Annotated in this window: 95 protein-coding genes, 3 tRNA genes, 2 pseudogenes and 2 riboswitches (1 of these 102 running past the window's edge); of the genes and pseudogenes, 50 read left to right on the forward strand and 50 right to left on the reverse strand. The window is 59.4% G+C overall.

Annotated elements, in window-relative coordinates:
• The 8 genes from NH234_RS13970 to NH234_RS14005 form a co-directional block, all read left to right on the forward strand.
• On the forward strand, positions 1–485 hold the final stretch of the coding sequence (locus tag NH234_RS13970; RefSeq protein WP_367257068.1) for a TonB-dependent receptor. The gene continues 2,437 nt to the left of window position 1, outside the view; only the last 485 of its 2,922 coding nucleotides appear in the window; the start codon falls outside the window, past its left edge; it ends in the stop codon at positions 483–485.
• A gap of 249 nt (positions 486–734) precedes the next feature.
• Positions 735–1,226, forward strand: a complete 492-nt coding sequence (locus NH234_RS13975; RefSeq protein WP_367257176.1) for an antitoxin Xre/MbcA/ParS toxin-binding domain-containing protein — start codon at positions 735–737, stop codon at positions 1,224–1,226.
• Positions 1,223–1,726, forward strand: a complete 504-nt coding sequence (locus NH234_RS13980) for an RES family NAD+ phosphorylase (RefSeq protein ID WP_085730737.1) — start codon at positions 1,223–1,225, stop codon at positions 1,724–1,726. The genes NH234_RS13975 and NH234_RS13980 overlap by 4 nt, the downstream gene beginning before the upstream one ends.
• A 116-nt stretch (positions 1,727–1,842) precedes the next feature.
• On the forward strand, positions 1,843–4,497 hold the full coding sequence (locus tag NH234_RS13985; RefSeq protein ID WP_367257070.1) for a TonB-dependent receptor: 2,655 nt from the start codon (positions 1,843–1,845) through the stop codon (positions 4,495–4,497).
• Between the two features lie 114 nt (positions 4,498–4,611).
• Positions 4,612–6,462 carry an extracellular solute-binding protein gene (locus NH234_RS13990; RefSeq protein ID WP_367257071.1) on the forward strand — a complete coding sequence of 617 codons (1,851 nt, stop codon included), beginning with the start codon at positions 4,612–4,614 and terminating at the stop codon, positions 6,460–6,462.
• Positions 6,449–7,513 carry a microcin C ABC transporter permease YejB gene (locus NH234_RS13995; RefSeq protein ID WP_085730740.1) on the forward strand — a complete coding sequence of 355 codons (1,065 nt, stop codon included), beginning with the start codon at positions 6,449–6,451 and terminating at the stop codon, positions 7,511–7,513. The genes NH234_RS13990 and NH234_RS13995 overlap by 14 nt, the downstream gene beginning before the upstream one ends.
• On the forward strand, positions 7,513–8,535 hold the full coding sequence (locus NH234_RS14000; protein ID WP_367257073.1) for an ABC transporter permease: 1,023 nt from the start codon (positions 7,513–7,515) through the stop codon (positions 8,533–8,535). Before NH234_RS13995 ends, NH234_RS14000 begins: the two co-directional genes overlap by 1 nt.
• A gap of 1 nt (position 8,536) precedes the next feature.
• Complete coding sequence (locus NH234_RS14005) at positions 8,537–10,120, forward strand: ABC transporter ATP-binding protein (protein ID WP_367257075.1); 1,584 nt, start codon at positions 8,537–8,539, stop codon at positions 10,118–10,120.
• A 52-nt stretch (positions 10,121–10,172) separates the two neighbouring features.
• Here the strand turns inward: NH234_RS14005 and NH234_RS14010 are convergent, their stop codons facing one another.
• Both NH234_RS14010 and NH234_RS14015 read right to left on the reverse strand, forming a co-directional pair.
• Positions 10,173–10,490 (reverse strand): SCP2 sterol-binding domain-containing protein, encoded by a 318-nt coding sequence (locus tag NH234_RS14010; RefSeq protein ID WP_085730743.1) that lies wholly within the window; start codon positions 10,488–10,490, stop codon positions 10,173–10,175.
• A gap of 48 nt (positions 10,491–10,538) precedes the next feature.
• On the reverse strand, positions 10,539–11,249 hold the full coding sequence (locus tag NH234_RS14015; RefSeq protein ID WP_085730744.1) for a histidine phosphatase family protein: 711 nt from the start codon (positions 11,247–11,249) through the stop codon (positions 10,539–10,541).
• Between the two features lie 207 nt (positions 11,250–11,456).
• On the opposite strand from NH234_RS14015, the gene sohB reads away from it, so the two are divergent.
• Positions 11,457–12,479 carry a protease SohB gene (sohB, locus tag NH234_RS14020; protein WP_085730745.1) on the forward strand — a complete coding sequence of 341 codons (1,023 nt, stop codon included), beginning with the start codon at positions 11,457–11,459 and terminating at the stop codon, positions 12,477–12,479.
• A gap of 193 nt (positions 12,480–12,672) precedes the next feature.
• Entirely contained in the window at positions 12,673–17,529 is a 4,857-nt protein-coding gene (locus NH234_RS14025; RefSeq protein ID WP_367257078.1) for a DUF6543 domain-containing protein, read from the forward strand.
• Positions 17,530–17,574: 45 nt separating this feature from the next.
• Here NH234_RS14025 and NH234_RS14030 read toward each other — a convergent pair whose 3' ends face one another.
• Both NH234_RS14030 and NH234_RS14035 read right to left on the reverse strand, forming a co-directional pair.
• A complete protein-coding gene (locus NH234_RS14030) occupies positions 17,575–18,069 on the reverse strand; it encodes a DUF934 domain-containing protein (RefSeq protein ID WP_085730747.1) in 495 nt (164 codons plus the stop codon).
• Complete coding sequence (locus tag NH234_RS14035) at positions 18,053–19,711, reverse strand: nitrite/sulfite reductase (RefSeq protein WP_085730748.1); 1,659 nt, start codon at positions 19,709–19,711, stop codon at positions 18,053–18,055. Before NH234_RS14035 ends, NH234_RS14030 begins: the two co-directional genes overlap by 17 nt.
• 525 nt (positions 19,712–20,236) lie before the next feature.
• Between NH234_RS14035 and NH234_RS14040 the strand changes: the two genes are divergently transcribed.
• Complete coding sequence (locus tag NH234_RS14040; RefSeq protein ID WP_085730749.1) at positions 20,237–21,310, forward strand: ABC transporter substrate-binding protein; 1,074 nt, start codon at positions 20,237–20,239, stop codon at positions 21,308–21,310.
• Between the two features lie 6 nt (positions 21,311–21,316).
• Here NH234_RS14040 and NH234_RS14045 read toward each other — a convergent pair whose 3' ends face one another.
• Together NH234_RS14045 and metH are read right to left on the reverse strand one after the other, a co-directional pair.
• Positions 21,317–21,535, reverse strand: a complete 219-nt coding sequence (locus NH234_RS14045; RefSeq protein ID WP_065257810.1) for a DUF2970 domain-containing protein — start codon at positions 21,533–21,535, stop codon at positions 21,317–21,319.
• Positions 21,536–21,635: 100 nt separating this feature from the next.
• Positions 21,636–25,346, reverse strand: a complete 3,711-nt coding sequence (metH, locus tag NH234_RS14050) for a methionine synthase (protein ID WP_367257081.1) — start codon at positions 25,344–25,346, stop codon at positions 21,636–21,638.
• Between the two features lie 158 nt (positions 25,347–25,504).
• Here metH and NH234_RS14055 point away from each other — a divergent pair, with 158 nt between their 5' ends.
• The 3 genes from NH234_RS14055 to nfuA all read left to right on the forward strand — a co-directional run bounded on the left by NH234_RS14055 (position 25,505) and on the right by nfuA (position 29,542).
• Positions 25,505–27,799 (forward strand): fatty acid cis/trans isomerase, encoded by a 2,295-nt coding sequence (locus tag NH234_RS14055; RefSeq protein WP_085730751.1) that lies wholly within the window; start codon positions 25,505–25,507, stop codon positions 27,797–27,799.
• A gap of 67 nt (positions 27,800–27,866) precedes the next feature.
• A complete protein-coding gene (locus NH234_RS14060; protein WP_367257083.1) occupies positions 27,867–28,868 on the forward strand; it encodes an acyltransferase family protein in 1,002 nt (333 codons plus the stop codon).
• Between the two features lie 89 nt (positions 28,869–28,957).
• Positions 28,958–29,542, forward strand: a complete 585-nt coding sequence (gene nfuA, locus NH234_RS14065; RefSeq protein ID WP_007959519.1) for a Fe-S biogenesis protein NfuA — start codon at positions 28,958–28,960, stop codon at positions 29,540–29,542.
• A gap of 47 nt (positions 29,543–29,589) precedes the next feature.
• Here the strand turns inward: nfuA and cobM are convergent, their stop codons facing one another.
• The 4 genes from cobM to NH234_RS14085 form a co-directional block, all read right to left on the reverse strand.
• Complete coding sequence (cobM, locus tag NH234_RS14070) at positions 29,590–30,336, reverse strand: precorrin-4 C(11)-methyltransferase (RefSeq protein ID WP_085730753.1); 747 nt, start codon at positions 30,334–30,336, stop codon at positions 29,590–29,592.
• 91 nt (positions 30,337–30,427) lie between these two features.
• A complete protein-coding gene (locus tag NH234_RS14075; protein ID WP_085730754.1) occupies positions 30,428–30,841 on the reverse strand; it encodes a cobalamin biosynthesis protein in 414 nt (137 codons plus the stop codon).
• Complete coding sequence (locus NH234_RS14080; RefSeq protein ID WP_367257085.1) at positions 30,838–31,539, reverse strand: CbtA family protein; 702 nt, start codon at positions 31,537–31,539, stop codon at positions 30,838–30,840. Before NH234_RS14080 ends, NH234_RS14075 begins: the two co-directional genes overlap by 4 nt.
• 11 nt (positions 31,540–31,550) lie before the next feature.
• Complete coding sequence (locus NH234_RS14085; RefSeq protein WP_016983301.1) at positions 31,551–31,748, reverse strand: CbtB domain-containing protein; 198 nt, start codon at positions 31,746–31,748, stop codon at positions 31,551–31,553.
• A gap of 121 nt (positions 31,749–31,869) precedes the next feature.
• Positions 31,870–32,093, reverse strand: a riboswitch (cobalamin riboswitch).
• A 720-nt stretch (positions 32,094–32,813) separates the two neighbouring features.
• Positions 32,814–33,024, forward strand: a riboswitch (cobalamin riboswitch).
• Between the two features lie 98 nt (positions 33,025–33,122).
• Here NH234_RS14085 and cobW point away from each other — a divergent pair.
• Genes cobW through NH234_RS14110 form a run of 5 tightly spaced genes read left to right on the forward strand, consistent with a single transcriptional unit; the run spans position 33,123 to position 41,326 of the window.
• Positions 33,123–34,196, forward strand: a complete 1,074-nt coding sequence (gene cobW / locus NH234_RS14090) for a cobalamin biosynthesis protein CobW (RefSeq protein ID WP_085730756.1) — start codon at positions 33,123–33,125, stop codon at positions 34,194–34,196.
• A 3-nt stretch (positions 34,197–34,199) separates the two neighbouring features.
• Complete coding sequence (gene cobN, locus NH234_RS14095; RefSeq protein WP_367257088.1) at positions 34,200–37,973, forward strand: cobaltochelatase subunit CobN; 3,774 nt, start codon at positions 34,200–34,202, stop codon at positions 37,971–37,973.
• A 2-nt stretch (positions 37,974–37,975) separates the two neighbouring features.
• Positions 37,976–38,977 carry an ATP-binding protein gene (locus NH234_RS14100; protein ID WP_367257090.1) on the forward strand — a complete coding sequence of 334 codons (1,002 nt, stop codon included), beginning with the start codon at positions 37,976–37,978 and terminating at the stop codon, positions 38,975–38,977.
• Positions 38,902–39,642, forward strand: a complete 741-nt coding sequence (locus tag NH234_RS14105; RefSeq protein WP_367257091.1) for a magnesium chelatase — start codon at positions 38,902–38,904, stop codon at positions 39,640–39,642. Before NH234_RS14100 ends, NH234_RS14105 begins: the two co-directional genes overlap by 76 nt.
• A 40-nt stretch (positions 39,643–39,682) precedes the next feature.
• Complete coding sequence (locus NH234_RS14110) at positions 39,683–41,326, forward strand: phospholipase D-like domain-containing protein (RefSeq protein WP_367257093.1); 1,644 nt, start codon at positions 39,683–39,685, stop codon at positions 41,324–41,326.
• A 3-nt stretch (positions 41,327–41,329) separates the two neighbouring features.
• On the opposite strand, the gene NH234_RS14115 is transcribed toward NH234_RS14110, so the two are convergent.
• Positions 41,330–42,553 carry an NADH:flavin oxidoreductase/NADH oxidase family protein gene (locus NH234_RS14115; protein WP_085730760.1) on the reverse strand — a complete coding sequence of 408 codons (1,224 nt, stop codon included), beginning with the start codon at positions 42,551–42,553 and terminating at the stop codon, positions 41,330–41,332.
• 79 nt (positions 42,554–42,632) lie between these two features.
• On the opposite strand from NH234_RS14115, the gene NH234_RS14120 reads away from it, so the two are divergent.
• On the forward strand, positions 42,633–43,043 hold the full coding sequence (locus NH234_RS14120; RefSeq protein WP_085731254.1) for a MerR family transcriptional regulator: 411 nt from the start codon (positions 42,633–42,635) through the stop codon (positions 43,041–43,043).
• Positions 43,044–43,338: 295 nt separating this feature from the next.
• The gene (locus NH234_RS14125) at positions 43,339–44,895 is read left to right on the forward strand and encodes a transporter associated domain-containing protein (RefSeq protein WP_367257095.1); all 1,557 of its coding nucleotides are present in this window, start codon (positions 43,339–43,341) and stop codon (positions 44,893–44,895) included.
• Between the two features lie 5 nt (positions 44,896–44,900).
• On the opposite strand, the gene NH234_RS14130 is transcribed toward NH234_RS14125, so the two are convergent.
• The 6 genes from NH234_RS14130 to NH234_RS14155 all read right to left on the reverse strand — a co-directional run bounded on the left by NH234_RS14130 (position 44,901) and on the right by NH234_RS14155 (position 53,925).
• Entirely contained in the window at positions 44,901–45,977 is a 1,077-nt protein-coding gene (locus NH234_RS14130) for a diguanylate cyclase (RefSeq protein ID WP_367257096.1), read from the reverse strand.
• Positions 45,961–46,839 carry a DUF4434 family protein gene (locus NH234_RS14135; RefSeq protein WP_367257098.1) on the reverse strand — a complete coding sequence of 293 codons (879 nt, stop codon included), beginning with the start codon at positions 46,837–46,839 and terminating at the stop codon, positions 45,961–45,963. The genes NH234_RS14130 and NH234_RS14135 overlap by 17 nt, the downstream gene beginning before the upstream one ends.
• A complete protein-coding gene (locus tag NH234_RS14140) occupies positions 46,839–49,997 on the reverse strand; it encodes a phage receptor (protein WP_367257100.1) in 3,159 nt (1,052 codons plus the stop codon). Before NH234_RS14140 ends, NH234_RS14135 begins: the two co-directional genes overlap by 1 nt.
• The gene (gene nrfB, locus NH234_RS14145; protein ID WP_282317615.1) at positions 49,994–52,168 is read right to left on the reverse strand and encodes a cyclic di-3',5'-guanylate-activated glycosyltransferase NrfB; all 2,175 of its coding nucleotides are present in this window, start codon (positions 52,166–52,168) and stop codon (positions 49,994–49,996) included. Before nrfB ends, NH234_RS14140 begins: the two co-directional genes overlap by 4 nt.
• Positions 52,165–53,319 (reverse strand): non-hydrolyzing UDP-N-acetylglucosamine 2-epimerase, encoded by a 1,155-nt coding sequence (gene wecB / locus NH234_RS14150; RefSeq protein ID WP_085730765.1) that lies wholly within the window; start codon positions 53,317–53,319, stop codon positions 52,165–52,167. Before wecB ends, nrfB begins: the two co-directional genes overlap by 4 nt.
• Before the next feature lie 174 nt (positions 53,320–53,493).
• Positions 53,494–53,925 carry a thioredoxin domain-containing protein gene (locus NH234_RS14155; RefSeq protein ID WP_085730766.1) on the reverse strand — a complete coding sequence of 144 codons (432 nt, stop codon included), beginning with the start codon at positions 53,923–53,925 and terminating at the stop codon, positions 53,494–53,496.
• Between the two features lie 336 nt (positions 53,926–54,261).
• Here NH234_RS14155 and NH234_RS14160 point away from each other — a divergent pair, with 336 nt between their 5' ends.
• The 8 genes from NH234_RS14160 to NH234_RS14195 all read left to right on the forward strand — a co-directional run bounded on the left by NH234_RS14160 (position 54,262) and on the right by NH234_RS14195 (position 60,749).
• Positions 54,262–55,110: a transporter substrate-binding domain-containing protein gene (locus NH234_RS14160; protein WP_085730767.1), complete on the forward strand. Its 849-nt coding sequence runs from the start codon at positions 54,262–54,264 to the stop codon at positions 55,108–55,110.
• Between the two features lie 51 nt (positions 55,111–55,161).
• Entirely contained in the window at positions 55,162–55,824 is a 663-nt protein-coding gene (locus tag NH234_RS14165) for an amino acid ABC transporter permease (RefSeq protein ID WP_059405928.1), read from the forward strand.
• Between the two features lie 9 nt (positions 55,825–55,833).
• Positions 55,834–56,496, forward strand: a complete 663-nt coding sequence (locus NH234_RS14170) for an amino acid ABC transporter permease (protein WP_007960241.1) — start codon at positions 55,834–55,836, stop codon at positions 56,494–56,496.
• Entirely contained in the window at positions 56,493–57,290 is a 798-nt protein-coding gene (locus NH234_RS14175; RefSeq protein WP_367257104.1) for an amino acid ABC transporter ATP-binding protein, read from the forward strand. The genes NH234_RS14170 and NH234_RS14175 overlap by 4 nt, the downstream gene beginning before the upstream one ends.
• A 31-nt stretch (positions 57,291–57,321) precedes the next feature.
• Complete coding sequence (locus tag NH234_RS14180; RefSeq protein WP_039768794.1) at positions 57,322–57,711, forward strand: RidA family protein; 390 nt, start codon at positions 57,322–57,324, stop codon at positions 57,709–57,711.
• A 78-nt stretch (positions 57,712–57,789) separates the two neighbouring features.
• Positions 57,790–58,554 (forward strand): IclR family transcriptional regulator, encoded by a 765-nt coding sequence (locus tag NH234_RS14185; RefSeq protein WP_085730769.1) that lies wholly within the window; start codon positions 57,790–57,792, stop codon positions 58,552–58,554.
• Positions 58,555–58,593: 39 nt separating this feature from the next.
• Positions 58,594–59,814 (forward strand): amino acid deaminase, encoded by a 1,221-nt coding sequence (locus tag NH234_RS14190; RefSeq protein ID WP_367257106.1) that lies wholly within the window; start codon positions 58,594–58,596, stop codon positions 59,812–59,814.
• A complete protein-coding gene (locus NH234_RS14195; RefSeq protein WP_085730771.1) occupies positions 59,814–60,749 on the forward strand; it encodes a sugar kinase in 936 nt (311 codons plus the stop codon). The genes NH234_RS14190 and NH234_RS14195 overlap by 1 nt, the downstream gene beginning before the upstream one ends.
• A 48-nt stretch (positions 60,750–60,797) precedes the next feature.
• Here NH234_RS14195 and NH234_RS14200 read toward each other — a convergent pair whose 3' ends face one another.
• Positions 60,798–61,073 carry a peptidylprolyl isomerase gene (locus NH234_RS14200; protein ID WP_065260528.1) on the reverse strand — a complete coding sequence of 92 codons (276 nt, stop codon included), beginning with the start codon at positions 61,071–61,073 and terminating at the stop codon, positions 60,798–60,800.
• Positions 61,074–61,123: 50 nt separating this feature from the next.
• A complete protein-coding gene (locus NH234_RS14205) occupies positions 61,124–63,661 on the reverse strand; it encodes a PAS domain-containing sensor histidine kinase (RefSeq protein WP_085730772.1) in 2,538 nt (845 codons plus the stop codon).
• A gap of 127 nt (positions 63,662–63,788) precedes the next feature.
• Here NH234_RS14205 and NH234_RS14210 point away from each other — a divergent pair, with 127 nt between their 5' ends.
• Together NH234_RS14210 and NH234_RS14215 are read left to right on the forward strand one after the other, a co-directional pair.
• Positions 63,789–64,898 (forward strand): PilT/PilU family type 4a pilus ATPase, encoded by a 1,110-nt coding sequence (locus tag NH234_RS14210; RefSeq protein ID WP_085730773.1) that lies wholly within the window; start codon positions 63,789–63,791, stop codon positions 64,896–64,898.
• Positions 64,899–65,032: 134 nt separating this feature from the next.
• Positions 65,033–68,803, forward strand: a complete 3,771-nt coding sequence (locus NH234_RS14215) for a hypothetical protein (protein WP_367253113.1) — start codon at positions 65,033–65,035, stop codon at positions 68,801–68,803.
• A 37-nt stretch (positions 68,804–68,840) separates the two neighbouring features.
• Here NH234_RS14215 and NH234_RS14220 read toward each other — a convergent pair whose 3' ends face one another.
• From NH234_RS14220 to NH234_RS14265, 10 genes are all read right to left on the reverse strand, one after another.
• A complete protein-coding gene (locus NH234_RS14220) occupies positions 68,841–70,796 on the reverse strand; it encodes an acetoacetate--CoA ligase (RefSeq protein ID WP_367253115.1) in 1,956 nt (651 codons plus the stop codon).
• 63 nt (positions 70,797–70,859) lie between these two features.
• Entirely contained in the window at positions 70,860–71,633 is a 774-nt protein-coding gene (gene hbdH, locus NH234_RS14225) for a 3-hydroxybutyrate dehydrogenase (RefSeq protein ID WP_007952053.1), read from the reverse strand.
• 7 nt (positions 71,634–71,640) lie between these two features.
• Positions 71,641–73,032 (reverse strand): GntP family permease, encoded by a 1,392-nt coding sequence (locus NH234_RS14230; RefSeq protein WP_085730776.1) that lies wholly within the window; start codon positions 73,030–73,032, stop codon positions 71,641–71,643.
• Between the two features lie 274 nt (positions 73,033–73,306).
• The gene (locus tag NH234_RS14235; RefSeq protein ID WP_085730777.1) at positions 73,307–74,722 is read right to left on the reverse strand and encodes a sigma 54-interacting transcriptional regulator; all 1,416 of its coding nucleotides are present in this window, start codon (positions 74,720–74,722) and stop codon (positions 73,307–73,309) included.
• Between the two features lie 40 nt (positions 74,723–74,762).
• Positions 74,763–76,337: an ABC transporter ATP-binding protein gene (locus NH234_RS14240; RefSeq protein ID WP_367253118.1), complete on the reverse strand. Its 1,575-nt coding sequence runs from the start codon at positions 76,335–76,337 to the stop codon at positions 74,763–74,765.
• A gap of 13 nt (positions 76,338–76,350) precedes the next feature.
• Complete coding sequence (locus NH234_RS14245) at positions 76,351–77,373, reverse strand: ABC transporter permease (RefSeq protein WP_367253120.1); 1,023 nt, start codon at positions 77,371–77,373, stop codon at positions 76,351–76,353.
• Complete coding sequence (locus tag NH234_RS14250) at positions 77,373–78,434, reverse strand: microcin C ABC transporter permease YejB (protein WP_265814325.1); 1,062 nt, start codon at positions 78,432–78,434, stop codon at positions 77,373–77,375. The genes NH234_RS14245 and NH234_RS14250 overlap by 1 nt, the downstream gene beginning before the upstream one ends.
• Positions 78,434–80,302: an extracellular solute-binding protein gene (locus NH234_RS14255; protein WP_085730781.1), complete on the reverse strand. Its 1,869-nt coding sequence runs from the start codon at positions 80,300–80,302 to the stop codon at positions 78,434–78,436. Before NH234_RS14255 ends, NH234_RS14250 begins: the two co-directional genes overlap by 1 nt.
• A 135-nt stretch (positions 80,303–80,437) precedes the next feature.
• Positions 80,438–80,719: a peptidylprolyl isomerase gene (locus NH234_RS14260; RefSeq protein ID WP_041478733.1), complete on the reverse strand. Its 282-nt coding sequence runs from the start codon at positions 80,717–80,719 to the stop codon at positions 80,438–80,440.
• Between the two features lie 97 nt (positions 80,720–80,816).
• A complete protein-coding gene (locus NH234_RS14265) occupies positions 80,817–81,686 on the reverse strand; it encodes an esterase/lipase family protein (protein ID WP_367253122.1) in 870 nt (289 codons plus the stop codon).
• A gap of 336 nt (positions 81,687–82,022) precedes the next feature.
• Between NH234_RS14265 and NH234_RS14270 the strand changes: the two genes are divergently transcribed.
• Complete coding sequence (locus NH234_RS14270) at positions 82,023–83,132, forward strand: hypothetical protein (protein WP_367253124.1); 1,110 nt, start codon at positions 82,023–82,025, stop codon at positions 83,130–83,132.
• 46 nt (positions 83,133–83,178) lie between these two features.
• Here the strand turns inward: NH234_RS14270 and NH234_RS14275 are convergent, their stop codons facing one another.
• Both NH234_RS14275 and NH234_RS14280 read right to left on the reverse strand, forming a co-directional pair.
• On the reverse strand, positions 83,179–84,255 hold the full coding sequence (locus NH234_RS14275; protein ID WP_085730783.1) for a 3-deoxy-7-phosphoheptulonate synthase: 1,077 nt from the start codon (positions 84,253–84,255) through the stop codon (positions 83,179–83,181).
• Positions 84,256–84,589: 334 nt separating this feature from the next.
• The gene (locus NH234_RS14280) at positions 84,590–84,721 is read right to left on the reverse strand and encodes a hypothetical protein (protein WP_256575974.1); all 132 of its coding nucleotides are present in this window, start codon (positions 84,719–84,721) and stop codon (positions 84,590–84,592) included.
• 184 nt (positions 84,722–84,905) lie between these two features.
• Between NH234_RS14280 and NH234_RS14285 the strand changes: the two genes are divergently transcribed.
• The 7 genes from NH234_RS14285 (at position 84,906) to NH234_RS14315 (ending at position 89,096) form a co-directional block, all read left to right on the forward strand.
• Positions 84,906–85,370, forward strand: a complete 465-nt coding sequence (locus tag NH234_RS14285) for an N-acetyltransferase family protein (RefSeq protein ID WP_367253126.1) — start codon at positions 84,906–84,908, stop codon at positions 85,368–85,370.
• Positions 85,371–85,497: 127 nt separating this feature from the next.
• Positions 85,498–86,139: a UvrY/SirA/GacA family response regulator transcription factor gene (gene uvrY / locus NH234_RS14290; protein ID WP_032829778.1), complete on the forward strand. Its 642-nt coding sequence runs from the start codon at positions 85,498–85,500 to the stop codon at positions 86,137–86,139.
• A gap of 2 nt (positions 86,140–86,141) precedes the next feature.
• A complete protein-coding gene (uvrC, locus tag NH234_RS14295) occupies positions 86,142–87,965 on the forward strand; it encodes an excinuclease ABC subunit UvrC (RefSeq protein WP_367253129.1) in 1,824 nt (607 codons plus the stop codon).
• Between the two features lie 32 nt (positions 87,966–87,997).
• The gene (gene pgsA / locus NH234_RS14300) at positions 87,998–88,558 is read left to right on the forward strand and encodes a CDP-diacylglycerol--glycerol-3-phosphate 3-phosphatidyltransferase (protein ID WP_085730785.1); all 561 of its coding nucleotides are present in this window, start codon (positions 87,998–88,000) and stop codon (positions 88,556–88,558) included.
• A gap of 60 nt (positions 88,559–88,618) precedes the next feature.
• Positions 88,619–88,694: transfer RNA gene (locus NH234_RS14305), tRNA-Gly, on the forward strand.
• Between the two features lie 47 nt (positions 88,695–88,741).
• Positions 88,742–88,815: transfer RNA gene (locus NH234_RS14310), tRNA-Cys, on the forward strand.
• A 194-nt stretch (positions 88,816–89,009) separates the two neighbouring features.
• A tRNA-Leu gene (locus NH234_RS14315) sits at positions 89,010–89,096 on the forward strand.
• A 92-nt stretch (positions 89,097–89,188) separates the two neighbouring features.
• Here the strand turns inward: NH234_RS14315 and NH234_RS14320 are convergent.
• Positions 89,189–89,656: pseudogene (locus NH234_RS14320) on the reverse strand (tyrosine-type recombinase/integrase); the annotation flags it as partial.
• A 23-nt stretch (positions 89,657–89,679) separates the two neighbouring features.
• Here NH234_RS14320 and NH234_RS14325 point away from each other — a divergent pair.
• Positions 89,680–90,574: pseudogene (locus NH234_RS14325) on the forward strand (IS3 family transposase); the annotation flags it as partial.
• Between the two features lie 204 nt (positions 90,575–90,778).
• Here NH234_RS14325 and NH234_RS14330 read toward each other — a convergent pair.
• From NH234_RS14330 to NH234_RS14370, 9 genes are all read right to left on the reverse strand, one after another.
• The gene (locus NH234_RS14330; protein WP_085730787.1) at positions 90,779–91,009 is read right to left on the reverse strand and encodes a hypothetical protein; all 231 of its coding nucleotides are present in this window, start codon (positions 91,007–91,009) and stop codon (positions 90,779–90,781) included.
• Positions 91,010–91,129: 120 nt separating this feature from the next.
• Complete coding sequence (locus tag NH234_RS14335) at positions 91,130–91,360, reverse strand: hypothetical protein (protein WP_085731257.1); 231 nt, start codon at positions 91,358–91,360, stop codon at positions 91,130–91,132.
• Between the two features lie 70 nt (positions 91,361–91,430).
• On the reverse strand, positions 91,431–93,068 hold the full coding sequence (locus NH234_RS14340; protein ID WP_367253131.1) for an ABC-F family ATP-binding cassette domain-containing protein: 1,638 nt from the start codon (positions 93,066–93,068) through the stop codon (positions 91,431–91,433).
• Between the two features lie 143 nt (positions 93,069–93,211).
• The gene (locus NH234_RS14345) at positions 93,212–94,240 is read right to left on the reverse strand and encodes a DNA topoisomerase IB (RefSeq protein WP_367253133.1); all 1,029 of its coding nucleotides are present in this window, start codon (positions 94,238–94,240) and stop codon (positions 93,212–93,214) included.
• Positions 94,241–94,312: 72 nt separating this feature from the next.
• Positions 94,313–95,392 carry a molybdenum ABC transporter ATP-binding protein gene (gene modC, locus NH234_RS14350; RefSeq protein ID WP_367253135.1) on the reverse strand — a complete coding sequence of 360 codons (1,080 nt, stop codon included), beginning with the start codon at positions 95,390–95,392 and terminating at the stop codon, positions 94,313–94,315.
• A gap of 3 nt (positions 95,393–95,395) precedes the next feature.
• On the reverse strand, positions 95,396–96,076 hold the full coding sequence (gene modB, locus NH234_RS14355; protein WP_367253137.1) for a molybdate ABC transporter permease subunit: 681 nt from the start codon (positions 96,074–96,076) through the stop codon (positions 95,396–95,398).
• Positions 96,077–96,844, reverse strand: a complete 768-nt coding sequence (modA, locus tag NH234_RS14360; RefSeq protein ID WP_085730792.1) for a molybdate ABC transporter substrate-binding protein — start codon at positions 96,842–96,844, stop codon at positions 96,077–96,079.
• Between the two features lie 177 nt (positions 96,845–97,021).
• Entirely contained in the window at positions 97,022–98,083 is a 1,062-nt protein-coding gene (locus NH234_RS14365) for a nitronate monooxygenase family protein (protein WP_085730793.1), read from the reverse strand.
• 108 nt (positions 98,084–98,191) lie between these two features.
• The gene (locus tag NH234_RS14370) at positions 98,192–100,639 is read right to left on the reverse strand and encodes an autotransporter (RefSeq protein WP_367253139.1); all 2,448 of its coding nucleotides are present in this window, start codon (positions 100,637–100,639) and stop codon (positions 98,192–98,194) included.
• Between the two features lie 179 nt (positions 100,640–100,818).
• Here NH234_RS14370 and NH234_RS14375 point away from each other — a divergent pair, with 179 nt between their 5' ends.
• Together NH234_RS14375 and NH234_RS14380 are read left to right on the forward strand one after the other, a co-directional pair.
• The gene (locus NH234_RS14375; protein WP_367253141.1) at positions 100,819–101,802 is read left to right on the forward strand and encodes an MDR family oxidoreductase; all 984 of its coding nucleotides are present in this window, start codon (positions 100,819–100,821) and stop codon (positions 101,800–101,802) included.
• Positions 101,803–101,863: 61 nt separating this feature from the next.
• Positions 101,864–102,322, forward strand: coding sequence for a GyrI-like domain-containing protein (locus tag NH234_RS14380; protein WP_367253142.1), 459 nt, complete (start codon positions 101,864–101,866; stop codon positions 102,320–102,322).
• Here the strand turns inward: NH234_RS14380 and ada are convergent.
• From ada to NH234_RS14405, 5 genes are all read right to left on the reverse strand, one after another.
• Positions 102,319–103,386 (reverse strand): bifunctional DNA-binding transcriptional regulator/O6-methylguanine-DNA methyltransferase Ada, encoded by a 1,068-nt coding sequence (ada, locus tag NH234_RS14385; RefSeq protein ID WP_367253143.1) that lies wholly within the window; start codon positions 103,384–103,386, stop codon positions 102,319–102,321. The two genes, NH234_RS14380 and ada, sit on opposite strands and share 4 nt — an antisense overlap.
• 88 nt (positions 103,387–103,474) lie before the next feature.
• Positions 103,475–104,137, reverse strand: a complete 663-nt coding sequence (alkB, locus tag NH234_RS14390) for a DNA oxidative demethylase AlkB (protein WP_367253145.1) — start codon at positions 104,135–104,137, stop codon at positions 103,475–103,477.
• Positions 104,138–104,141: 4 nt separating this feature from the next.
• On the reverse strand, positions 104,142–104,849 hold the full coding sequence (locus tag NH234_RS14395; RefSeq protein WP_367257178.1) for a 2OG-Fe(II) oxygenase: 708 nt from the start codon (positions 104,847–104,849) through the stop codon (positions 104,142–104,144).
• A gap of 98 nt (positions 104,850–104,947) precedes the next feature.
• Positions 104,948–105,124: a hypothetical protein gene (locus NH234_RS14400; protein WP_170929563.1), complete on the reverse strand. Its 177-nt coding sequence runs from the start codon at positions 105,122–105,124 to the stop codon at positions 104,948–104,950.
• A 28-nt stretch (positions 105,125–105,152) separates the two neighbouring features.
• On the reverse strand, positions 105,153–105,455 hold the full coding sequence (locus NH234_RS14405; RefSeq protein WP_007958929.1) for a DUF1883 domain-containing protein: 303 nt from the start codon (positions 105,453–105,455) through the stop codon (positions 105,153–105,155).
• Positions 105,456–105,666: 211 nt separating this feature from the next.
• On the opposite strand from NH234_RS14405, the gene NH234_RS14410 reads away from it, so the two are divergent.
• Together NH234_RS14410 and NH234_RS14415 are read left to right on the forward strand one after the other, a co-directional pair.
• Positions 105,667–106,023, forward strand: a complete 357-nt coding sequence (locus NH234_RS14410) for a hypothetical protein (protein WP_085730800.1) — start codon at positions 105,667–105,669, stop codon at positions 106,021–106,023.
• Positions 106,024–106,095: 72 nt separating this feature from the next.
• On the forward strand, positions 106,096–106,326 hold the full coding sequence (locus NH234_RS14415) for a hypothetical protein (protein ID WP_085730801.1): 231 nt from the start codon (positions 106,096–106,098) through the stop codon (positions 106,324–106,326).
• Positions 106,327–106,329: 3 nt separating this feature from the next.
• Here the strand turns inward: NH234_RS14415 and NH234_RS14420 are convergent, their stop codons facing one another.
• Both NH234_RS14420 and NH234_RS14425 read right to left on the reverse strand, forming a co-directional pair.
• A complete protein-coding gene (locus NH234_RS14420) occupies positions 106,330–106,626 on the reverse strand; it encodes a hypothetical protein (protein WP_085730802.1) in 297 nt (98 codons plus the stop codon).
• 137 nt (positions 106,627–106,763) lie between these two features.
• The gene (locus NH234_RS14425; RefSeq protein WP_367253148.1) at positions 106,764–106,952 is read right to left on the reverse strand and encodes a hypothetical protein; all 189 of its coding nucleotides are present in this window, start codon (positions 106,950–106,952) and stop codon (positions 106,764–106,766) included.
• A 247-nt stretch (positions 106,953–107,199) separates the two neighbouring features.
• Here NH234_RS14425 and galU point away from each other — a divergent pair, with 247 nt between their 5' ends.
• Positions 107,200–108,039, forward strand: coding sequence for a UTP--glucose-1-phosphate uridylyltransferase GalU (gene galU / locus NH234_RS14430; protein ID WP_085710029.1), 840 nt, complete (start codon positions 107,200–107,202; stop codon positions 108,037–108,039).
• Positions 108,040–108,168: 129 nt separating this feature from the next.
• Positions 108,169–109,527 carry a glutathione-disulfide reductase gene (gene gorA, locus NH234_RS14435; RefSeq protein WP_085730804.1) on the forward strand — a complete coding sequence of 453 codons (1,359 nt, stop codon included), beginning with the start codon at positions 108,169–108,171 and terminating at the stop codon, positions 109,525–109,527.
• Here the strand turns inward: gorA and NH234_RS14440 are convergent.
• Positions 109,524–110,528, reverse strand: coding sequence for a DNA-binding protein (locus NH234_RS14440; protein WP_367253150.1), 1,005 nt, complete (start codon positions 110,526–110,528; stop codon positions 109,524–109,526). The genes gorA and NH234_RS14440 overlap by 4 nt on opposite strands.
• 177 nt (positions 110,529–110,705) lie before the next feature.
• On the opposite strand from NH234_RS14440, the gene NH234_RS14445 reads away from it, so the two are divergent.
• The 3 genes from NH234_RS14445 to ahpF all read left to right on the forward strand — a co-directional run bounded on the left by NH234_RS14445 (position 110,706) and on the right by ahpF (position 114,035).
• Positions 110,706–111,644: a site-specific integrase gene (locus NH234_RS14445; RefSeq protein ID WP_139831701.1), complete on the forward strand. Its 939-nt coding sequence runs from the start codon at positions 110,706–110,708 to the stop codon at positions 111,642–111,644.
• Positions 111,645–111,780: 136 nt separating this feature from the next.
• Entirely contained in the window at positions 111,781–112,344 is a 564-nt protein-coding gene (gene ahpC, locus NH234_RS14450; protein WP_003224621.1) for an alkyl hydroperoxide reductase subunit C, read from the forward strand.
• A 128-nt stretch (positions 112,345–112,472) separates the two neighbouring features.
• The gene (ahpF, locus tag NH234_RS14455; protein WP_367253152.1) at positions 112,473–114,035 is read left to right on the forward strand and encodes an alkyl hydroperoxide reductase subunit F; all 1,563 of its coding nucleotides are present in this window, start codon (positions 112,473–112,475) and stop codon (positions 114,033–114,035) included.
• 81 nt (positions 114,036–114,116) lie between these two features.
• Here the strand turns inward: ahpF and gloA are convergent, their stop codons facing one another.
• Positions 114,117–114,638, reverse strand: coding sequence for a lactoylglutathione lyase (gene gloA / locus NH234_RS14460; protein ID WP_085730808.1), 522 nt, complete (start codon positions 114,636–114,638; stop codon positions 114,117–114,119).
• A 142-nt stretch (positions 114,639–114,780) separates the two neighbouring features.
• Between gloA and NH234_RS14465 the strand changes: the two genes are divergently transcribed.
• On the forward strand, positions 114,781–115,299 hold the full coding sequence (locus NH234_RS14465; RefSeq protein ID WP_085730809.1) for a DUF4946 domain-containing protein: 519 nt from the start codon (positions 114,781–114,783) through the stop codon (positions 115,297–115,299).
• The last annotated feature ends 44 nt before the right edge of the window (positions 115,300–115,343 follow it).

Genomic DNA, 115,343 nt, shown 5'->3' on the forward strand with positions numbered 1-115,343 from the left:
TCAACGCCGCCAGCGAGCGGGTCAGCGGTCTGGACTTCAAGAGCAACATTCGCTGGGGCGCCGGGCAGTACGGTGCGTTCAGTTCGGCGCTGGGCTACACCCTGGTGCTGTCGCATTTCTACAAGGAATCGGACGAAGCTCCGACCCAGGACTTGCGCACTTCGCGCAGCAACTACGACTGGCGCAGCAAGGTCAATGCCAGCCTGACCTGGGATTACCAGAAGGCCACGGCGACCCTGATGGGCATCCGTTATGGCTCCGTCACCAACGGCGCGGGCGACGGGCGTCTGTCACCGTGGACAGTGTTCAATGCCAGTGCGCGCTATCGCTTGAACGACCGGGCGAGTGTCGGACTGACCGTCAACAACCTGCTCAATCAGGTCAAACATGACGACTCGGCCGGCTGGCCGTATTACCCCACCGGCAACTACGACCCGTATGGGCGGCAGTGGTGGCTGGATGTGAGTTATCACTTCGGGGGATGAGACTTTTCCTCGGGAACGTCCTACGGAAACAAGCTGGTTTTGCGTGAAAACAGGGATATTTCCGACGACTTTTTCAGGTTGGTCGTCGGAAGCGTGATCTATAGCATCGGCTGTGACATTGAAGTCGTACACGGCCTGGACGTTCAGGCCTCTGATAATGGATGGATCATGCGTACTGCACACCTCGAATACGAAACGCCTGCTTATTCCACCTGCCATCAATGGCGCGTTGATCGTGCCAGATGTCCCATGGAGGACGTCGCGTTGCCCAGTGCAAAAGTACCCCGGTTGACGGGCTTGAAGAAGGTTGTGGGCAAGCCTGTCGAATTGCTCGTGCATGGCCGGAACATCGGTGATGACGCCATGCTGATCGTTCACCTCACGGATGAAGGCTTTGAGTTGAACGACGTCGTCGACATGCTTTCAACGTCTGAGCTTTATCAGCACGGTGACGTGGTCAAACTCATCACTGGCATGTCGGTCAGAACGGTACGGCGGCTGCTGAAGGAAGGAAAACCGGTACGGCTTGACCCGCAGCAGAGTGTCATCGCCTACCAATATGCATTGGTGCTGGAGTTGGCCATTCGGGCCTTCGGAGGGCAATCACGGGCGGAGGACTGGATGCAGAAACCCTCTACCTATTTTAACGGTCGCGTGCCGCTGGAATTGACCCTGCATCCATTGGGTTTTCAGATGGTGGAGCAGTATCTGGGGCAACTGATCTATGGGGTTTACCCATGAACCCCTTGCCGTGGGACAAACATTGGTATGCATGGCGGCTTGATCGCGAGGTTTACGGAGGTACGTGGGACAGCGGGATCGGATCGAGGCTGAAAGGCGGTCGATGGAATATACCCGGACGACGCGTCGTCTACGCGTCAGTCGATCCGTCGTCGGCCATTCTGGAGGTGGCAGCCAACCGCAGTTTCGATGCTCTGGACCGTGAGCCTTATGTTTTGACGTGTTTCGAAGTCATCAACAATGCGAAGGTAAAAATCGTGCAGCCTGAAGAGGTGCCGAACCCTTACTGGCTGAGCCCTGCACGGCCGTCACCCAATCAGCGATTGTTTGCCGACGCTTTACTGGCTGAACATCCGTTTGTACTGATTCCCTCGGTGGCAACCCGGCATTCGTGGAACTTGCTGGTGAGCTGCGATCTGGCGGAGGGGCAGTTCAGGATGGTTTCTCAGGAACGATTTGGACTGGATACCCGGTTACTGAAGGAAATGGTTTTGAGCTGATGAGCTGGCTTGTCTATTTGCATAACCTCATCACCCAACGGTCTAAACCGCGCCCTATAAATCCCTTCATGCCATCGCACATCCCTGCATAAACCAAAACGCAGGGATGGCTTTTCATGATTCATTTTTCACCCGTTAAATCCCCTTTGAGCCTGGCCTTGCTGCTGGCAATCAACACGTTGCCGGCCATCGCTGCCGAAAGCAATGCCACAGAACCGACGACCCAATTGCAACGGGTCGAAGTCACCGGCACCGCGATCCGCCGGGTCGATGCCGAAACGGCGGTACCGGTCACGATCCTTCGGGTGGAGGAACTGCAGAAGCAAGGTGTGACGACGACTGAAGAACTGGTCAACCGGATCTCTGCCAACCAGTCGTCCGTAGGTTCCGGACGTTCGGTGGGGTCGAGCAGTGGCGGGGCGTCTTATGCCGACTTGCGAGGCATTGGCCCGAACAAGACGCTGGTGCTGCTCAACGGGCGCCGCTTGAGCAACAACGCGACCAACGCCATCAATGGCTCCGGTGTGGATCTCAACACCATCCCGTTCGCCGCCATCGACCGGGTCGAAGTGCTGCGCGATGGGGCTTCGGCGTTGTATGGCACCGATGCCATCGGTGGGGTGATCAACTTCATCACCAAGACCAGCCTCACCGAAGGTCAGATCAGCACGAGTTACGACACGCCGACTCATTCCGGCGGCGGTGAAAGCCGTAACTTCAGCGGCAGTTGGGGCTTCGGTGATTTGCAGGACGATCGCTTCAACGTCTTCGGCGTTGTGAGTTACGACAAGCAGCAACGCCTGGCCGCCGAAGATCGTGCCTATACCTACAACTATCAGCCGGGGCGAGGGCTTGATTACACCTCCGGCACGGCGTCGCCCGCCAACTGGAGCCAGGGCAGCAACGCTACCAATCCATTGGCCGGTTCCGGTTGCAATGCACCGGGTCTGCTGTCACGTAACGGTATCTGCCGCCAGAGTCTGTGGAATTACCTCGATCTGGTCCCGGAAACCGAAAAGACCTCGGCCTTCGCCAAAGCCACCGGCAAGCTATCGGACGATCACAACGTCAGCCTCGAATACTTCTGGGCGCGCAATGAAAACCGCACACAGATCGGACCCGGCACCCTGATGGGTAATCAGGTCAATCCTGGTACGGCATTTTATCCGGGCAACGGCATCACCCCCGGGCCGAGCGGTTTTGCCCTTGATTCAACGCAACCGGTGGACGTGAACTGGCGCGAAACTGCGGTCGGTGCCCGCCGTCACGAAGACGACAACACCGGTCAGCGCCTGCTGTTGAGTTTCGACGGCACGCTGGTTGGGTGGGATTACAACCTTGGCGCTTCGTACAACCAGAACAAAGTGGTCAACACGATCCGCAGTGGCTACGTGAACGACCGCGCCGTAAGCCAGGGGATCGCCAATGGCGTGATCAACCCGTTCGGGCCGCAGACGGCTGCCGGTTCGGCATTGCTGGCGGCCAACGCGGTGGACGGCGATTACGCAACTGCCGTGGGTCGGGTGAAGGCGATTGACGGCCGTGTCAGCCGCGAGATCGGCGACTGGTTCGGCGCCGGTCCATCGGCATTGGCGCTGGGCGGCGAATACCGCAAGGAAGACTTCCATCAGGACTTCACTGCGTTTGCCGGTGATGTGCAGAGTCTCGGCGTGGACCCCAACGGCAGCGTGTCAGGGGATCGCAGCGTCTCGGCGCAATATGCCGAGGTCAATGTCCCGGTACTCGATAGCCTGGAATTGTCCGCCGCCGTGCGACACGACAAGTACAGCGATTTCGGAAGCACGACCAACCCGAAATACTCGTTCCGTTTCCAGCCGTTCAAGGAACTGGTGGTACGCGGCGCGTACAGCGAAGGTTTCCGCGCACCGTCGCTGTATGAACTCTATAACCCGAATTTCACCACCTTCACCAACGCCAACTACAACGACCCGCGCCTGTGTGCCGGTGGCAATCCGAGCAACGGCGGCATTGCCAACCGCGACTGTGCCCAGCAGTTCAACCGGACCACGGGCGGCAACACGGACCTGAGCCCGGAAACCGCGCGCAACGTCACCGTCGGTTTTGTTTATCAGCCGTTCGATCGCCTGACCACCGGGCTGGATTTCTGGTGGATCAGCATCGCCAACCAGATCGCCGAATTCCCCGAATCGGCGGTTTTCGAGAACCCGGAACTGTATCCGGAACGTTTGATCCGCAAGCCTGACGGCTCCATCGATCACGTCGTTACCGGTCTGGCCAACCTTGGCAAGATCAAGACCAACGGCGTCGACGTGAGCTTCGACTATCGCCTGCCGAGCACTTCCTTCGGTGATTTCGGCATCGGCCTGCAAGGGACCTATGTCAGCCGTTATGAGTATCAGCAGCAGCTCAAGGGCGATTTCATCGACAAGCTTGGAGATTTTCGCGGGGGGGACTTCGCGTCGGCCGGCGCAGTGGCCCGCTGGCGCCACAGCCTGACTGGCAGTTGGAACTACGGCCCGTTTGGCGCGAGTCTGACCAACCGCTACACCAGCGGTTATCACGACTCGGACCGCGAGAGCCACGATTACGTTGGCTCCTGCAACGTCTGGGACATGGCCGGCACCTACACCTGGCGCAAGACCCTGGCGGTGACGCTGGGGGTGAAAAACCTGTTCGATCGCGAGCCGCCATTCAGTAACCAGACCTACACGTTTCAGAGCGGCTACGACCCGAAATACGGCGACCCGTTCGGGCGAACGCTGTACACGCGGCTCAACTACAAGTTCTGAGAACGACCAGAAATGGCCGGTTTTAGTAACCCATCGTTCTAAAACCGGCCCTATAAAAAATGCCGGCCTGTTGCACAAAACAATCAGGCAGGCACGCGGTTAAAGGATCTGCCCATGTTTTCCAGACTCACTTTGCTGGGCGTATGTCTTCTGCTGAGCCCGGCGATATTTGCTCAGCCTCAGCATGCCCTCACGGTCTACGGCGAAGCCCCGAAGTACGCCCCGGACTTTCAGCACCTGGCCTACGCCAATCCCGATGCGCCCAAGGGCGGCAGCTTGCGGCGTTCTTCGCTGGAAAGCGGTCCGTTCGATCACCTGATTCCCTACATCGACAAAGGCACCGGGGTCGCGGAAATCGACGGCTGGCTTTATGCGCCGCTGGCTTATCGCAGCAAGGATGAACCCTACAGCGTCTACGGTCTGGTGGCGCAGCGGATGGAGCTGGATGCGGATCGACGCTGGGTACGTTTCTATCTCAATCCAGAGGCGCGTTTTGAAGACAGTACGCCAATCACCGCCGAGGACGTGCGCTACACCTTCGAACTGTTTACCACTCAGGGCAGCCTGAAGTACCGACAGCAGTTTCGCGATGTCGCCGAGGTGCAGGTCGAATCGCCAACCCAGGTGCGCTTCGTCTTCAAGAATAACGAAAGCCGCACCTTGCCGCTGGATCTGGCGGTGCTGCCCGTGCTGCCCGAGCACTGGTGGCGCACGCGGGACTTTGCCGAAGGCGTCGGTTTCGAGATTCCGCCCGGCAGCGGCCCTTATAGGGTCAGCGCGGTGGATGCCGGTCGCAGTGTGAAATTCCAGCGGGTTCAGGACTGGTGGGGCAAGGATCTGCCGGTCAGCCGCGGGCTCTATAACTTCGATCAGTTGAGTGTGGAGTTCTTCGCCGACACCGACGTGTCGCGACAAGTACTCAAGGCTGGCGGCTTCGATTACAACCGCGAATTCTCCGCCACCAGTTACACCATCGGTTATGCCGGCGCAGCGCTGGAGCAGGGCAAGTTGTTGCGTGAACACCTCGCACCCGGCGCGGCTCAAGGGACTCAGGGTTTCGTCTTCAACCTGCAGAAACCGATGTTTCAGGATCGCCGTGTGCGGCAGGCGATTGCCATGCTCTGGGATTTCGAATGGAGCAACCGGCAGATGATGCGCAGCATGTACCTGCGCCAGCGCAGTTTTTTTTCCCATAGCGCGCTGTCGGCCACGCAATTGCCGGACGCCGAAGAGTTGAAGATCCTCGAACCCTGGCGCGGCAAGATCCCCGATGAAGTGTTCAGCCAGGTATTCGAAGCGCCGCGTACCGACGGTAGCGGCAACATTCGCGCGCAACAGTTGCAGGCGTTGAAACTGCTGGAGGCCGCCGGCTGGAAACCCCATGGCGATCAACTGGTCAACGCTGCCGGCGAGCCGCTGCGATTCACTTTTCTCAACGGCCAGAAAGGCTTCGAGCGTTTGCTGTTGCCGTTCAAACGCAACCTTGCGCAGATCGGCATCGGTTTCGATATCCGTCAGGTTGACACCGCGCAATACACCAACCGCGTGCGCAATCGCGACTACGACATGATCGTCGTCGGTTACCCGGTGAGTCAGGCGCCGGGCCGTGAAATGTTCAATTACTTTGGTTCCGACGGTGCCGATGATCCGGGCTCCAACAACTACATGGTGCTGCGCGATCCGGCGGTTGATGCGTTGCTCGAAGGCGTGGTGCAGGCCGACAGCCGTGAAAGTCTCTTGCGCCATGCCCGTACCCTGGATCGGGTGCTGCAGTGGGGCTACTACTGGATTCCCAACTATTACCCGCCGGGCATTTCCACTGTGTGGTGGAACCGTTTCGGCCGGCCGGCAATTGCACCGCTGTATGACGCCGGCCTCGACACCTGGTGGGAAATCAGTTCCACGGCGTTGACCGCCACTCAGGCGCAAAAACAGCAAAAGGAGTTCGCCCATGTGGGGTTATAGCTTGCGGCGCCTGCTGCTGATCGTGCCGACCCTGTTGGCGATTCTGCTGGTGAACTTCGTGATCGTACAGGCTGCGCCCGGAGGTCCCGTGGAGCAGGCCATCGCCCGTCTGCAGGGAATCGGTGTCGGCGGGGCGGTAGGCGCTAGCCATGTCGAAACCATCGGCGGCGAGTCCCGCGCGAGCCGTGGCCTGGACCCGAAACTGGTGGCCGATATCGAGCGCCAGTACGGTTTCGACAAGCCCGCCAGCGAGCGCCTGTGGCTGATGCTCAAAAGCTACGCGCAACTGGACTTCGGCAAGAGTTTCTTCCGAGGCGCGACGGTCACTGAACTGATCTGGCGGAAACTCCCGGTGACCTTGTCGCTGGGGCTGTGGGCGACGTTGATCACCTATCTGGTGTCGATCCCGCTGGGCATTCGCAAGGCTGTGCACAACGGATCGGCGTTCGATGTCTGGAGCAGCGCGGCGATCATCATCGGTTATGCGATGCCCGGTTTTCTGTTCGCCCTGCTGTTGATCGTGGTGTTTGCCGGCGGCACCGCGCTGGACTGGTTTCCGGTGCGAGGTCTGGTTTCGGACAACTTCGCCGAGCTGACGCTGTGGGGCAAGGTGGCGGATTACTTCTGGCATCTGGTATTGCCGGTCAGTGCGCTGGTGATCGGCGGGTTCGCGACCCTGACGATCCTGACCAAGAACAGTTTTCTCAACGAAATCTCGCGGCTGTATGTGGTCACGGCCCGGGCCAAGGGGCTGAGCGAGCGGCAGGTGTTGTACGGCCATGTGTTTCGCAATGCGATGCTGCTGGTGGTCGCCGGGTTGCCCCAGGCACTGGTGACGGTGTTTTTCGGCGGCTCGCTGCTGATCGAGGTGATCTTCTCCCTCGACGGCCTCGGACGCCTGAGCTACGAAGCGGCGGTGTCGCGGGATTACCCGGTGGTGTTCGGTTCGCTGTTCATCTTCACCCTGTTCGGGCTCTTGATAAAACTGCTGGGCGACCTGTGCTACACGCTGGTCGATCCGCGTATCGACTTTACGGCGAGGGCTGCCTGATGCTGACACTTTCCCCCATCGGGCAGCGCCGCTGGGCGCGCTTCAAGGCTCATCGTCGCGGCTGGTGGTCATTGTGGCTGTTTCTCGCACTCTTCGGATTGAGCCTTGGAGGTGAACTGGTCGCCAACGACAAACCGCTGCTGGTGACGTTTCAAGGTGAATGGTATTTCCCGGCCTTCAAGCGTTACACCGAGCAGGATTTCGGCGGCGAGCTGTCATTTCAACCGGACTATCGCAGCGCCCAGGTGCGCGAGCTGATCGAGGGGCAGGGCGGGCGAATGTGGTTTGCGCCTATCCCGTTCGGTTTCGACACGGTCAATTACGACCTCACGGAACCGGCACCGAGCCCGCCCTCTGGCGAGAACTGGCTGGGTACCGATGATCAGGCGCGGGATGTACTGGCGCGGGTGATTTTCGGCACGCGGGTGTCGCTGCTGTTTGCCTTGGCACTGACCGCCACCAGTGCGCTTATCGGCATCGCCGCCGGCGCGTTGCAAGGCTATTACGGCGGTTGGGTCGATCTGCTCGGGCAGCGTTTGCTGGAGGTCTGGTCGGGGCTGCCGGTGCTGTATCTGCTGATCATTCTGTCCGGGTTCGTCGAGCCGAATTTCTGGTGGCTGCTGGGGATCATGGCGCTGTTTTCCTGGCTGAGCCTGGTGGACGTGGTGCGTGCCGAGTTCCTGCGCAGTCGAGGTCTGGAGTATGTGAAAGCCGCGCGGGCGCTGGGTGTCGGCAATGCGCAGGTGATCGTGCGGCACATTCTGCCCAATGCCATGAGTGCGACGCTGACGTACCTGCCGTTCATTCTTACCGGGGCGATTGCGACCTTGTCGGCACTGGACTTTCTCGGCTTCGGCATGCCGGCGGGCAGCGCTTCGCTGGGTGAGTTGATCGGTCAGGGCAAGACCAATCTGCAAGCGCCGTGGCTGGGCCTGACGGCGTTCTTTGCGCTTGCGCTGATTCTTTCATTGCTCGTCTTCATCGGCGAAGCCTGCCGTGATGCCTTCGACCCGAGGACTTGATATGCGTGAACATCTGATCGAAATACGCGACCTGCGCGTGGCCTTCAAAGGCCAGGAAGTGGTCCACGGCATCGACCTCGACATCCGCCCGGGTGAGTGCCTGGCGCTGGTGGGCGAGTCCGGTTCCGGCAAGTCGGTGACGGCCCACAGCATCCTGCAATTGCTTGATCCGAACATTACGCAGATTGATGGCAGCATCCGCTATGAGGGTGAAGAGTTGATTGGCGTGCATGAGCGCTATCTGCGGCAATTGCGCGGCAACCGGATCGCGATGATCTTTCAGGAACCGATGAGTTCGCTGAACCCGCTGCACAGCATCGAGCGGCAACTGGGCGAAAGCCTTGCATTGCACAAGGGGCTTGCGGGCGCGGCGGCGCGCAGACGGATTCTGGAGCTTTTGGACCTTGTGGGCATTCAACGCCCCCACGAACGCTTGAAGGCTTACCCCCATCAGCTCTCCGGCGGGCAACGGCAACGGGTGATGATTGCCATGGCGCTGGCCTGCGAGCCGCAGCTGCTGATCGCCGACGAGCCGACCACTGCCCTCGACGTTACCGTGCAACGCAAGATCCTGCTGTTACTCAAGTATCTGCAACAACGACTGGGCATGGCGCTGCTGATCATCAGTCATGACTTGAATCTGGTGCGCACCATCGCCCAGCGGGTGGCAGTGATGCGCGCCGGCGAGATCGTCGAACAAGCAACTTGCGAGCAGTTATTCCGGGCGCCGCAGCATCCCTACAGCATCGAACTGCTCAACGCCGAACCCGGCGGCGAGGCGCTGCAAAGGGGCGGTGCGGAGGATCTGCTGCAAGTGCGCGATCTCAATGTGCGCTTCCGGCTCGGTGGTGGCTGGCTGCGCCGCAAGTCTTGGCTGCACGCGGTCAATGGCATTGATCTGAGCCTGCAACGTGGCCGGACCCTGGGAATCGTCGGTGAATCCGGTTCGGGAAAATCCACCCTCGGGCAGGCGATCCTGCGCCTGATCGATGCCGAGGGCAGTATCCGCTTCGAGGGTGAAGCGCTGGAACATTTGAGCGGCAAACAACTGCGGCCGCTGCGCAAGCGCCTGCAAGTGGTGTTTCAGGACCCGTTCGGCAGCCTCAGTCCGCGCTTGTGCGTGGAGCAGATCATCGCCGAAGGTTTGCAGGTTCACAGTAACTTGAACGCGCAGGAGCGCGAGCAGGCCGTGATCGATGTGTTACGGGACGTAGGACTCGACCCGGCGACACGTCATCGCTATCCCCACGAGTTTTCCGGGGGGCAGCGGCAACGCATAGCCATCGCTCGGGCGCTGGTGCTCAAGCCGGATTTGATCCTGCTGGACGAACCTACTTCGGCACTGGATCGCACGGTGCAGAAACAGATCGTTGCGCTGTTGCGTCGGTTACAGCGGGAACATGGGCTGACGTATTTGTTCATAAGCCATGACCTGGCAGTAGTGCGGGCGCTGGCCCACGACCTGATCGTGATGAAGGATGGCGAGGTGGTGGAGCGAGGGGAGACGGACGAGTTGTTCGGCTCGGCGAAACATCCATATACGCGGGAGTTGCTGGCGGCATCGTTTGCCGGTTTGAACGCCTGAAACGACAAATCCCGCCACAGGGGCGGGATTTGTTTGCAGACTGGCTGCAGTCTTACGCCGGGAACAGCTCGGACAGTTTCATCGACAGCATCATGTCGCCTTCAACGCGCAGCTTGCCGCCCATGAAGGCTTGCATGCCGTCGGTTTCGCCGCTGACGATGCCTTTCAGGGTTTCGCTGTCCAGCACGAGCGTGCAGTTGGCGTCGGCGTTTTCGCCTTCCTGGATGTCGCAAGTGCCGTCTTTGACGATCAGGGCGTAGTGCTTGTCTTCGTCAGTGATGTTGAAACCGAAGATCAGATCCAGACCGGCAGCAGCGGCTGGGTTGAACTTGGCTTGCATTGCTTTTACGGCATCAGCTACGGAGGTCATGGTTCGATCCTTTTTGGTTGATTGCAGCAGGGTCACAGTAATCCGGACTCAGCGAAAAGTGATGAGTTCCGGGGCCTTCAGCAGTTGCAGGTGTGCATGACTGTTGAAGGAAGCCAGAGCCACCTCGCGACCGCGGTACTTCAGCTGGTTGAGCGAGGTGTTGACGATTTGCCAGTTCAGCTCAAAGGCCTGGCGTGCAGGCATTTGCGTAATCAGGTGGAGCAGGGCGGTGATGGTGCCGCCCGAGGTGAAGACCGCGATTTTCTGGGTGTTATCGGCTTGATCGAGTATGCGGTTCAGGCCGGCCTGGACCCGCTCGACAAAACCAAGCCAGCTTTCCAGCCCCGGTGTGTCGTAGGTGCCGGCCAGCCAGCGCTCGATGATCAGGGCGAAGATGCGCTGAAACTCACCACGGTTCTGAGCGGCATTGCGCAGGATTTCCAGTGCTTCGGGTTCTTCGGGCAGCATGGCCGGGAGCAGGGCGCGAATCACTGCGTCGGCGTCGAACTCGTTGAAGGCCGAATCGATTTCCACGGCGGGGACCGGCAGACCGAAAGCGGCGAACTGTTCCAGCGCGCTGTTGGCCGTGTGCTGCTGACGGCGCAGGTCACCGGACAGACAACGGTCGAAGCTGACGCCGAGTTCGGCGAGGTGGCGGCCGAGGATCTCTGCCTGGCGTACACCGGTCGGCGACAGGACGTCATAGTCGTCTGCACCGAAGGAGGCCTGGCCATGTCGAATCAAGTAGATGCTGCCCACGTCCGCGTCATCCCGGTACGTTGAAGGTTGTGGCGAGGTTATGGGGATGGCGTAGAGCTGTCAATGAAAAAACATACGCTTGTTTGAAATGCCCGTTACAGGGCTGTTTCCAGAGGTTTCACGGCTGGCCGCCGGGCGAGTGCATGAGTATGCTGGAGCCAATCCCCGCGCGCGTTTTTCAACGGCGCATCGTTTGAAGGAGTCACTGTGGAGTTTTTGACTGAATACGCCAGTTTCCTGGCCAAGACCGTCACACTGGTCATCGCCATTCTGGTGGTGCTGGCCAGTTTCGCTGCGTTGCGCAGCAAGGGCCGGCGTAAAGCCGCAGGCCAGTTGCAGGTCAGCAAGCTCAACGATTTCTATAAAGGTTTGCGTGAACGCCTGGAGCAGACCCTGCTCGACAAGGAGCAGCTCAAGGCCCTGCGCAAGGGCGAGGCCAAATCCGAGAAGAAACAGAAGAAGCACCCCGAAAGCAAACCCCGGGTGTTCGTGCTGGATTTCGATGGCGACATCAAGGCCTCCGCTACCGAGAGCCTGCGCCATGAAATCACTGCCTTGCTGACCCTGGCCACACCGAAGGACGAAGTCGTCCTGCGTCTTGAAAGCGGTGGCGGTATGGTGCACAGCTATGGTCTGGCGTCGTCGCAACTGGCGCGTATCCGTGAAGCCGGCGTGCCGTTGACCGTATGCATCGACAAGGTGGCGGCCAGCGGCGGCTACATGATGGCGTGCATCGGCGAGAAGATCATCAGTGCGCCATTCGCGATTCTTGGTTCCATCGGCGTGGTTGCGCAGTTGCCCAACGTCAACCGGCTGCTGAAAAAACATGACATCGATTTCGAAGTACTCACCGCTGGCGAATACAAGCGCACCCTGACGGTATTTGGCGAAAACACCGAGAAGGGCCGGGAAAAGTTCCAGGAAGACCTGGACATCACCCATAAGCTGTTCAAGAACTTCGTCGCTCGTTATCGCCCGCAACTGGCGATCGACGAAGTCGCCACCGGTGAAGTCTGGCTCGGCCTCGCGGCGCTGGAAAAACAACTGGTGGACGAACTCAAGACCAGTGACGAGTACCTGGCGGACCGGGCGAAAAACGCCGAGGTCTACCACCTGCACTATGCCGAGCGCAAAAGCCTGCAGGAGCGGATCGGCATGGCGGCCAGCGGTTCGGTGGATCGCGTGTTGCTGAACTGGTGGAGCCGGCTGACTCAGCAACGGTTCTGGTAACGGGTTCTACGCTCGTGTGGAATCTGCCATACGAGCGTATATCAACTTCAACGTATACTTCTGTCGTATATATTTCTTGTATTGCCTCGCATTGTTGTTTTATTGAATGTGAAAACATCAATTAATCCCGCTGTTTTCGAGGTCGCGTAGTCCTTAATCTGATTAATCATTTTTCAGATGATGGTTGTCGGACATGGATGTTAAAGATCGTGTTGAAGAAATGCCTGAAATGACGTCAGTCGAACAGGGCATTTTTTTTGAGCTAATGAAACAACAAATGCCGGCCTGGCTGCTTAACGCATCAGCCAATGATCGAGAAAACCTCTATAACAGCCTGAGGTCCAGCTACAAGTCCCGTAAGAACTCGCTCGAACAATTACAGGCATTGAAATCCCCGGAAAGCTTTTGTGCGCCATTGCTGAGCCAGGCCATGTCAGCACGGTTGGGGGAGCCGTTCGATGTCGCCGGTGCGCTATTCCAGCATGTGCGCTCGACATCAAGCCTGCTGGGGCTGCGCAAGAAACTGATATTGCCTATAGGCAGAGATCTGTTGAGCGCCGCTTGCGAGAACTTCGAACTGTCCGAAACACGGGCTGACAGTTATCACGAACGCTCCTTGCTTTACATTCCGCAGCGAGTGACCGGGGACGCCAATCGCCTATTGGCCATCGAACCCCATGAGTTCGCAATATTGTGTCGCGAACTGGATCTCGGGAAGCAATACCGTAAACATGTCGAAGCATTGTTTGGTGATGGATCTCGGCCTGCAACGCTTCAGGCTACTTCGATCACGTATTGGCGTGACCGGTTTGAAGTCGACAGGCATATCGCCTATTTGCGCGGGCACATCAGCGCCAATGTTTATCAAGCGCTCGGTTCGGTTGCCGTTTCGCAGCCTGGCAGCAAGACGCTCGATTATCAGAGTCTCGAAATGCTGGGTGTCAAACTGAGAGGGCCCATGGTCATTGGTTCGGTCATGGCGGATTCCGGCGATGCTGATCGTTGCGTCGTTTACCTGCCGCAAGACCCGGATCAGCCGCTGAGGGAGTATGCGTCCTTTCATGACGTCGAGATCGAATTGAGCAAGCGCTTGAAGAGCGCCGACTTCCTGAAGTCATTCATGCGCTTTGTCACGTTGCGGGATCGTCCGACCTTTCTCAACGGCGTGGAGGTACGGTTGTTGAACGTCACGCCTTTGCATCTCCCGTTTGAGACCCCGTATCTGCCACTGACGGTTGTGAGTCCTGAAGGCCGTGCGAAAACAGATCTCTTTCTGGCGGTCTTCGAGCATCGCGCCGCGCAAGTACGTGCCGATGCCAGAATGATGGTGGTCGCTACGGACGATGAGGATGAAAAAACACGTCAGGAAAGGCTGGAGCTCTACGAGTCCATCGGAATCAATGCATTGTTGTTTCTGGTTTCGTTCGTACCGCTTCTGGGAGAGCTCATGTGTGGCGTGGCCGGACTACAGTTGCTCAATGAAGTCTACGAGGGCATTGACAGCTGGGCGCATGGCGATCAGGAGAGTGCGACCGACTACCTGTTCGATACCCTTGAAAATCTGATAGTCATGGCGACGCTTTCCGCTGGTGGTGCTGCCGCAGGCAGAACCTACCGGGCCGTGCGCTCATCAAGTTTCGTACAGAGGCTTCAGCATGTGCCGGTTGCATGGAATGCCCGGCGGCTCTGGAGCCGTGACCTGTCGGCATTTCGTCTGCCGCAAACTGCGCCAGGCCTGTTTTCGCCCGATCAGCGAGGCTTGATCCTGCACGGCAACGATCAGTTTCTCAGATTGGGGAATGACGTAATGGCGGTCCATCCGGTGCCGGGCAGCGGCTTGTGGGAGGTCGGCAGTCCGTTCCGCTCGGCCCGATACAGGCCGCAGCTCGAGACCAATGGGTTCGGAGCATGGCGACATCAAAGCGAATCGCCACAGGATTGGGATTCGCTCACGCTGTTTCGTCGCATGGGGTATCGCGAAGAAACCCTGCCGGATGAGCGCGTCTTGCAAATCCTCGCCGCCAGCAATGTCGACGAGCCCGTGATGCGTCAGGTGATCATTAACTGCAGCAGACCCCCGGCGATACTGACGGACGCCGTTCGGCGCTTTCAGGCGGACGCTGATGCAGGGCGATTCATGGCGTCTGTGGCGTCATCTTCGCCCACACGGCTGGCAGACGCGGACCTGCAATTGTATCTGCTGACATCCGAGGGAGAATGGCCGCAGGATCTCATGATCGTTGTCAGGGATACCCAGGCAATCGAAGTCGCACGGTACGGTGCGCTCAATGCTTCTCGAACCGTGGCGATCACGCAGGAGGACGTGCAAAAAGGGGCGTTCCATGTTCCGTTGCTGGCGGCACTGAACGAGAGCGAACGCTTGCATCTGTTGGGGGAGGCGAGCGAAGACCCGGGCGTTCAGGCCACATTGCTGACCTCGCACATTGGCGAACTGGCGCTGTTTCAGCGAATGGCGCTGATGGACCGCCTGTATCGTCGGGCGGACCTTATCGAACGGCCACAGGCCGAGCCGATCCGCAAGGCATTCGCGAACCTGCCGGCCAGTGTCGCCGATGAATTGGTACGCCACGCTGATGCCAGCGAATGGCAGCAGCTTGAGTCTGGCAAGGTGCCGCTGCGACTGGCCGAAGAGGCGCGACGGTATCAACAGATTTTGCGTCTGAATCGTGCCTGCGAAGGGTTGTACCTCGACGCCGCCAGTGGTCGGGACGTGAACCAGTTGATCCTTGATACCTTGACTCATCTGCCGGGCTGGCCTGCTGATGTATTCATAGAGATTCGCGATTGGGCTGTACATGGCGAGGAAAACGCGTGTGTTGGCCCGCGTGATGCACGTTACAAGGTTTTTATCGAAACCTGTGCAGACCGATATGAGGGTCTGGGCACTGAGGAGAATCTCGTATCCAGCTCATTGACACGCACCCGTACAGATTTTTTTCGGGTTCTTTGGGAAAGTCTCCCTGTGCACAGTCGTCGTGCATTGGGGGCCGAGGCGGGAGCTGATGAATTGCGCCGCAAGATCACCTCTCTGGCGCTGGAGCGGCGCACGCAAGTCAACACCGTGTCGGGGAGCACAAGGGTCGCCGTGCGTTATCGCTCGCCCATGGGGTTGGCGGATCGACGAATCGAGCTCTCCCGTCCGCTGACGGCGGACTCAGCGACGGTAACGCGTCGGTCTGCCGTCCTGCTGCAACGCGCTCGTGAGCTGTATCCCTCATTTTCGTCCGTACAGATCGATCAGTTTCTGGCGACTCTGGACAGCGATGAGGTGGTAGCCATCAGGACACTGGAGCACGTGCGAGAGCAATACCAGGCGTTGCTCCAAGCGCTGGAGCGCTGGACTCACCGCAATACCTATTACCAGGTGGGCGATGAACCCAGGCAACAGGTGCCCACCCGGAACAAGGCACGGGCGACACGTGCGATATTGCGCGCCTGGCGCCGGGAATCATGCGTGTCCACGGCCACCGGCCTCGTTTCACATCGCCTGGCATTCGACGCGATGCCTTTGGGCGACATGCCGGTCATGATTGGCGACTTCAGCCATGTCGACGCGTTGCACATGAGTGCCGTGGGAGCCGGTGCCGGGCTGAACAGCTTCCTGCACAGTTTTCCGGGTTTGCGCATGTTGAGCCTGGCCGGCAATGAACTGACGCGCATTCCCCGTGCGATTGAAACAATGCCCGGGCTGAGGGTGCTGGATCTGAGTGACAACCGGATCTGGTTGATTGATCAGTCCCCGAATGCTCTGGCCCCTCTTGAGCATTTGCAGTCGCTGGATCTAAGTTTCAATCCGATGCTGGGCCGCCCGCCGCGGATCGCTTCGCTGCGCAGACTGCGTCACTTGGGGTTGCGAGAAACCGGCATCAGCGAGTGGCCGGCCGACATGGAGGGGCTGACGGCTCTGGAGACCCTCGATCTGCGCGACAATCGAATCGTCGACATTCCCGGGGCCGTGTTCAATGCGCCTGAGGTGTTGAACAGAGGAACCAACGCCGATGGCAATCCGTTATCGGCCACGAGCCTGCAGGCGATTGCCGCCTATCAGCAATCCCGGGGAATCAACCTGGGGGTCATCACTTCTGAGTATGTGAGTGCAGCGCGCTCGCCGTCCGAAGGCACAAGCTCGGATTGGGTGACCGGCTTGCCTGCAGTAAAGGTTTCCCGGGTGAAAGAGGTCTGGTCGGCGCTGTCCGCCGATCCGCAATCCAGGCCTTTTTTCGAGGCCCTGTTGCTATTGCGTGGCACTGCCGATTATTCACGCTCACTGGGTCAGCTGACTCAGCGAGTCTGGTCAGTGCTGGAGGCTGCGTGCGAGGACGACAGGCTTCGTCGTACGCTCTTTCGTATGGCCAGGTCTGGCCGAGTAAGCACGGCCAATGCTGCTGAGGTTTTCAGCGATCTCGAAGTCAGAGTCCTGTGTTCAAGGGCGGCAGCGGATCATACCGCTGCCGAGTCGCTGGAAGGGCGCCTGATCCGACTGCTGCGAGGGCGGTTTCGATTACAGGAGGTCGAACGACAAGCCTCAATGGACGCTGCTCATCGAGCCCGGTCGGGTTCGTTCACACGCGAGCAGACAATGGAACTGAGTCTGCTTTACCGGGTGCGGCTGGCGAACCGCCTGGAGCTGCCGGCTCAGCCCGATGCTTTGAATGTGCAACTTGAGGTCGAGGTCTCTGACGCGCAGATCAATCGGGTGTATCGCAAGGTCGCCACGGCTGAACAGACTTCGCAACTGCCGCAGTCGATGAGCAGCGAGGAATTCTGGTCTGAATACTTGATGACGACCCATGAAGAGGAGTTTTCCGTTGCCCTTGAACGCTGTGCGGCGTCCATGGCACAACTGGAACGGCACAATGAACTGTCCCGTGAAGTCGCGTCGCGGCAAGTGATGGCGATAATGGACAATCTGAGAAATGAAAATCAGCAGGTGCGGTTACGCTTGACCCACGAAGCATTGACCCGAAACCCGGGCCTGTCATTGCTGGACGGTGAGGGGAATGGCCGATTGGGGGGCGCTAGGCATTAAGTGCATGCCCCCGGACCTGCTGTTGCAGGTCCGGGGGCATGATCGTCAGCGGCGACGGAACAGCGGCAGCGGTTCGTCGGTGGCGGCCTGATAGGTCACCGAGAAGTCCTTGAGGCTTTCCAGTGCATCGTAAGGGTCTTTGTCTGCGCGCAGGGCGAAGGCATCGAAGCCGCAGCGGCGCATGTAGAACAGCTGGTCGCGCAGCACGTCGCCAATCGCTCGCAACTCGCCTTTGAAACCATAGCGGTCACGCAGCAGGCGGGCGTTGGAGTAGTTGCGGCCATCAGTGAATGCCGGGAAGTTCAGGGCAATCACCTGGAACTGGTCCACGTCATCGCCGATTTCCTCGGCTTCTTCGTCAGCGTCCAGCCACACACCCAGACCGCCATCGCGGGCCTTGAGCATGCGGGCGTGCTCACGCCACAGCTGCAACGGGACGATCAGGTCGTCGCAGTTGCTGATTTCGTCGATGTTGAAATCTTTGGGCAGCAGGTGCCAGGTTTCGTCGACGACCTCGTTGTTTTTAATGATTCGCTGCATAGACGCGTTCCTTGAAGAGGTCGATGCCAATACGCTGATAAGTGTCGATGAAGCGTTCGTCTTCGGTCCGTTGTTCCACGTACACGTCGATCAGCTTCGAGATCACGTCCGGCATGTCTTCCTGAGCGAACGACGGGCCGAGGATCTTGCCCAGGCTGGCGTCACGACTGGCGCTGCCACCGAGCGAGACCTGGTAGAACTCTTCACCTTTCTTGTCCACGCCGAGAATGCCGATATGGCCGACGTGGTGGTGACCGCAGGCGTTCATGCAGCCCGAGATATTCAGGTCCAGTTCGCCGATGTCGAACAGATAGTCCAGGTCGTCGAAACGGCGCTGGATCGATTCGGCGATCGGGATCGACTTGGCGTTGGCCAGGGAGCAGAAGTCGCCACCGGGGCAGCAGATGATGTCGGTCAGCAAGCCGATGTTCGGCGTGGCGAAACCACCTTCACGCAGTTCGCCCCACAGAGTGAACAGCTGGCTCTGCTCGACGTCGGCCAGAATGATGTTCTGCTCGTGGGAGGTGCGCAGTTGACCGAAGCTGTAGCGGTCGGCCAGATCGGCGACGGCGTCGAGCTGTTTGTCGGTGATATCGCCCGGAGCAACACCGGTCGGCTTCAGGGACAGGGTCACGGCCACGTAGCCCGGTTTTTTGTGCGCCAGGGTGTTGCGGGCGCGCCAGCGGGCGAAACCCGGGTGTTCCTTGTCGAGGGCTGCCAGTTCGGCGTCTTGATTGCTCAGCGCCTTGTAGTCCGGATCGACGAAATGTTTGGCGACACGATGCACTTCAGCTTCGGTCAGGGTGGTCTGGCCGCCTCGCAGGTGTTCCATTTCGGCGTCGACTTTCTGGGCGAATACTTCCGGTGTCAGCGCCTTGACGAGGATCTTGATCCGCGCCTTGTATTTGTTGTCACGACGGCCGTAGCGGTTGTAAACCCGCAGAATCGCGTCGAGGTAGCTCAACAGGTCCTGCCACGGCAGGAATTCGTTGATGAACGCGCCGACCACCGGAGTACGGCCCAGACCGCCGCCGACCAGCACGCGGAAACCAAGCTCGCCCGCGGCGTTGTGGACGGGTTCAAGGCCGATGTCGTGAACTTCGATGGCCGCACGGTCAGACGTCGAGCCATTGACGGCAATCTTGAACTTACGCGGCAGGTACGCAAACTCCGGGTGGAAGGTCGTCCACTGACGGACGATTTCGCACCACGGACGTGGGTCGATCAACTCGTCGGCCGCGACACCGGCGAACTGGTCGGTGGTGACGTTGCGCAGGCAGTTGCCGCTGGTCTGGATCGCGTGCATCTGCACGGTGGCCAGTTCCGCGAGGATGTCCGGGATGTCTTCGACCGCCGGCCAGTTGAACTGCACGTTCTGGCGAGTACTGATGTGGGCGTAGCCCTTGTCGTAGTCGCGGGCAATCTTCGCCATCATGCGCATCTGACGCGAGGTCAGTTGGCCGTAAGGCACCGCCACCCGCAGCATCGGCGCGAAGCGCTGGATGTACAGGCCATTTTGCAGGCGCAGGGGGCGGAATTCTTCTTCGCTCAGCTCACCTGCCAGATAGCGTCGGGTCTGATCACGGAACTGCTTGACGCGGTCCTCGATGATCCGCTGATCGTACTCGTCGTATACGTACATATAAGTCCTGTTCTCAGGCTTTGGGCTACTCGGAAAACGCTGCGTTTTCGCTTGCTGGAGTCCGATGGTGCCTCGGCAATTACGCGCGCACGGCCGCGCACTCCCTAATGGAGCCGGGGCAATATACCCGTTTGCAGTTATGCGCAAAAGTGATGTTTGAGTATATGTAAAGAACCAAATTGACTAACGAGAATCAGTGTCAGCTAACCCACATTTGTCGTGCGGACAATCATCGTCTTAACTGTGGTCGAGTCTTTCTGCAATCACCGATAAAACCGACAAGAGGCGATGCAATGAGCAACCCAACCAAAGCAAGGAAAAGCGATAGCAGCGTCGATGCCTGGGCCATTCTGTTCCTGATCATTCTGGTCGTCGGGACAGCGGTATTCTGGGTCAGTCATCAATAAACGACTTGTCCGGGCCCCGTTTGCGACGACTGTCCGACAAAAAACGGGATCAAGCGCCAATGGCCACTGGTTCGATGGCTATAATGCGTGGCCATTTTTCCTTGGGCCCGGATGATTCATGTTGAAGATTTTGCAACTGATCCTGCTGCTGTTCGGCGCGGTTTTCGGATCATGCGTGCGTGCAGAGTCTGTCCTGTTCCTCAACCCGGGTTCGACGCAGGAAGCGTTCTGGGTCAGTTATTCGCAATTCATGCAGGCGGCGGCCCGGGATCTGGGCATCGATCTGCAAATTCTTTATGCCCAGCGCCAGCCGGAATTGACGCTGGCCCAGGCGCGATTGGCGTTGCAGGGGCCGAGCCGACCCGATTATCTGGTCTTCGTCAATGAGCAGTACGTCGCCCCTCAGATCATGCGTATGGCCTACAACAGCGGTGTGAAGCTGTTCATCGTCAATGCTGCGCTCACGCCTAACCAGCAAGCGCTGGTCGGTGAACGGGCTGACCGCATCGGCAGTCTGGTGCCCAATGACGAAGAGGGTGGTTATCTGATGATGAAGGAGCTGATTCGCCTTCATCCCGCGGTGGCGCCCGGCGACACCATTGAGTTGCTGGCGTTCTCCGGCCTGAAAATCACGCCGTCGTCGCAATTGCGAGAGAAAGGCATGCAACGGGCGCTGGCCGAACATCCTCAAGTGCGTCTGCGGCAACTGGTTTACGGCGGCTGGAAGCAGCAACGTGCCTACGAGCAGGCCAGGCAATTGCTGGTTCGGTATCCCGACGTATCGCTGGTGTGGGCGGCCAATGATGAAATGGCGTTCGGTGCGATGCGGGCCTTTACCGAGGCCGGCAAGGTGCCCGGCAAGGATGTGTTGTTCAGTGCGGTCAACACGTCGCCGGCCGCTTTGCAGGCGGTGGTGGACGGCCGTTTGAGCGCCTTGCTTGGCGGACACTTCACGCTGGGCGGCTGGGCTTTGGTGGAACTGCACGATTATGAGCAGGGCGTCGATCTGAATCAGTACGGAGGCCGCGACCGGCAGGTCCCTTTGCTGCAACTGATCGACAAAAAGCACGCGCAGCAAATGCTCGACATGGGGGCGTCACCGGACTACGGCGTGCACTTTCGCAAGCTCTCGGCGAAGGGCCGCCCGGCCTCGTACCGCTATCCGTTCAACCTGCAAACCCTGATGCACTGAGGCTGTTCAGGCGCCCGCCAGATGCACCACCAATTGCACGATGCCGAACAGTGTCAGGGCGAACACGGCCGTGAACGCAATGCCCAGGAAGATGAAGTGGCTGGGCTTTCCATGGGTGAAATCCCTTGCCCGGTTCTTGCCGCTCTGAACCCCGAATGCTGCCGCCATGACGCTGTGCAGCATTTGCCAGAAGGTCGGAGGCTTGTTGTCGACTGGATCGTCCATAAATCCCTCGTCTGCCGTGTGTGTCAGACAAGCATAGTCAACCCATGAAAAAAGACCGCAGCCTGCGGGGCAGGCTGCGGTCTTTTGTTCCGGCTCTGGGTTAGTTGTCGTAACCCAGGTTCGGCGCCAGCCAGCGCTCGGTCAGGCTCAGTTCCTGGCCTTTGCGTGAGGTGTAGCTCTGGACCTGATCCTTGTCGATCTTGCCCACGGCGAAGTACTGCGCCTGCGGATGGGCAAAGTACCAGCCGCTGACCGCTGCCGCCGGGAACATCGCGTAGTGCTCGGTGAGGAACACGCCGCTGCGGCCGGCGCGCATTTCCTGGGCTTCGGGATCGAGCAGGGCGAACAGGGTGGCCTTCTCGGTGTGATCCGGGCACGCCGGGTAGCCCGGGGCAGGGCGAATGCCGGAATACTGCTCTTTGATCAACGCTTCGTTGTCGAGGGCTTCATCCTTGGCGTAACCCCAGTGCTCTTTACGCACCTGCTGGTGCAGCCATTCGGCGCAGGCTTCGGCCAAGCGGTCAGCCAGGGCCTTGACCATGATCGAGTTGTAATCGTCGCCAGCGTCCTGATAAGCCTTGGCCACTTCTTCGGCGCCGATCCCGGCGGTGGTGATGAAACCACCGACGTAGTCGGTCACTTCGCTGTCCTTCGGCGCGACGAAGTCGGCCAGGGAGAAGTTCGGCTTGCCGTCGGTCTTGATGATCTGCTGACGCAGGTGATGCAGGCGGGCCAGTGGCTTGCCGTCATCGCCGTACAGTTCGATATCGTCGTCGTGCACCTGATTGGCCGGCCAGAAACCGAACACCGCACGGGCGCTGATCAGCTTCTCGTCGATCAGCTTGGTCAGCATCTCGCGGGCGTCCTTGTACAGCGAGGTTGCCGCTTCACCGACGACTTCGTCCTCGAGGATGCGCGGGAACTTGCCGGCCAGGTCCCAGGAGATGAAGAACGGCGTCCAGTCGATGTACTCGGCCAGGACGTTTAGGTCGATGTTGTCCAGCACACGGGTGCCGGTGAAGGTTGGTTTGACCGGTGTGTAGGACGCCCAGTCGAACTGCGGTTTTTTCGCGATCGAGGCGGCGTAGCTCAGCCGTTCGGTACGGGCGCTGCGATTGGAGGTGCGTTCACGCACGTCGATGTACTCTTCGCGGGTCTTCTCGACGAAACCAGCCTTGAGTTCCTTGGACAGCAACTGCGTCGCCACGCCCACGGCGCGGGAAGCGTCGGTGACGTAGACCACTGCGTCGTTGCTGTACTTTGGCTCGATCTTCACCGCCGTGTGTGCCTTGGAGGTGGTCGCGCCGCCGATCATCAGCGGCAAGTGGAAGTTCTGGCGCTGCATCTCGCGGGCCACGTGGACCATCTCATCCAGCGACGGAGTGATCAGGCCGGACAGGCCGATGATGTCGCATTTCTCTTCGCGGGCCACCTGCAGGATCTTCTCCGCCGGCACCATCACGCCGAGGTCGACGATGTCGTAGCCGTTGCAACCCAGCACCACGCCGACGATGTTCTTGCCGATGTCGTGCACGTCGCCTTTCACGGTGGCCATCAGGATCTTGCCCTTGGCTTCCGGCTTGTCGCCTTTTTCCAGCTCGATGAATGGAATCAGGTGGGCCACGGCCTGTTTCATCACGCGGGCGGACTTCACCACCTGCGGCAGGAACATTTTGCCGGCGCCGAACAGGTCGCCGACAATGTTCATGCCCGCCATCAACGGGCCCTCGATCACTTCGATCGGGCGAGCGAAGGACTGGCGGGATTCTTCGGTGTCTTCGACGATATGGGTAGTGATGCCCTTGACCAGTGCGTGCTCCAGACGCTTGTTGACGTCCCAGCTGCGCCATTCTTCGGTCTCGGCTTCCTTGACGCTGCCGTCGCCCTTGTACTTGTCGGCGATGGCGAGGAGGGCGTCGGTGCCTTCCGGCGTGCGGTTGAGGATCACGTCTTCAACGGCGTCGCGCAGTTCTTGCGGGATCTGGTCGTAGATCTCCAGCTGACCGGCGTTGACGATACCCATGGTCAGGCCGGCGCGGATCGCGTACAGCAGGAACACCGAGTGGATCGCCTCACGCACCGGGTTGTTGCCGCGGAACGAGAACGACACGTTGGACACGCCGCCGGAGCTCAGGGCATACGGCAGCTCGTCGCGGATGTAGGCGCAGGCGTTGATGAAGTCCACAGCGTAGTTGTTGTGTTCTTCGATACCGGTGGCCACGGCGAAGATGTTCGGGTCGAAGATGATGTCTTCAGGCGGGAAGCCGACTTCGTTGACCAGAATATCGTAGGAGCGTTTGCAGATCTCTTTCTTGCGCGCTTCGGTGTCGGCCTGGCCGGCTTCGTCGAACGCCATCACTACAACTGCCGCGCCGTAACGCTTGCACAGCTTGGCGTGATGGATGAACTGCTCGACGCCTTCTTTCATGCTGATCGAGTTGACGATGCCCTTGCCCTGAATGCATTTGAGGCCGGCTTCGATCACGTCCCATTTCGAGGAGTCGATCATGATCGGTACGCGGGAGATGTCCGGTTCACCGGCTATCAGATTGAGGAAGGTCACCATGGCCTTCTTCGAATCGAGCATCCCTTCGTCCATGTTGATGTCGATCACCTGGGCGCCGGCCTCGACCTGCTGCAGGGCGACTTCCAGGGCTTCGGTGTAGTTGTCTTCACGGATCAGGCGGGCGAATTTCGCGGAACCGGTGATGTTGGTCCGCTCGCCGACGTTGACGAACAACGAGCTGCGATCGATGGTGAACGGTTCCAGACCCGACAGGCGGCAGGCCTTTGGAATGTCCGGAATCTGCCGTGGCGCGTAACCGGCGACGGCTTTGGCGATGGCTTCGATGTGGCCCGGGGTGGTGCCGCAGCAACCGCCGACAATATTGAGAAAACCGCTCTGGGCGAATTCTTCGATGACCTTGGCGGTGTCCACCGGCAGTTCGTCGTACTCGCCGAATTCGTTTGGCAGGCCAGCGTTCGGGTGCGCCGAGACGTGGGTGCTGGCCTTGTCCGACAGCTCTTCCAGGTACGGACGCAGTTCACGGGCGCCGAGGGCGCAGTTCAGACCGACCGAAATCGGCTTGGCGTGAGCCACGGAGTTCCAGAACGCTTCGGTGGTCTGGCCCGAGAGGGTCCGGCCGGAAGCGTCGGTGATGGTGCCGGAGATCATGATCGGCAATTCGATGTGCAGCTCTTCGAACACGCCTTGCACGGCGAAGATCGCAGCCTTGGCGTTGAGGGTGTCGAAGATGGTTTCGATCAGGATCAGGTCAGCGCCGCCCTCGATCAGGCCTTTGGTGGCCTCGGTGTAGTTTTCCACCAGCTCATCGAAGGTGACGTTGCGGTAGCCCGGGTTGTTGACGTCCGGCGACAACGAGCAGGTGCGACTTGTAGGACCGAGCACGCCGGCGACGAAGCGCGGCTTGTCCGGGTTCTCGGCGGTCTTGGCGTCGGCGACCTTGCGCGCCAGTCGTGCGCCTTCTACGTTGAGTTCGTAGGCCAGCTCTTCCATGCCGTAGTCGGCCATGGAAATGCGGGTGGCGTTGAAGGTGTTGGTCTCCAGGATGTCGGCACCGGCATCCAGGTAGGCTTTCTCGATACCGCCGATCACGTCGGGACGGGTAATGACCAACAGGTCGTTGTTACCCTTGACGTCGGTCGGCCAGTCGGCGAAACGCTTGCCGCGATAATCCTGCTCTTCGAGCTTGTAGCTCTGGATCATCGTGCCCATACCGCCATCGAGTATCAGGATGCGCTCTTTGAGGGCTTGCTTGAGAGCTTGAAGGCGGACGCTGCGATCGGACATTGGGACTACTCGAAAAGACCATGACGAAGGAGCGGGATCATAACAAACCTGTGCGGATTTAGAGCATGTGGCGCTTTTGCATGAATATCGCTCATGTTGGCACGGGCGTCATAACGGTAGAATCGCGGCGTTTTTTATTCAGGATCAGGATCAGGGAAATGTCGTACCGCGTCGTCAGCATGGTGTTGCTGTTTTTGAGCTTTGGCGCGGCGGCGCAAAGTCCTGCGATCTCGCCTTCCATTTCTTACACTCGCGACATCCAGCCGATCTTCACCGAGAAGTGCGTGGCCTGCCACGCGTGCTACGACTCCGCCTGCCAATTGAACCTGGGCAGCGGTGAGGGCGCGGCCCGGGGCGCAAGCAAAATGCCGGTCTACGACGGCGAGCGCACTCAGGCGGCGCCGACCACGCGGCTGTTCTACGACGCTTTTGGCAAGCGTGCCTGGCAGCAGAAAGACTTCTATTCTGTGCTCGACGCCCAGGGCAGTCAGGCGGCGCTGATGGCGCGCATGCTGGAGCTGGGGCACAAAACGCCACTGACTCCCAATGCCAAACTGCCGGAAGACATCGTCCTCGGTCTGCAGCGGGAAAACATGTGCGCGATGCCTGTCGAATTTGACGGCTATGCCGGTGCTCACCCGAAAGAGGGCATGCCGCTGGCGGTGACCGGCCTGTCCGATCAGCAATATCAGACGTTGCAGCGCTGGCTGGCGTCCGGCGCGCCGATCGATGAGCAAGGCCTGGCGCCGAGCGCCAAGGAAGCGCTGCAGATCGTGCAGTGGGAAAACCTGCTCAACCAGCCAGGGGCGCGGGAAAGTCTGGTCGGGCGCTGGTTGTTCGAACACTGGTTTCTGGCGCACATCTACTTCAAGGACGGTGAGCCGGGGCATTTCTTCCAGTGGGTGCGTTCGCGCACGCCGACCGGCCAGCCGATCGATCTGATTGCTACCCGCCGTCCGAATGACGACCCGGGCACCCAGGTGTATTACCGCCTGTGGCCGGTGCAGGGCGTGATCGTGCACAAGACCCACATCACTTATCCGCTGAGTGCGGCGAAGATGGCGCGGGTCAAAAGCCTGTTCTACAACGGCAATTGGCAGGTGCATGCGTTGCCGGGTTACGGGCCGCAGAGCCGGGCCAATCCGTTCGCGACCTTCGAGGCGATTCCGGCGCAGGCGCGGTATCAGTTCATGCTCGATAACGCCGAATACTTCGTGCGTACATTTATTCGCGGCCCGGTGTGCCGTGGGCAGATCGCAACCGACGTGATCCGCGACAACTTCTGGGCGCTGTTCCAGGCGCCGGAACATGACCTGTACATCACCGACCCGAATTATCGCGGCCAGGCCACACCGTTGCTGGCGATGCCGGGGCAGAACGACGATGTCGGCAGCGTCCTGAGCCTGTGGCACGACTATCGCAACAAGCGCAACAAGTACGAAGCCCTGCGCCGGGACAGCTACGCCGAACTGCCGGCGCCGAGCTGGTCGACCCTGTGGGCGGGTAACGACAATGCGCTGCTGAGTATCTTCCGCCACTTCGACAGCGCCTCGGTGACCAAAGGCCTGATCGGTGAAGTGCCACAAACCATGTGGCTGTTCGACTATCCGCTTTTGGAACGCACTTACTACCAGTTGGCAGTCAACTTCGATGTGTTCGGCAACGTCTCCCATCAGGCGCAGACACGGCTGTACTTCGACTTGATCCGCAATGGCGCCGAACAGAACTTCCTGCGCCTGATGCCGGCCGATTCCCGCGAGGATTACCTCGACGATTGGTATCAGAGCAGCGGCCAGTTCAAGATGTGGCTGGATTACGAGTCCATCGACGACGACAAGCCAACCGCGCTGAAACTCGACGAAAAAGACCCGAAACACGATTTCGCCATGCAGTTGCTCGCTCGCTACGGCGACCTCAACGCGCGGCCCGATCCGATCAACCGCTGCGTGGATGCCTACTGCTCGCGGCCGAACATCGACCCGGCGCTGCAAAACGCCGAACAGGCCCTGAGCCGCCTGACGGCGCGTCCTGCAGCCGGTCTGAAGGTGATCGATCAATTGCCGGAAGCGACGATGCTGCGCATCGAAACCCGCAGCGGCAAGCGTGAGGTCTACAGCCTGCTGCGCAACCGCGCCCACAGCAACGTGGCGTTCCTGCTCGGTGAATCGCTGCGCTATCAGCCGGGGCTCGATACCCTGACCATTTATCCGGGCGTGCTCAGCAGTTATCCGAACTTCATGTTCAACATCCCGGCGGATCAGGTTCCGGCGTTTGTCGATGCCATGGAAAGCGCCAAGGATGCACCGCAGTTCGAGAAGATCGTCGAACGCTGGGGCATTCGTCGCAGCCATCCGCAGTTCTGGTTCTATTTCCATGACCTGAGCCAGTACATCCACGAAACCGACCCGGTGGAAGAGGGCGTGCTGGATATGAACCGGTACGAGAATCTTTGATCGTTTGATCGTTTGATCAATGGCCGCTGTCCCAATCCTGTGTAGGACGGGATCGGGAGCGCCATCGATGTTGATTTCAGTGCAGGCCCTGCGAGCGCTCGCCGCGTGGGCGGTGGTCTGCCATCACTTCATGCAGATTTTCTTCGACTTCAAGGCGCGCGGGCCGATAGGGCAGCTGTTCATCGACAAAGGCGCGGTGGGCGTCGATATCTTTTTCGTGATCAGCGGGCTGGTGATTTTTCTGTCCACCGAAGGGAAGGCGCTGCCACCGGCGCGGTTTCTGCTGTATCGACTGTTTCGCATTGTCCCGGCGTATTGGCTCTACACCGTGCTGATGGCATTACTGGTGGTGTTTACCCGACCGCTGCTGCCGGATCAGACGGTGGACTGGCGTCATTTGCTCCTGTCGTTGCTGTTTATCCCGACGGAAAACCCCGGCGGCTACGGGATCTATCCGACCCTGAATGTCGGCTGGACACTCAATTATGAAATGTTGTTCTACGTGCTGTTTGCATGGGCATTGCTGTTCCGGTTGAACGTCCGCTTGCTGGTGGTTGGTGCGTTGCTGTTCACCGTGTGCCAGGCCTGGACCGGGTTTGGCTGGGTCAGTGAGTTCTATCGTTCGGATATCGTCTATGAATTTCTGCTCGGCATCGGTATCGGCATGCTGTATCGCAGGGGCTGGATCGGACAGGGTTTGTGGATGGCGCTGACGGTGATCGGCGCGGCGTTACTGGCGATCTATTATCTGCCGCCATCGCCCCGGTTGCTGAACTGGGGGATTCCGAGTGCGGTGCTGGTCATGGCGTGTATGGCGCTGGAGCTGCATGTCGAACGCAACCGTGTGCTCAAGCTGCTGGGCGACTGTTCCTACTCGGTTTATCTGATGCATGTTCTGGTGTTATCTGCTGGCGGATTTCTGGCACATCGCTATGGGATCAATCCATATTTGATGTTCCTCCCGTGTGCCGTGGCGATTGGCGTGGGCTCCTGGTTGAGTTATCAATGGGTAGAAAAGCGCAGTTATCAATGGCTTAGAACGCGAATCGACGGCAAACCAGCGGATTAGGCGATTGCGAACTATTCCTACGTAAATACTGGGACTTTGTGCCGCGCGCCGATTGGCGTAAACTCCGCCCAAGCCTGCGAGGAGTTTCCATGACCGCTATTACCATTACCGACGCCGCCCATGATTACCTGGCCGATCTGCTGTCCAAGCAGAACACCCCGGGCATCGGCATCCGCGTTTTCATCACCCAGCCTGGCACCCAGTACGCCGAAACCTGCATTGCCTATTGCAAGCCGGGCGAAGAGAAACCTGAAGACACAGCGCTGGGGCTGAAAAGCTTCACTGCCTACATCGACTCGTTCAGCGAAGCGTTCCTCGACGATGCCGTCGTCGACTACGCCACCGACCGCATGGGCGGCCAGCTGACCATCAAGGCACCAAACGCCAAGGTTCCGATGGTCAACGCCGACAGCCCGATCAACGAGCGCATCAACTATTACCTGCAAACCGAAATCAACCCGGGGCTCGCCAGCCACGGCGGTCAGGTCAGCCTGATCGATGTGGTTGAAGACGGCATTGCCGTGCTGCAGTTCGGCGGCGGTTGCCAAGGCTGCGGCCAGGCGGACGTGACCCTGAAGGAAGGCATCGAACGCACCTTGCTCGAGCGCATTCCGGAGCTCAAGGGCGTTCGCGACGTGACCGACCACACGCAGAAAGAAAACGCCTACTACTAAGGCGTTCGCTGCGGCATAAAAAAACGGCGCCCCGTGAGCGCCGTTTTTTATGGTCGATACAAATGTGCATGCCCCGCGCGATACAGTGACGATTCACTGAAGTGATCGCTGCCCAACACCCGCCCGACCAGAATCAGTGCTGTACGCCGAAAGCCCTTGTCGGCAACCTTTTCGGCAATGTCCTCCAGCGTCCCGACGACCCAATCCTGATCCGGCCACGTCGCCCGGTGGATCACGGCGATCGGGCAGTCCGCGCCATAGTGCGGCAGCAACTCGGCGAGGATCTTCTCCAGATGATTGACCCCCAGATGAATCGCCATGGTCGCTGCGTGCTGCGCCAGGTTGCCCAGTTCTTCGCCGGCAGGCATCGCAGTCTTGTCCGCATAACGGGTCAGGATCACGCTTTGCGAGATGTCCGGCAGGGTGAGTTCGGCGCCCAGTAGCGCGGCGCAGGCGGCGGTTGCCGTTACACCGGGGATGATTTCGAACGGGATTTGCAGCTCGCGCAGATAACGAATCTGCTCGCCGATGGCACCATACAGGCCCGGATCGCCCGAATGTACTCGCGCCACATCCTGGCCCTTGGTGTGGGCGGTCTTGATCAGGTCGATGATCTGTTCCAGATGCAGTTCGGCGCTGTTGACTACGGTTTCAGCCGAATGACCTTCCAGCACCGCCGCCGGCACCAGTGAACCAGCGTAGATGATCACCGGGCAGCTGCGGATCAGCCGCTGGCCTTTGACGGTGATCAATTCCGGATCGCCGGGGCCGGCGCCGATGAAGTAAACGGTCATCGTTGGATCCTGTGAAAGTAGGGCAGGTCGAGGCTTCAAGAGCGCTTCAGATGAAGAACGCTCATGATCGAAAGCGGGGATTATCGGAAATTTACGCTGCGCCGGCCAATGCCAGTGTGGCCTGGGCGTATTTTTGCCGGGATATCAGCAGTTTTGCCGGGGCTTGAATCAGCTGTTCGGCGAGCGCCAATGCAGCGCTTTCCGCCACGCCGTAGCAACCGGTGCGTTCGAAGGCGATCTGTGAATGGTGACTCAGTCGTTGCTGATAACTGGCCAGTTCTTCGCTGCTGAAGTACAGCAACGGCAGCGCCAGTTGAGCCGCCAGTTCCTGCAGGCCGGGTTCGTCGCGTTTCAAGTCGATGCTGGCCAAAGCCTTGACCGCTTCGAGTTCGATGCGATGGGCCTGTAAGGCCTGGTCGAGCAAGGCGCGCAGCGTACTGGCCGGGCAGCCGCGCTGGCAGCCCAGGCCGACCACCAGGGTCGGCGCTGCGCTGTCATCGGTCATGCGTGGTATTGACCATCGCTTTTGCGGCGGAACAACCAGGCGCTGATCAGGCCGAGGGCCAGCCAGAACGCCACGTTGGTCAGCTGCGAAGCGATTTTGAACTGGGCTTCCAGTGCTACCGGAGCAAGCATCGAGTGCACTTCCGGTTGCGGAGCGCCGATCACGTGCGGCACAGCAAGGATCGCTACGCCGAGGATCTTCAGCAGCCAGTTGCCACCGAACGCGATCAACGCCAGGCCGACAGCGGTTGACGCGGCGGTGCCGATCCACCACATCTGGCGCGATGCCAGGTCGGCGGCGGCGGTGCCCGGCAGCTCGGGCGGCAGGCCCAGTGTCGGGGCGAGCACGAAAGTCGCATAACCGGCCAGCCCCCAGAGCAGGCCTTGCGAGGTCTTGGTCGGCGCACGCAGGGTGTACAGACCGGCCAGCATCAGGGCGAAACCCACGGCAACGACCAGATTGCCGCCGGTGGTGGAAACCACGCGCTGCCAGCCGTCTTTCGGCTCCCAGGCTTCGGCATCGTGGGTGTGGGTGGCGGTACCGGAGGCGTGTTCGTGGACTTCGGCCACCGGTTCGGCTTTCTCAAAGGTCTCGGCCTGAAGAATCAGCGGCGATACCCAGAAGCTTTGCAGCAACGTCAGAAGCAGGGCGGCCAGAAGGCCGGTGAAACCTGCGGTCTGCGCAATACGCTTGATCATGTCGTCAGGTCTCAGTGGCACGGGAACGCAGCGCTGTGGCGGGTATCGTGCGCGGCGTTGTGAACCGCTTCGATGTGCGAGAAACCGGCGAAGTAGACCAGGCTGGCACCCAGGATCGACGCGAAGATCGCAGCGGTCAGGCGTTGGCTCAGGGTGGTGGTGCTGGAGATTTTGTCCGTGTTGCTGCCGGTGCTGCTGATGATCGACATGGCGCTTCCCTCTGGTGTGTCAGCGGGTGAACGGTGCGCATGAAAACCCCTGCGAGTCGGGCACGCAGGGGTTCGAACAGCGCCCGCCCACCGCGGGTTTGTTATGTTCAGTGACGCAGGATGCGCACTGTGTGTTGCGGGCCGGTCTCCGGGCTCACGAGGGGTGGCTGTCTGCCGACCTGCACAAGCGTCACCTTCCCATGCCCGTGGGCACAGTGGATCTGACGCTTCGCTCGCTTACCGTTGCGGGGGCAGCACCGGACTGACATGGCTTTAGAGTAAAGCACATGATTCACCGGTTTCCCGTTTCACCCTGTGAAGGGCACCCGTAACAAGTTGTGTAGGAGAGCATGGGTTGGGGAATTTAGTCAATTTTGTGGGCATATCCGTTTTTGTGGGCATATCCGTTGCTGCGGTTATGGCCACTTAGGGTTCCGCCCTTACGGCGGGTCACCTTTTCCAAACGCCGAAAAGGTAACCCAAAAGGCTTCACCCTGACGTACGGCCCCTCGCTGAGGCTCGGGGTTCCTTCGCTCCGGGATCGATCCGGGGGCATCGCCTCCGGTTTGCTTCGCTGCACCTCCTCTCGATGTGTTTGGCTTCGCCAAACGGTCGCTGCGCTCCCACCCCGAATCAATCCCTCCACTCAGCCTGCCGATGGGCCTTGAGATCAAAAGCGGTACTTGAGCTAACGCTCATCGTGGTGAGGGGCTTTTGATCTGGCTTTTGCTCTGGCTCTGGCTTTTGATTTTTTGCCCCTTCGGCAGGCCGAGCGGAGGTGTTCATCAGGGGGTAGGCGCGTAGCGCCGTGCGGCGAAGCCGCATACATCGAGAGGAGGTGCAGCGAAGCAAACCGGAGGCGATGCCCCCTGATGGACACCGTAGCGAGGGAACACTGAGCCTAGGCGAAGTGCCGTACGCCGGGGCAAAAGCCTTTTGGTTCCTTTTTGGCGTTTGAAAAAGGGACTCGCTGTAAGAGCGAAACCGCCAGCGGCAGCACCCGAAGCAACGGATATGCTCTCGTTCCCAAACTCCACGAACCATTGACCCATCCCCACACCCTGCGTAGCCTTGCGCTTTCGAGGTTCTTCGGCCCACGCCGAAGCTAAGAAGGGAACGCGGTCCAAGCCGCGGCTGCCCCCGCAACTGTGAACGGTGCCGTTCGCTGCTACGCCACTGCCAACTCAATCCAGAGCCAGCGGGAAGGCGCAGCGAATACCGGGCCAAGGCCCGAACACCGTCAGCCAGGAGACCTGCCTCGTCACAGATTCTCACTTTCAACCGGGCGGGGTGATCCGGTGGCGAACTCTCCAGGCACGCACACGCGTTGCCGGCCTCGTCCCGTATGCCCGCCACCTTGCCAAAGGGCATCCGATGAAAACACTGGCCAAACTCCCCGTCACCATCGTCACCGGTTTCCTCGGCTCGGGTAAAACCACTTTGCTGCGGCACATGCTCGACAACGCTCAGGGCCGCCGCATCGCGGTGATCGTCAACGAATTTGGCGAGTTGGGCATCGACGGTGAAATCCTCAAGCAGTGCACCATCGGCTGCACTGAAGAAGAAGCCACCGGCCGAGTCTACGAACTGGCTAACGGCTGCCTGTGCTGCACCGTTCAGGAAGAGTTCTTCCCGGTGATGCGCGAGTTGGTAGCCCGTCGCGGCGACCTCGACCACATCCTGATCGAAACCTCGGGCCTGGCCCTGCCGAAACCACTGGTGCAAGCCTTCCAGTGGCCGGAAATCCGCAGCGCCTGCACGGTTGACGCGGTGATCACCGTGGTCGACAGCCCGGCCGTGGCCGCTGGCACCTTCGCCGCGTTCCCGGATCAGGTCGATGCACAGCGCAAACTCGACCCGAACCTGGACCACGAATCGCCCCTGCACGAACTGTTCGCCGATCAACTGGCCAGCGCCGACTTGGTGATTCTCAACAAGGCCGACCAGACCAGCCCTGAAGACCTCGCTCGTGTGCGTCTGGAAGTCGCCGAAGAGCTGCCGCCAGCCGTGAAAATCATCGAAGCCAGCAACGGTCGTCTGCCGCTGGACGTTCTGATCGGACTCGGCGCCGGTTCCGAAGAACACATCGACAGCCGCCACAGCCATCACGATCACCACCACGGTGAAGGCGATGACGATCACGACGACCACGATCACGACGCCTTCGACTCGATCTCCATCGAACTGCCGCAAGCCGATGAAAGCCTGCTGCTCGATGCGCTGACGCAACTGGTGGTTCAGCACGGCATCCTGCGGGTCAAAGGCTTCGCGGCGATCCCGAACAAGCCGATGCGCCTGCTGATTCAAGGCGTGGGCACGCGTTTCGACAAGCACTTCGACCGTCAGTGGGGGGGCGATGAGTCGCGCGTGACGCGTCTGGTGTTGATCGGCCAGGAACTGGACGCGGCCAAGCTCGAAGCGCAACTGCGCGCCGCGCTCAGCGTTTAAGCCATGCACCTGCTCAGGACCCAGCCCGGCGGTTTCGTGTCGGATGACAACATTGCCGACCTTGGACAAACCCCCGCCGAGCTGGTGATCCTGTGCAGCGGCGATTCCAGCCTGGCGCTGCTCGCCGAAGCGGCGCAGCAACTGCCTGACGATTACCCTAGCGTGCGCCTGGCCAATCCGATGCAGGTGCAGAACCATGCGTCGGTCGACCTGTACGTCGACGAAGTGCTGCGTCACGCCAAGGTCATTCTGATTTCACTGCACGGCGGCATCGCTTATTGGCGTTATGGCGTCGAGCGGCTGGTGGAATTGTCCGAGCGTGGCGTGCAGGTGATTCTGGTGCCGGGAGATGATCGGCCCGACCCGGAGCTTAGCGGCTTGAGCACCGTAGGCGCCGAGGATCGTGACCGGCTCTGGCAGTTCCTGCGTCAGGGCGGCATGGGCAATGCGCTGGACTTCTTCCACTGTCTGGCCAATCGCTGGCTGGAGCGGGATTACGTGTGGGGCGAGCCGCAAACGCTGCCGCGCACGGCGATTTACCACCCGAACAAAAACACCGCCGAACTGAGTGACTGGCAAGCCGATTGGCTGCCCGCTCAACCGGCCGCGGCGGTGTTGTTTTACCGCTCGCATTTGCAAGCGGCCAACACGGCGTTTATCGACGTGTTCTGCCAACGGTTGCAGGCTGCCGGACTCAATCCGCTGCCGATTGCCGTGGCCAGTCTGAAAGAGCCCGGCTGCCTGTCGGTGGTCGAGGGCTGGCTGGATGAGGTCGAGGCGGGGGTGATTCTGAACACCACCGGTTTCGCCCAGTCCAGCCCGGAAGCGCCGCATCTGCGGCCGTTCCGTCGCAACATTCCGGTGATTCAGGCGATTTGTGCGCAGGACAACGAGCCCGGATGGCGCGAGAGCGAGCAAGGCCTCGGTCCGCGAGATCTGGCGATGCACATCGCCTTGCCGGAGCTGGACGGCCGGATTATCAGTCGGCCGATCAGCTTCAAGGACCTGGCCTGGCGCAGCGAGCGCAGTCAGTCCGACGTGGTGTGTTATCGGGCGCAGCCTGAGCGCATGGATTTCGTCGCCGAACTGGCGCGGCGCTGGGTCGATCTGGCTCGGGTGCCTAACACTGAAAAGCGGATCGCCCTGATCCTTGCCAATTACCCGACTCGGGATGGACGCATCGGTAACGGCGTCGGCCTTGATACGCCGGCCGCGGCGCTGAATATTCTGCGGGCGTTGCAAGTTGAGGGTTATCCATTGCCGGCCGAACTGCCGGACAGCGGCACCGAGTTGATCCGACAACTGCTCGGCGGGGTCAGCAACGACCTCGACACCCTCGATCAGCGCCCGTGCCAGCAGAGCCTGGCGATGGGCGACTACCTGACGATGTTCAACGCGCTGCCCGAAGCCAATCGCACGGCGGTTCTGGAGCGTTGGGGGGCGCCGCAAAACGATCCGATGTGCCGTGACGGGCGGATGATGATCGCCGGCCTGCGTTTTGGCCTGACCTTCGTCGGTATTCAACCGGCGCGGGGTTATCAGGTCGATCCGAGCGCGGTGTATCACGACCCGGATCTGGTGCCGCCGCACGCGTACCTCGCGTTCTATTTCTGGCTGCGCCAGACCTACGGCGCTCATGGCGTGATCCACGTTGGCAAGCATGGCAACCTCGAATGGCTGCCGGGCAAAGGCGTGGGCTTGTCGGAGAACTGCTGGCCGGATGCACTGCTCGGGCCGCTGCCGAACATCTATCCGTTCATCGTCAACGACCCGGGCGAGGGCGCCCAGGCCAAGCGTCGCACTCAGGCGGTGATCATCGATCACTTGATGCCGCCGCTGACCCGTGCCGAAACCTACGGCCCATTGCGCAATCTCGAACTGCTCGCCGACGAGTATTACGAAGCGCAATTGCTCGATCCGCGCCGCGCCCGTGAGTTGCAGCGCGACATCCTGCAGCTGGTGCGTGACACGCAGATCGATCGCGAACTGCAACTGGACGAAGGCCTCGACAGCGATGCCGATGCGGCGATCTGGCTGCCGCGTCTGGACACTTATCTGTGTGATCTGAAGGAATCGCAGATTCGCGATGGTCTGCACATCTTCGGCGAATCGCCGAGTGGGCGGCTGCGCATCGACACTCTGCTTGCGCTGCTGCGGATTCCTCGTGGCGATGGCAAGGGTGCGCAATCGAGTCTGCTGCGGGCGGTGGCGAAGGCGTTTGAGTTGGGGTTCGATCCGCTGGATTGCGCACTGGCTGATCCCTGGGCCGGCCCGCGTCCAATTGAGCTGCTGTCGGTTAGCGATGAGGTCTGGCGCACCGCAGGAGACACTCGCGAGCGTCTGGAGTTGTTCGCGGCGCATTTGATCGAGCAGTCGCTGGTGGGTGATGTGGCGCAACTGGACGCTGCAGGCTGGTCAGATGTGCAGGCGATCATCCAAGCGCTGCGCGAGGTGATCGCCCCGCGTCTGGACGCCTGCGGCCCGGCCGAAATGCGCGGCTTGCTCGACGCTCTGAGTGGCCGTTTCGTCCCGGCCGGCCCGAGCGGCGCACCGAGCCGCGGTCGTCTTGATGTGCTGCCAACCGGGCGCAATTTTTATTCGGTGGACGTGCGCAACCTGCCGACTACCACCGCATGGCGGATTGGCTTCCAGTCGGCCACGTTGATTCTGGAGCGACACCTGCAGGATCACGGCGACCATCTACGCCAGCTCGGCCTGTCGGTCTGGGGTACCGCAACCATGCGCACCGGCGGCGATGACATCGCCCAGGCCATGGCGCTGATGGGCGTGCGACCGGTGTGGGCCACGGGCAGTCAGCGGGTCGATGATTTCGAGATTCTGCCGCTGAGCCTGCTCGACCGGCCTCGGGTCGATGTCACGCTGCGTGTCTCCGGATTTTTCCGCGACGCGTTCGCCAACCTGATCCGCCTGTTCGACGCCGCCGTACAAGCCGTGGCGGAGCTGGACGAACCGGACGATCTCAACCCATTGGCCGCCAAAGTGCGTGCCGAGCGCGAGGCGTTGCGGCAATCGGGTCTGGATGAGGACGCTGCGCGACGTCAGGCCGGCTGGCGGATCTTCGGTGCCAAACCCGGCGCCTACGGCGCGGGCGTGCAGGGCGCCATCGATGGTCGTCTGTGGCAAAGCCGCGAGGATCTGGCCGAGGTCTACCTGAACTGGGGCGCCTACGCTTACGGCGGTTCTGATGAAGGCACCGCCGCCCGCGAGCAGTTCGTCCAGCGCCTGAGCCAGGTGCAGGCCGTACTGCAAAACCAGGACAACCGCGAGCATGACTTGCTCGATTCCAATGATTACTACCAATTCCAGGGCGGCATGCTCGCCGCCGTGGAAAGCCTGCGTGGCGAAACGGCGGCCAGTTATCACGGCGATCACAGCCAGCCGGACTTGCCGAAGATCCGCACCCTGAAAGAAGAGCTGAACCGGGTGATCCGCTCCCGGGCGGCCAATCCGAAATGGATCGACGGAGTCAAACGCCATGGCTATAAAGGCGCGTTCGAACTGGCGGCGACCATCGATAACCTGTTTGCCTTCGATGCCACCACCCAACTGATCGACGATCACCAGTACGCGTTGTTGGCCGATGCCTATCTGCTGGACCCGGCGACCCGAGAGTTCGTGCGCGAGCATAATCCCCACGCGCTGCGCGACATGACCGAGCGTATGCTCGAAGCGCAGCAGCGCGGGATGTGGCAGGAGCCGGGTGTCTATAAAGAAGCACTCGAGAACCTGCTGCTGGATATAGAAGAAGAGAGCTGAACATGACCGATATCCCACATTTCCCGCTCTCTGCGGTGGTCGGCGCCGATGATCTGAAACTGGCGTTGTATCTCACGGCCATCGACCCGAAGATCGGCGGCGTGCTGATCGAAGGCCCGCGTGGCATGGCCAAGTCGACCCTGGCCCGGGGCCTGGCGGATTTGCTGGCCAGCGGTCAGTTCGTCACCTTGCCATTGGGCGCGACTGAGGAACGGCTGGTCGGCACGCTGGATCTGGATGCGGCACTCAGTGACGGTCGTGCGCAGTTTTCTCCAGGTGTGTTGGCCAAGGCTGACGGCGGCGTGTTGTATGTCGATGAAGTGAATCTGCTGCCCGATCATCTGGTGGATCTGTTGCTCGACGTGGCCGCCAGCGGCACCAACCTGATCGAGCGCGACGGCATTTCCCATCGGCATTCGGCGAAGTTTGTCCTGATCGGTACGATGAACCCGGAAGAGGGTGAGTTGCGTCCACAACTGCTCGATCGCTTTGGCCTGAACGTCGCCCTGAGCGGTCACACGGCGCCGGTCGAGCGCGGGCAGATCATTCGTCGTCGGCTGGACTTCGACAGCGATCCGCAGGCCTTCTGTGGGCACTGGGAAACCGAACAGCAAGCCCTGCGTGAGCGCTGTGAAAACGCCCGCAATGCCTTGGCGAATATCCCCCTCGACGATGAGGCGCTGGCGCAGATTACCGATCGTTGCTTTGCGGCCCGTGTCGATGGCCTGCGTGCCGATCTGGTCTGGCTGCGTGCTGCTCGGGCCCATGCGGCCTGGCGCGGCGCCGAAGCCATCGCCAAGCAAGATATCGATGCGGTGGCTGAATTTGCCTTGCGTCATCGTCGCCGCGAACAGTCTTCGACCAGTGCCCAACCTCCGGGGCAATCGCCGTCCGGCACCCAGACCGAGCCCAGTGAAGGTCAGGGGCAATGGGGCGAAATGCCGGCGCCGGCACTCGCCACTGGCACGCGCCGCGAAGTCCCTGCCTGGCCAAAAAAGCCATAGGCATTCGCCCCCGATCCGACGCGGGGGCGAATGCCAGACCCCGCGCCGGACGCCTGGACAATGGCCGACAAGGCAAACGTCACGCCGCTCGCAGTGGTTCGGTGAACTGGCCGGGGACGTTGCTCAATGGATGCCCGAAAGTGCGCGCCGATCTGCTGTTTCAACTGCGCACCCGCACACCTCATGAACTGTGGCTGGTGATCGTCGATGCCTCGGCTTCTACCCGTCGTCATCAAGCGTTGAGCGATGCCAAAGGCGTGCTTGCGCAATTGTTCGATGACGCTTATCGGCAACGGGCGCGACTTGCCTTGCTGACCGCCAGTGGGGCAGCGCCGAAATGGCAGGTGCAGGGTTTGAAGGCTTCCAGCGGATTGCGAACGTGGCTCGATGATTTGGGTGCGGGCGGCGGCACGCCACTGCTGGCGGCGCTGAACGAGGCGGGACACTGGCTGACGGTGCGTCGCAAGCGATTTCCCGCCGAGCAACAGCGTCTGCTGGTGCTCACCGATGGGCGCTTGAAAGAGTGGCCGGGATTACCGGCACTGGGCTGTCCGGGCCTGTTGATCGATATCGAGCGCGGGCCGATCCGGCTGGGCCGGGCCAGGCAGTTGGCGACTGCGCTGGAAGCGGATTACCGGCATATCGACGATTTATTGTCTGTCTGAGGTCTATGCTGCATCCAGCCCACATCACAAGGAGTGAATCATGCGCTTACTGGTTGCCAATCCTCAGGACGATTTTCGCGTAAAGGCTTACGCCGGCACCAACGGCGTGCTACTGGCGATGGACCTCGCCGAACCCCGCCGCAAAGGCCTGCTGGGGTTTGCCATCGAGAAGCAGCAGGGCGACAAACCGTGGCAGTTCCTGTTCAATAGCCTGACCTTTCCCGGCAAGGCTCACACCTTCCCGCAGTTTCACGCCACGCCGAGTGATATCGCACCGCTGCAGAAGTTTCGCTGGGCCGATTACGCGGTCAATCCCGGGACGACCATGCATTACCGCGTACATCTGGCCTACGGCACGGCCGATGCGCCGGCGCTGGGGGAGTCGCTGGAGTTGAGCATTACCTCCGACGATGGTCATCCCGGCAATCAGAGTGTGATCTTCAACCGCGCCGTGGCCGCCAGTCAGGCGTTCCAGCGCAAGTTTCCCGACCTGGACGCACAGATCAGCGCCAACAAGAACATGCCCATCGAGGCCTGGCCCGATGCTGCACGGCAATGGCTGGAGAACGGCCTGCTCGGACGCTTGCAGGGGTTCATCGAACGTGCGCCCGATGGCGAGTGGGCGCTAGACATTGCGATCTACGAATATCAACTGCAAGCCATCATCGACACGGTGAACGCGGCATTCGATCGCGGCGTACAGGTGCGGGTTTTGTATCACGCCAAGCCCGGCGATGAAGACACCACGATGAACGAGACCAGCCTCGCCAAGTTGCCGGAAACCAGCAAACGCGGGCGGGTGACCCACGATATTTTCCACGACAAGTTCATCGTCCTCAGCCGTATCGCTGGCGGTGAGCGGCAACCCCAGGCCGTGCTGTGCGGCAGTACCAACTTCACCGCCAACGGCGTGTATCGCCAGGCTAACGTGGTGCATGTGCTGGATGACACGGCCATCGCGGCCAGTTACTTGCAGACTTTCGAACAGGTCTGGGCAACGCCGGCAGATGTCGGTGCCACCCGGGACTGGATCACCCAGCACAACCCGATGAATCCGGCGCAACCGCTGTTTGCGGGGTTTTCGCCGCGCAGTGGTGGTGCCGATCTGCGCGAGTTCGTCGACATCATCAACGCGGCGAAGAAGGACGTGCTGTTCGTTACCGCGTTCACCTTGCCCGATGCCATTCTCAACGCGCTGCTCGGTCAGCCCCATGACGACATCCTGCGTTACGGCCTGCAGAACACCGCCAGTCGCATCACCGGATTCCACGCCGATCGCACAGCCGAGTTCGCTGCCACCGCGCTGCTCAACACCGGGCTGGAAGGCTGGCTGAAAGAGAACATGAAAGGCCAGAAGGGCAACCTGCTGGTGCACACCAAAGCGATCGTCACCGACTTCACCAGTGACAGCCCGACGATTATCAGCGGCAGTCACAACCTCAGCACCGCGGCCAGCAACGGCAACGACGAGAACTTCCTGATCATTCGTGGCGACACCGAACTGGCGGATCGCTATGGCCTGGAACTGTTGCGGTTCTACGAGCATTACCGCTTCCGCTATTTCGCGAAGAAACTGGCGTTGAAGCAGGTGCAGCCGTTGGCGGCGGATGACAGCTGGACCAACGACTATTACGTCGAAGGGGATTTACGCCAGCTGTCTCGTCTGCGGTTTGCCGGGCGCTAGCGCTTATACATCCATCGCCTGACGGTACTGGCGGGTTCGGCGACTGAGGTACAACCGGTCGCGGATCAGTGCCCAGAGTGCCGATACTTCGGGATGCGGCTGGCGGCCCCGGCTCAGGCGCGCCATCTGGAAGCGCACCACGGCCATGTTCGCCAGCGCGGCCAGCGGTTTGCGTTTCCAGCGGATCGGCGGCAGTTGCGGCTCACTGTGGCGACCTTCGCGCCAGTGTTTGACCAGGCTCGGCTCGATGGCCAGCGCGGTGGCGATACCGGCCATGTCGATGCCGCTGTCGAGCACTTGTTCGACGATGGGCAAGCGTCGGATACCGCCGGTGACCATCACCGGCATGCGGGCGACGCTGGCCAGTTCGCTGGCCATTTCCAGAAAGAATGCCTCACGGGCCAGGGTGCGTCCGTCGCGGGCTTCGCCTTGCATCGCCGGCGCCTCGTAGCTGCCGCCGGACAGCTCGAGCAGGTCGATTGGCTGTTCGTTGAGCCATTCGATTACCTGTCGGGCATCGTCCGTGTCGAAACCGCCGCGCTGGAAGTCCGCCGAATTCAGTTTCACTGCAACGCAGAACTGCGGTGAAACGGCCTGACGCACAGCCTCGATCACCGACAGCAACAGGCGTGCACGGTTTTCCAGCGAACCGCCCCAGCGGTCGGTGCGACGATTGGTCAGCGGCGAGAGAAACTGGCTGAGCAGATAACCGTGGGCCGCGTGGATCTGGATGCCGGTGAACCCGGCTTTCTCGGCAAGCGCGGCGCTCTTGGCGAAACGCTGAATCACATCTTCGATGTCGTCCTCGGTCATCGGTTTTGGCTCGGCGAACAATTTCGAGAACGAACCCATTTCCAGCGCCACGGCTGACGGCGCCAACGCTTGCTGGCCCATGTTGGCGAAGGTCTGGCGGCCAGGATGGTTGAGCTGCACCCAGACCTGCGCACCGCCACTGCGGGCGATTTCGGCCCACTGACGGAAACGGTCCAGATGCCGTTCGTCTTCCAGCACCACGCCACCGGGGCCGGTCATGGCGCGGCGGTCGATCATGACGTTACCGGTCAGCAACAAACCGGCGCCGCCGTCGGCCCAGGCTTGATACAAGCGAAACAATTCGCGGGACGGTGCCTGGTCACGATCCGCAAGGTTTTCTTCCATGGCGGCTTTGGCGATACGGTTGCCGACGGTTTGACCGTTGGGTAGTTTCAAAATCTGGAAGGGCGACATTGCTTGACTCCTCATCAGTGATGGAGAGAGGCTAAGCTTAAAGTTAACTTTAATGTCAAGCAGGCAATTCGAGGCTGAAATGAAAATTGGTGAACTGGCGCAACAGAGCGGGCTGAGCGCTTCGAGCATTCGCTTCTACGAGGCTCAGGGTCTGATTCCCAAAGTGGAACGCTTGGGTAATGGCTATCGGCGCTACCCGCCGCAAGTGCTGCAAACCCTGAACATCATCCGCAGTGCCCAACAGGCCGGGTTTTCCCTTGAAGAGCTCAAGCAATTGCTGCCGGCTGCCGGGACCGGCGAGTTCAAGCACGATGAACTGGTGGACGGGCTGACACGCAAGGTCGAGCAGATCGAAGTCATGCAACAGCATCTGGCCCAGAGCAAGGCGCGGTTGCTGGAGGTGATCGACAGCATTCAATCCAAACCCGAAGGCATGAGCTGCGGCGCTAACGCCGAACGGGTGCTGGCCTCGATCTACCCGGAATCCTGACGCGACGGCGAAGGCGTACAGATTTTGAAATGATTTCCAACTGTAGGAAAAGTCATCTGAGCCTGTACGCTTCAAGGCCTTTTTTCATTCAGGATTTGCATGAATACCCTCTCGGAGCCTCCCAGTTCTATTCAAAGAACCCCGTTCCCCTCGCGCCACGGCGCGGTCTTGACGCACTCGCAGCATCCAGTCTTCCGACTCCCGACTATCGTTGATGGCGCAGCCTCCGAGCTTTCGCGCCGCACTTTGCCGTGTCCGGCAGCCTGAATTCACTGAAGAGAGATAGAGACAGATTATGGAATGGTTAGCGGATCCCACGGCATGGCTGGGCTTGTTGACACTGATCGTGCTGGAACTGGTGCTGGGTATCGACAACCTGGTGTTCATTGCGATCCTGGCGGACAAACTGCCGCCGCATCAGCGCGACCGCGCACGAATCATCGGCTTGAGCCTGGCGCTGATCATGCGTCTTGGCCTGCTGGCGAGTATTTCCTGGCTGGTTACCCTCACGACACCGTTGTTCGAGGTGTTCGGCAAGAGCTTCTCCGGCCGTGACCTGATCATGTTGTTTGGTGGTGTGTTCCTGTTGTTCAAGGCCACCATGGAACTGCACGAACGGCTGGAGGGCCACGTCGGCGAGCGTTCGACCAACACCGCTTATGCGTTGTTCTGGCCGATCGTGGCGCAGATTGTCGTGCTTGATGCCGTGTTCTCCCTGGATGCGGTGATTACGGCTGTGGGCATGGTCGATGAACTGGCGGTGATGATGATCGCGGTGGTCGTGTCCATCGGTGTGATGATCGTTGCCAGCAAGCCGCTGACCCGTTTCGTCAACGCGCACCCGACGGTGATCATGCTGTGCCTGGGCTTCCTGATGATGATCGGTTTTGCCCTGACTGCCGAAGGCATGGGCTTTCACATCCCGAAAGGCTATCTGTACGCGGCCATTGGTTTCTCGATCCTGATCGAAGTGTTCAACCAGATTGCCCGGGCCCGTCGCAAGCGCTCGATGCAGGGCTTGCGCCCGATGCGTGAGCGTACGGCCCATGCAGTGATGCGCCTGTTGGGTGGCCGTAAACTGGCGGTGGAAGAAGTGGGCGAGGAGATCTCCGACTTGCTGGACGATGGCGAAGCACCCAGTGCGGAGCTGTTCGACCGTCGCGAACGGGTGATGATCAGCGGCGTGCTGCAACTGGCCGAGCGCCCGATCCGCACCCTGATGACCGTGCGCGCAGATGTCGATCATATTGATCTGGCGGACGACGCAGCGGCGATTCGTACGCGACTGATGCACTCCTCCTATTCGCGTCTGCCGCTGATTCGCAACGGTGCGGTGGATGAACCGTTGGGCTTCGTACACAAGAAGGAGCTGCTCAAGGAGTATCTGGCCGGTAACGAGCCGAACCTTGAACACTTGGCGCGCAAGACGCTGAACCTGCTCGACAGCTATTCGATCCTCAACGCACTGGAACAGATGCGCGCTGCGTCGACCCACATTGCGTTCGTTGTAAACGAGTTCGGTGATTTTGTCGGCGTGTTGACCATGACCGACATCCTCGAGTCGATCGCCGGTGAGTTGCCGGACGCCAGTGAAATCGCTGGCCCGGACGTGGTCGAGGAGCAGGGCGGGTTTGTGGTGAACGGTGCGTTGAATCTGACGCAGATCCGCCAGCGCACCGGTTTCACGGCCGAACCGACCGAGGATTACCAGACCCTCGCCGGGTTGGTGATGAGTCTTCTGGATCGGCTGCCGATGAAGGGCGATCGCCTGGAGCATGCCGGTTGGGGGATGACCGTGATGGCGGTCGAGGAGCGACGGGTAACGCGAGTGTTGCTCAAGCGTGAGGCCTGACGGCCTCATTGATGAAAGGTATATCGGTCTTTACCGGTGTGCTTTGACTCATACAACGCTTCGTCAGCCTTGATCAGGGCTTGGTTGAGGGTATCGCCATCTTCGACCCGGGCCACACCGATGCTGATGGTCACCGGATGCCGGGTGGTTTGCTCACGCACCACCCGGCATAACTCACCGGCCAATGCCTCGACGTCCTCGCGGCGTACGCCCGCCAGATAAATCGCAAATTCCTCGCCACCCAGTCGCGCGTACTCGAACGGTGCCATTACCGCTTTGATATCTGCCGCGATCCGCTTGAGCACTTCATCGCCGATGTCGTGGCCGTACACATCATTCACTTTCTTGAAGTTGTCGATGTCGATCATCGCCAAGTAATGGTCGTCTTCGCGGGGCAGCGCTTGCAGGCTCTTTTCGGCACGGGTCATGAACGAACGGCGGTTGGGGATTTCAGTCAGCGTGTCGTTGTAGGCCTGATCCAGCAACAGCTTGGACATGATGTAGTTGTAGAGCTTGGTCTCGCGCAGTTTCAAAAACGTATAGATCGTCAGCGCACAGAGAAACACGCTGTAGGCGATGGTCATGACCCCTTTGAGTTCCAGCAGGCCGATACCGGTCCCCATGAACGGATTGAGCATCAGCCAGGTGACGACCTGTGCAGCGAAGAACGACCATCGGCTGAGTGGGAGCACGGAGGCACTGTAAAGCGTGGTAGCGGCAGCGAGCACCAGCCAGATGCCGTGAAACGTCGGCGGCAAGCCGTTGATCACCAACCGTATGCCGAGGGTGATGAGGAACACGAAGGTCAGGTTCAGCCAGTCGAAATGACGGGCTTTGCGCGTGAACATCAACACCACGGCGAGCACGGCGAACGCTGCGACGAACACCATCGAGAGCCAGGTGAAACCCTGATTGCCAAGGAAGCTGACGATCAGGTCGAAGGCCAGCCAGATACCCATGCTGGCCAGATAGATCAGCAGGCAGAACGAATGCAGCCGTTCGAACTCATGCTGGATGAACTCGTCCCATAACTCGGCGGGTGCGGTTCGCTTCAGTACTTCGTCTTCAATGGTTTTGTACATTGCTGCCCGGATGCTTGCGCTGGTTGTCGAGAATCACCTGTCCCCACGGCCGGTATCGCAGCGAAAACACGGCACTTTGATGACAGCCGGCGGAGGTGGCGTCCGGGGTTGCCGGCTCGGCGCGGAAAGCCTCGCCTTCACGGCTGACCTGACGGAATGCTTCACGCACGATGCCGACGGAGCAGGGCAGTGCGCTGGCATAGCCGTTGCGCACCAGCACTGGCAGACGTCCGGTACCTGCGCCGTCCTGCCACCAGACCTGCGCGCCGGCCGCCGTCAGATCCCCCAGCCATTGGGCGTTGACCGTCGGAGCCAGCTTGCCGGCGCTGAAGGCGCTGACATGCAGCGGTGCGTCCAGTTTTGAAGCGAAATCCTTCAACTGACGCTGGAGCGTTGCTCGACGGTCGGCTGCCAGAAAGTGCAAGTCGTCCAGCTCCAGTGGCAGATACCAACCGCTGACCGGCAGCTTCCACTCCAGGCGCAACTTCTGTTGCTGGGCCAGCGATTGTCCCAGTTGCGCCTGCCAGTAGGCGCCGAGGCCTGCGCTGTCCAGTTCATCGATGCGTTTGTAGTACGCCGGGTCCATCGACAGCCCAAGTACCAGATGCAGGCCTTGTTGTCGGGCGAGTTTCAGGCTGTTGGCGAGCCAGCCATTGGCACCGCCAAAGTTCGAGTCGCCGTAAGCGGTCCACTGCACGATCACAGTCCGCGCACCTTGCCGGGCCGTGTCCTGCCAGACTTTCTGCCACTGCGCCTGGGTCAGGCCCGCATCGACATTCAGCGGCTGATAGAACACCCACTCATCGGCCCGGGCAAGCGTGGCGCCCAGCAGCAGGCAGAAAAACAACATCCATCGAGCCATCAGAAATTCCACTCCACGCCCAGCAGCACACCATTACCGCCTTCGTACAGATTGCCGCCCAGCGACTGTTGATATTCGGTGCGTACCGTCAGTTTCGAACGGTAGGCGTTGTAGCGATCTTCGTCGTACCACCATTGCCAGCGCAGACCGACACCGGTACGCAGGTCCTGGCGCCAGTCGTTGCTCGGATCCTGGCTGGCAAATTCGAGGAAGCCATAAGGCATGATCGTCTGGGCTCCACTATTCGGCAGCTTCCAGGCATGCCCCTGCTGGAACCGCGACAGCCACTGGTGATCGCCGGCCTTGGTCCACCAGGCGGCATCGAGGTAGAGGAAGCGTTCGTCCCAATCGTTTTCGTCGACGCGCCAGTCGTTGCGGTACTTGCCCTGATCGAGGAACGAAGCAGTGGCGCGCAACAGATAGTCGGTGGTGGTGTGGCCGTCCTGGCGATGATCGTTGATCTGATCCAGCAGTTTTTCCGGCACCAGCATCTGGCCGAGGCTCAGGCTGTGGTTGTCGTCATCGTTGAACTGGCTCTGTTTGTAGATCTCACCGTAGAAGTTGATGTTCTGCGTGCCCCACGGCTTGTAGCGCAGGCCGACGCCGGCGGCGAGGGATTCGGCGTAACGGGAGCGACCTTGTCCACCCAGCAGTACGCGACCGTACACCGACAGCGTGCTGCCGGCGCGGCTTGGTTCATCGCCCAGAGCGTGGTCCCACATCGCCAGTTGTACGTTTTGCGAGTCGGCGCGGCGGTTCGAACCTTTGCTTTCGTCCGGGCGCACGAAGTCATTGGTCGATACCCCGGCCGGTGACCAGGTGCTGGCAATCGTCCGGCTGTCGCGGCGGGAGAGGGTTTCATGGGCGCGGCGCTGACGGTAGCGCCGCGCTTCCATGCTGCCATCCTCGTCGTCGGCGGCCACCGGGTTCTGTTCCAGGTCGATCACCCGGCGCAGTTCCTTGCGGGCCGAGGCGCTGTCCTCCACTTCGTCATAACGCCAGGCCAGGGTTTCACCGAGTCGGTAATCCTCGGGGAAGTCGCGGGCAGCTTGTTGCAGATAGGGGATTGCGGTGGCGCGCTCCTCGCGGGTTTCGGCGCCGGCCAGACGCATGCCGTAGTCGGCGCGATATCGCGGGTTTTTAGGATCGCGGCGCACAGCCTCGGCCAGCCACGCGGTGCTTTGTGGCAGGTCGCCAGCCTTTTGCGCAGTGACCGACGCCGCGTAGAAATGCCCGGCGTCCGGTGCTTGTTGCAAGGCTTTACGCTGACGTTCAAGTGCCTGGACATGATCGCCACGAGCATCGGCGATTGCCGCACCGAGGGCCCATTCATTGGCGCCACGCGTCGTGCTTTGCTGCCAGTATCGTTCGGCTGTCTGGCTGTCACCGGCATTCAGTGCACTTTGGCTGGCGGTGAGGCGTGCGTTATCGCTCAGTTCCGCTGCGGGGAGGCTGCGCCAGATAGTCAGCGCGCCAGCCGAATCACCGGCAGCTTCCAGGGCGTAGGCTAATGGCAAACAACTGCTGTGGTCGCCGAGCTTTTCCGCTTGCTGGTAGTAGACGACAGCTTCGCCCGGCCGATCCGGCATCGCGCAACGACCCAGAGCGCGATAATCGCCGGCGGCTTGCGGATGGTTACCGATGGCTTGCTGAACGGCGTCGCACTGACCGTTTTCCGCGAGCTGCGCGAGCAACTGGCCACGGGTGGCGCCATCCACATGGGTGAGCAATGAAGCCATTCGCCGTTGCTGTTCCGGTGTCGTGGTTTTCGAAGCCGCATAAAGTCCGGCCAGACGTTGGAGTGCAGTGGCCGGCAAGCGTCCTTGATGACGGTCGAACGCGGTTTCCAGCAACTGTTGCGCCTGTGCGTGATCGCCATTGTTTACCGCCAGATAGGTGGCCTGGTTCAGCGAATTCAGGTTGCCGGTTTGCCGGTAGTGAAGCTCCCACAAAGTCTGCGCTTCGGTCATGCGGCCCATGCGTTGCGACAGTTCCGCCCGACGTTTGACGATTTCAGGTGTTTGCGTCTGGCCGGCCAGCCATGCATCGACCTTGTCGCTGCGTCCCTGATCCTGCCAGACATTCAAGATTTGCTCCTGGCGGCGACTGTCCCACGGCTGCGGCAGTCGGGTGGTTTGCAGCAGATCGGTGGCTTGCAGGCGTTGGGCGAGTATCAGCCAGGTTTGTGGGGCGTCGTCAGGTGTGCAGCCGCGAAATTGCTTGAGCGCTGCTTCCGGATCGTGGCGCGACAACCATTCGGCGGTCTCCAGGCAAGGACGCTGCAGGTCGTTGCTCAAGCGCTGCACGGTCGGCACGTCCTCGGTCTTGCGCGCCAGTTCCCACAGGCGCTGACGTTGCGCCGGATCGGCCAGATCGGAGTCCGGCAACGACTGAATCCAGCGTTGCGCCTGTTGTTCGTGGCCCATGGCAATGGCGCGGTCGACCATCGCCAGGCGGATCTTGCGGGCAGCCTCTGGACTCGGGGCCTGTTGCAACAGTTGTTGCAGCGGTTTTTCGTCGAGGCGCTGCACGTAGGCATTGGCCAGACGTTGCCAGCCTTCGGCATCCAGCTGTTTGCGGGCGGCCAGCGGTGCGAGCTGATCGATGGTGCCGCTCCAGTCGCGCAGTTGCTCCGACCAGTTAGCCCGCGCCAGACGCAGGATGTTGTCATCTCCCTTGGGCGACAGTTGTGCGAGCCAGTCGTGAGCCTTGGCCGCGCCGCCGAACTTGGCCAGGCTCAAGCTGTAAGCCTGCCACAGGCGCACGCGGTCGTTCAGGCTGCTGGTGGCCATCCAGCTTTCGACCTGGCTGCTGGTCGGCGGATCCTGTTCGATCCAGGTCAGACGCAGGTCGAGGAGGGCTTCGCTGTTGTCCGGTAGCGCTTGCATCGCATCTTTGTAGCGGCGTTGTTTGGCTAGCGACTCAACGAGCAGCGCCCGGGCTTCGTCGTTTTTCGGGACTTTTTCCAGCAAGTGACGCATCAGGCGTTCGACTTCTTTCCAGTTGCCCTTTTTCGCTTCGCGATAACTGCGGTCCATGTAGGGATAGCTGCGGAACTGCTCGAAGTCGCTCAGCGGCGCAGCCTGTAGCGGATACGCGGTGCTCAGGCCCAGCAGCAGGCTGCCCATCAGCAAGGTGTGACGATGCACAGGCTTCATGCGACCTCCCGGACAATGCGGTAGGCGGCTTGCTGTTCGCTGGCCTGGTCGGCCAGGGCCTGTTCCAGAACTTCCTGAGTGATCATCCCCCGGGAAATCAGGTGTTCGCCGAGCGACATCCGTTCGGCGTCAAAGTCGATCAGTGCCTGATTGAAAAGAGTCGGCGGCACCATGCCGCGTACCTGCAACAGATTGCCCAGCAGCACCTGATGGCGGCTGACCCGCTCCAGCAAGGCTTCATCGTCCTGATGGCGCTCAAGTACTTCGAGCATATGACGCACTTCCTCATTCTGGCGGGGACTGGCGTACCAGTAGCGAATCCCCAATGTCACACGGCCCTGAGGTGCCAGTCGGCTACGCACCGGGCGCTTCAATTGACGGCTGATTGCGCCGAGCGAGACCTGGCTGACCGGGCCTTCGGAGGCCAGAATCAGGGTGTCGCCTTCTTCGGCCACCGGCAGCACGCCGTAGTGCGATGCGACCCGACGTGGTACGGCATCGATCAGGCGCTTGTCGAGCTTGAACGGGTTGAGCGGTGCCCATTCCAGATCGAGCTGTTCGGCAAGGGTTTGTACAAGCTGAGTACTGTCGATGTATTCGCGCAGCAGCAATTCACGGCCAAGACGTCGGCGCACAGGACTGGTGATCGCCGCTTCCAGTTGCTCTTCGGTCAGCAAGCCTTTTTCCACCAGTCGATGGCCGAGCGGGGTACGTTGGGCCTTGGTCAGAGCCGGGAACTCGTGGGTGGTCTTGTCCCAGGCTACGCGCCGCGAGTCGCCCATCTCCATCACCTGGCGCAGGGCGCGCAGGTTGGCGAAGAAGTTGACGAAGTTGCTCCACATCATGCGCGGTGCCGACAGCAGGCCTTCCACCAATCCGTAGTAACGGGTAACGAACCAGCCACGCTGGAACAGACGGTTGAACAGCATCAGCCCGTTGAGCCACAGCAGCACCGAGAGCAACGAGCTGTCGGCGAGGATCGATGGGTAGCGCCACGAGTCAGGGGAAATCACCGTGACCGCCCACATCGCCAGCAGCACCAGGAACAAAAGGTTGACCAGAAAGCTCAGCAGGTAGGCGATCAATCCGCGACGGTCACGCCACAGGAAGTAATTGAGCAGACCTTTGCGGCTCCAGCCGAGATTCTTGGTGCCCTGGAACACGATGCCGACGATCCACCGTGATTTCTGCCGGATCGCGTGCTGCAGATCACGAGGGAAGTGCTCGCGTACACAGATCACCTGGGAGAATTCGCGGTTCATGCCGAACACCCACGGCTGCTCCAGCGCCAGTTTCGGATCGCTGACCGAATAGCGGGCGAAGATGCACTTCATGCCTTTCTGCTTGAGGCGGAAACCGATGTCGTAGTCTTCGGTGAGACTCTGCACATCGAAGGCAATCCCGTCGCCGTCTTCCAGCAGCGCGCTGATGGCCTTACGGCTGAAGCAAGTGCCAACGCCGGCGCTGGGTACCTGGCCGGTAAGGGCTTCGCGCACGATGACGTCTTTGCCGTGGTTTTCCGCGAACTCATCGACGTAGTGGCCGGCGGTGAAGCCTTTCCATTCCGGTGCGTAGGGGTAGACCGGAATCTGGATCAGGTCCTTGTTCGGCAACAAGTAGTTGTAGAGGCGCAACTCCATCGGCGAGATCACGTCTTCGGCATCGTGCAGGATGAAACCGGCGAACTGGATTTTCGCCTCGCTCTCGAAGCGCAGGATTGCGTCGATGATGTTGTTCAGGCAGTCGGCCTTGCTGGTCGGGCCTGGTCGGGCGCAGACCACTTTGTGCACGTTGGGGTAGTGCTGGCAGACCGCATCGACGTCGGCCTGGGTTTCGGCGTCGTTGGGGTAGGTGCCGACGAAAATCTGATAGTTCTCATAGTCGATGGTCGAGGCGGCAAGGCGCGCCATCTCGCCGACCACGCCTACTTCGTTCCACGCCGGCACCATGATCGCCAACGGCTTCTCGGGAATCGAATACAGGCGTTCCTCGTCGGCGCGCTTGAATTTCTCGTAGATCCGCCAGCGCCGGATCAGCTTGCGGCTCCAGTACACGAGGTCGATGAACAGGTCATCGAGGCCGAGTATGAACATCAGCAGGGCGAGGATGATCGCCACATACTTCAGACCAAACAGCACATACGCAAAGAAGTCGACCCAACCCAGACTCATACGCCGTTACCCGCCGCCGAGCGTGCGCTCAGCCAGGCGTGGAGGCGTTTTGCAATGCGTTCACTGGCGTGGCCGTCACCGTACGGGCTGTGGACGCGGCTCATGCGTTGGTAGGTTGCTTCGTCATCGAGCAACTGACTGGCTTCCTTGACGATCTTCGCGGTGTCGGTGCCCACCAGCAACACGGTGCCACCCTCAAGCACGGAGGGGCGTTCGGTGACGTCACGTAATACCAGCAACGGTTTGCCGATGGCTGGCGCTTCCTCCTGGACGCCGCCGGAGTCGGTCAGGATGAAGTGCGCACGACCCATCAGCCAGACGAAGTTCGGGTAATCCTGAGGGGCGACCAGATAGATGTTGGGTTTGTCGGCGAGCATGCCGTACACCGCATTCTGCACCTGCGGGTTGAGGTGTACCGGATAGACAAATTGCACATCCGGGTAGCGCAGGGCGAGGTCGGCCAGGGCCTGGCAGATGTTCTGGAAACCGTCGCCGAGGTTTTCCCGGCGATGCCCCGTGATCAACACCATGCGACGGTTGTCGTCGAGCACTGACAAGGGGGAATCGGCTGTCGGACGCCACTGGCTTTGCTGCTGGTGCGTGCGCATCCACAGCAGCGCATCGATCACGGTATTGCCGGTGATTTCGATGTTGTCCTGCGGTACGCCTTCGCGCAGCAGGTTGGCTTCGGCCTTGCCGGTCGGCGGAAAGTGCAGGTCGGCGATCACTCCGGTCAGACGCCGGTTGGCTTCTTCCGGCCAGGGCGCGCGCAAATTGCCAGTGCGCAAACCGGCCTCGACGTGGCCAATCGGCAACTGGCGATTGAACGCGGCGAGGGCGGCGATGAAACTGGTGGTGGTGTCGCCATGCACCAGCACGATGTCCGGTTTGACCCGTTCGTAGGCCTGATCGAGTTGTGCAAGAAGATGTTGCGAGAGACCGTTGAGGGTCTGGCCCTGGGTCATGACTTGCAGGTCTTCATCGACCGTCAGTTCGAACGCGTCGAGCACTTGCTTGAGCATCTCCCGATGCTGGCCAGTCGAGCAGATATTGAGTTTGATGTCGGGCCACTGACGCAGAACCCGGGCCAAAGGGGCCATTTTGATGGCCTCCGGGCGAGTACCGAAAACCATCATGACGTTAAAGGACATTGACCCCTCCTGGGACGAAGCAAGGCCGCGGCCGATGGCCAACAGCACCTATCTCTTTCTGAGAAATAAAGGAAAGCAGCCGGATGGGAGCTTGTCCAATCCGGCCTCGAGGCTAGTTGTTACAGATCAATTGGAACGAAAGTGCCATTACTTGATGGCTCTTAGGTGGCACTTTCAGGAAAAGTTCCGTTGGCGGCTGTCGGGGATGGTGCGCAAGGTGCGTAGGGTGTGGCGCAGCCATGGCAGATCGTGCCTTGGTTTGCTGTGAACGGCCGGCGCCTTGACCTTGCCGATGTGTTGGGCAAAGTCCCGCTCCAGGGTTTCTTCGGTGCCGATGCCCTTGAGTTTTTTCAAGAGTTTTCCGTTCTTGTAGAACAGTACCGTTGGTGTCCCTGTGACCAGTGGGTGGCGGGGGCAGTCGCGGGTATTGAGCATGTAGATATTTCCCCGTTGCCGATAGGGCTCGGCTACATGGCGAAAGATCGGCCCAGCCCACTCACAGGCGGGGCAGTGTTCATTGGCGAAATACAGGATCACCGGGCGCCAGGTCTTCAGGGTTTTGCGGTAGGTGGCTGGCAGCTCCGAGAAGGATATTGAAGCGCTCATAACAACCTCCGTTTTCTTTCCGGGGATTGAAAGACGTTATCGGAGGGAAAGGGGATCGAGCTACTGTCAGAGTTGACAGGTGTGGTATGCGCCATTTTGTGCCGTGCGCACTGAAATGTGGCCCGAATACCCGTGTGTGTAGCCAACGGTAGCGCGACATCTACGTCACTTGGCGTAACACCGTTTCCAGCACTATTCGCATCCCTCTGATTCAGCACACTTTTCATTCCATTGCAGATTCCCCTCGAATCCTGTGGCACACTTTCTGCTGTCTATTCCGTAGTAACAAACCAAGTTCCGGTATAACGGAATAAACAACCCTCTGGAGTGCTTGCCATGCATCGCCGACCTTCCTTGTTGAAAGCGTGTGTTTTTGTTCTCGCGGCTTCGTCCGCTGTCATGGGTATGGCCCAGGCGGCCGACAGCAAGCTCGACAGCGTCCTGGCCCGTGGAAAACTGATCGTGGGGACCGGCAGCACCAACGCGCCGTGGCACTTCCAGGGCGCGGACGGCAAGTTGCAGGGCTTTGATATCGACATCGCCAGGATGGTGGCCAAAGGTCTGTTCAATGACCCAAGCAAGGTCGAGTTCGTGGTGCAGTCGTCCGATGCGCGGATTCCCAACCTGCTGACCGACAAGGTCGACATGAGCTGCCAGTTCATCACCGTCACCGCCAGCCGTGCGCAGCAAGTGGCGTTCACCCTGCCGTACTACCGCGAAGGCGTCGGCCTGCTGTTGCCGAACAACAGCAAGTACAAGGAAATCGAAGATCTGCAGGCCGCGGGCGACAGCGTGACCGTGGCCGTTCTGCAAAACGTGTACGCCGAAGAGCTGGTGCACCAGGCACTGCCCAAGGCCAAGGTCGATCAGTACGACAGCGTTGATCTGATGTATCAGGCCGTAAACTCCGGCCGCGCCGATGCCGCCGCCACCGACCAGTCTTCGGTCAAATACCTGATGGTGCAGAACCCTGGCCGCTACCGCAGCCCGACGTATGCCTGGAGTCCGCAGACCTATGCCTGTGCCGTAAAACGTGGCGATCAAGACTGGCTGAACTTCGTCAACACCACCCTGCATGAAGCCATGACCGGCGTTGAATTCCCGACTTACGCGGCATCGTTCAAGCAATGGTTCGGCGTGGATCTGCCATCGCCCGCCATCGGTTTCCCTGTCGAATTCAAATGATCCCGTGAGAGTGGGGCGCCCTGACGTGCCCCGCTCAAGGTACTGCCGACCATGAACTATCAGTTGAACTTTGCCGCCGTGTGGCGCGATTTCGACACCTTGCTGGCGGGGCTCGGTCTGGGCCTCGAACTGGCGCTGGTGTCGATCGCCATCGGCTGCGTGATCGGCCTGCTGATGGCGTTTGCCTTGCTATCGAAGCATCGCGCCTTGCGGGTGCTCGCATCGGTGTATGTGACGGTGATCCGTAACACGCCGATTCTGGTGTTGATTCTGTTGATCTACTTTGCGTTGCCGAGTCTGGGGATCCGGCTGGACAAGATCCCTTCGTTCATCATCACGCTGTCGCTGTATGCCGGGGCGTACCTGACGGAAGTGTTCCGCGGCGGCTTGTTGAGCATTCCCAAGGGCCAGCGTGAAGCGGGGCTGGCGATTGGTCTGGGCGAGTGGCAGGTGAAGGCCTACGTCACCGTGCCGGTGATGTTGCGCAACGTGCTGCCGGCCCTGTCGAACAACTTCATTTCGCTGTTCAAGGACACCTCGCTGGCTGCCGCGATCGCGGTGCCGGAGCTGACCTATTACGCGCGCAAGATCAACGTCGAAAGCTACCGGGTGATTGAAACCTGGCTGGTGACCACGGCGTTGTATGTCGCGGCCTGTTACCTCATTGCCATGCTGCTGCGTTACCTCGAGCAGCGTCTGGCGATCCGCCGATAGGAGGCTGCGATGTACGAATCCCCCAGCTGGTTGCATGAGTTGTGGATTGCCCGCGAAGCCTTGTGGCAAGGCTTTCTGACCAGCGTGCAGGTGTCGGCGCTGGCCATTCTGTTCGGCACGGTTATCGGCGTATTTGCCGGGCTGGTGCTGACCTATGGCAAGTTCTGGATGCGCGCGCCGTTCCGCTTTTATGTCGACCTGATTCGCGGCACCCCGGTGTTTGTGCTGGTGCTGGCCTGCTTCTACATGGCGCCGGCGCTTGGTTGGCAGATCAGCGCGTTTCAGGCGGGTGCCCTGGGTCTGACGCTGTTTTGCGGCTCCCACGTTGCCGAGATCGTGCGCGGTGCGTTGCAGGCTTTGCCACGCGGGCAGATGGAGGCGGGCAAGGCGATCGGTCTGACGTTCTATCAGTCCCTCGGTTACGTGCTCTTGCCTCAGGCGCTGCGGCAGATCCTGCCGACCTGGGTCAATTCGTCCACGGAAATCGTCAAGGCCTCGACCTTGCTGTCGGTGATCGGCGTGGCCGAACTGTTGCTCAGTACCCAGCAGATCATCGCCCGGACGTTCATGACCCTGGAGTTTTATCTGTTCGCCGGTTTTCTGTTCTTCGTCATCAACTACGGCATCGAATTACTCGGCCGGCACATTGAAAAGCGGGTGGCCCTGCCATGACTCAAGCTCAAGTTTCCAACGTCCAGAACGGCCAGCCGCTGCTGGATATCCGTGGCCTGCACAAACAATACGGTGCGGTCGAAGTGCTCAAGGGCGTCGACCTGAGCATGCAGCGCGGCAACGTGGTGACCCTGATCGGCTCCAGCGGCTCGGGCAAGACCACGCTGCTGCGCTGCGTGAACATGCTGGAGGAGTTCCAGGGCGGGCAGATCCTGCTCGACGGCGAATCCATCGGTTATGACGAGGTCAGCGGCAAACGCGTGCGCCACCCGGAAAAAGTCATCGCGCGCCATCGGGCGATGACCGGCATGGCGTTCCAGCAATTCAATCTGTTCCCGCACCTCACCGCGTTGCAGAACGTCACGCTCGGCCTGCTGAAAGTCAAAAAGATGCACAAGGACGAAGCCGTGGTCCTGGCCGAAAAATGGCTGGAGCGGGTCGGCCTGCTGGAGCGGCGCAATCACTTTCCCGGCCAGTTGTCCGGTGGTCAGCAACAGCGCGTGGCGATTGCCCGGGCGATTGCGATGAACCCGAGCCTGATGCTGTTCGACGAAGTCACCTCGGCCCTTGACCCGGAACTGGTCGGCGAAGTGCTGAACGTGATCAAGGGCCTGGCCGAAGACGGCATGACCATGTTGCTGGTGACCCACGAAATGCGTTTTGCCTTTGAGGTCTCGGACAAGATCGTTTTCATGAATCAGGGGCGCATCGAAGAGCAGGGGCCTCCCAAGGAACTGTTCGAGCGTCCTCAATCGTCGCGGCTGGCGGAATTTCTCAAAAGCACGCGGTTCTGACTTTTCACTTTTTCAATCAGGAGAAACACCCATGAGCATTACGCGTTACGGAACCGGCAGCACCGCCGCCGGCGGCCAGCCGCGCCCATTTGCCCGCGCCGTTGAAGCGGATGGCTGGCTGCACGTTTCCGGTCAGGTGCCGGCGGTGGATGGCGAGATCATCGTGGGCGGCATCGTCGAACAGACTCACCAGACCATGAAGAACCTGATCGCGATTCTTGAAGAGGCCGGCTATGGGCTAGAGGATGTGGTACGTGCCGGGGTGTGGCTGGACGATCCACGGGACTTCACGAGTTTCAACAAGGTCTTCGGCGAGTACTTCAAGCCTGAACACGCACCGGCCCGGGCCTGTGTGCAGGCGAGCATGATGGTGGACTGCAAGGTCGAGATCGACTGCATCGCGTACAAGAAAAAGGCCTGAGTATTGACCGTTCCCGCGCAAGGCATGGGAACGATCTTTCGCGATAAACTCCCGGCACTTTGAATGGGAACCACTGAAATGACCGAAGACACCATCAAGCGCCGGGCACGCGGTCTGGACCGGGCGTTCGATATCCTCGATTTCCTCAAGGAGATCGGCCAGCCACTGCGTCCGAACGACATCGCCAACGGCATCGGCAGCCCGAAATCCACGGTCTACGAACTGGTGGCCTCGTTGCTCGAACGGCGGATTCTGGAGCCGGTGGGCAAGGACGGTCACGTCTATCTCGGTCGTCAGCTGTATTTCCTCGGCCAGGCGCACTTGCGGCATTTCGACCTCAGTCGCGAGGCCGATCACGCGTTGCAGGAGATCGTCAGCCAGACCCGGGAAACCGCGCAGATGTGCCTGCTCAACGGGCGCAAATACACGGTGGCGCTGATGAAGGAGGGCGAGCGGCATTTCCGCATTTCTTCCGATATCGGCGAAAACGCGCCGATCCCGTGGACTGCCTCCGGGCGCTTGCTGCTGGCGCATTTGAGTGACCAGCAAATCAGCGACCTGATCGACCCCGACGATTTCATTTTGCCCGATGGCGAACGCCTGCCGATGGAGACGTTTCTGGCGGAAATCCGTCAGGCCGGCATCGACGGTTTCTTCTCGTTCGACAGTGTTGCCGACACCTTTACCCATTGCTTCGCCGCGCCGGTCAAAGACCCGAGCGGCGTGGCCATCTGCACCCTGTGTATCGTCGCTCCGCGCGCCGATGCCAAGACCAACTACAACGACTATCGCCGGGTTCTGATCGAGAGCGCCAACAGCCTCGCCCGGCGTATCAACGAATAACTGCGCCCGCCAGCGGACGCGATCGTGAGGAGTTCGACCATGACGACTGCCAACAACACTGCTGCCGTGGAAAAGGGTGATGCCGCCATTGGCGCGCAACTGGTGCGTGACATCAGCCTGCCGGCGCTGGTGCTGCACCGCGAAGCGTTGGAGCACAACATCCGCTGGATGCAAAAGTTTGTCAGCGACAGTGGCGCCGAACTCGCGCCCCACGGCAAGACCAGCATGACCCCGGCGTTGTTTCGTCGTCAGCTCGACGCCGGCGCCTGGGGTATCACCCTGGCCAGCGCCACCCAGACTCGCGCCGCTTACGCCCACGGCGTGCGCCGGGTGCTGATGGCCAACCAACTGGTCGGCACGCCGAACATGGCGTTGATTGCCGACCTGCTGGCGGCCGATTCGGGCTTCGATTTCTATTGCATGGTCGATCACCCGGACAACGTCGCCGATCTGGGCGCCTATTTCGCGTCACGCGGCGTACGCCTGAACGTGATGATCGAGTACGGCGTGGTCGGCGGCCGTTGCGGTTGCCGTAGCGAGCAGGAAGTCATCGAACTGGCCAAGGCCATCGGTGCGCAACCGGCACTGGCGCTGACCGGTATCGAGGGTTACGAAGGCGTGATCCATGGCGATCACGCCGTCAGCGGCATCCGTGAATTCGCCGCCTCGCTGGTGCGTCTGGCGGTGCAGTTGCAGGACAGCGGCGCGTTCGTCATCGCCAAACCGATCATCACTGCATCGGGTTCGGCCTGGTACGACTTGATCGCCGAATCGTTCGAAGCGCAGAACGCTGGCGGGCGTTTCCTCAGCGTGTTGCGTCCCGGCAGCTACGTGGCTCACGACCATGGCATCTACAAAGAGGCCCAGTGCTGCGTGCTCGACCGTCGCAGCGACCTGCACGAAGGCTTGCGTCCGGCGCTGGAAGTCTGGGCTCACGTGCAGTCGATGCCGGAGCCGGGGTTTGCCGTGATTGCCTTGGGCAAGCGTGACGTGGCGTTCGATGCCGGGATGCCGGTGCCGTTGCAGCGTTACAAGGCCGGTGTGGTGCCAGCGGTAGGCGAGGATGTCGGTGCCTGCAAGGTCACGGCAGTGATGGACCAGCACGCGTTCATGACCGTGGCGCCGGGCGTGGAATTGCGTGTCGGCGACATCATTTCCTTTGGCACTTCCCACCCATGCCTGACCTTCGACAAGTGGCGGGTCGGGCTGCTGGTGGACGAGCAGCTGTCGGTGATCGAAACCATGGAAACCTGTTTCTGATGAACACGCTCAGTCCATTGGGTCCGAACACACCGCGCATCGCTCTGATCGGCGAATGCATGATCGAACTTCAGCAACGTGCCGATGGCAGCCTGCAACAGAGCTTTGGCGGTGACACGCTGAACACGGCGGTCTATCTGTCCCGCGCCATGGGTGACAAGGCGCAGGTCGATTACGTCACTGCGCTGGGCGACGACAGTTTCAGTGATGCAATGTGCCGCAGTTGGGCCGCCGAAAATATTGGACTGGACCTCGTCCAACGCTTGCCCGGTCGTTTGCCGGGATTGTATTGCATCCAGACCGACGCTACCGGGGAGCGCCGCTTCCTTTACTGGCGCAACGAAGCCGCTGTGCGCGATTGCTTCACGACACCAGCCGCCGCACCGATTCTGAGGGCGTTGCCAGACTACGACGTGCTGTATTTCAGCGGTATCACGTTGGCAGTGCTCGGCGCGCAGGGCCGGGAAAAACTGATCCAGACCTTGATCGAAGCCCGCCAGCGCGATGCACGGATCGTTTTCGACAACAATTACCGGCCACGGCTGTGGGCCTCGGTGGAAGAGGCACGGGTGGCGTATCGCAGCGTGTTGCCGCATGTCGATCTGGCGTTGCTGACAGTGGACGACGAGCAGGCGCTGTTCCATTTCGAGGACTGTGAGGCGGTGTTTGAGGCGTATGCGCAGATCGGCACACCGGAAGTGGTGCTCAAGCGTGGTGCCGAAGCCTGTCTGATCCGTTGCGACGGGGAAGCGTTTGAAGTTCCGGCACAGAAGGTCGAGAAGGTGGTGGACACCACGGCGGCGGGGGATTCGTTCAGTGCGGCGTATCTGGCCAGTCGCTTGTCGGGGGCAAGCCCTGCGCAAGCGGCAGAGGCAGGGCACCGGTTGGCGAGTCGGGTGATCCAAGTGCCCGGAGCACTGATCCCCAGGGAGTGAATCCGATCCCCGAAGGTGCTGCCGAAGCTGCACCTTCGGGGCACTGGATCAATCGCGGAAAAACACCTGCACCAGGTGATAGCCGAACTTGCTCTTGATCGGTCCGTGCACGGTGCGCAGCGGTTTCTTGAAGATCACCGCGTCGATCGCTCCGACCATCTGTCCCGGCCGCACTTCACCCAGATCGCCGCCGCGCTTGCCGGACGGGCAGGTCGAAAACTTCTTCGCCAGCACATCGAACGCTTCACCGTTGGCGATGCGTTGTTTGAGTTTTTCAGCCTCATCGGCAGTCTTGACCAGAATGTGGCGGGCTTGGGCTTTCATCGTGCAATACCTGTAGCGGGGTGACGGCGGGGCGCGGATTATGCCTCAAGTCACGGGGTTTGGCTGAACATCGCGCGGATCTTGCCGGCCAGCTGTTCGATGGAAAACGGCTTGGCGACCATGTCCATGCCGTCCTCGAGAAAGCCCTGACGCTCGGCGGCTTTCTGCGCATAACCGGTCATGAACAACACTTTGAGCCCCGGACGATGCTGGCGAGCGATCTCCGCCATTTGCCGGCCGTTCATGCCTGGCAGGCCGACGTCGGTCACCAGCAGATCCACCCGCAGATCTGATTCGAGCAATGGCAGAGCACCCTTGGCGTCTTCGGCTTCATGGGCGCGATAACCCAGCTCCTTGAGCAGGTCCATGACCAACATGCGCACCGCCGGATCGTCCTCGACCACCACCACGGTTTCGCCGGTGGCGACAGCGGGGGCCTGCGTTTCCGTCTCGGCCACGGCCGGCTCCGCCACCAGAGAATGCAGGCGAGGCAAGTACAGGCGCACACAGGTGCCCTGACCCGGCAGGCTGTCGAGGCTGACGTGCCCGCCGGTTTGTTGGGCAAAACCGTAAATCATCGACAGCCCGAGCCCGGTGCCCTGGCCGATCGGTTTGGTGGTGAAGAACGGGTCGAACGCTTTCGAACGCACCGACGGCGTCATGCCGGTGCCGTTGTCGCTCACCGCCAGCATCAGGTAATCACCGGCCTTGACCGGTTCGAGGGTGGTGATGTCGTTGCCGTCGAGGTAGACGTTGGCCGTTTCGATCAGCAGTTCGCCGCCATCCGGCATGGCGTCGCGGGCGTTGATCACCAGGTTGAGCAGGGCGTTTTCCAATTGGCTCACATCGGTGCTGACGGGCCAGACGTTGTCGGCCAGGCGCAAGGTCAGTTCGATCGGGTCGCCTTTGGTGCGGCGGATCAGGTCCTCCAGCGAATGGATCAGTTCATTGACGTTGAGGGTCTTGCGATCCAGCGACTGGCGCCGGGAGAACGCCAGCAAGCGGTGAGTCAAAGCAGCGGCGCGATTGGCCGATGACACCGCGGCATCGGTGAATCGACCGATTTCATCAGTACGGCCACTGGCGATATAGCGCTGCATCAGGTCGAGACTGCCGATGATTCCGGTCAGCATGTTGTTGAAGTCATGGGCGATGCCGCCGGTGAGCTGACCGACCGCTTCCATTTTCTGCGCATGGCGCAGGGCATCTTCGGCACGTTCGCGTTCGAACATTTCGTTCTGCAGGCGCTGGTTGGCCTGGGCCAGTTGCTCGGTACGCGCGCTGACGCGTTCCTCAAGGGTTTCATTGAGGTTGCGCAAGGCTTCTTCGGTCTTTTTGCGTTCGGTCTCGTCGATCACGAAGATGTAGAAACCGTTCACCGCGCCATCCGGGCCGTGGCGTGGCAGGTAGTTCATCAGGGCGTGGCGCTGACTGCCATCGCGATGGGGCGTGTAAAGGCTGAATGAACAGGGCCGACCGGCGAGGGCCTCGGCGATGTACGGAGCGCGCAGAAAGTAGGACTCTTCGCCGATCACTTCGCGGATCGTTCGACCGTACAGCTCTTGCGGGGTCAACCCGTACCAGTCCAGGTACGCGGCGTTGTTCAGGCGAAAGCGTTCTTCGCGGTCGACATAGCTGATCAGGATCGGCATCGCGTTGATGATCAGTTGCAGCTCGGTCTGGCTTTGGCGCAGGGCCTGCTCGGTGTGCTTGCGCTCGGTCAGGTCCAGCGCAGCGCCGAGAAAACGCATCGGCCGTCCGTGGTGATCCTTGTAGCAGCGCCCGCGAGCGAAGACCCAGCGCACGTCGCCATTGGCCTGCAACAAACGATATTCCTCGGCGTATTCGGTGCCATGGGTGATGCAATGCTTGATGCTGCGGGCGATCAGCGCGCGGTCTTCCGGGTGCACGCCGTGCAGATATTCACTGATGGGCAACTGGCTGGCCCGCGCCGGGTCGACGCCATGCAACTGGGCGAAATGTGCATCGGCAATGAAGCGATCTTCACCAATGTCCCAGTCCCAGGTGCCAACCGCATCGGTAGCCGCCAGCGCCAGCTGCAGGCGCTCTTCGCTTTCGCGCTGGGCCTTGAGGCTGTCTTCGGAACGCTGCTGGAGTTCCAGGGCGATGCGTCGGCGCTCATTGGTTTCGATTGCAGTGACCAGAATGCCGGACACTTGCGCGCTTTCGTCACGTATCGGGCTGTAGGTCAGGTCCAGCCAGAAGTCGGATTCCTTACCGTCCCGTTGCAGGGTAAAGCGCCGTTCGCTGTAGGTTCGCACCTGGCCTTGTAGGACGGCGCTGTAAATCGGGTCGGTAAAGTCTCGAAGTTCCGGCCATATCTGGTGCGCCGGCTGTCCGAAAGCGTGGGGATGCTTGCTGCCGGCCAGTAGTGCGAAGCCGTTGTTGTAGATCTGGGTGAGCTGCGGGCCCCACAGCAACAGCATCGGCATCGGCGAATGAATCACGATGTCAACCGCGGTCCGCAGGCTCTGCGGCCAACTATCGGCGCTGCCGAGCGGGCTGCGGCTCCAGTCGGTGCGGGCGATCAATGCCTGGGCGTCGTTGGTGTTCGGTACAGCGTTCATCACATCAGTCCTGAGCATCGGTCGGTGAGGCGGCGTCTACTATCCTAGTGCGGTAGACGCTGTAAGGCCCGTCGCGTCACGACGCACGGTCTTAAGTTCCTTGAAAGCTTCGCAGGTGTTTTTGGCCATGGAAATCGACGCACTGCTCAAACAACTGGTGAGCCGCCACGGTTCGGATCTGTTCCTGTCCACGGGGGCGCCGCCCAGTGCGCGGTTTGACGGCGTGCTGACACCTTTGAGCGAGCAGTCGTTCAAGCCCGGCGAAGTGGCAACCGTCGCCGCGTCCCTGATGGACGCCGAACAGCGCCGGGAGTTCGACCGTGATCTGGAAATGAACCTGGCGATTTCCCGAACAGGGATCGGTCGTTTCCGGGTCAACATCTTCAAGCAGCGCAATGACGTGTCGATCGTGATCCGCAACGTCAAACTCGACATCCCGCGATTTGAAGACCTGAAACTGCCGCCGGTACTGCTCGAAACGGTCATGCTCAAGCAGGGGCTGATACTGTTCGTCGGCGCTACCGACTCGGGCAAGTCCACGTCGCTGGCGGCGCTGATCGACCATCGCAATCGTCATAGCCGCGGGCACATCGTCACAATCGAAGATCCGATTGAATATATCCATCGACATCAGCAATCAATCATCAATCAGCGTGAAGTCGGTGTCGACACCCGCAGTTTTCATGCCGCGCTGAAGAACACCCTGCGCCAGGCGCCAGACGTCGTACTGATCGGCGAGATTCGCGACCGCGAAACCATGGAGCATGCGCTGGCCTTTGCCGAGACGGGGCATCTGGTGTTGTCCACGTTGCATGCCAATAACGCCAATCAGGCACTGGATCGGATCATCAACATGTTTTCGGAAGAACGCCGATCGCAGTTGTTGCAGGCGCTGGGCGGCAACTTGAAAGCATGCATTTCTCAACGTCTGGTGCGTACGGTTGATGGACAAAGACGCGCGGTCGTGGAGGTGCTGCTGGGCACGCCAACGATCACTGATTTTGTCCGGCGTGGCGAGTTCGAAGAGCTCAAATCCATCATGGAAAAATCTACGGAACTTGGCATGCAAACTTTTGATGGTGCCTTGTTCAATTTGGTTTCGCAGGGGGTCGTAAGTAAGCAGGAGGCATTGAAGAACGCTGATTCAGCCAATAATCTAAAGTTACGAATCAAGCTTGTCGCAGATCCGAATAATGATCCGGATGCAACTCCGGGAGAGTGGGGGTTGATAGAGTGAGTTTGCATGCTGTTTGTGTGTAAGGGTGGCTATTGGTAATGGTGTTTAATATTTTTGCACTGGATCGTATGCCTGGGGAACAGTAAAACATCATCGAGCTGAGGATTCAGCACTTAACTTGATGAGGTTTTTTAATGTCTGTCGCTAAAAGAAACAAGTTGTTCCGGTCGTCGACCATTGCGCTTGCCGAGTGGAAAAAAAGGTCTCAGGGCGATGCAGACGAATGCCGCGAAGTACTGCAACAACTGGACGTCGTGCTGACCAGTTTTTCAGATGATCAGGATATTTACTGGTTTGACTATGATGTGAAGTTAAAAGCAGGGTCGTCGCTGTTCGAGATTTATAACCCTGGCATGCTCTTGTTCAATAATCTGGAGAAGCTCGGAGCGGTATTCGGGGCACTTATTCGGGAGGGCGTACGCGATCATGAGGGTTTGTTTTGTGTAACTGCAGACGGCAAGATGGAGGTTTTCGACGAAGATAGAGGTTGGGTGGATCTGGTTGCGGCAGACCACTTCGATCACAGTGAAGAGATTCAATCAACAATCAAAGTGATTGCAGATGTGGCCCGCACGGCAGGGGGGTATATATGGACCAATCACGATGTCACGCTTGAACAGTGGTTCAGGTTCCATGAAATCGACTTGCCGAGAAAAAATGCGCAAGTCAGGAATTTTATCGAAATATTGAAGTTTGATCCGCAAGTAGAAGAGCCTGAAAACTACTGGGAACATTTCGAGAGCGACGGTCAGGTCTTGGTCACACTGTCGGATGAGCAATTTGCGGAGATTCGTCAGGCGAAAACAAAATTCTTGCCACCGTACAAAATGTTGACTGCCTTTTATATCGAGACCGGACGCGCTCCGGTGTCCAATGAAAATGCCAATCAGCGCATTGCCGAATATGTTCGTCACGCCTTCCCCCGGGCGTTTGCGGAGAAATGCTTGCGAGAATTGGGCTGGTTTAAAGAGAACGAACAAGGGACTTTCTCCGACACTGTTCTGCAGCAGTTCTTGATAACCTCCATATTGCTCGATATAGCCCCGTGGGTCGGCCATAGCCATAAACGTAGGCACATTCAATCGTTTGACTTGTATGCGCCGTCCTTTGTTGATTGGCATCCGTCGGCTGTGCGCGTGTTGCTCACCGATTATCTTGCGGGCAGTGACTGGCTTGATCGACGTTGGGGGCCGCTGGTAACGCACTTGCTCCTGTCGAGGACGGCGCCGGAGTTTCTGGTTCGTGAGGTCCCGGCTTCAGTCACACTCGGATCGATTGCATGGGTGAAGCTATGTCGTGCCGTAGCACTGGTGGAAGCGGTGAAAACCGGTGCGTCGCGAGTACTGAGTTACTCGCAGATCATGGCCTATGTGGACCTTGAACCGGTCAGTGAGGCGCAAAAACATCTATGGGATCTGGCCATGATTGACCCGATCGTCGATTGGGCACTGCTTAACCGGATTGTGACAAGCACTGAATTCGATCAAGCAGAAGAGGCGACTACCCGACGTGCGATCGAAGCGTTCGAACAACACTCGGATCAACTTGCCCAGATAGCTAGTGCATTTTCGACGCCATTACCTTCCAGGGCAGACATCGCCCGAGCGGCTTTGAAAGTGGCGGCACCGGGTTGTGACACCCTGGATGAAAAGGCGCTCTCGTTGCTGGGGGGGCAGCAAGTCATGTCTATGGTCGATCTGCATCAGTCGGGCGATCTGGTCACTGGCAAGTGGGACAGGCGCACCGTACGCCTGGTGACTAACGGGGTGCCCAAGCCGGCCATCAATTACAACCCGTCGGGTATCAGTCTGTATACGCGTTACCCAAAATTGCTGAAACTCACTTCCTGTGACGAGGAGATGGATCGTCAGTTGGCCGTGCATTTGACGGAACTCAACAGCGCCATGTTGTCGACAGTGAAACTGGCGTTGGCGCAGATGCCCGCACCGGATCTGAAAGTATTCATGAATGCGCAGATAAGCTTTCTAACAGTACGCGAATCATCGATTTACTATGTTAGCCGTCGTATCGGTGGCCCATTCGATTTCACTCAGGGAAGAGAAACACAGCAAAGCAGAGACGCTGCAACCGGGCGCTTCGGACTCGTGATGTGTGCTTCTCATAACGGTGTCTTCATTTGCTATGAACTGTTTACCTCACGTGGAGAGTTCCGGAAAAACGACGCTCTGGGCAGCTTGATCATTCGCGAGCGAAAACTCGAACAGCGTTCACGGATTAGCCGTCCGGCGGATTTGACTACACAACTGACGCTGACTTATCCGCAAAGCCTGCCGCTCAATGTGAAATGCTACACCCACGCAGCAGCTCCGGATTCTGCTATTACCACCAGCTTGGCGATCATCGATAACTTTGGTTTGCTGCCGGAGCCCGCTGCATCTGCAAACCCCAAGCAGGGTTTATATCAACGCTTCAACGATCCGAACATCGCACGTATCGCCGACTTCATCGTCAAAAACCGCCCATTCCTGGATGCCGGAGAACTTAGAGAACTGGTGCGCATTCCGACGCCACTTGAAAGTTCTCAAGAGCAGGGGGAACAACTGCTCACCTATTTCATCGACCTGATTGTACCGTTCAAGAAATGTATTCAGGACGTCGCATCCGGTGAACATGACAAGGTGGTAGATGGCGTCTACGGTTGTCTGATGGACGGTATCGGTCTTGTAGGAACGGCGGCGGGAGCCAGTTCGAAAGCGTTGAGTATTTCTGCCAAGGCCATTTCCACGACATCAAAAGCGGCGCGTTTTTCCAGGTTGGCTTTCACCTCGGCGATTTCCCTTTTCAATCCGTTCGACGGTGTGCCGTCGGGCCTGCAGTCAAGTGGGAAACTCGTGCACAAAGGCTTGTTGCGGTTCAATAAAAATACCCACGAGCTTATTACCGTAGCGCGGAAACAACTGCGCACGCTGAGCGATAGTCGACAATCCTTTGACTTGATCGACAACTCCCGTAGTACGCAATTCGGGCTTGGCACATGGCGGCCGCGTGGCACTACTGGCGACAACATCGCAGTGCTTGCCGCACGTGAAGATAAAAATTGGTTTGCCTTGAATCGTCGCGGCGACTTATGGGGCAAGCCGCTGGTTGGTTTTTCGTATCGAGCGCCTGTGCGGTTGCCTTACTCACCTAAAACCTTGCCAGAGAGCTACACGCGCAGGTTCATTGAACAAAGTCTGCCGCGTGCCCGAGCGAAAATTGACGATGCTATCGCAGTCCTTCAGCGGCATGACTTGAAACAAGATTGCAGCAAGGTAATGAAAATTATGTTCGGCGATACTTCGGCGGCTGCCACTAATCGTCTGGTGAACTATCTACGCTTGATCCGCTTTGACTTTGCCGGTTTTTCGATGAGTAACATTTTGCTCGATGCGGTGAAGGAACACGATGTGCTTGCAGCGTTCGACGTGGGCAGTTACAAACGCTGGAAAAGCACGGGTTCAGGTAATGAAGCGGGTATTGCCTTTGTTGAAATCTATACCAAGAGCCTCAACAGGCACTTTACAGGTCTGGGCTTCAACCATGACGTGGTCGCTGATGACCTGATTCACGAGCTGTTCCATGGGGCTGCCCAAACCGATGACATTGGCTATGCCACCGATGCAGAGTTCGAGAGTACCCGGGGGCAGCGACTCGACGTGACGCCATTGCTGAATATCGCCCTGGGTTGTTTGCCTGTGTCGGAGGAAGGCACGGAATGCCATCAGCCTGAGAAGGCATTTGCAAATGCCGATTCTCTGGCTGTGGCGACGTCGTTATTCAGTCAGCTTTACTCCAACAAAGTTACGTATGACCGCAACATGGCGATTCTTGGCAGTGCAGTCGACACCAGTGACGGCAAGCCAATTGTTGCCCCGGTTATCATCACGTTGAACACACCCGTGTGATCGTGTCGGTTTTCGGTTGATTCAAAACGACCTCCGATCAGGTCATCAGCTCCGGCCGATCCCGAAATTGCTCCAGGGCCTCGGGATTGGCCAACGCATCGGTGTTTTTCACCGGTTCACCGTGCACCACATTGCGCACGGCCAGCTCCACCACCTTGCCGCTGATGGTGCGCGGAATGTCCGTGACGGCGACGATCTTCGCCGGTACATGGCGTGGTGTGGTGTTGGCGCGGATCACTTGGCGGATCTGCTGTTGCAGTGCGTCATCCAGGGTTACGCTTTCCTTTAGGCGCACGAACAGCACCACGCGTACATCGTCCTGCCACTGCTGGCCGATGGCGACGCTGTCCAGCACTTGCGGGACTTTCTCCACTTGCCGGTAAATTTCTGCTGTGCCGATGCGAACGCCGCCGGGGTTGAGCACGGCATCGGAGCGACCGTGAATCAGCATCCCGCCGTGGGGCAGTTGTTCGGCGTAGTCACCCTGGGCCCAGACGCCGGGGAACTGGCTGAAATAGGATTTGCGCAGTTTCTCGCCGTCCGGATCATTCCACAGTCCAATCGGCATCGCCGGAAATGGCCGGGTACACACCAGCTCGCCTTTCTCACCGATAACCGGTTGCCCGGCGTCGTTCCAGACTTCAACCGCCATGCCCAGGCTCTTGCCCATGATTTCACCACGGCGTACCGCTGACATCGGATTGCCGTTGACGAAGCAGGACACGATGTCGGTGCCGCCGGACATTGAGGACAGGCAAACGTCCGGTTTGAAGTCGCGATAGACGAAATCATAACTCTGCGGCGACAACGCAGAACCTGTGCAGAGCAAGGTTTTCAGGTGGCTCAGGTCATGGTTTTCACGGGGCTTGATGCCGCTGCTTTCAAGGGTCGCGAGAAATTTCGGGCTGGTGCCGAACACGCTGACCTGCTCGTCATCGAGCAGCTCCAGCAATCGCTGGTTGTCCGGATAAAACGGTGAACCGTCATAGAGCACCACCGCGCTGCCGACCGCCAGCGCCGAGACCAGCCAGTTCCACATCATCCAGCCGCAGGTGGTGTAGTAGAACAAGCGGTCGCCGGGCCCCAAATCGACATGCAACCCGTGCTCCTTGGCGTGCTGCAGCAGTACGCCGCCCGTACTGTGAACGATGCACTTCGGCACGCCGGTGGTTCCGCTGGAATACAGCACATACAGCGGATGATCGAACGGCACCGGGACGAATTGCGGCTCATCGCCCGGTTCATAGAAATCGTCCCATAGTGTGACGTTGGCGAGCGTCCGGTAATCCGTGGCATGGGCGTTGGGGCGTGCGTACGGCACGATGATCAACTGTTGCAAGGACGGCAGCTGCTGGAGGATTTCGTTGATCTTGACGGTCTGGTCGATCTCTTTGCCGGCGTAACGGTAACTGGCGCAGGTGATCAGTACTTTCGGTTCGATCTGACCAAAGCGGTCGATTACGCCGTGGGTGCCGAAGTCCGGTGACGAGCACGACCAGATTGCGCCAAGACTGGTGGTTGCGAGCATCGCGACCAGGGTTTGCCAAGTGTTGGGCATGCAGGCTGCGACCCGGTCGCCGAGCACGACGCCGGCCGCTTGCAGGCTGGCCTGGAACCCGGCGACTTGCCGGGCCAGTTCGGCCCAGGTCAGCAGTTCACGCTGGCCGTTTTCCGCGATGGCGATCACAGCGACGGCATCGTCCCGTCGACTCAGCAGGTGTTCGGCGAAGTTTAACGTAGCGCCGGGAAACCACTCGGCACCGGGCATTTTCATGCCTTTGCGCAGGACCGCGTCAGGCTGGGTGTGAAAGCTGATACCGAAGAAATCCACGATCGCCTGCCAGAACGCTTCGCGCTGGTCGATGGACCATTGATGCAGGGCGGGGTAGTCATCGAGCTTCAGGTGGTGGCGCTGATTGATGAAGCGCCGAAAGCCGTCCATGCGGGACCGGGCAATGCGTTTGGCATCGGGCTGCCAGAGAATGTCGGACATGGTTTGCCTCTTATTGTTTGTCAGAAGGCTCCCACCGCAAAGCGGGAGCGATCAGTTGCACGCTTATTGAGCGAGCCAGCCGCCATCGATATTCCACGCTGCGCCGCGCACCTGGCTGCCGGCCTCGCTGCACAGGAACAACACCAGTTCACCGAGGTGCGCAGGCGTGACGAACTCCAGCGACGGCTGTTTCTCGGCCAACAGATCGTGTTGTGCCTGCTGCGGGTCGACACCCTTGGCCGCGCGATCGTCGATCTGTTTCTGCACCAGCGGCGTCAACACCCAGCCCGGGCAAATCGCATTGCAGGTGACATTGCTGGCGGCGGTTTCCAGGCCGACCACTTTGGTCAGGCCGATCACGCCATGCTTGGCCGCGACATAGGCGGCCTTGCCGGTGGATCCGACCAGGCCGTGCACCGAGGCGATGTTGACGATCCGGCCCCAGCCCTTGGCGCGCATGCCCGGCAGGCTCAGGCGGGTGCTGTGAAACACCGACGACAGGTTGATGGCGATGATCGAATCCCAACGCTCCACCGGAAACTCCTCAACCGCCGCGACATGCTGGATACCGGCGTTGTTGACCAGAATGTCCACGCCGCCGAACTCGCGCTCGGCGTAGGCGATCATGTCGGCGATCTGCGCCGGGTCGCTGACGTCCGCCGGGTGATGGCCGACCTTGCCACCGAACTGTTCGACTTCGGCAATCACCTTCGAGGCATCGCCAAAACCGTTTAGGATCAGGTTGGCGCCGGCTTTGGCCAGCGTGAGCGCAATGCCCAGTCCGATGCCGCTGGTGGAGCCGGTGACCAGTGCGGTCTTGCCAGAAAGAGTCGTCATGAATACCTCACACAATGCCAGTGGCGTAGAAAGTGCCGATTACCACGAAAACCGCCAGGGTCTTGATCAGCGTAATACAGAAAATGTCCTTGTAGGCCTCACGGTGGGTCAGGCCGGTGACCGCCAGCAACGTGATCACCGCGCCATTGTGCGGCAGGGTGTCCATGCCGCCGCTGGCCATCGCAGCCACCCGGTGCAGCACTTCCAGCGGAATGTTGGCGGCGTGGGCGGCGCTGATGAACTGTTCGGACATTGCCGCCAGGGCGATGCTCATGCCGCCCGAGGCGGAACCGGTGATGCCGGCCAGCAGGGTCACGGTGATCGCTTCGTTGACCAGCGGATTGGGAATGCTCTTGAGCCAGTCGGCCAGCACCAGAAAACCCGGCAAAGAGGCGATGACCGCGCCGAAACCGTATTCAGACGCGGTGTTCATCGCCGCCAGCAGCGCGCCGCTGACTGCGCTTTTACTGCCCTCGGCGAGCTTGCTTTTGATCGCTTTAAAACCGAATGCCAGCACCATCAGGATGCCCACCAGCAAAGCCGCTTGCACCGCCCAGATCGCGGTGAGCTTGGCGATTTCGGTGGTCACCGGTGCGGCCATGCCTGGCAGCGCGAGGCTGTGGGTCTTGCCGTACCACTGCGGAATCCATTGGGTGAACAGCAGGTTCATGATGCCCACCGCCAGCAGCGGCGACAGGGCGATCCACGGATTTGGCAGTTTCAGGTCTTCGGCGGTTTCAGGTTCGTTGCGCAGTTCGGTGCCGTAGCCTTCGCCTGCACGCTGAGCCTTGTTGCGTTGGCGCTGCAGGAACAGCATGCCGGCGCAGAACACGAAAATCGTGCCGATCACACCTAGCCACGGCGCCGCCCATGCGGTGGTGTTGAAGAAGGTGCTGGGGATGATGTTCTGGATCTGTGGTGTGCCGGGCAAGGCGTCCATGGTGAACGAAAACGCGCCGAGGGCGATGGTCGCCGGGATCAGGCGCTTGGGGATGTTGCTCTGGCGGAACATCTCCGCTGCGAACGGGTAGACCGCGAACACGACGACGAACAGCGAAACGCCGCCGTAGGTAAGCAGGGCGCAGACCAGAACGATCACTAGCATCGCCTGGCGCGTGCCAAGCAGACGAATCGCTGCTGCGACAATCGAACGGGAGAAGCCCGACAGCTCGATCAGCTTGCCGAACACGGCGCCGAGCAGGAACACGGGAAAGTAGAGTTTGATGAAACCGACCATTTTCTCCATGAATACCCCGGTGAAAGCAGGGGCGACGGCGGACGGGTCGGTGAGCAGAACGGCGCCGAGGGCGGCGATCGGGGCGAAAAGGATAACGCTATAGCCACGGTAGGCCGCGAGCATCAGCAGCGAGAGGGCTGCCAAGGCGATGATCACACTCATGGTGTGCTCCTTCGATTGTTATTTTTGTGGGTGGAACGGGTACAGGAGGGGGCTATAGCGAGAACTGTGCCAGATGGTTAAGTGATTGAAACAAAAGGAATTAGTTTGGTTTTGGCACTGGTTTTTCGAAGTTTTGTCTCTGTTTAGAGATTTCTATAGCTGGGAGGACGCTTTCGCGGGCAAGCCCGCTCACACAGTTGAGCGTATTCCCCTATGGGGGCGGGCTTGCTCGCGAAGCTTTCGATGTAGTCTTGATTTAGAGAATATTGTCTCTTTATTGAGACTCTACGATTCCAAGCGCAATCATTTTCTTGTATAGCGTCGAGCGCCCCAGTCCCAGCCGCTCAGCCGCCTCGATCACCTTGCCCCCGCATTGCGCGAGAGTGGATTGAATCAACTGCCGGTCAAACCGCTCACGAGCCTGACTGAAGGTCTCGTTGGTTGCCGGTTCTGACAGAGGCGCCAGGGTTCGCTCAACCGGAGTAAACGTGCCAATCGCGGCACGAATGTCATCCGCCGTCAGCATCAAGTCATCACTGAGCAACGCTGCTCGCTCCAGCACGTTGCGCAACTCGCGAATGTTCCCCGGCCAGGCATGCTGACCCAACAGCTCCAGGGCTTCGCGATTGAGTTCATGCTGACTACGCAACTCTTCAAGAATCGCTTCACTGAGGGCCGGTAGATCGTCCAGCCGTTCACGCAGCGGCGGTACCTGAATCGGCAGCACGTTGAGCCGGTAATACAGGTCCGCTCGGAACTCGCCGCGCTTGATCGCCGCTTCCAGGTCCGTCGACGTTGCGGCAATCACCCGCACATCGCTTTGGATCACGTCGTTGGAGCCGACAGGTTCGAACTCCTTTTCCTGCAACACCCGCAGCAATTTGCTTTGCAGCGGCAGAGGCATGTCGCCGATCTCATCGAGAAACAGTGTCCCGCCCTGAGCGATCTGCAACTTGCCGGTGCGGCCTTTGCGGTCGGCACCGGTGAAGGCGCCGGGCGCAGTGCCGAAAAACTCGGCTTCGAGCAGCGCTTCCGGAATTGCCGCACTGTTGATGCTGACGAACGCTTTATGCGCCCGGGGCGAGGCGCCGTGAATCGCCTGCGCCAGCAACTCCTTGCCGCTGCCGGTCTCGCCCAGCAGCAGAACCGGTGACTCTGCACTCGCGCTGCGCCGGGCACGGCGCTTGACCTCCAGGCTGGCAGCGCTGGTGCCGATGAAGTGGGCGAAGTTGTATTTGGTTTGCCTTGCGCGCAGCAGCGAGCGGGTCGAGGCGAGTTCTTCCTGCATGCTCAGGTAGCGCTTGAGCATCGGCGACAAGCTGCGCAGTTCATCGAACAGGGCAAAACCGATGGCGCCGATCACCGCGCCGGCATCGTCATGGATCGGCAGGCGCATCACCACCAGCGGTTCTTTTGGCGTGTCCTGCATGTCCAGAAGTATCGGTCGCCCCGTGCGCACCACTTCACGCAGAAGACTGCCAGGAATCACGCTTTCACAGGGCTTGCCGATGGCCCCGGCCGCAGAGTCGAGCCCGAAGCGCCGGGCATAGCGCTCGTTCATCCAGACGATGTTCGCATCGCGGTCGACAATCACCGTGCCTTCACTGGATTGCTCGATGATCTCGAACAGCGAACGGATCGCCAGGGTGCGGACCCGTTGGTAATCCTTGAGGCTTTCAGTGGTGTTCATGGCGGCGTCCATTGGCGGAAGTCAGGTGGCGCGATTATGCCTACTCCGGATGCGCCGCTGCCAACAGCTCTTTGGTATAGGGGTGCTGCGGTGAGTCGAACACGTCATGGCTGGCGCCGTGTTCGACCACTTTGCCGTCCTTGATCACGATAATGTCGTGGGCCAATGCCCGTACCACCGCCAGGTCGTGGCTGATGAACAGGTACGTCAGGCCATGTTTTTCCTGAAGCTGGCGGAGCAGGGCGACCACTTGTTTCTGCACGGTACGATCCAGCGCCGAAGTCGGCTCATCGAGCAGGATCAGCGCCGGTTTGAGCACCAGTGCCCGGGCAATAGCGATGCGCTGACGCTGGCCTCCGGAAAATTCGTGGGGGTAGCGATGACGGCTTTCAGGGTCGAGGCCGACTTCCTTGAGCACGCGGATCACCTGTGTGTCGCACTCGTCGGCGGTGGACTCGCAATGCACCTCCAGCCCTTCGCTGATGATCTGCGCCACCGACATGCGCGGGCTGAGGCTGCCGAACGGGTCCTGAAACACCACCTGCATCTGCCGGCGCCACGGCCGCAATTGCTTCTGATTGAGGCCGTCGAGGGACTCGCCCTGAAAGCGGATGCTGCCTTCGGAGTCGAGCAGGCGCAGGATCGCCTGACCCAGCGTTGACTTGCCCGAGCCAGACTCGCCGACGATGCCCAACGTTTTGCCGCGCTGGATATTCAGGCTGATGCCGTCCACGGCGCGCAGGCATTGCTTGCGCTGGAACAGTCCGCCGCCGACGACGAAATCCACCCGCAGGTCTTCGACTTCCAGCACGTTTTCTCGTTCGTCCCGGGGAAGCGCTTCGCCTTCCGGTTCGGCATTGAGCAACACGCAGCTGTAAGGGTGTTTCGGCTCGGTAAACAGCGTTTCGCAAGGTGCCTGCTCGACGATTTCCCCGGCCTTCATCACGCAAACCCGCTGGGCAATGCTGCGTACCAGATTGAGGTCATGGCTGATCAGCAGCAGCGACATGCCGAGACGTTGTTGCAGGGATTTGAGCAGCACCAGGATCTTGCGCTGCACGGTGACGTCGAGGGCCGTGGTCGGCTCGTCGGCGATCAACAGTTCCGGTTCGCAGGCCAGGGCCATGGCGATCATGACCCGCTGTCGCTGGCCGCCGGACAACTGATGCGGGTAAGCCTTCAGTCGTTCTTTCGGCTTCTGGATGCCCACCAGTTCAAGCAGTTCAAGAATGCGTTTCTGCGCTTCTTTACCGCCCATGCCTCGATGCAGCAGCAGGGTCTCGCCGATCTGCTTTTCAATGGTATGCAGCGGGTTGAGCGAGGTCATCGGCTCCTGAAAGATCATGGCGATGCGGTTGCCCCGCAGGTCGCGCAAAGTCTTGGGATCGGCAGCGACCAACTCCTTGCCGCGATAGCGAATGCTGCCGGTGGTTCGGGCTTCGCTATCCGGGAGCAGTTGCAGGATCGAGTGGGCCGTTACCGATTTGCCCGAGCCCGATTCGCCCACCAGCGCCAGGCACTCGCCGGGGCGGATGTCCAGGCACAGATTGCGCACCACGGTCTGGCCATGGAAGGCGACGCTGAGGTCACGGATTTCGATCAGGTTGTCAGTCATATCAAGGATCCGTTCATGAGCGCGGGTCAAAGGCATCGCGCAATGCTTCGCCGATGAATACCAGCAGGGACAGAATCAGCGCGAGGGTGAAAAACGCCGTCAATCCCAGCCACGGTGCCTGCAGGTTCTGTTTGCCCTGGCCGATCAACTCGCCCAGCGATGCACTGCCGGCGGGCATGCCGAAGCCGAGGAAATCCAGCGCAGTCAGGGTGGAAATCGCCCCGGTCAGAATGAATGGCAGATAGCTCAGCGTGGCATTCATTGCGTTGGGCAGAATGTGCCGGAAGATCACCTTGCGGTCGGTCAGGCCCAGGGCCCGTGCAGCCTTGACGTATTCCAGGTTACGCCCGCGCAGGAACTCGGCGCGTACCACGTCCACCAGTGCCAGCCAGGAAAACAACGCCATGATTCCCAGAAGCCACCAGAAATTCGGTTCGACGAACCCCGAAAGAATGATCAGCAGGTACAGCACCGGCAGCCCCGACCAGACTTCAAGCAGACGCTGACCGAGCAAGTCGATCCAGCCACCGTAGTAGCCTTGCAGTGCGCCGGCCGCGATGCCGATCAAGGCGCTGACGAAGGTCAGCATCAGCGCGAACAGGATCGATACCCGCGCACCGAAAATCACCCTTGCCAGCACGTCCCGCGCCTGATCGTCGGTGCCCAGCCAGTTGACGGAAGTCGGTGGACTCGGCGCCGGTTTGTTGAGGTCGTAGTTCGGCGTGTCCTCACTGAACGGGATCGGCGGAAACAGCAGCCAGCCACCGTCCTTGCGGATCAGATTCTGGACGTAGTCGCTGCGGTAATCAGCCTGAAAGGGTAGTTGGCCGCCGAACTCCTGTTCGGTGTGGCGCTTGAGCACCGGGAAGTACCATTGGCCCTGATAGCTGACGACCAGTGGTTTTTCGTTGGCGATCAGCTCGCCACCGAGACTGATCACGAACAGGCCAATGAACAACCATAGCGACCACCAGCCTCGGCGGTTTTTCTTGAAACGTTCGAAACGACGCCGTCCCAGAGGCGAGAGCTTGAACATCAGGCATTCCTCGCTGCGAAGTCGATGCGCGGATCGACGAGCGTGTAGCACAGGTCGCCGATCAGTTTTATCAGGAGGCCGAACAGGGTGAAGATGAACAGCGAACCAAACACCACCGGGTAGTCCCGGGACACGGCAGCTTCGTAGCTCATCCGCCCGAGGCCGTCGAGGGAGAAAATCACCTCGATCAGCAACGAACCGGCAAAGAACACACTGATGAAGGCTTGGGGAATGCCCGACACCACCAGTAACATCGCGTTGCGAAACACATGACCATACAGCACCCGGCGTTCGCTCAGGCCTTTGGCGCGAGCGGTGACCACGTACTGACGGGTGATTTCATTGAGAAACGAGTTCTTGGTGAGGATTGTCAAGGTCGCAAAGCCGCCGATCACCAGCGCAGTCACCGGTAGAACAAGGTGCCAGAAATAGTCGGCAATCTTGCCCAGTGTCGACAGTGATTCGAAGTTGTCCGAGACCAGTCCGCGCACCGGAAACCAGTTCAGCGACGTACCGCCGGCAAACACCACGATCAGGAACATCGCGAACAGGAACGCCGGCATCGCGTAACCGATGATGATCGCCGTACTGCTCCAGATATCGAAATGACTGCCGTGGTGCACGGCTTTGCGGATGCCCAGCGGGATCGACACCAGATAGGTGATCAGCGTCGCCCACAACCCGAGGGAAATGGTCACCGGCATTTTCTGCAGGATCAGGTCGGTGACCGTGGCGCCGCGGAAGAAGCTCTTGCCGAAATCCAGCTGCGCATAGTTCTTGAGCATCAGCCACAGGCGTTCATGGGCCGGTTTGTCGAAGCCGTACTGTTTTTCGATGTCCTTGATCAACTGCGGGTCGAGGCCACGGCTGGCGCGGGAGGTGCCGCTCATGGTCTCGCTCGCACCGCCACCGACACTGGCTCCGCCGATCCCCTGCAAGTGGGCAATGGCCTGTTCCACCGGACCACCCGGCGCGGCCTGGATGATCACGAAGTTGACCAGCAGAATGATCACCAGCGTCGGGATGATCAGCAGCAGGCGCCGCAGTATGTAAGCCCACATCAGTGCGGCCCTCCGGGTCTGCCACGGCTGATTTTCTCGGCCGTCATCTGCTGGTTGGTCAGCGGCGTGCTGCTGATTTCCCACCAGCTTTCGATCGCTTCGTCATTGCTCGCCTGTACGGTCGGAATACCGAAACGGTTCCACCACACGGTCGAGGTGCCCGGCGGGTAATAGTTGGGAATCCAGTAGTAATTCCATTGCAGCACTCGATCCAGCGCATGGGCGTAATGCAGCATGTCGGCCTGGGTCGAGGCGCGAATGAGGCCGTTGATCAAAGTGTCCACCGCCGGATTCTTCAGGACCATGTAGTTGTTGGCGCCGGGATCGTTGGCCGAGGCAGAACCGAAGTAGTTGAGCAGTTCGCCCCCGGGTGAGGTGGTGACCGGGTAACCGGTGACAATCATGTCGTAGTCGCGGCTCATCAGGCGATTGACGTACTGCGAAGAGTCGATGCGGCGGATATCGAGGTTGATGCCGATCTGTTTCAGTGTGCGCTTGTAGGGCAGCAGCAGCCGGTCCATGCCGTTCTGGCTGACCAGGAAGGTGAAGCTCAATGGCTCGCCCTGTGCGTTGACCAATTGATCGCCATCGGGTTTCCAGCCGGCCTGTTCCAGCAGTTCCAGCGCTTGCAACTGTTTGTCGCGGATCAGGCCGCTGCCATCAGTTTTCGGCGCCTCGAAGACCTGGGTGAAGACCTCGTCGGGAATCTGCCCGCGCAACGGTTCAAGAATCTTCAGTTCGGCAGCGTCCGGCAGTTCACGGGCGGCGAGGGCGCTGTTGGAAAAGTAACTCTGCTGGCGGATGTACATGTTGCGCATCATCTGCCGGTTGCTCCATTCGAAGTCCCAGAGCATGGCCAATGCCTGGCGTACGCGGCGGTCCTGAAACATCGGTTTCTGCAGGTTGAACACGAAGCCTTGCGCCGATTGCGGTGCTTCGGTTGCCAGGTGAGCCTTCTGCAGACGCCCATCGCTCAGGGCCGGGCTGTCGTAGCCGATCGAGTAGCCGGTAGCGGAAAATTCGCGGTTGTAGTCATAGGCACCGCCGCGCAATACCTGACGGGCGACGTCGGTGTCGCCGAAGTACTCGATGCTGAAGTGGTCGAAGTTGTAGAGCCCGCGGCTGACCGGCAAGTCCTTGCCCCACCAATCGGGATTACGCTCGAAGGTGATACTGCGTCCGGAATCGACCTTGCCGACCCGGTACGGGCCGCTGCCCAGCGGCGGTTCATAACCGCCACCGCCGGCGAAATCCCGGGTCTTCCACCAATGCTCGGGAAACACCGGCAGGGTTGCGATGTCCAGCGGCAGGGTGCGGTTTTCATTGCTCTTGAAGTCGAAGCGTACGGTGAGCGGCGCTTCGACTTCGACGCCTTTGACGTCGGCGAACTGGGTGCGATAGCGCAGGCTGCCCTGGGTCATGAGCAAATCGTAGGTGTAGCGCACGTCTTCGGCAGTGATCGGTTCACCATCGGCGAAGCGTGCCTTGGGATTGATGAAGAAGCGCAGGGACAGACCATCCTCGGAGCGCTCCATCTTCTGTGCCACCAGCCCGTAGACGGTGTAAGGCTCGTCCATCGAGCGCTGGGCCAGCGGGGAATACAGCAGGCCGTCGATCTGGGTGACGCCGATGCCTTTGTCGATGTAGGGCAGGACATGGTCGAAGTGACCGATCTCGATCGCCGAACGGCGCATCGTTCCGCCCTTGGGGGCCTGGGGATTGGTGTAGTCGAAGTGACTGAAATTGGCCGGGTACTTCGCTGGTTCGCCGTAAACGGTCAATGCATGCTGCGGTGCAGCGCTCACACCGGCGGCGCTCATCAACAGAGCCACGGCAGTGAACATCAAGGAGGAGAAAGCCAGTCGCATTGTCAGCCTTAGAGCCGGGTAATCGATAAGCGCAATTTGTACGCGAGCGCAGCGTTGTTCGCCAGCCGCGTGGTGTAACCAAAACACAACGGCCCGCCATCAGGCGGGCCGTTACACAGCGCAACGGACGAAGGATCAGTCCTGACGGCTGGTGACTTCCAGCAGGTGATAGCCGAACTGAGTCTTGACCGGGCCTTGCACGACGTTGATCGGTGCGCTGAACACTACGGTATCGAATTCCTTGACCATCTGGCCCGGGCCGAACGAGCCCAGATCACCGCCCTGGCGGCTGGACGGGCAAGTGGAGTTGGCTTTGGCGACTTCAGCGAAATCGGCGCCGGCTTCGATCTGGGCCTTGAGTTCGTTGCACTTGTCTTCGCTCGAAACCAGGATGTGGCGGGCAGTGGCTTTAGCCATGGGAAAAATCTCCAATCAAATCAGTAAAGGGAGGAGCCTACCGGATTCAGTGGCCGATTTCTCGGCAAAGTTCCGTTCGGTTGTTTGATGCAGGCTCTCAGAGGTTGGCCGCCTGCAAGCGCAAGGCGTGCTCGACGTACAACTTGATCGAATCGACTGCTCCGGCGTGCTTGTCAGCGGTTCGACCGAGGCTGCGCAGATGATCAATCGGATAGTCGGAGCGGATCACGGTGCCCAGATGAGAACTGTAGCGCCCGACGAAGCCATCGTTTTGCAGAGGTTCGGTCGTGAAGTACTGCGACAGAGCCCGGCAGATGTCTTGCACCGGGTCGGGTTTCTGCAGATTCAATGACGGTACGACACCACTCCAGGAGTAGTAGCGCACGTCATTGACCTGTTCGGCGCCTTGCCCGCCCCAGCTCTGCGGCAGGCCTTGCGGGTACTTGTCATTGAAGTCGCCGACGCCTTCGGTCGTCAGGGCATTCAATGCGGCCAATGCATGTTGCGGCAGCGCCGTGGTCCCGCTGAGGAGGCACAGAAAGTCAGAAAACAGTGTGGCCACGTTTTGCGCGACGATCTCCGGCAGGTTTCCGGGGATCAGTGCCTTGCGCAGGAAGTCCGCCAGTTCCGAACCGTGATTCGGTCCGCTGACCGATGTCACGGATGCAACTTTGTGTGGGGCAAGCGCTGCCGCGTACCGAGCAGCCAGTGCACCCTGGCTATGGCCGATCAGGTTGACTTTCGCCGCACCCGTGCCCTTGAGCACGGAGCCGATCTGGCAAAGCAGTTGTCTGCCGCGTACTTCGTTGTTGTGAATGGCTGACAAGTGCGGCACGAAAACCTGCGCCCCAATAGCCTTCAGCGCCTGCCTGACGTCGTGGAACAGCTCAACTGGGCCGATGCGCTCGAATCCGAACAAGCCGTGCACCAGGAGGATGGGGTAACGGGTGGTGGTGTCTTGTTGCATTTTTCATCCTTGATCGCAGAAGTTCATCGATATTTGCCGGGTGCCACTCTAAATCAGTCTCGGAGCTCTCGATGTATGAAGCGTCTGTCTCGGGCGGCGGAAACTGGGTCGGTGTGCGCAGGAAATATCCTCAAAGTTTGAAATCCGGATCGGAATATCTGGACGTCTTTTGTCTCGTCCAATGTATTTGTTCTGTAATTGCCTACCGATTGCGATGCGATTGCCGCCGGAGCACGGTGTAGATGGACGACATCATTTTTCGTGTCTGACTGATTGAATAGAGGCTCTTCGACGCAGCAACGAGCTGCAGGGCGTTTCCAGGGAGTGGAGCTACGAATGAACAGGCAGAGCGCGCAAGAAGCGACACGGGGCAATGTTTTAGCCGTAACAACGATCGGCTCATCGGGGCACGAATGTCTGCGCGAGCCGTCGGATTTAATGCCCGCGGTTACCCTCGAAGCGGTGGAAGGAGGTGTCCTTGACCCTTCGTTGAGTCGGGTCGTCATCCGGATCGCGCCATATTCCGATATGGCATGCGGTGACAGAGTGGTACTGAGCTGGCATGGTCTCGATATCGAGGGTTTACCGTATCGACAGGAGTTCGCGCGATCGATCAGCGAAGCTCAGCTGGGGAGGGATATCGTTTTTGTCATCAGAAGTCCTCACATCGCTGCGCTGGATGGCGGTTCGCTGGAGGTGTTCTGGACGTTGAGCAGCATGAAATGGTTGTTGCCCGTCAACTCCGTCAGGACTCAGCTGAATGTTGGGGACGTTCTATACAGTCTGTTGCCGCCCATGGTCGACGATGCCGTTGGCGGGCATCTTGATCCGGCGCGCGTCAACGGAGGCACAACTGTCACTTTCCAGCCTTATGCCGGGATGTCGGTGGGTGATCGAGTGCAGTTGTTCTGGCAGGGGGCTGCAGAGCACGCCTCATTCCGGGACAGCTTGATCGTCGAATCCTTTGCTGTCGGAACGCCGCTGGTGTTCGGTGTCGATCCTCGATTCATCATCCCGCATTCTGGCAGTGAAGTGCTTGTTCGATATGTCATCGAACAAAATACTGGAGCGCTGCGCGAATCGGGCTCCAGGAAAATCATCGTTGCTCCGTTGGTGCGCGGCGCACTGGCTGCACCACAAGTGCTTGAAGCACGGGAAGGGATGCTGGACGTATGTGAAACCATTGATGGCGTCAGCGTAGTGATCAGCGATGCGCAGGTAGAGGTTGGTGAACTGGTTTATCTCAGGTGCGATGGCGAGCACTACTTTCATCGCGATGATCGGGAAATAACCAGCGGAATGGAGATTGAGCCCTTGGTGTTTATCGTTCCCTATCGCTTTTGGCGCGAGCATGTCGGTACGGCTGTTCGAGTGTCCTATTCGGTTGAGCGACTGGATGATGTCAGTCAGTTATCCGATGTGGCACTGCTGAACGTGCAGACTTGATCAAGCGGCCTTCCGGGCAGGCATGCTCCGGAAGGCTGGTTCATATTCAGACCAGGGACGGATTCCGAAGACGCTCCGCAGCATCGTGCAGCAGACGTTCCGTGGCAGCGAAGCCCAGGCAGCCATCCGTAACCGAGACGCCGTAGCGCAACGACCCACTCAATGGCTGGCACCCTTCGAACAGATGCGACTCGATCATCATTCCGACCAGTGAACGGTCTCCCTGGAGGCGCTGCTCCAGCACATCGTTGAAAACGTCCGGCTGACGAAGAGGGTCCTTGCCGCTGTTGGCGTGGCTGCAATCGACCATGATCCGGCTCGGTATCTTCAGTCGGCTCAGTTCGGTATGAATTCGGGATACGCTCGCGCGATCGTAGTTCGGCCCTTGATGGCCGCCGCGCAGGACCAGGTGGGTATCCGGGTTGCCCGAAGTCGGAATGATTGCCGGATGGCCTTGGCTGTCTACGCCAAAATGGCGATGTGGATGAGCAGCCGAGCGCATTGCGTCGACGGCAATGGAGACGCCGCCATCGGTGCCGTTCTTGAAGCCGACTGGCATGCTCAGTCCGCTCGCCATCTCGCGATGAATCTGTGATTCAGTTGTTCGCGCACCGATGGCAACCCAGCTGAGCAGGTCGTCGAAGTAGCCAGCAGCCATGGGTTGCAGAAGTTCGGTGGCAACGGGAAGGCCGAGGCGGATCATTTTCAGCATCAGTTCGCGTGACAACGTCAGGCCGGCAGCCATGTCATCGCTGCCGTCCAGGTGGGGATCGTACGCTAGACCCTTCCAGCCGACGGTGGTGCGGGGTTTTTCGACGTAGGCACGCATAACGAGCAGCATTTCCTGACTGACGTCATTGGCCAGGCGGGCAAGTTTGTCGGCGTATTCGAGCGCTGATTCGGGATCGTGAATGGAGCAAGGGCCGACGACTACCAGCAAACGGTGGTCTTCTCCGTTGAGAATGGCGCGGATGGCCTGGCGGTGATTGGCAACCTGCTGGCTCAAGGCATTGCTCAGGGGTAATTGCTGCTTGAGCTGTAGCGAACTGGGCAGACGCAGGGTCAATGCTTCGTTGGCCGGATTCAGGGTGGACAGTGGCAGAGCAGAAACGGACGAGTTCATATTCGGTCTTCCTGGGCTGGTCGCGGGTCTTTCCCGCCGACTCGGCCCTATTGGGGTGTTCGACAGTTGGCCGTATTGGCTACGTGTGTTGGCTTGCCACCTGTGGGTGACCGATCGGAGGCGGCAGGTTGTCCCGAGCGGAGGCTGCTAAATCGCCAGGCGGTAAAACTGTCGTAGCGGTAATAGGTGGCGTAGTTCATGTCGTGATTCCTCAAATGTCTGGTGTGTCGCTGAAAGTTCTGGGCCTGAAAAAACAAAACCCCCGGTCGGGAGGCCGACCGGGGGGGGAGAATTCTCTGGTAGGCGACCCGTCTATATGGGCGCCGTGTGGGTATCAGGCGCGCCAGTGGCTAAACCAATACCCAAAATAAAAGCTGCTGGCTGGAGCGCAAATGTCGTTCACGCGCGCAGCCGCAACCGAGCGCTGGGCGCTGGTGGCAAGAAGCTGTGCAAGGGCGTTGAACATGATGTGTCTCCGATTAATGCGCCGAGCTTACTAGAGCCCGATGCGCGTCAGCAATCAGAAAATGCTATCGAAGGTACAAGACGTCCTCTATCGGTTGAGCCTTCGGCAAGCTATGACACACTCTGCCGTTTTCAGCGGTTCGAGGTTGAGTCGCGTCGAGGTTGGCATCAGGGGAGGGCAAGGCGTGAAGGTTGTGGATGTGCAAACAAGGTTTCATTTGCGACCGGCGACGCCCGATGACCTGGCGTTTACGCGAGAAATTACCTGCCAGAACATGCTCCGCTATTACATCAGCTACGATCTGCTGTGGCAGGACGAAGCTTTCGATATCGCGTGGGCCGGGCGCGAAAACTGGATGATCGAATGCGATGGCAGGCCAGTAGGCTATTTCAGCCTCAGTCGTGATGCCCGCGCTTTGTACATTCGCGAATTGCAGGTCTGCGGGGGATTTCAGGGACAAGGTGCAGGTTCCTGGGCGATCGATCAGGTTGTTGCAATTGCACACCTTGAGTGTCGCCCGGCATTGCGACTGACAGTGTTCAAGAACAATCCGGCGCAAAACCTGTATCGCAGAAAGGGAATGGTTGTGCAGGGCGAGGACGAGTGTTTCCTGAGGATGCATCTCGAATTCAGTACACGTGTGCTCTGAAACGCACGGCCGGCAAGCCCTGAATGATGAATTGAAACTTTTTATATGCTGCTTGCCGCTAGGTCTGTCTGGCACTTTTTGCTAAGGTGTCCGGCATCCCAATAAGACCATATCGCGAGGTGTCTGCTTGATTAGGGTGCTAGTGGTCGATGACCATGATCTCGTTCGTACGGGCATTACTCGGATGCTGGCCGATATCGATGGCCTGCAAGTGGTTGGCCAGGCCGAGTCCGGGGAAGAATCCCTCATCAAGGCCCGTGAGCTGAAGCCAGACGTGGTGCTGATGGACGTCAAGATGCCTGGCATCGGCGGCCTGGAGGCCACGCGCAAACTGTTGCGCAGCCATCCGGACATCAAGGTGGTTGCAGTCACCGTGTGCGAAGAGGATCCGTTTCCTACCCGATTGCTGCAGGCGGGCGCCGCGGGTTATCTGACCAAGGGGGCCGGATTGCCGGAAATGGTACAGGCCATCCGCCTGGTCTTTGCCGGTCAGCGCTACATCAGTCCGCAAATTGCCCAGCAACTGGCGATCAAGTCCTTCCAGCCAACCAACGATTCTCCGTTCGATGCCTTGTCGGAGCGGGAAATCCAGATTGCCTTGATGATTGTCGGGTGCCAGAAGGTGCAGATCATTTCCGACAAATTGTGCCTGTCGCCAAAAACCGTAAACACCTACCGTTACCGCATTTTCGAGAAGCTTTCGATCAGCAGTGATGTCGAGCTGACGCTTCTGGCAGTTCGTCACGGCATGGTTGATGCCAGCCTCTGACCATGACTGAAACATTCGATTCCGGCGCCTTCCTGTCGACTGTCAGTGGGCGGCCTGGCGTTTACCGCATGTTCGACAGCGATGCGCGTCTGCTGTACGTCGGCAAGGCCAAGAATCTGAAAAAGCGCCTGGCCAGTTACTTTCGGAAAACCGGGCTGGCGCCCAAAACCGCCGCGCTGGTCGGGCGAATCGCCCAGGTCGAAACGACCATTACCGCCAATGAAACAGAAGCCCTGTTGCTTGAGCAAACACTGATCAAGGAGTGGCGGCCGCCGTACAACATCCTGTTGCGCGACGACAAGTCTTATCCGTATGTGTTTCTGTCTGACGGACAATTCCCTCGCCTGAGCATTCATCGCGGTGCCAAGAAGGCCAAGGGCAAGTACTTCGGGCCTTACCCGAGTGCCGGGGCAATCCGCGAAAGCCTCAGCCTTCTGCAAAAGGCATTCTTCGTGCGCCAGTGCGAAGACAGCTACTACAAGAACCGGACGCGTCCGTGCCTGCAGTACCAGATCAAGCGCTGCAAGGCTCCCTGTGTCGGGCTGGTAGAGCCCGAGGTGTACGCCGAAGACGTGCGGCACTCGGTGATGTTCCTCGAGGGGCGCAGTCATGCACTGACTAATGAACTGTCCACGGCGATGGAAGAGGCTGCAATCAACCTTGAGTTCGAACGTGCTGCCGAGCTTCGCGATCAGATTGCATTGCTACGTCGGGTCCAGGATCAGCAGAGCATGGAAGGCGGGACTGGCGATATCGATGTGATCGCAGCCTTTGTCAACCCCGGAGGCGCCTGCGTGCATTTGATCAGCGTGCGGGGAGGGCGGGTTCTGGGCAGCAAGAACTTTTTCCCGCAGGTCGGGATCGAGGAAGATGTTGCCGAAGTCATGGCTGCGTTTCTTGGCCAGTATTTCATCAGCAGCCCCGAGCGGGATTTGCCAAGTGAACTGATCGTCAACGTCGTTCATGAAGACTTTCCCACATTGATCGAAGCGATTCAGGAACTGCGCGGGCGCGAACTGTCCATCAGTCATCGGGTTCGCGGTACGAGGGCGCGCTGGCAACAGCTGGCCGTGACCAATGCCGAACAGGCGCTGGGTGCGAGGCTAGCAAACCGCCAGCACGTTGCGGCCCGTTTCGAGGCGTTGGCCGAGGTGTTGAAGCTGGACGAGCCACCGCAGCGCCTGGAGTGCTACGACATCAGCCATTCCAGCGGCGAAGCGACCGTTGCGTCCTGTGTTGTGTTCGGGCCGGAAGGGGCAATCAAATCGGATTACCGCCGATACAACATTGAAGGCGTGACGGCGGGTGATGATTATGCCGCCATGCACCAGGCGTTGACCCGGCGCTTCAGCAAGCTGAAGGACGGTGAGGGCAAGTTGCCGGACATTCTGTTGGTGGACGGCGGCAAAGGGCAGTTGTCGATGGCGCGTGATGTGCTCAACGAACTGGCTGTGCCGGACCTGATCCTGCTGGGCGTTGCAAAAGGCGCGACGCGCAAGGCAGGGTTCGAGACTTTGTATCTGAATGATGCCGCGCATGAATTCACGTTGCGTGGCGACTCACCTGCGTTGCACCTGATTCAGCAGATTCGTGATGAAGCTCACCGCTTTGCAATCACCGGACACCGTGCGCGTCGTGGCAAAACCCGTCGTACATCAACGCTGGAAGGCGTGGCGGGCGTAGGTCCGACCCGTCGCAGGGACTTGCTGAAACATTTTGGTGGATTGCAGGAGCTGTCTCGTGCAAGCATCGAAGAGATCGCCAAAGCACCGGGGATCAGCAAAAAGCTAGCAGAGTCGATTTATGCAAACCTGCATAGTGAGTAGAATGCCCATTCACCTCGTAGCCAGTTGTGCCGATGAATATCCCTAATCTGATTACCGTTCTCCGTGTCCTGCTCATCCCGATCTTCATTTTGCTGTTCTATCTGCCTTACCAGTGGAGTTATCTGGCCTCAAGTTCGGTCTTTGCCTTCGCGGCGGCAACGGACTGGCTGGATGGCTATCTGGCGCGACGACTGGAGCAAAGCACTCCGTTTGGAGCGTTTCTGGATCCTGTCGCTGACAAACTGATGGTTGCTGTTGCACTGGTGTTGCTGGTGCAAGAACACGGCAATCTGTGGCTCACGTTGCCGGCGGCCGTCATCATCGGTCGCGAGATCGTCGTTTCGGCGTTGCGTGAGTGGATGGCCGAACTTGGTGCGCGGGCTCATGTGGCTGTATCGAACCTGGGCAAATGGAAAACCGCTGCGCAAATGCTTGCACTGGTGATCCTTCTGGCTAACCCCAAGGTTTTCAGCTTCTGGGTTTTCATCGGTTACACGTTGCTGATGGTTTCTGCAGGCCTGACCTTGTGGTCGATGGTTCAATACCTTCGGGCTGCCTGGCCGCATCTGAAGACCGATGTTGAAAAGAAATAAAACTTTTTTGAATCAAAGGGTTGACGGCGCTTCTGATTTCTATAGAATGCGCCACACCAAGCGGGAATAGCTCAGTTGGTAGAGCACGACCTTGCCAAGGTCGGGGTCGCGAGTTCGAGTCTCGTTTCCCGCTCCAAGTTTGTACAGCGTTTGTTGTTGCGCTACTGACAACAAAAGCTTTGAGGCCGAGTAGCAAAATGGTTATGCAGCGGATTGCAAATCCGCCTACGCCGGTTCGATTCCGACCTCGGCCTCCACTATAAATAAGCTCCGTAGATCCATGATTTACGGAGCTTTTTTTATTGCATTGTGCTGAAAGATTTAGTCTTTAAAAACGCCTTTGCCAACTTGCTTCACAGGGGAGTGATGTATATATTTCCCCCTCTGCTGTACGGGCACCAATCTGTCAGGATTGTGAACCGGCATCAGGGCAACGCAGTACCGCGCTACCGCCCGAATGGCGAAACTGGTAGACGCATGGGACTTAAAATCCCCCGCTCGTAAGGGCGTGCCGGTTCGATTCCGGCTTCGGGCACCATAAATATCAAGGGCTTGCATGACATACCTCATGCAAGCCCTTAGTTCTTTTTTCGCAATCAAAAAATTTTTTCCGCAATTCGTGACTGTCAGTCAATTCGTAGGGGTAACCTTCATCTCCTTGCCCATTCGAATGTACTGTTCTGTCATCCCAACGGTTGTATGCCCTGGCTGGTCCCGAGCTTCTCGGATGCTCCCTGTTGACTCCTCCTTATCCGTCGCCGCTTTTGCTCTTAGGTCGTGCATCTGAAATTCTGCTTTTGGAATTCCGGCTGCTTCCCTGGCGTCATCAAACGGCTTTCTGAGCATGTTGGTCGTCATTGGCTGCCCAGAGTCGGTAACTACCAGACGTGTTGATCTGATTTTGTGTCCAGCCTTTCGTGTCATGATTCGATCGATTACGACTTTGAGCTCACCAATGATCTCGATCCTTCGTTTAGCCCCAGTCTTGCCTTGCTGAACGGAGAGCTTTCTGTCTTTTATATCTCGCTCATCCATTTTCAATGTGTCTGCGATCCTCTGGCCTGTTAGGTAGAACAGGTCCAAAGCGTCCCTCAATGGGTGTGGGGGTGATCATCTCATTAGGCTACCGCGCTCTTGATGTCGGAAGAGCACGAGCGCACACGCTGATTGATCAGTTGAGCGCCTGAGAGCCGGTCGATTGGTTTTGCGCAGTCTTTGATGTCACGCGCTCGTGCTACTACGCCCACCGCCTCAGACGCAGAACTCCGGATGTTGAACGGCTTCGGTTGCGCAGTCGGGTCAATGAACTGTTTACGCAAAGTCGAAGCGCCGCCGGTAGCCGCAGCATCGTGTCGATAATGCGGTAAGGCGGCGAGAAAATCGGGCGGTTCAAGGTGCGTGGTCTGATGCGGGAACTGGCGTTAGTCAGCAAACAACCGGGATCGCATGCCTATAAACAAGCGACGGTTGAGCGACCTGATATTCCGAACATCTTGAATCGAGAGTTTGATGTGCCAGCACCCAATCAGGTCTGGTGTGGCGATATCACCTACATCTGGGCTCAAGGGAAATGGCATTATCTGGCGGTCGTCCTGGATCTCTACGCGCGCCGAATTGTAGGCTGGGCGCTGTCGAACAAACCAGATACGGATCTGGTGGTCAAGGCGCTGGATATGGCTTATGAGCGAGGGAGGCCTCAAGGGCTAATGTTTCACTCGGATCAGGGCTCGCAATATGGCAGCCGTCAGTTTCGCCAACGGCTCTGGCGTTACCGCATGCGCCAGAGCATGAGCCGTCGTGGAACTATTGGGATAATGCGCCGATGGAGCGCGTGTTTCGCAGTTTGAAAACTGAATGGATACCGACCGTGGGCTACATGACGGCTCACGAAGCGCACCGAGACATCAGCCATTACCTGATGCATCGGTACAACTGGATGCGGCCTCATCAATTCAACGGTGGGCTGGCGCCAGCTAGGCCGAGAAAAAACTTAACGTCGTGTCCGGGATTAGTTGACCACTACAGTATTGTGGCAGCTGCGGCATCTGACGCGATTGAGTTCGGGGCTGGAGCTGAGATTGTTGCCCTAGTGACCACAGCCCAGGTGTCCGTCGAATTTGAGATGAATGACCATGAGACGCCTCCTTGGTGACGTGCAAAGGGTTTGACCTCTCACCGCCAAGGACGTTCTTTTATGCAAGCTTTGCACAAGTCAGCGGATCACCTGAAGCGTGGCAGCGGCCGGTCTACAGGTTTGAGCGATGACAGGGTGCTGCGAATCAGCGGAGCATCTTTTTCGATGTCGTTCAAACGATCGCGAATGCGCAGGGCGGTCGGGTGCCCGCCTTGATGATCGACCCAGTCGGCGATCTCTTTACAGGCCGCCGCGAGGCGCGCCTCCCGGGCATCGAGCAAGGTGAGGAGAGTGGTGATGGACTCTCTTTCGGACATGGAACACCTCCGTTCAACAAACCGCTCTGTGGCAGCAAAAAGCCCGCGAAGCGCGAGCTCTCTGCCGTTGGGGCGCTGCTCCTTCAGCTGATTTGAGTATAGACCCGTAAATGACAGCTATCAGCCCGAAGACTCGCTGGCCGTCACCCGCGAGCTGGCGGCATTCAGTCGCTGGCATTCTCGCCGGGCATCCTCTTCCAGATCGTAGCCATCTCCGATGAAACCGCCGGTTCGCGTGTCATTGATGCGATACCAACTGATGGCCTCGGCGGGTTCGTGGAGACTTTCTCCTGCGCGGCGACCGTGAATGATGATCTTGTTGCAACACTTCACGACGAATATGTCTTCCATGGCGCACCGCAGCTGATTCATATCAGATCAACTATAGAAGCCCTGACAAATCGTGCAAAAAATAGTCAGGTCAGTTCGTCGGTTGAAGTATCCACCCCGAACGATGCCAGTTCAGAGAGTGAGTCGGTTGCAGCGCCTTGAGGAAGTCCTGGTCGTGCGAAACGGCAACTATTGCCCCTGGAAATGTCTGCAAGGCTCGCTCGAAAGCTTCCACCGAGGGTATGTCCAGATGATTGGTCGGTTCGTCCAGCAACAGCAACTGCGCGGGGTCTGCTCTCCACAATGCCAGCGCCAGTGCGGCTTTCAGACGTTCGCCACCGCTCAATGAAGCGCAACATCCTGTGGCGCGACGAGCATCCAGTTGCAGGTGAGCGAGGTTGCTGCGCAGCGTGCCTTCGTCCACGGTCACCCCCTGCATCATCAACTGTTCGATGATCGAGCGCGGATCGTCCAGTTGAGCCAATTGTTGATCAAGAAACGCGAATGACACGTGAGTCGCGGCGACCCCGTCGACAGGCGCCAGTTGGCCGGCGAGCACCTTCAGCAGGGTTGATTTCCCGCACCCGTTGGGGCCGCTGATAGCGATTCGCATCGGCCCATGGATCGTCAAGCTCAGGCGGCTCGTCGCCGCTTCGTGCGGCAGCCACGGCAGCCTGGCTTCAATTAGCGTGCAGACCTGGCGGTTGCTCGGCACGGTGCTTCCGGGCAAGTTGACCAGCACGCTGTCTTCTGGCTGCACCTTGGCGAAGGCCTCCCGAACCCGGGAATCGAGCTCGGCCTTGCGTGCCTGATGACTCTGTCGGACATGCCCCATGATTTCCCGGGCGGCGCCTTTGATCGCAACATATTCGAAACTGGCAATGTTGGCGGTCTCGGCTTTGCGTCGGGAGTTGGATGCGTGGCGTTGTATCGCGTCGTGTTCGTGCCGCAACCGCCCGCGTTCGCGCTGGCGTTCGCTTCGGGCTTGATCAAGGCGTGCTTGTGCCGCCGCTTGATGGATCCGCTGATGCTCACGGAATGCCGAGTAATTGCCTCCGAAGTCATTTGCCACAGCTCCATTGAGTTCGATAATCCGTTGCATGCCATCGAGCAATTGGCGGTCATGGCTGACAACGATCAGCCCGCTGTTCCATCGTTCCAGTGCGGTCATCAGCCATCGCCTCCCACCTTTGTCCAGGTGATTGGTCGGCTCATCAAGGATCAGCAACGGTGCCTGGCTCAAAAAGGCGCCAATCAGCGCGATACGGGCTTGCTGGCCTTCACTCAGTTTTTCGGTCAAGTCAGAGGGCTCAACGCCGCTCAGCCCGGCCTCATCGAGAAATCGCGCCAAGCGATCAGGCAAATCCCATTGTTCGCCAATGAGGTCGAAATCTTCGGCCGATCCGTTACCTTGATTCAATCGATCCAGTGCCTGAAGAATGGCTGCACTGCCCGTGGTCTCTGCGACTGTCTGGCCTCGCACCGAGACACGGTTTTGCGCCACATAAGTTGTCGCCACCGTGCGGGTCACAGTTCCTTCAGTTGGCTGCAAATGCCCGGCAATCAAACGCGCCAATACGCTTTTGCCGACACCATTGCGTCCGACGATGGCGGTTGGCGTTTGATTGAACTTCAAATTGAGTGCATCGAAAATCGTCTCGCCATCGGCGAACTGGAAACCCAGCTGATTCAGGGATACGAGGGCAGGCGTACGCGAGACGTGAGTCATCGGCACCTCCAAAAAATGTCGGGAACACTGACAAGCGCCTTTGAAGGCGTGTCGCGATTACATTTTTGAAGGCTTAGTTGTTCACTTCTGCGGTCGTCCTTGGGAGGGGAAGCTCGTTAGTCTAGTCGAGACCTCCGACGGCTTCAAGCCATGTCAGACATGCGCTCAAGGAATAACGCCAGGGCCACTTCCTCCTTGCGCAGACCTTTGCGGATCCTCGGCTTTGGCAGATCCGCCAGCGCGCCCAGCATGAAATGCTCCACCACGGCCGGGTGGATATAGCATTTGCGGCACACTGCTGGCGTATTGCCCAGTTGTCGCGCTACACCTTTGACCATCTCCACCACATGCCGCTTGGCTTCGGCTTCCGATTCCCATTGCAACTCCCGCAGCACCGACAGGGCGAGGGCGCTGCCAGCCCAGGTCCGGTAGTCCTTGGCGGTGAAGTCCGCGCCGGTCAGGGTTTGCAGGTAAGAGTTGACGTCGGAGGAACTGACGGTGTGCCGCTCACCGTGTTCATCCACGTACTGGAACAGGTTCTGCCCCGGGATTTCCAGGCAGCGCTTGATAATCCGCGCCAGGCGCCGGTCTTTCACGGTGATTTGATGCTCGATACCGCTCTTTCCGCGAAACTGGAACAGGATCGCGCTGCCATTGATCTCGACATGCCGATTGCGCAGAGTAGTCAGCCCATAGGATTTATTGTCTCGTGCGTATTGAGTATTGCCGACGCGGATCAGCGTGGCATCAAGCAAAGTAATCACCGTGGCCATGACTTTGTCGCGGCTGAACCCCGGTGCGTCCAGCAGCACTTCCAGTTGTTTGCGCAGCTTCGGCAGCGCCATGCCGAACTCGCGCAGTCGCGAGTATTTGTCGGCATCGCGGACTTCGCGCCAGCGTGGGTGATAGCGGTATTGTTTGCGCCCGCGAGCATCGCGGCCGGTGGCTTGCAGATGGCCGCGAGAGTCCGCGCAGATCCACACATCGGTGTAGGCCGGCGGCACAGCCAACGCATTGATGCGTTTGATTTCGTCAGGATCGCGGATGCGCTGGCCAGTTGCGTCGAAGTAGCAGAACTTGCCGCGCAGCTTTTTGCGGGTGAGTCCCGGCTGGGTGTCATCGACGTAATGCAGGTTCGAAGGCAACACATCGGTCAGCGCTGTATCGGGCATGGCGGGGTTCCTGGGCGGCAATCGGGCTGTTACAGCGATTGACCGCATGCCATGGCAGTCGTGCCGACCGATTTAAGCCAGCACCGCGACGGCCTTGATCTGCGCCCATAATTGTTGACCGGCATGCACGCCCAACTGGTCCCGCGAATACCGGGTGATTCTTGCCAGCAGCGGCGTACCACCCGCATCGAGGCGAATCAGCACATGAGCGGCATTGTCGGCGGGCATTTCGCTGACCACCGTTACCGGCAGTCGATTGAGGATGCTGCTCTGCTCGGTGTTTTGCAGGGTCAGGCTGATATCGCGAGCCTGCACTTTGCAGCGCAGCGTCTGACCAATCTCCATGGGGGAGTGAGTCACGCGAATGCTCAACTTCGTGCTGGGCAATTGCAGGCATAGCAATTGGTAGTGGTGATCGTAGGAAATGACCTGGCCCTCAATCACCACACCTGCGTCATCGCCCATTGCCAGTGGCAAATCGAGGCGCGCCAGGGTTTCACCAATCGGACCACTCGCCAGCGCTTTGCCGTCGTCGAGCAGTACCAGATGATCGGCCAGGCGCGCGACTTCGTCCTGGGCGTGACTGACATACAGAACCGGGATATCGAGTTCGTCGTGAAGCCGTTGCAGGTAAGGCAGGATTTCGCTTTTACGTTGACTGTCGAGGGCCGCGAGCGGCTCGTCCATCAGCAACAGTTTCGGACTGGTCAAAAGCGCCCGGGCGATGCCGACGCGCTGTCGCTCTCCGCCGGACAGATGCTGCGGATTACGCTCGAGCAAATGGCCGATTCCCAACAGTTCAGTGGCTTGCGCCATGTCGACCCGGCGCTGATTCCTGGCAATCCGCTTGAGTCCGAATTGCAGGTTGGCCAGCACCGAGAGGTGCGGAAACAGGCTCGCTTCCTGAAAAACATAGCCGAGTGCACGTTTATGTGGCGGGACAAAGACGCCTTTCTCGCTGTCCTGCCAGATTTCGTCGTTGATTTGCACAAAGGCGTGCGAAGCCCGTTCAAGTCCGGCAATGCAACGCAGGCAGGTGGTCTTGCCGGAACCCGATTGCCCGAACAACGCGGTCACGCCGCGACCGGGCAAGTGCAGGTCGACATCCAGGCCGAAGCCGGGGTAAGCGAGTTTCAAGCGTGCTTCAATCATCGATCAACCCCAGCCTGCGCGCGACTTGCGGCTGGAATAGAGCGCCAGCAACACCAAAAACGAAAACACCAGCATCGCACCGGCAAGCCAATGCGCTTGTGAGTATTCCATGGCTTCGACGTGGTCGTAGATTTGTACCGAGACCACCCGGGTCTTGTCGGGAATGTTGCCGCCGATCATCAGTACAACGCCGAACTCACCGACGGTATGGGCGAAACCCAGGATCGCCGCCGTAATGAAGCCGGGACGTGCGAGCGGCAGGATGACGCTGAAAAAAGTGTCCCAGGGATTGGCGCGCAATGTCGCGGCCACTTCCAGTGGGCGAGTGCCGATGGCGGAGAAGGCGTTTTGCAACGGCTGCACCACAAAGGGCATGGAATAGAGCACCGAACCGATCACCAGCCCGGTGAAACTGAACGTAAGCGTACCGAGCCCAAGCCATTGGGTGAAATGACCCAGAAAGCCATTGGGGCCTAGCGCGAGCAACAGATAAAAGCCGATAACGGTCGGCGGCAACACTAGGGGCAGGGCGACAATCGCCCCGATGGGGCCGCGCAACCAGGATTGGCTGCGCGACAACCACAGGGCAATTGGAGTACCAATCACCAGCAGGATCGCGGTGGTCAGGGACGCCAGTTTCAGGGTCAGCCAGATCGCCGCGAAATCGGCACTCGTCAGCGACATTTACAGCTGATAACCGTAGGACTTGATGACCGCAGCGGCTTTCGGGCCTTTGAGGTAATCAACCAGCGCCTTGGCCGCCGCGTTGTCCTTGCCTTTGTTCAGGATGACAGCGTCCTGTTTGATCGGGTCGTGCATGCTCGCCGGAACGATCCATGCCGAGCCGCTGCTGACTTTGCCGTCCTTGTAGATCTGCGAGAGGGCAACGAAGCCCAGCTCAGCGTTGCCGGTGGAAACGAACTGGTAGGCCTGGGTGATGTTCTGGCCTTCGACGATCTTGGCTTTGGTTGCATCAGTCAGTTTCAGCTTTTCCAGCACCTGGGTGGCAGCCAGGCCATAAGGTGCAGTTTTCGGGTTGGCGATGGACAGGTGTTGGTACTCGTTTTTCTTCAGAGCGTCGCCTTTGGCGTCGACGTAACCTTCTTTGGCCGACCACAGCGCCAGGGTGCCGATGGCGTAGGTGAAGCGCGAACCTTTGACGGCGTCGCCTTCTTTTTCCAGTTTTTCAGGGGTGGTGTCGTCGGCCGAGAGGAACACTTCAAATGGCGCGCCGTTTTTGATCTGGGTGTAGAACTGCCCGGTGGCACCGTAGGCTGCAACCAGTTTGTGCCCGGTGTCTTTTTCGAAATCGGCGGCGATTGCCTGGATCGGTCCGGTGAAGTTGGCCGCGACGGCAACTTGCACTTCATCCGCCTGAACAGCACCGACGGCGAATACCGCCAGCAGGGAGGCCAGGCAGGTAGGGGCAAAACGTGAGGCACGAATGGTCATGTAACGGCTCCGTTGTTGGCAAGTGCAGTGGGCAGTTATTGTTGGAAGGGTAGACTGCGCCGATGCGAGGGGTGAATCGCTATATAGTTGAATATATAGCGAAATGCCGCTAAACGGAAAGACCTGGTTTCAGGCGGGCAGGTGAGGGGATGAAATCCTTCACCCATGCCTCATGTATTACCGGGTCAGTTTCGCCAGCGCACCCTCGGCCAGTTGCCGAGTCAGTTCAGCGCTGCTCAACTCCTTGCCCAGCGTAAACGCCTGACCAGCCCAGAGGTTGCTGAAATCAGCCTCATCCTTGGCGCGCAACGGCATCAGAGCTCCGCCAGCCAACGGAAACGCTGGCGCTTTGTCCGACATCGGTCCCACTTCACGCATCACTCGATTCAGAATCCCCCGTGCCGGGCGCCCGGTGAACAGGTTGGTGATAGCGGTTTCACTGTCCTTCGCGGTGCGCAGCGCCTTGTGATGAGAAGCGCTGACTTTGGCCTCCGGTGTAAACAGATAAGCCGTGCCGACCTGAGCAGCAGATGCACCGAGCATGAATGCCGCTGCAACGCCTCGTGCATCGGCGATCGCACCGGCAGCAATCACGGGCACTTTGACCGCGTCGACGATTTGCGGAACGAGCGCAAAGGTTCCCACCTGGCTGCTCAGGTCATCGCTGAGGAACATGCCCCGATGCCCTCCGGCCTCGTAGCCCATGGCGATGATTGCGTCGCAACCGTTCTGTTCCAGCCAGACGGCTTCGTCGACGTTGGTTGCCGAGGACAGGATTTTCGCCCCGGTGGCCTTGACCCGGTCCAGCAGGGATTTTTCCGGCAGGCCAAAGTGGAAACTCACCACCTCAGGACGAAAATCTTCAAGTACTTCGCAAGCGGCTGCATCAAAAGGTGCGCGGTTGGATACCGGCGTCGGTGCATCGAAGTCAGCACCCAGTTCGCGGTAGTAGGGTTCCAGCAGATTCTTCCAGTCCCGTGCCCGCTGTTCATCGGCGGCCGGTGGCTGGTGGCAGAAGAAATTGACGTTGAACGGTTTGTCAGTGCCCTGACGGATGGCCTTCAGTTCTTCGCGTAATTGCTCGATGCTCAGCATCGCCGCCGGCATCGAACCCAAGCCGCCCGCGTTGCACACCGCAATGACCATTGACGAGTTGGTGGCACCGGCCATAGGGCCCTGGATAATCGGCAGTTCGATGCCGAGCAGGTCAAGAATGCGCGTATCTGGCCATTGGTTCATGGAAAAGACTCCGAAGGACAAAGCAGGGCAGAGAAGCTGAAGCCGGTTTTTTTACCAGCAAAACCGGGTGCAGGGCCAGCCGAGATTTGTAGCCGAGCGGGATTCGGATCAGCGTCGATGAAATCCACCACCGCCCCCTCCACCGAATGAATGGTTCATGAACTGCGAAGAGTTGTGGAAGTTGTTCAGTCGCTGGTTACCCACATTGCGCGCCGCAGAATCGCGGTTGAGGTTCTGTAACTGAGCATTGTTGTTGGCCGGTGCGCGGGCTTCTCCGCCCTTGACCATCGACTGCCAGCCGTCATCGGTCTTCTTGTAGACGTTGCCGTCGTGGCCGGCATACACGTTGTCGCCAACTCGTGCGGCGCCGCTGTTACGCCCGTGAATCCCTCCGTACTGCGTGGTGTTGCCGGTGTTCGGGTTGTAGACGGCGCCACGATTGGCAGTGACCTGAGTGCCATTACGGGCATTGCCCGCTGTTACCCGCCCCCCGGCAATCGCACCGCCGTTGGGCCCCACCACTTCACCGCTGCGACCGGCCGCATAGTTGCCGGTGTAGACATTGTGTACCGCGCCACGCTGACCTGCGGTCGCAATCCCGGTCCGTGAGTTGTAGGAGGAGCCGACCTGACCGGCCCAGCGGTTGCCGGTCCAGGCGTTGTAACCTGCGCCATAGCGGCTGACGGTCGCCCGATCACCCCATTGCCGGTAAATGTTGCCGGTCGTGCCGGCCCACCCGCCCGGGCCCCATGCGACGGCGCCGCCGTGATAACCGTAGGCTGCGCCGCCCCAGGCCAATGGCGCCGGATACAAGTGTGGTCCCCACGCGTAGCCCCAACCGTAATTACCCCACCATGGATAGGCGCCCCAGCCCCAGCCCATGGCGGCAGTGCTGCCGCCCCAGCTCCAGCCGAACCCGAAGCCGAACGTCCAGCCAGTCCACGGCGTATAGCGGATGGCGACGCCAAAGCCGTAAGTCACCGGCGGCCCGTACCAGACACTGCCGATCCATGGTGTGTACGGATAGCCGGTACCGTAAACCACAACACCGGTCGCCGGATCCAGCGTCGATCCCTGATAGCCCGGCGTGTAGCCGACGACGACCGTGTCGCCACTGGACTCATAGACTTTGACGTAAGTGAGGTAGTGCATCGGTGAGTTCGGTGGTATCGAATAGATCACCGCCGGCACCGAACTGGCCACGGTCCAGGGACCACCGACTGCCGTGGCAACGAACCAGATGCCATTCTCCACGGCGTACCAACTGTTGTTGTCGATCCGGATGATCGGCGTGGCGCTGTTGATCACATATTGAAGCGGGGTCCCACTGATGGCTTTGAGTTGAGGCTCGCCGTCGAATTGTGGTGCAGTCATTTTTACCGCGCTTTTCTTGATCGCCGACGTCTGCGGGATGCTGGCGGCAATGGCCGCCTCCTTGGCCTGGGGCGTCCCGGCGACCGAGGCTTTGACGTTTTCCTTCGGACTGTCGTCGGGAATGTTGGCGAAGTCTGCCGGCAGCTTGTCCGCCGGGGTAAATGTCCACGGGCCGTTCATGTCACCGGCGCGGAACCAGCGGCCGGATATCAGCACATAACTGTTTTGATCGCCGATTTCCTTGAAGATGTGCCCGGTCGTGTTGCTGACGTACAGCAGTTGCGTGCCCTGGATCGGCAGCCACTGCGGCGCACCGTCAGTGACGATCAGCTCGGTCGGGGTCGTGGCCACGAAGATCTTCGGCTGCGGCGGTTTGGCCAGGCTCGGTACTTTGTCCTTCGGGTCGCTTTGCCCGGTGAGCAGATCTACCTGCCGGCTCTCGATCGCCGCTTTCTTGGCTTTTTCCAGATTCGTCGCAGGTGATGAGAGTAGGGTGTAGGGCCCCGTCAATTGATCGGCAACCATCCAGCCATCGAACACATGCAGATAATGTTTGCCTTGGGCGTCCTTGAGCAGCAGAGGGCGAGTGTTGATCACCCGTTGCAATTCGGTGCCGTTGACCGGACGAAACACGGCATCACCGTCGATATAGACCAGCATGGCCGGCACATCCGAGCTGAGGATGGTCGGCGGCGCGTTTTCCAGTGGCGCCGTGTCGACTTTCTGCTCGGCGGCCAGTACACCGACGGCGGCCTCCAGTTGATCGAGTGAAATGGTTTTCTTGCGCTTGGCCGCATCGTTTTGCAGTGTCGTGATCCACGTCTCTGCCTGGCTTGCATTGGCAGGGAAATCCGCCTTGATGATTTTGTACTGGTCGAGCATGACCCAGCGGGTGGCTTTGTCGACCAGTGTGTGAGCGCTGAACTGGACGATGCCGTAAGTCGACTTGTCGTCGGCGCCGGTGGCCTCGACGGCGGCGCGAGCCTGCAAGGTGTAGCCGTCCCAGTTGTCGAGCTGCGGCTGATACACGGTGAGTTTTGACTTGCCGCTGGTGATGACTTGCGGCCATGTCGGCTCAACGGCAGCCGCTTCTGCTGTCTTGGCGGCAGGCGCCGCCCAAGCGGTATTGAATGCCAACAGACAGAGCATCAGCCATGCAAAAAAAGGGCGGGCGCGGGACATTGTCAGCTCCATCGACAAAGGCTTCTCGGGGATAACTGGAAGCAGTCGAAAAAGCATAGTCGTCCGATCTGGAATCACCCGCCGGTTTCAGCGATTGGCGGAAAGTCGAGTGGGGCAAAATGTTGCGATGTGGTATTTGAATGCCACGAGACCCTGAATTCATTTCCTGAGAGGCAATCATGTTCAACGGCATTCTGATCGACAAAGACGACAGCGGTTATCGCGCCAGCCTGCAGAAAATCGACGAGCAGCAGTTGCCCGACGGCGATGTGGCTGTTCGCGTCGCGTACAGCACGCTGAACTTCAAGGACGGGCTGGCGATTACCGGCAGCAGCCCGGTGGTGCGCAAGTTTCCGATGGTGCCGGGGATCGATCTGGCCGGTACGGTCGAGGTCAGTTCGCATCCCGACTATAAGGCTGGCGACCAGGTGTTGCTCAACGGCTGGGGCGTGGGTGAAAACCACTGGGGCGGCCTGGCTCAAAAGGCCCGACTCAACGGCGACTGGCTGATTCCGCTACCCGAGGCGTTTTCCGCCGCACAAGCCATGGCCATCGGCACGGCGGGCTACACGGCGATGCTGTGCATCATGGCGCTCGAGCGAAATGGCGTGACGCCAGAACAGGGCGAAGTGCTGGTTACCGGCGCCAATGGCGGGGTTGGCAGCTTTGCAATCGCCTTGTTGCACAAGCTGGGCTATCGCGTGGTGGCGTCCACCGGGCGGGTGTCGGAGCATGAGTATCTGCAGCAGTTGGGCGCCAGCGAAATCATGGATCGCGCGACCTTGTCCGAACCCGGCAAGCCACTGGCGAAGGAACGTTGGGCGGCGGTCATTGATTCGGTCGGCAGCCACACATTGGCCAACGCCTGTGCCAGCACCCGCGCTGAAGGCACCGTCGCGGCGTGTGGTCTGGCTCAGGGCATGGATTTCCCGGCGTCGGTGGCCCCGTTCATCTTGCGTGGTGTGACGCTGGCTGGAGTCAACAGCGTAACTCAGCCCAAGGCGCGTCGAATCGAGGCCTGGAAGCGTCTGGCCAAGGATCTGGATTTCGCCTTGTTGCCCCTGATCAGTCACGAAATCGACCTCAGCGAGGCGATCGAAGCTGCTCCGAAATTGCTCGCCGGACAGTTGCGCGGACGGGTTGTCGTGGACGTCAATCGCTGACACATTAAGCGCCATCGCGGACCTGCCGGGTCGCACTTCAAAAAAAGGGAGTGGCACTTCGATGGATCTACAACAACAGCACGTTGAGTCGTTCACGGTTTCAGGCTTGCGTGTTCGAACCACCAACGCCGCAGAACACAAGGCCGAGACCGCGAAAATCGGCCCGATGTGGAGGCAGTTTTTCAGCAAGAACCTGGCGGATGCCATTCCTGGCAAGCTGAGCGAGTCACCGATTTACGGGGTGTACTCGGCTTATGAATCGGATGCTTCGGGTGCGTTCGATGTGACGGCGGGTGTTGCGGTTGCCAATCCGCAGACTGAATTCGAAACCCTTCGGATCGAAAGCGGCGAGTATCTGGTGTTCCAGGGACAGGGCGCATTGCCCGATGCGGTCATTGCCACTTGGGGCCGGATCTGGAAACACTTCGAAGCCAATCCGCAGATTCAGCGGCGTTACGCCACTGACTTCGAGGCCTACCTTGGCCCCGAATCAGTGGCGATTTACATCGGCATCCGCTAAGGCTGCGTTTCCCGGGACAACAGCTCACGCTTGCGCTCCACGCCCCAGCGATAGCCGGAAAGGTTGCCGTCGCTGCGGACCACGCGGTGGCAAGGGATCGCCACTGCGAGGCTGTTGGCGCCGCAAGCCTGGGCCACCGCACGTACAGCTTTTGGCGAGCCGATGCGCTGGGCGATGTCGGCGTAACTGGCGGTGCTGCCAACCGGTATTTCGCGCAGCGCCTGCCAGACCCGCTCCTGAAACGCTGTGCCCCGCACATCCAGTGGCAGATCAAGACCGATTGCCGGCGTTTCAATGAAGCCGACGACATGGGCAATCAGTTGCTCGAACCCGGCGTCGGCACCAATCAGGTTGGCGCGGCGAAACTGATCCTGCAGGTCGCAGACCAGTTGATGGGGATCGTCCCCCAACAGAATCGCGCAGATCCCCCGGGCACTCTGTGCCACCAGAATCGCGCCGAGCGAACATTGACCGACCGCAAAACGAATGTCGTTGTTCTGCCCCGCCGCCCGGAAGTCGCCGGGTTTCATCCCCAACAACTGATCAGCGGCTTCATAGAAGCGGCTGTTGGAGTTGAAGCCGGCGTCGTACAGCGCATCGGTCACCGAGTCGCCACCCGCCAATCGTTGGCGCACTCTGCGCGAGCGGTGAGCGGCGGCGTACCCTTTGGGCGTCAGGCCGGTGGCGGCTTTGAATACCCGATGGAAATGGAAGGGACTCAAGCCTGCTGCGTCCGCCAGCTCGTTGAGCGCTGGCAGGGTTTCGGCGGTTTCGATCTGCCGGCATGCAGCGGCTACGGTCGCGGCATGTTGCGCGGCCACGTCGCTCTGATCCTTGCTCGCCCGTTTGCTGGGGCGATAACCCGCTGCCTCGGCCTCTTCGGCTGTGTCGAAGAACTCGACATTCTGCGGTTTAGGCAGGCGCGCCAGACTGCTCGGACGGCAATAGATGCCAGTGGTTTTCACGGCGTAGACAAATTGACCGTCCGCCCGTGGATCGCGGGCGACAACGGCGGACCAGCGTGGATCATCTTCAATGTTCAGCGGGGGCGAAAGCGTTTTCATGATGGAGAGTCCGTTGACCTGTTGAATTTCAGGTTAACCAGTGCCGCCAACCGTAACACTCCGGCCCTTGCGGTCAAACTTTGCACGGTCATCCGGCGGTGCGAAACGTCAGATTGAAACGCTGTTCGCCCAGTTGCGGATGCCGGCCGTATTTGATCGGCAGGACGCCGTGGTAGCGCAGCCGATCAACGCCGCCCCAGATCACCATGTCGCCGTGCAGCAGCGAAATGCGCTGAGTTTTATCGTTGCGGGCGAAACCTCCGAACAGGAACATGGCGGGCAATCCCAATGACAGGGACACGATAGGTGCGGTGTAGGAATGTTCGTCCTTGTCTTGATGCAAAGACATTTTCGCGCCGGGGACATAACGGTTGATCAGGCAGGAGTCCGGTACGAAGTCGAAAAAGCCGACTTCCTTCGCTGCCGCTTGTGCCAAATCGCGAAACACTTCGGGCATTTCCGGCCAGGGCAGATGGCTGAGCGGGTCCTCGGCTGAATAGCGGTAACCGCTGCGGTCGGTGATCCAGCCAAGTGCTCCGCAACTGCTGGTGGCCACTGACATGCTGAACCCGCCGGGCGTCATCATGTGTCGTAACGGGGCACGTTCGATGATCCATTTCAGAGCCGGCAACAATTGCTCGATTCGGGGCAGGGCAAAGCCGCGCAGCACCCAGGATTGTTCGCCGATCTGTTCAGCGCGTCGGGGCTGCTCGGATTCGGTGTCGGCGAACAGATCGAAGTTGGTGTGCATGATGTCAGGTAGCGTCGTGAAAAATGATGCCCAGAGTATGCCGTTTTCCGCTGTGCAGGCGGCTGACGCCGTGGCGCATGGTGACCCGATAGTCGCCGCGTACACCTTTTACCGGACGTTGGTTGACGGCAAAGATCAGCGCGTCGCCTTTCTTCAGGTCCATCACCAGTGGGCGAGACTGCATTCTCGGGCGTTGTTCGGTCAGGACGAACTCACCGCCGCTGAAGTCCTCGCCAGGTTCTGACAGAAGAATCGCTACCTGCAGCGGGAAGACGTGTTCGCCGTACAGGTCCTGATGCAGACAGTTGTAATCCTGTGGGCCGTATTGCAGCAAGAGCGGGGTAGGCCGCAGTTGACCGGCGGCATGACAACGCGCAAGAAACTCGCTGTGCAGGGCTGGAAAACGTTGTGGCAAGCCCATTCGTTCATGCCAGCGGTTGGCCAGGTGAACAAGGCGTGGATAAAGCGCACTGCGCAGGCGTTCAACCAATGGAGGAAGCGGGTAGCGCAGATACTTGTATTCGCCGCGACCGAAACCGTGGCGGGCCATGATCACCTGTGAGCGGAACGGTTCGCTTTGCGGGTACAGCGCACTCAGACGATCACAGGTTTGTGGTCGCAACAGCGAACGGATGATGGCGCAACCATCCTGATCCAGCTGTTGTTCCAGTGCGACCCAGTCGAGCGCGTCGAGGGGGGAGTCGGGTGACATCGGCATACTGATTCCTTGGCTTGCGTCGAGGTGATCAGTCTAGGCAGCCCGCCAGGCCGGAACACTCCGGCGCTTGCGGTCGAATGGTCACCCGCGTCTTACAACGCCTTGCTGACGCTGATGTCGCTGATCACGTCTTCGCTCTGGCCGTGCAGGGCATCCAGCACAGCCTTGGCCTCTTCCGGCGTGCCGTTTTCCAGCTGGGCGAATTCGAAGCGGCGTTCGCCGTTCAGTTTGTACTTGATGACGTATTTGGTCGTTTGGGCCACGGTCATGCTTACCTGATTGCGTTGAGGGAGCCGATCAGCTGAGTTTCGAGCTGGAGCGGCGAATGATCTTGATCGAGTGCGTCAGGGTCGGCTTGCGGGTCACGCTGATTGCACGACGGTTGACGGTGTCGATGGTGATGTTCCAGAACCCGGTGCTCGGCGCAGTAATGCGGGCCGGGAAGGTGTCGAATGCGCCGCCGTGATAGGTGTGACGGCCGCCGTTCTTGAAGCTGCGGAAGTTGGCGTCGTTCATCAGACGGATGTTGCAGGTTTGTGAGCACTGGATGACGACAATGTCGTCTTCGTTGAGGTGCTCGCGCTGGTGAATAAATTTCATGGGCGCCTCCAGAAGGGCTTTTTCTACAAAATCAAAACGATAGCAGGATCGATTGGCGCAGTTTATCAGCCCGGACAGGTTATTATCCGGCCGTCGGGCGCTGCTTTGACAATTAAAAACAGTTATTCGCGATTTCATGTGCGTTAAATGCAATGAGCCTCGGAGAAAAACGGCATTCATGCTGTCCGAGGGTCTTTATAGGAGATTCTGTATGAAGTGGGGTGTGGTCTTTGTGCCGTTGGCATTGGCGATGGGTGGTTGTGCAAGCGTTTCGGAAATCAATGAAACGTTGCCGACCATGAACGTCATTTCCGGCAAGAAACCCCACGAGTACGCACAGTGTCTGGCCGACAAACTGGCCCAAAGCCGCGGGGCCCTGCAAATGGAACCGCACAAGGACGGGGTTCGGGTGATCGTGCCTGGGAAGTTGTCGTCCGGCCCAGCGGCAGTGTTTGACATTGAGGACCGCTCCGGCGGCAGCAGCATCAAATTGCACGAGCGCATGTCCAACGTGCCGATACGTCCAAGGGATGTGCGCAATGCCGCCACGGTGTGCATTTCCGGCTGATAAACTATCAGTCATCGGTATAGATGCCGTCCAGGTCACGCTTGGGCGGCATTGTCATTTCTGGAGATGTGCATGAAGCGAGAACAGGTGCGCGAGCGCCATAAAGAGGGGCTGATCGCGGCCACCCATGTGATTCAGAACCCGGCGAATTCGGGGGAATGGATCGTGTTTTTCAAGAAGAGCGCCGGGCGCAGTTACTTTCTGGTGGATGAAAACGACGAAGTTGAATCGTTTGCCCGCCTAGATGACCTGATCGAGGTCGTTCGTGGGCTGGGGATCAAGTTCGCCGAAATTCACATGTAAAGCTTACTTGCAGACCACCACGACACTACGGTTCTTGTAGTTGCCGACATCGATACCCAGCGTTTTTTCGCTTTCCTTGGGCGCTGGTGTGCCATCAGTTCCGACGATGCGATAGCCGGTGCCAGCGCAGGAGGCGTCTGCCTTCTCGTAGCAGGTGGCCCAGGAATTGGCCTCGCCAGAGCAGTCGATGCTCAACCCTTGTTCGCCGTTGTCCAGGTAAGTGGGCTGAGAGGTGGCGCAACCGCCCAGGGCCAGTAGCGCAATCAGTGGCAGCATGCTGTGCAATATATGGGTGTTCATGGCGATGTCGTCTTCAGAAGGAGAGGGCTAGACGCTCTGACAGCGCCGGCATGAAAAGGTTATAGCGATTAGCCATATCTTCACGTGTTTGAAAAAGGCCCTGCGCAATGGCAGGGCCCTGGATACGTTGCGGTTGATCAGTCCTGATCCTTGCCGCGACGCTTCGGTGCAGGAGGCGTGTAATCAAGCACCGCGGCTACCTCAATCGCCATCGCTTCAGTGGGCAATGGAGCGGACACATCTTCGCCGTTGGTAGCGGTGATATGCCACTGGCCATCTTTCGCCTTGGCGACGGTGTACCCGTTGATGATTTTTGCTGCGGACATCTAGCGGCCTCGTTGGCTGGTTCAAAGGCGTCATGATAACGGGAAACCGGCGAACGGGCGCGGGTCGATGCGGTGTTTCTTAATCATTGGGCTAAGCTGAATGCGCAGCTTCTGCGTACGGATTGAACTATCCGCCAGAATATTTCTCTATGTTGACATCGGTTAGCCAGTGCGGGGCATTGTAAGGTGCACGCCGCCTGATTAGACTGCGCCGAAACTCGTACACACAGCCCTTTCAAGGACTTATATGATCAAGAAATGCTTGTTCCCAGCAGCCGGTTACGGTACTCGCTTCCTTCCAGCGACTAAAGCCATGCCCAAAGAAATGCTGCCGGTGGTAAACAAGCCACTGATCCAGTACGGCGTCGAAGAAGCTCTGGATGCTGGTCTGACTGAGATCTCCATCGTGACCGGCCGTGGCAAGCGTGCCCTGGAAGACCACTTCGACATCAGCTATGAGCTGGAAAACCAGATCAAGGGCACCGACAAAGAGAAATACCTGGTCGGTATCCGCAAGCTGTTGGACGAGTGCTCGTTCTCCTACACCCGTCAGACTGAAATGAAAGGCCTGGGTCATGCGATCCTGACCGGTCGTCCGCTGATCGGCGATGAACCGTTTGCCGTGGTGCTGGCGGACGACCTGTGCGTCAACCTCGAAGGCGACGGCGTACTGACCCAGATGGTCAAGCTGTACAAGCAGTTCCGCTGCTCGATCATTGCCATTCAGGAAGTCGATCCGGCAGAAACCAGCAAGTATGGCGTCATTGCTGGCGAGATGATCCGCGACGACATCTACCGCGTACACAGCATGGTCGAGAAGCCAAAGCCGGAAGACGCGCCGTCCAACCTGGCGATCATCGGCCGTTACATCCTGACTCCGGATATCTTCGACCTGATTGAACAGACCGAGCCAGGCAAGGGTGGCGAAATCCAGATTACCGACGCCCTGATGAAGCAGGCCCAGAACGGCTGCGTGATGGCCTACAAGTTCAAGGGCAAGCGTTTCGACTGCGGCGGTGCCGAGGGTTACATCGAGGCAACCAACTTCTGCTTCGAAAACTTCTACAAGACTGGCAAGGCCTACTGATAGCGCCTGACCTGCCTGTACGAAAAAGCCACCTTCGGGTGGCTTTTTCATTTTCCGCCCCTATATCGGCAGGAGTGCTTGCCCAAAGGACGACGGCAGGTATGCTGATCGCCTGCCGAGGAGAAAGAAATGGCCTACGATTTTGACCTTTATGTGATTGGTGCCGGTTCCGGCGGTGTGCGGGCTGCGCGTTTTGCTGCCGGTTTCGGTGCGAAAGTGGCGGTGGCCGAGAGCCGTTATCTGGGTGGCACTTGCGTCAATGTCGGCTGCGTGCCGAAAAAGCTGCTGGTGTACGGCGCGCATTTCGCCGAAGACTTTGAACAGTCGTCCGGTTTCGGCTGGAGCCTGGGTGAAGCGGACTTTGATTGGGCGACCCTGATCGCCAACAAGGATCGCGAGATCAATCGACTGAACGGCATTTATCGCAATCTGCTGGTCAACAGTGGCGTGACCCTGCATGAAGCGCACGCGAAGATCGTTGGTCCCCATGAAGTGGAGGTCAACGGCGAGCGCTACACCGCGAAAAACATTCTGATCGCCACGGGTGGCTGGCCGCAGATTCCGGAAATCCCTGGGCATGAGCATGCCATCAGCTCCAATCAGGCGTTTTTCCTGAAAGAGCTTCCGAAGCGCGTCCTGGTCGTCGGTGGTGGTTACATTGCCGTCGAATTTGCCGGGATCTTCCATGGTCTGGGTGCGGATACCACGTTGCTGTATCGCGGTGATCTGTTCCTGCGCGGCTTCGACGGTTCGGTGCGCAAACATCTGCAGGAAGAGCTGATCAAGCGCGGCATGAATCTGCAGTTCAATGCCGATATCGAGCGGATCGACAAGCAACCAGATGGCAGCCTGAAAGCGACCCTCAAGGATGGTCGCGTGCTGGAAGCAGATTGCGTGTTCTACGCCACTGGCCGGCGCCCGATGTTGGACAATCTCGGCCTGGAGAATACCGAGGTGCAGCTGGATGAGAAGGGCTTCATCAAGGTCGACGAGCAGTACCAGACCACCGAGCCGTCGATTCTGGCGCTGGGCGATGTCATTGGTCGCGTGCAGTTGACGCCGGTGGCGCTGGCTGAAGGCATGGCGGTGGCACGCCGGCTGTTCAAGCCGGAGCAATACCGCCCAGTGGATTACAAGATGATTCCGACAGCGGTATTCAGTCTGCCGAACATCGGCACCGTCGGTTTGACCGAAGAAGAGGCGCGTGAAGCGGGTCACGATGTGGTGATCTTCGAAAGCCGCTTCCGCCCGATGAAGCTGACCCTGACCGAATGCCAGGAGCGCACGCTGATGAAGCTGGTGGTCGATGGCAAAACCGACAAGGTGCTGGGCTGTCACATGGTCGGGCCGGATGCCGGCGAGATCGTGCAGGGACTGGCAATTGCGCTGAAGGCTGGCGCCACCAAGCGTGACTTCGACGACACCATCGGGGTGCACCCGACGGCGGCCGAAGAGTTTGTCACCATGCGTACGCCGGTCGGCGCTTAATTCTTTTTCGGTTCTGCTGCGTCTGGCGCTGCCGCAACGGTGGTGGCCAGGCGCAGACTGTCTTGCGCCTTGGTCAATTCCTTCTCCAATGACTGATTGAGCTGCGACTGCTCGTCGACGCTCTGCTTGAGTGTCTGGCTGTCCAGCAGTGCCACGCGCAAGCGTTCCTGGAGGAGAGTGCGCTCGTTGTCGACGCGCGTCGCTTGCTCCAGCAGTTGATCCTGACGCTGATTGCTGTGCTTGAGCTGATCCTGCAGCAGGCTCAATTCGCGCAGCGTTCCGCGGTTTTCAGTCAGCAAACGTTCGTTGTCGCGGTGCAATTGAGTGATTTCATCCTGGCGCACCAGCGCGCTTTGTTGCGCCTGACGCAACTCCATCTGCAACTGCTGAACCTGACTTTCGTGACGGCTCTGTTCCTGTTCGCGCTGCTCCTTGACGGCATTGCGGTAGTGCTCAAGCGCATCACGAGCATGCAGGTGCTTTTCTTCCAGCGAGCGGATCTGCTCGTCTTTGTCCTGCAAGCGCAATTCGAAATCTGCCAGCGCCTGATTCAGGCCGGCATTGCGCGTCTGTTCGGTTTGCAGCATCGAGCGGGTGTCGCTCAAGGCTTCGGACTCTTTCGCTAGCGCTGCGCCCTGGATGTCGTGCTTCTTCTCCAGCTGCGCATGCTCATGGCGCAGCTGATTCAGTTCCGCTTCCAGCGCCTGGCGTTGTTGCTCGTACTGTTCGCGTGCCTGATCGATCGGCTCCTGTGCCTGTTCTTTCAGGCGTTGTGCCAGGCGTGTGACAAGCGCCAGGAGCTCGTCATCGATGGGTTCTACTGAAGGATCCGCCGGTGCGCTGCCGTCATCCAGCTCCTTCAGATAGCGATGGATTGTGGTTTTCGATCCGGTATTCCCCAGCTCGATGCGTACCGCGTCGATGCTTGGGTGTTCGCCACGGGCGAGAATCGCTGAGCGCGCGATCTGGACTACTGCTTTGTTAACGCCGCCACGGGCCATATGTGCTCCTACGATTATGTACTGTGGTACATGCCACTAAGGTACGCAGTGTACCATGCTGAAAATAAAGTTAAATGTTTCAAGATAAACGGACGGGATATACTGGTATTACCCAATGTGAAGCGCCAGAATCCGCTTTTCAATCTTCAAATCAGTACATCTGCGAGAAATCAGCCCATGAGCGATATCGATCGCTACCTGCAAGCCGCCACCCGTGACAACACCCGCCGCAGCTATCGCGCGGCCGTCGAGCATTTCGAAACGGTATGGGGTGGGTTCCTGCCCGCGACGGCTGACAGTGTCGCGCGGTATCTGGTGGCGCATGCGGGGGTGCTTTCGGTCAATACACTGAAGTTGCGCTTGTCGGCGCTCGCGCAGTGGCATAACAGTCAGGGATTCGCCGATCCGACCAAGACTCCGGTGGTGCGCAAAGTATTCAAGGGCATCCGTGCGCTGCATCCTGCGCAGGAAAAACAGGCCGAGCCATTACAGCTGCAGGACCTTGAACAGACCGTGGCCTGGCTTGAACAGGAAATGAAAGAGGCCCGAGAAAAACAGGACCGGCCATTGTTACTCAGGGCCTGCCGTGATCGAGCGCTGATTCTTCTGGGGTTCTGGCGTGGCTTTCGCAGTGATGAGTTGTGCCGGGTGCAGATCGAACACGTCCAGGCACTCGCTGGCAGTGGCATCACCCTGTACCTGCCGCGAAGTAAAGGCGACCGGGAAAACCTCGGTCAGACCTATCAGGCCCCGGCGTTGTTGAAGCTCTGTCCGGTGCAGGCCTACATCGACTGGATCACCGAAGCGGCGCTTGTACGCGGCCCGGTGTTTCGTGCCGTCGACCGTTGGGGCAATCTGAGCGAGGAGGGCTTGCACGCCAACAGTGTGATTCCGTTGCTGCGCCAGGCCCTCGAGCGAGCCGGGATCTCCGCCGAGCGCTACACCAGTCACTCATTGCGGCGCGGCTTTGCCACTTGGGCGCATCAAAGCGGTTGGGATCTCAAGTCGCTGATGAGTTACGTGGGCTGGAAGGATATGAAGTCCGCCATGCGCTATGTTGAAGCGAGCCCCTTTCACGGGATGGCCCGGATTACGGATAACCCGCTGTCGCCGTAGATATCGTTTTCTTCTATTAATACAGTCAGCTAATAGCGAAAACAAATCAGCAGCATCAGGTTTGCCAATGAGCCATCCGTCGAGTGAGTGGGTAGGATTCACCCATCGAATTCACAACCCTGACGGAGAGTCATCAATGCCTATCATCAACAGCCAAGTAAAACCGTTCAAAGCTACCGCGTTCAAAAACGGCGACTTCGTACAAGTCTCGGACGCTGACCTGAAAGGCAAATGGTCCGTAGTGTTCTTCTACCCAGCCGACTTCACCTTCGTTTGCCCAACCGAGCTGGAAGACCTGGCCGACAACTACGCTGCCTTCCAGAAGCTGGGCGTAGAAATCTACAGCGTTTCGACCGACACCCACTTTGCCCACGCTGCCTGGCACAACACTTCGCCAGCCATCGGCAAAATCGAATACACCATGATCGGCGACCCGACCCACGTCATCTCCCGCAACTTCGACGTGCTGATCGAAGAAGCTGGCCTGGCTGACCGTGGCACCTTCGTGATCAACCCTGAAGGTCAGATCAAAATCGTTGAACTGAACGATGGCGGCGTTGGCCGTGACGCTTCCGAGCTGCTGCGCAAGATCAAGGCTGCTCAGTACGTTGCTGCTCACCCAGGCGAAGTTTGCCCAGCCAAGTGGAAAGAAGGCGAAGCCACTCTGGCTCCGTCCCTGGACCTGGTCGGCAAGATCTAAGTCTGTGACACGCAATGCAGGGCGGAACTCCGCACCTACCTAAGTAAGCTGCACCGCCCAATAGAAAAGCCCGGGCGAGATTCGCTCGGGCTTTTTTTCGCCTCAAATAAAGTCAGGAGATCGCCCGTATGTTGGACGCCAATCTTAAAGCCCAGTTGAAATCGTACCTGGAACGGGTCACCCAGCCGATCGAGATCGTTGCTTCACTCGACGACGGTGCGAAATCCCGTGAAATGCTCGACCTGCTGAAAGACGTTGCCAGTCTTTCGCATCAGATTACTTTGATCGACAGCGGCGACGATGCACGCAAACCGTCGTTCTCGATCAACCGCCCAGGTGCCGACATCAGCCTGCGTTTCGCCGGCATCCCGATGGGCCATGAATTCACTTCGCTGGTGCTGGCCCTGCTGCAAGTCGGCGGCCACCCATCGAAGGCCAGTGTTGAAGTGATCGAACAGATCCGCTCGCTCAAAGGCGAGTTCAACTTCGAGACTTATTTCTCGCTGTCCTGCCAGAACTGCCCTGACGTAGTCCAGGCGCTGAACCTGATGGCCGTACTTAACCCGAACATCCGCCACGTCGCCATCGACGGCGCGCTGTTCCAGGACGAAGTCAACGATCGCAAGATCATGGCCGTGCCGAGCATTTACCTGAACGGCGAAAACTTCGGCCAGGGCCGCATGGGCCTGGAAGAAATCCTCGCCAAACTCGACACCGGTGCCATCGAGCGTCAGGCCGAGAAAATCAGCGCCAAAGAGTCTTTCGATGTACTGGTGGTCGGCGGCGGCCCGGCCGGTGCTTCGGCAGCCATCTATGCGGCACGTAAAGGCATTCGTACCGGTGTTGCGGCCGAACGCTTCGGCGGCCAGGTGCTGGACACCATGGCCATCGAGAACTTCATTTCCGTGCAGGAAACCGAGGGTCCGAAACTGGCGACCGCGCTGGAAGAACACGTCAAGCAGTACGACGTCGACATCATGAACCTGCAGCGCGCCGACAAGCTGATCCCGGGCAAGAATGGCGAGCTGCATGAAGTCCACTTCGCCAGCGGTGCGACCCTCAAGGCCAAGAGCGTGATTCTGGCGACCGGCGCGCGGTGGCGTGAAATGAACGTGCCGGGCGAGCAGGAATACCGCAACAAAGGCGTGGCGTACTGCCCGCACTGCGACGGCCCGCTGTTCAAGGGCAAGCGTGTCGCGGTCATCGGCGGCGGTAACTCCGGCGTCGAAGCGGCCATCGACCTGGCCGGTATCGTGTCCCACGTAACGCTGCTGGAATTTGATGTACAGCTGCGTGCCGACGCCGTATTGCAACGCAAGCTGCACAGCCTGCCGAACGTCACCGTGATCACCAGTGCGTTGACCACTGAAGTCACCGGCGACGGGCAGAAGGTCAACGGCCTGCGTTACAAGGATCGCAACACTGACGAGCTGCGCACGGTCGAGCTGGAAGGGATCTTCGTGCAGATCGGTCTGTTGCCTAACACCGATTGGCTCAAAGGCACCATCGAGCTGTCGCCGCGCGGCGAGATCATTGTCGACAACCGGGGTGAAACCTCGATCTCGGGCATCTTTGCTGCCGGTGACGTGACGACCGTGCCGTACAAGCAGATCGTGATTGCGGTGGGCGAGGGCGCCAAGGCCTCCCTCAGCGCTTTCGATCACCTGATCCGCACTTCGGCTCCGGCATAAATCCCGGGCCTGAAAAAGAAAAAACCCATCAGTGATGATGGGGTTTTTTCTTTGCGGGGTGCTTTCTACCCAGACTCAGCTTTACAGCGGCGCTGGCTGGATGATTTCGACCCAATAACCATCCGGATCCTTGATGAACGCCAGGCTCTTCATGCGGCCATCGGTCAGGCGCTTCTGGAAATCGCAGCCCAGCTCTTCAAAGCGTGCGCAAGCGGCAACGATATCCGGTACCGAAATGCAGATGTGGCCGAAACCGCGCGGGTCGGTGTTGCCGTTGTGATAGGCGAAGTCTGCGTCGTTTTCGGTGCCGTGGTTGTGGGTCAGTTCCAGGATGCCGGGAATCGACTTCATCCACTCGGTGCGGGCAGCGGCGTCGGTCGGGATCTGCGATTTGTCGACCAGGGCGAGGAAGTACAGGCTGAATTCGGCTTCCGGGAAGTCACGCTTTTCCACCAGCGAGAAACCCAGTACGCGGGTGTAGAAGTCCAGCGATTTGGTGATGTCCTTGACGCGCAGCATGGTGTGGTTAAACACGAAGTTGCGGGTTGCGCTGTCCGGGGTGGCGGTCACGCCAGGGAAGGTGTTCAGTTCTTGCAGGCTCATGAGCCCTCCGTAACAAATTGGGGCGAGTGAATGGGCGCAATGATACGCATGCCTGGCAGCATCGCCAAACCGAAAGCGCGGGCTTGCCCTCCAGGCGGGCGAGCCTCAGACTTTACAGCTCAATCCGCGAGTGCCTCTGGTAATGATCCGACCGTTCAAATCGCTGTTCGTTTTCCTGGGTTTTTCCCTGCTGGCGCTACCGGCCTTTGCCGAGGCGCCGAGCATCACCTGGCCGGCCGGGTGGGAAGTCGAGGCGTTACCCGAAACATCCCCGGACGTCTCCCGTCAGCGCGGGGTGAAGACTGACGCCGATGGCAATCAGGTGATGGTGATGGAGTTGACGATGACCCGTGTGGAAAGCGGTCATCAGGTCAACTTGCAGGGCGTGTTGCTGGAGATGCGCAAGTCGGTGCAGAAAGACTTTTTCCAGAGCGGTTATCAGAGTGTCTGCAACAAGGTTCACGCGAGTACGCTGGGCTCGCTTGCGGCACTTGAGACCACTTGTACCGTGACTGAAAACGGCCGTCACGTGCTGTCGCAAACATTGGTTGCAGCGGTCGAGGCGAATAAGGCTTACGTACTTTCGTATGCCGGGCAGGCGGAGGTTTATAAGGCCAGCGGCAATGACATAGTGGCTGCGCGAAACAGCTTGAAATTCTAACCGCCTGTTCGTGGTCAGCGTGATGTTAGATACCAGAACTGATT

It is taken from the genome of Pseudomonas sp. stari2 (genome assembly GCF_040760005.1).
GTDB lineage: Bacteria > Pseudomonadota > Gammaproteobacteria > Pseudomonadales > Pseudomonadaceae > Aquipseudomonas.

What these genes read in the sequence shown, in the direction of transcription:
- NH234_RS13975 (WP_367257176.1), top strand. Translation starts at nt 735, where the DNA reads ATGGAGGACGTCGCGTTGCCCAGTGCAAAAGTACCCCGGTTGACGGGC.
- NH234_RS13980 (WP_085730737.1), top strand. Translation starts at nt 1,223, where the DNA reads ATGAACCCCTTGCCGTGGGACAAACATTGGTATGCATGGCGGCTTGAT.
- NH234_RS13985 (WP_367257070.1), top strand. Translation starts at nt 1,843, where the DNA reads ATGATTCATTTTTCACCCGTTAAATCCCCTTTGAGCCTGGCCTTGCTG.
- NH234_RS13990 (WP_367257071.1), top strand. Translation starts at nt 4,612, where the DNA reads ATGTTTTCCAGACTCACTTTGCTGGGCGTATGTCTTCTGCTGAGCCCG.
- NH234_RS13995 (WP_085730740.1), top strand. Translation starts at nt 6,449, where the DNA reads ATGTGGGGTTATAGCTTGCGGCGCCTGCTGCTGATCGTGCCGACCCTG.
- NH234_RS14000 (WP_367257073.1), top strand. Translation starts at nt 7,513, where the DNA reads ATGCTGACACTTTCCCCCATCGGGCAGCGCCGCTGGGCGCGCTTCAAG.
- NH234_RS14005 (WP_367257075.1), top strand. Translation starts at nt 8,537, where the DNA reads ATGCGTGAACATCTGATCGAAATACGCGACCTGCGCGTGGCCTTCAAA.
- NH234_RS14010 (WP_085730743.1), bottom strand. Translation starts at nt 10,490, where the DNA reads ATGACCTCCGTAGCTGATGCCGTAAAAGCAATGCAAGCCAAGTTCAAC.
- NH234_RS14025 (WP_367257078.1), top strand. Translation starts at nt 12,673, where the DNA reads ATGGATGTTAAAGATCGTGTTGAAGAAATGCCTGAAATGACGTCAGTC.
- NH234_RS14030 (WP_085730747.1), bottom strand. Translation starts at nt 18,069, where the DNA reads ATGCAGCGAATCATTAAAAACAACGAGGTCGTCGACGAAACCTGGCAC.
- NH234_RS14035 (WP_085730748.1), bottom strand. Translation starts at nt 19,711, where the DNA reads ATGTACGTATACGACGAGTACGATCAGCGGATCATCGAGGACCGCGTC.
- NH234_RS14040 (WP_085730749.1), top strand. Translation starts at nt 20,237, where the DNA reads ATGTTGAAGATTTTGCAACTGATCCTGCTGCTGTTCGGCGCGGTTTTC.
- NH234_RS14045 (WP_065257810.1), bottom strand. Translation starts at nt 21,535, where the DNA reads ATGGACGATCCAGTCGACAACAAGCCTCCGACCTTCTGGCAAATGCTG.
- metH (WP_367257081.1), bottom strand. Translation starts at nt 25,346, where the DNA reads ATGTCCGATCGCAGCGTCCGCCTTCAAGCTCTCAAGCAAGCCCTCAAA.
- NH234_RS14055 (WP_085730751.1), top strand. Translation starts at nt 25,505, where the DNA reads ATGTCGTACCGCGTCGTCAGCATGGTGTTGCTGTTTTTGAGCTTTGGC.
- NH234_RS14060 (WP_367257083.1), top strand. Translation starts at nt 27,867, where the DNA reads ATGTTGATTTCAGTGCAGGCCCTGCGAGCGCTCGCCGCGTGGGCGGTG.
- nfuA (WP_007959519.1), top strand. Translation starts at nt 28,958, where the DNA reads ATGACCGCTATTACCATTACCGACGCCGCCCATGATTACCTGGCCGAT.
- cobM (WP_085730753.1), bottom strand. Translation starts at nt 30,336, where the DNA reads ATGACCGTTTACTTCATCGGCGCCGGCCCCGGCGATCCGGAATTGATC.
- NH234_RS14075 (WP_085730754.1), bottom strand. Translation starts at nt 30,841, where the DNA reads ATGACCGATGACAGCGCAGCGCCGACCCTGGTGGTCGGCCTGGGCTGC.
- NH234_RS14080 (WP_367257085.1), bottom strand. Translation starts at nt 31,539, where the DNA reads ATGATCAAGCGTATTGCGCAGACCGCAGGTTTCACCGGCCTTCTGGCC.
- NH234_RS14085 (WP_016983301.1), bottom strand. Translation starts at nt 31,748, where the DNA reads ATGTCGATCATCAGCAGCACCGGCAGCAACACGGACAAAATCTCCAGC.
- cobW (WP_085730756.1), top strand. Translation starts at nt 33,123, where the DNA reads ATGAAAACACTGGCCAAACTCCCCGTCACCATCGTCACCGGTTTCCTC.
- cobN (WP_367257088.1), top strand. Translation starts at nt 34,200, where the DNA reads ATGCACCTGCTCAGGACCCAGCCCGGCGGTTTCGTGTCGGATGACAAC.
- NH234_RS14100 (WP_367257090.1), top strand. Translation starts at nt 37,976, where the DNA reads ATGACCGATATCCCACATTTCCCGCTCTCTGCGGTGGTCGGCGCCGAT.
- NH234_RS14105 (WP_367257091.1), top strand. Translation starts at nt 38,902, where the DNA reads ATGGGGCGAAATGCCGGCGCCGGCACTCGCCACTGGCACGCGCCGCGA.
- NH234_RS14110 (WP_367257093.1), top strand. Translation starts at nt 39,683, where the DNA reads ATGCGCTTACTGGTTGCCAATCCTCAGGACGATTTTCGCGTAAAGGCT.
- NH234_RS14115 (WP_085730760.1), bottom strand. Translation starts at nt 42,553, where the DNA reads ATGTCGCCCTTCCAGATTTTGAAACTACCCAACGGTCAAACCGTCGGC.
- NH234_RS14120 (WP_085731254.1), top strand. Translation starts at nt 42,633, where the DNA reads ATGAAAATTGGTGAACTGGCGCAACAGAGCGGGCTGAGCGCTTCGAGC.
- NH234_RS14125 (WP_367257095.1), top strand. Translation starts at nt 43,339, where the DNA reads ATGGAATGGTTAGCGGATCCCACGGCATGGCTGGGCTTGTTGACACTG.
- NH234_RS14130 (WP_367257096.1), bottom strand. Translation starts at nt 45,977, where the DNA reads ATGTACAAAACCATTGAAGACGAAGTACTGAAGCGAACCGCACCCGCC.
- NH234_RS14135 (WP_367257098.1), bottom strand. Translation starts at nt 46,839, where the DNA reads ATGGCTCGATGGATGTTGTTTTTCTGCCTGCTGCTGGGCGCCACGCTT.
- NH234_RS14140 (WP_367257100.1), bottom strand. Translation starts at nt 49,997, where the DNA reads ATGAAGCCTGTGCATCGTCACACCTTGCTGATGGGCAGCCTGCTGCTG.
- nrfB (WP_282317615.1), bottom strand. Translation starts at nt 52,168, where the DNA reads ATGAGTCTGGGTTGGGTCGACTTCTTTGCGTATGTGCTGTTTGGTCTG.
- wecB (WP_085730765.1), bottom strand. Translation starts at nt 53,319, where the DNA reads ATGTCCTTTAACGTCATGATGGTTTTCGGTACTCGCCCGGAGGCCATC.
- NH234_RS14155 (WP_085730766.1), bottom strand. Translation starts at nt 53,925, where the DNA reads ATGAGCGCTTCAATATCCTTCTCGGAGCTGCCAGCCACCTACCGCAAA.
- NH234_RS14160 (WP_085730767.1), top strand. Translation starts at nt 54,262, where the DNA reads ATGCATCGCCGACCTTCCTTGTTGAAAGCGTGTGTTTTTGTTCTCGCG.
- NH234_RS14165 (WP_059405928.1), top strand. Translation starts at nt 55,162, where the DNA reads ATGAACTATCAGTTGAACTTTGCCGCCGTGTGGCGCGATTTCGACACC.
- NH234_RS14170 (WP_007960241.1), top strand. Translation starts at nt 55,834, where the DNA reads ATGTACGAATCCCCCAGCTGGTTGCATGAGTTGTGGATTGCCCGCGAA.
- NH234_RS14175 (WP_367257104.1), top strand. Translation starts at nt 56,493, where the DNA reads ATGACTCAAGCTCAAGTTTCCAACGTCCAGAACGGCCAGCCGCTGCTG.
- NH234_RS14180 (WP_039768794.1), top strand. Translation starts at nt 57,322, where the DNA reads ATGAGCATTACGCGTTACGGAACCGGCAGCACCGCCGCCGGCGGCCAG.
- NH234_RS14185 (WP_085730769.1), top strand. Translation starts at nt 57,790, where the DNA reads ATGACCGAAGACACCATCAAGCGCCGGGCACGCGGTCTGGACCGGGCG.
- NH234_RS14190 (WP_367257106.1), top strand. Translation starts at nt 58,594, where the DNA reads ATGACGACTGCCAACAACACTGCTGCCGTGGAAAAGGGTGATGCCGCC.
- NH234_RS14195 (WP_085730771.1), top strand. Translation starts at nt 59,814, where the DNA reads ATGAACACGCTCAGTCCATTGGGTCCGAACACACCGCGCATCGCTCTG.
- NH234_RS14200 (WP_065260528.1), bottom strand. Translation starts at nt 61,073, where the DNA reads ATGAAAGCCCAAGCCCGCCACATTCTGGTCAAGACTGCCGATGAGGCT.
- NH234_RS14205 (WP_085730772.1), bottom strand. Translation starts at nt 63,661, where the DNA reads ATGAACGCTGTACCGAACACCAACGACGCCCAGGCATTGATCGCCCGC.
- NH234_RS14210 (WP_085730773.1), top strand. Translation starts at nt 63,789, where the DNA reads ATGGAAATCGACGCACTGCTCAAACAACTGGTGAGCCGCCACGGTTCG.
- NH234_RS14215 (WP_367253113.1), top strand. Translation starts at nt 65,033, where the DNA reads ATGTCTGTCGCTAAAAGAAACAAGTTGTTCCGGTCGTCGACCATTGCG.
- NH234_RS14220 (WP_367253115.1), bottom strand. Translation starts at nt 70,796, where the DNA reads ATGTCCGACATTCTCTGGCAGCCCGATGCCAAACGCATTGCCCGGTCC.
- hbdH (WP_007952053.1), bottom strand. Translation starts at nt 71,633, where the DNA reads ATGACGACTCTTTCTGGCAAGACCGCACTGGTCACCGGCTCCACCAGC.
- NH234_RS14230 (WP_085730776.1), bottom strand. Translation starts at nt 73,032, where the DNA reads ATGAGTGTGATCATCGCCTTGGCAGCCCTCTCGCTGCTGATGCTCGCG.
- NH234_RS14235 (WP_085730777.1), bottom strand. Translation starts at nt 74,722, where the DNA reads ATGAACACCACTGAAAGCCTCAAGGATTACCAACGGGTCCGCACCCTG.
- NH234_RS14240 (WP_367253118.1), bottom strand. Translation starts at nt 76,337, where the DNA reads ATGACTGACAACCTGATCGAAATCCGTGACCTCAGCGTCGCCTTCCAT.
- NH234_RS14245 (WP_367253120.1), bottom strand. Translation starts at nt 77,373, where the DNA reads ATGTTCAAGCTCTCGCCTCTGGGACGGCGTCGTTTCGAACGTTTCAAG.
- NH234_RS14250 (WP_265814325.1), bottom strand. Translation starts at nt 78,434, where the DNA reads ATGTGGGCTTACATACTGCGGCGCCTGCTGCTGATCATCCCGACGCTG.
- NH234_RS14255 (WP_085730781.1), bottom strand. Translation starts at nt 80,302, where the DNA reads ATGCGACTGGCTTTCTCCTCCTTGATGTTCACTGCCGTGGCTCTGTTG.
- NH234_RS14260 (WP_041478733.1), bottom strand. Translation starts at nt 80,719, where the DNA reads ATGGCTAAAGCCACTGCCCGCCACATCCTGGTTTCGAGCGAAGACAAG.
- NH234_RS14265 (WP_367253122.1), bottom strand. Translation starts at nt 81,686, where the DNA reads ATGCAACAAGACACCACCACCCGTTACCCCATCCTCCTGGTGCACGGC.
- NH234_RS14270 (WP_367253124.1), top strand. Translation starts at nt 82,023, where the DNA reads ATGAACAGGCAGAGCGCGCAAGAAGCGACACGGGGCAATGTTTTAGCC.
- NH234_RS14275 (WP_085730783.1), bottom strand. Translation starts at nt 84,255, where the DNA reads ATGAACTCGTCCGTTTCTGCTCTGCCACTGTCCACCCTGAATCCGGCC.
- NH234_RS14280 (WP_256575974.1), bottom strand. Translation starts at nt 84,721, where the DNA reads ATGTTCAACGCCCTTGCACAGCTTCTTGCCACCAGCGCCCAGCGCTCG.
- uvrC (WP_367253129.1), top strand. Translation starts at nt 86,142, where the DNA reads ATGACTGAAACATTCGATTCCGGCGCCTTCCTGTCGACTGTCAGTGGG.
- pgsA (WP_085730785.1), top strand. Translation starts at nt 87,998, where the DNA reads ATGAATATCCCTAATCTGATTACCGTTCTCCGTGTCCTGCTCATCCCG.
- NH234_RS14330 (WP_085730787.1), bottom strand. Translation starts at nt 91,009, where the DNA reads ATGTCCGAAAGAGAGTCCATCACCACTCTCCTCACCTTGCTCGATGCC.
- NH234_RS14335 (WP_085731257.1), bottom strand. Translation starts at nt 91,360, where the DNA reads ATGGAAGACATATTCGTCGTGAAGTGTTGCAACAAGATCATCATTCAC.
- NH234_RS14340 (WP_367253131.1), bottom strand. Translation starts at nt 93,068, where the DNA reads ATGACTCACGTCTCGCGTACGCCTGCCCTCGTATCCCTGAATCAGCTG.
- NH234_RS14345 (WP_367253133.1), bottom strand. Translation starts at nt 94,240, where the DNA reads ATGCCCGATACAGCGCTGACCGATGTGTTGCCTTCGAACCTGCATTAC.
- modC (WP_367253135.1), bottom strand. Translation starts at nt 95,392, where the DNA reads ATGATTGAAGCACGCTTGAAACTCGCTTACCCCGGCTTCGGCCTGGAT.
- modB (WP_367253137.1), bottom strand. Translation starts at nt 96,076, where the DNA reads ATGTCGCTGACGAGTGCCGATTTCGCGGCGATCTGGCTGACCCTGAAA.
- modA (WP_085730792.1), bottom strand. Translation starts at nt 96,844, where the DNA reads ATGACCATTCGTGCCTCACGTTTTGCCCCTACCTGCCTGGCCTCCCTG.
- NH234_RS14365 (WP_085730793.1), bottom strand. Translation starts at nt 98,083, where the DNA reads ATGAACCAATGGCCAGATACGCGCATTCTTGACCTGCTCGGCATCGAA.
- NH234_RS14370 (WP_367253139.1), bottom strand. Translation starts at nt 100,639, where the DNA reads ATGTCCCGCGCCCGCCCTTTTTTTGCATGGCTGATGCTCTGTCTGTTG.
- NH234_RS14375 (WP_367253141.1), top strand. Translation starts at nt 100,819, where the DNA reads ATGTTCAACGGCATTCTGATCGACAAAGACGACAGCGGTTATCGCGCC.
- NH234_RS14380 (WP_367253142.1), top strand. Translation starts at nt 101,864, where the DNA reads ATGGATCTACAACAACAGCACGTTGAGTCGTTCACGGTTTCAGGCTTG.
- ada (WP_367253143.1), bottom strand. Translation starts at nt 103,386, where the DNA reads ATGAAAACGCTTTCGCCCCCGCTGAACATTGAAGATGATCCACGCTGG.
- alkB (WP_367253145.1), bottom strand. Translation starts at nt 104,137, where the DNA reads ATGCACACCAACTTCGATCTGTTCGCCGACACCGAATCCGAGCAGCCC.
- NH234_RS14395 (WP_367257178.1), bottom strand. Translation starts at nt 104,849, where the DNA reads ATGTCACCCGACTCCCCCCTCGACGCGCTCGACTGGGTCGCACTGGAA.
- NH234_RS14400 (WP_170929563.1), bottom strand. Translation starts at nt 105,124, where the DNA reads ATGACCGTGGCCCAAACGACCAAATACGTCATCAAGTACAAACTGAAC.
- NH234_RS14405 (WP_007958929.1), bottom strand. Translation starts at nt 105,455, where the DNA reads ATGAAATTTATTCACCAGCGCGAGCACCTCAACGAAGACGACATTGTC.
- NH234_RS14410 (WP_085730800.1), top strand. Translation starts at nt 105,667, where the DNA reads ATGAAGTGGGGTGTGGTCTTTGTGCCGTTGGCATTGGCGATGGGTGGT.
- NH234_RS14415 (WP_085730801.1), top strand. Translation starts at nt 106,096, where the DNA reads ATGAAGCGAGAACAGGTGCGCGAGCGCCATAAAGAGGGGCTGATCGCG.
- NH234_RS14420 (WP_085730802.1), bottom strand. Translation starts at nt 106,626, where the DNA reads ATGAACACCCATATATTGCACAGCATGCTGCCACTGATTGCGCTACTG.
- NH234_RS14425 (WP_367253148.1), bottom strand. Translation starts at nt 106,952, where the DNA reads ATGTCCGCAGCAAAAATCATCAACGGGTACACCGTCGCCAAGGCGAAA.
- galU (WP_085710029.1), top strand. Translation starts at nt 107,200, where the DNA reads ATGATCAAGAAATGCTTGTTCCCAGCAGCCGGTTACGGTACTCGCTTC.
- gorA (WP_085730804.1), top strand. Translation starts at nt 108,169, where the DNA reads ATGGCCTACGATTTTGACCTTTATGTGATTGGTGCCGGTTCCGGCGGT.
- NH234_RS14440 (WP_367253150.1), bottom strand. Translation starts at nt 110,528, where the DNA reads ATGGCCCGTGGCGGCGTTAACAAAGCAGTAGTCCAGATCGCGCGCTCA.
- NH234_RS14445 (WP_139831701.1), top strand. Translation starts at nt 110,706, where the DNA reads ATGAGCGATATCGATCGCTACCTGCAAGCCGCCACCCGTGACAACACC.
- ahpC (WP_003224621.1), top strand. Translation starts at nt 111,781, where the DNA reads ATGCCTATCATCAACAGCCAAGTAAAACCGTTCAAAGCTACCGCGTTC.
- ahpF (WP_367253152.1), top strand. Translation starts at nt 112,473, where the DNA reads ATGTTGGACGCCAATCTTAAAGCCCAGTTGAAATCGTACCTGGAACGG.
- gloA (WP_085730808.1), bottom strand. Translation starts at nt 114,638, where the DNA reads ATGAGCCTGCAAGAACTGAACACCTTCCCTGGCGTGACCGCCACCCCG.
- NH234_RS14465 (WP_085730809.1), top strand. Translation starts at nt 114,781, where the DNA reads ATGATCCGACCGTTCAAATCGCTGTTCGTTTTCCTGGGTTTTTCCCTG.